The 88366-nt window shown below is 71.0% G+C and carries 85 protein-coding genes, 2 tRNA genes and 1 pseudogene (1 of these 88 only partly in view); 44 read left to right on the top strand and 44 right to left on the bottom strand.

Features of this window, described 5'->3' with window-relative positions:
• Positions 1-216 precede the first annotated feature (216 nt).
• From ABZ208_RS15845 to ABZ208_RS15835, 3 genes are all read right to left on the bottom strand, one after another.
• Positions 217-1746: a hypothetical protein gene (locus ABZ208_RS15845; protein ID WP_356910049.1), complete on the bottom strand. Its 1530-nt coding sequence runs from the start codon at positions 1744-1746 to the stop codon at positions 217-219.
• Positions 1747-1818: 72 nt separating this feature from the next.
• The gene (locus ABZ208_RS15840; protein ID WP_356910048.1) at positions 1819-2604 is read right to left on the bottom strand and encodes a ferritin-like domain-containing protein; all 786 of its coding nucleotides are present in this window, start codon (positions 2602-2604) and stop codon (positions 1819-1821) included.
• Between the two features lie 218 nt (positions 2605-2822).
• Positions 2823-3872 (bottom strand): LLM class F420-dependent oxidoreductase, encoded by a 1050-nt coding sequence (locus ABZ208_RS15835; RefSeq protein ID WP_356910047.1) that lies wholly within the window; start codon positions 3870-3872, stop codon positions 2823-2825.
• Positions 3873-4001: 129 nt separating this feature from the next.
• On the opposite strand from ABZ208_RS15835, the gene ABZ208_RS15830 reads away from it, so the two are divergent.
• Positions 4002-4985: an aldo/keto reductase gene (locus ABZ208_RS15830; protein WP_356910046.1), complete on the top strand. Its 984-nt coding sequence runs from the start codon at positions 4002-4004 to the stop codon at positions 4983-4985.
• Positions 4982-7189 (top strand): helix-hairpin-helix domain-containing protein, encoded by a 2208-nt coding sequence (locus ABZ208_RS15825; RefSeq protein WP_356910045.1) that lies wholly within the window; start codon positions 4982-4984, stop codon positions 7187-7189. Before ABZ208_RS15830 ends, ABZ208_RS15825 begins: the two co-directional genes overlap by 4 nt.
• A gap of 156 nt (positions 7190-7345) precedes the next feature.
• On the opposite strand, the gene ABZ208_RS15820 is transcribed toward ABZ208_RS15825, so the two are convergent.
• Entirely contained in the window at positions 7346-8005 is a 660-nt protein-coding gene (locus ABZ208_RS15820; RefSeq protein WP_356910044.1) for a hypothetical protein, read from the bottom strand.
• Positions 8006-8052: 47 nt separating this feature from the next.
• Between ABZ208_RS15820 and ABZ208_RS15815 the strand changes: the two genes are divergently transcribed.
• Positions 8053-8241, top strand: coding sequence for a DUF5703 family protein (locus ABZ208_RS15815; protein ID WP_328402471.1), 189 nt, complete (start codon positions 8053-8055; stop codon positions 8239-8241).
• Positions 8242-8342: 101 nt separating this feature from the next.
• Here ABZ208_RS15815 and ABZ208_RS15810 read toward each other — a convergent pair whose 3' ends face one another.
• From ABZ208_RS15810 to ABZ208_RS15800, 3 genes are all read right to left on the bottom strand, one after another.
• Positions 8343-9170 carry a chaplin family protein gene (locus tag ABZ208_RS15810; RefSeq protein WP_356910043.1) on the bottom strand — a complete coding sequence of 276 codons (828 nt, stop codon included), beginning with the start codon at positions 9168-9170 and terminating at the stop codon, positions 8343-8345.
• A gap of 153 nt (positions 9171-9323) precedes the next feature.
• Positions 9324-9557: a chaplin gene (locus ABZ208_RS15805; protein ID WP_356910042.1), complete on the bottom strand. Its 234-nt coding sequence runs from the start codon at positions 9555-9557 to the stop codon at positions 9324-9326.
• A gap of 156 nt (positions 9558-9713) precedes the next feature.
• Positions 9714-11039 carry a M20/M25/M40 family metallo-hydrolase gene (locus tag ABZ208_RS15800; RefSeq protein WP_356910041.1) on the bottom strand — a complete coding sequence of 442 codons (1326 nt, stop codon included), beginning with the start codon at positions 11037-11039 and terminating at the stop codon, positions 9714-9716.
• Between the two features lie 187 nt (positions 11040-11226).
• Between ABZ208_RS15800 and ABZ208_RS15795 the strand changes: the two genes are divergently transcribed.
• The 3 genes from ABZ208_RS15795 to ABZ208_RS15785 all read left to right on the top strand — a co-directional run bounded on the left by ABZ208_RS15795 (position 11227) and on the right by ABZ208_RS15785 (position 12746).
• Positions 11227-11314, top strand: a tRNA-Leu gene (locus tag ABZ208_RS15795).
• 84 nt (positions 11315-11398) lie between these two features.
• The gene (locus ABZ208_RS15790; protein ID WP_356910040.1) at positions 11399-11725 is read left to right on the top strand and encodes a multidrug efflux SMR transporter; all 327 of its coding nucleotides are present in this window, start codon (positions 11399-11401) and stop codon (positions 11723-11725) included.
• Between the two features lie 79 nt (positions 11726-11804).
• Positions 11805-12746: a pseudouridine synthase gene (locus tag ABZ208_RS15785; RefSeq protein WP_356910039.1), complete on the top strand. Its 942-nt coding sequence runs from the start codon at positions 11805-11807 to the stop codon at positions 12744-12746.
• A 12-nt stretch (positions 12747-12758) separates the two neighbouring features.
• Here ABZ208_RS15785 and ABZ208_RS15780 read toward each other — a convergent pair whose 3' ends face one another.
• The 3 genes from ABZ208_RS15780 to ABZ208_RS15770 all read right to left on the bottom strand — a co-directional run bounded on the left by ABZ208_RS15780 (position 12759) and on the right by ABZ208_RS15770 (position 16548).
• A complete protein-coding gene (locus ABZ208_RS15780; protein ID WP_356910038.1) occupies positions 12759-13844 on the bottom strand; it encodes an S-(hydroxymethyl)mycothiol dehydrogenase in 1086 nt (361 codons plus the stop codon).
• A gap of 313 nt (positions 13845-14157) precedes the next feature.
• Positions 14158-15615 (bottom strand): amino acid permease, encoded by a 1458-nt coding sequence (locus tag ABZ208_RS15775; RefSeq protein ID WP_356910037.1) that lies wholly within the window; start codon positions 15613-15615, stop codon positions 14158-14160.
• A gap of 231 nt (positions 15616-15846) precedes the next feature.
• A complete protein-coding gene (locus ABZ208_RS15770) occupies positions 15847-16548 on the bottom strand; it encodes an FCD domain-containing protein (RefSeq protein ID WP_356910036.1) in 702 nt (233 codons plus the stop codon).
• 129 nt (positions 16549-16677) lie between these two features.
• Between ABZ208_RS15770 and ABZ208_RS15765 the strand changes: the two genes are divergently transcribed.
• Together ABZ208_RS15765 and ABZ208_RS15760 are read left to right on the top strand one after the other, a co-directional pair.
• Positions 16678-17187, top strand: a complete 510-nt coding sequence (locus ABZ208_RS15765; RefSeq protein WP_356910035.1) for a gluconokinase — start codon at positions 16678-16680, stop codon at positions 17185-17187.
• A 65-nt stretch (positions 17188-17252) separates the two neighbouring features.
• Complete coding sequence (locus tag ABZ208_RS15760) at positions 17253-18650, top strand: gluconate:H+ symporter (protein WP_356910034.1); 1398 nt, start codon at positions 17253-17255, stop codon at positions 18648-18650.
• A 16-nt stretch (positions 18651-18666) separates the two neighbouring features.
• Here the strand turns inward: ABZ208_RS15760 and ABZ208_RS15755 are convergent, their stop codons facing one another.
• Together ABZ208_RS15755 and ABZ208_RS15750 are read right to left on the bottom strand one after the other, a co-directional pair.
• A complete protein-coding gene (locus ABZ208_RS15755) occupies positions 18667-19332 on the bottom strand; it encodes a cytochrome b/b6 domain-containing protein (RefSeq protein ID WP_356910033.1) in 666 nt (221 codons plus the stop codon).
• Positions 19274-19939 (bottom strand): molybdopterin-dependent oxidoreductase, encoded by a 666-nt coding sequence (locus ABZ208_RS15750; protein ID WP_356910063.1) that lies wholly within the window; start codon positions 19937-19939, stop codon positions 19274-19276. Before ABZ208_RS15750 ends, ABZ208_RS15755 begins: the two co-directional genes overlap by 59 nt.
• Before the next feature lie 209 nt (positions 19940-20148).
• On the opposite strand from ABZ208_RS15750, the gene ABZ208_RS15745 reads away from it, so the two are divergent.
• A complete protein-coding gene (locus ABZ208_RS15745) occupies positions 20149-20670 on the top strand; it encodes an NUDIX domain-containing protein (protein WP_356910062.1) in 522 nt (173 codons plus the stop codon).
• Between the two features lie 16 nt (positions 20671-20686).
• Here ABZ208_RS15745 and ABZ208_RS15740 read toward each other — a convergent pair whose 3' ends face one another.
• Positions 20687-21082 (bottom strand): hypothetical protein, encoded by a 396-nt coding sequence (locus tag ABZ208_RS15740; RefSeq protein WP_356910032.1) that lies wholly within the window; start codon positions 21080-21082, stop codon positions 20687-20689.
• Positions 21037-21417 (bottom strand): hypothetical protein, encoded by a 381-nt coding sequence (locus tag ABZ208_RS15735; protein WP_356910031.1) that lies wholly within the window; start codon positions 21415-21417, stop codon positions 21037-21039. The genes ABZ208_RS15740 and ABZ208_RS15735 overlap by 46 nt, the downstream gene beginning before the upstream one ends.
• Before the next feature lie 52 nt (positions 21418-21469).
• Here ABZ208_RS15735 and ABZ208_RS15730 point away from each other — a divergent pair, with 52 nt between their 5' ends.
• Entirely contained in the window at positions 21470-21859 is a 390-nt protein-coding gene (locus tag ABZ208_RS15730; protein ID WP_356910030.1) for a DUF202 domain-containing protein, read from the top strand.
• Positions 21856-22167, top strand: a complete 312-nt coding sequence (locus ABZ208_RS15725; protein WP_356910029.1) for a DUF202 domain-containing protein — start codon at positions 21856-21858, stop codon at positions 22165-22167. Before ABZ208_RS15730 ends, ABZ208_RS15725 begins: the two co-directional genes overlap by 4 nt.
• A 9-nt stretch (positions 22168-22176) precedes the next feature.
• Here ABZ208_RS15725 and ABZ208_RS15720 read toward each other — a convergent pair whose 3' ends face one another.
• Complete coding sequence (locus ABZ208_RS15720; protein WP_356910028.1) at positions 22177-23079, bottom strand: hypothetical protein; 903 nt, start codon at positions 23077-23079, stop codon at positions 22177-22179.
• A 141-nt stretch (positions 23080-23220) separates the two neighbouring features.
• Here ABZ208_RS15720 and ABZ208_RS15715 point away from each other — a divergent pair, with 141 nt between their 5' ends.
• From ABZ208_RS15715 to ABZ208_RS15700, 4 genes are all read left to right on the top strand, one after another.
• Complete coding sequence (locus tag ABZ208_RS15715; protein WP_356910027.1) at positions 23221-23517, top strand: hypothetical protein; 297 nt, start codon at positions 23221-23223, stop codon at positions 23515-23517.
• A gap of 106 nt (positions 23518-23623) precedes the next feature.
• Positions 23624-24538 (top strand): MBL fold metallo-hydrolase, encoded by a 915-nt coding sequence (locus ABZ208_RS15710; RefSeq protein ID WP_356910026.1) that lies wholly within the window; start codon positions 23624-23626, stop codon positions 24536-24538.
• Positions 24539-24831: 293 nt separating this feature from the next.
• Positions 24832-25884 (top strand): phosphotransferase family protein, encoded by a 1053-nt coding sequence (locus tag ABZ208_RS15705; protein WP_356910025.1) that lies wholly within the window; start codon positions 24832-24834, stop codon positions 25882-25884.
• A gap of 7 nt (positions 25885-25891) precedes the next feature.
• Positions 25892-27103: an acyl-CoA dehydrogenase family protein gene (locus ABZ208_RS15700; RefSeq protein ID WP_356910024.1), complete on the top strand. Its 1212-nt coding sequence runs from the start codon at positions 25892-25894 to the stop codon at positions 27101-27103.
• Positions 27104-27187: 84 nt separating this feature from the next.
• On the opposite strand, the gene ABZ208_RS15695 is transcribed toward ABZ208_RS15700, so the two are convergent.
• The 4 genes from ABZ208_RS15695 to ABZ208_RS15680 form a co-directional block, all read right to left on the bottom strand.
• Positions 27188-27331, bottom strand: coding sequence for a hypothetical protein (locus ABZ208_RS15695; RefSeq protein ID WP_356910023.1), 144 nt, complete (start codon positions 27329-27331; stop codon positions 27188-27190).
• Between the two features lie 49 nt (positions 27332-27380).
• Complete coding sequence (locus tag ABZ208_RS15690) at positions 27381-27974, bottom strand: TetR/AcrR family transcriptional regulator (protein ID WP_356910022.1); 594 nt, start codon at positions 27972-27974, stop codon at positions 27381-27383.
• A gap of 66 nt (positions 27975-28040) precedes the next feature.
• Positions 28041-28373, bottom strand: a complete 333-nt coding sequence (locus tag ABZ208_RS15685; RefSeq protein ID WP_356910021.1) for a hypothetical protein — start codon at positions 28371-28373, stop codon at positions 28041-28043.
• Positions 28370-29137 carry an SDR family oxidoreductase gene (locus tag ABZ208_RS15680; protein WP_356910020.1) on the bottom strand — a complete coding sequence of 256 codons (768 nt, stop codon included), beginning with the start codon at positions 29135-29137 and terminating at the stop codon, positions 28370-28372. The genes ABZ208_RS15685 and ABZ208_RS15680 overlap by 4 nt, the downstream gene beginning before the upstream one ends.
• A gap of 224 nt (positions 29138-29361) precedes the next feature.
• On the opposite strand from ABZ208_RS15680, the gene ABZ208_RS15675 reads away from it, so the two are divergent.
• A complete protein-coding gene (locus ABZ208_RS15675; RefSeq protein WP_356910019.1) occupies positions 29362-30612 on the top strand; it encodes a DUF1343 domain-containing protein in 1251 nt (416 codons plus the stop codon).
• Between the two features lie 196 nt (positions 30613-30808).
• A complete protein-coding gene (locus ABZ208_RS15670) occupies positions 30809-32191 on the top strand; it encodes a serine-threonine protein kinase (protein WP_356910018.1) in 1383 nt (460 codons plus the stop codon).
• A gap of 33 nt (positions 32192-32224) precedes the next feature.
• On the opposite strand, the gene ABZ208_RS15665 is transcribed toward ABZ208_RS15670, so the two are convergent.
• Positions 32225-33172: a LysR family transcriptional regulator gene (locus ABZ208_RS15665; protein ID WP_356910017.1), complete on the bottom strand. Its 948-nt coding sequence runs from the start codon at positions 33170-33172 to the stop codon at positions 32225-32227.
• The gene (locus ABZ208_RS15660) at positions 33141-33296 is read right to left on the bottom strand and encodes a hypothetical protein (RefSeq protein ID WP_356910016.1); all 156 of its coding nucleotides are present in this window, start codon (positions 33294-33296) and stop codon (positions 33141-33143) included. Before ABZ208_RS15660 ends, ABZ208_RS15665 begins: the two co-directional genes overlap by 32 nt.
• Here ABZ208_RS15660 and ABZ208_RS15655 point away from each other — a divergent pair.
• The 3 genes from ABZ208_RS15655 (at position 33295) to ABZ208_RS15645 (ending at position 35890) form a co-directional block, all read left to right on the top strand.
• Positions 33295-33897, top strand: a complete 603-nt coding sequence (locus ABZ208_RS15655) for an alpha/beta hydrolase (RefSeq protein WP_356910015.1) — start codon at positions 33295-33297, stop codon at positions 33895-33897. The genes ABZ208_RS15660 and ABZ208_RS15655 overlap by 2 nt on opposite strands.
• Before the next feature lie 114 nt (positions 33898-34011).
• Entirely contained in the window at positions 34012-34623 is a 612-nt protein-coding gene (locus ABZ208_RS15650) for a hypothetical protein (protein ID WP_356910014.1), read from the top strand.
• Between the two features lie 193 nt (positions 34624-34816).
• On the top strand, positions 34817-35890 hold the full coding sequence (locus ABZ208_RS15645; RefSeq protein WP_356910013.1) for an RNA ligase (ATP): 1074 nt from the start codon (positions 34817-34819) through the stop codon (positions 35888-35890).
• A gap of 63 nt (positions 35891-35953) precedes the next feature.
• On the opposite strand, the gene soxR is transcribed toward ABZ208_RS15645, so the two are convergent.
• Positions 35954-36433 (bottom strand): redox-sensitive transcriptional activator SoxR, encoded by a 480-nt coding sequence (gene soxR / locus ABZ208_RS15640; RefSeq protein WP_356910012.1) that lies wholly within the window; start codon positions 36431-36433, stop codon positions 35954-35956.
• A 109-nt stretch (positions 36434-36542) separates the two neighbouring features.
• On the opposite strand from soxR, the gene ABZ208_RS15635 reads away from it, so the two are divergent.
• Entirely contained in the window at positions 36543-37004 is a 462-nt protein-coding gene (locus tag ABZ208_RS15635) for a MaoC family dehydratase (protein ID WP_356910011.1), read from the top strand.
• On the opposite strand, the gene ABZ208_RS15630 is transcribed toward ABZ208_RS15635, so the two are convergent.
• The 3 genes from ABZ208_RS15630 to ABZ208_RS15620 all read right to left on the bottom strand — a co-directional run bounded on the left by ABZ208_RS15630 (position 36992) and on the right by ABZ208_RS15620 (position 39194).
• The gene (locus ABZ208_RS15630) at positions 36992-37618 is read right to left on the bottom strand and encodes a TetR/AcrR family transcriptional regulator (protein ID WP_356910010.1); all 627 of its coding nucleotides are present in this window, start codon (positions 37616-37618) and stop codon (positions 36992-36994) included. The genes ABZ208_RS15635 and ABZ208_RS15630 overlap by 13 nt on opposite strands.
• 64 nt (positions 37619-37682) lie before the next feature.
• Complete coding sequence (locus ABZ208_RS15625; protein WP_356910009.1) at positions 37683-37970, bottom strand: YiaA/YiaB family inner membrane protein; 288 nt, start codon at positions 37968-37970, stop codon at positions 37683-37685.
• 72 nt (positions 37971-38042) lie between these two features.
• Positions 38043-39194, bottom strand: a complete 1152-nt coding sequence (locus tag ABZ208_RS15620; RefSeq protein ID WP_356910008.1) for an acyl-CoA dehydrogenase family protein — start codon at positions 39192-39194, stop codon at positions 38043-38045.
• 65 nt (positions 39195-39259) lie between these two features.
• On the opposite strand from ABZ208_RS15620, the gene ABZ208_RS15615 reads away from it, so the two are divergent.
• From ABZ208_RS15615 to ABZ208_RS15600, 4 genes are read left to right on the top strand one after another with little or no spacing between them, the layout of a single operon-like run.
• Positions 39260-39925 carry a TetR/AcrR family transcriptional regulator C-terminal domain-containing protein gene (locus ABZ208_RS15615; RefSeq protein WP_356910007.1) on the top strand — a complete coding sequence of 222 codons (666 nt, stop codon included), beginning with the start codon at positions 39260-39262 and terminating at the stop codon, positions 39923-39925.
• Positions 39904-41280 carry a HEAT repeat domain-containing protein gene (locus ABZ208_RS15610; RefSeq protein WP_356910006.1) on the top strand — a complete coding sequence of 459 codons (1377 nt, stop codon included), beginning with the start codon at positions 39904-39906 and terminating at the stop codon, positions 41278-41280. The genes ABZ208_RS15615 and ABZ208_RS15610 overlap by 22 nt, the downstream gene beginning before the upstream one ends.
• An 18-nt stretch (positions 41281-41298) precedes the next feature.
• On the top strand, positions 41299-41994 hold the full coding sequence (locus ABZ208_RS15605; RefSeq protein WP_356910005.1) for a helix-turn-helix transcriptional regulator: 696 nt from the start codon (positions 41299-41301) through the stop codon (positions 41992-41994).
• A gap of 32 nt (positions 41995-42026) precedes the next feature.
• Positions 42027-42983 carry a DMT family transporter gene (locus ABZ208_RS15600; protein WP_356910004.1) on the top strand — a complete coding sequence of 319 codons (957 nt, stop codon included), beginning with the start codon at positions 42027-42029 and terminating at the stop codon, positions 42981-42983.
• On the opposite strand, the gene ABZ208_RS15595 is transcribed toward ABZ208_RS15600, so the two are convergent.
• The 6 genes from ABZ208_RS15595 to ABZ208_RS15570 form a co-directional block, all read right to left on the bottom strand.
• Positions 42961-44289, bottom strand: coding sequence for an MFS transporter (locus ABZ208_RS15595; RefSeq protein WP_356910003.1), 1329 nt, complete (start codon positions 44287-44289; stop codon positions 42961-42963). The two genes, ABZ208_RS15600 and ABZ208_RS15595, sit on opposite strands and share 23 nt — an antisense overlap.
• Positions 44290-44497: 208 nt before the next feature.
• Entirely contained in the window at positions 44498-45577 is a 1080-nt protein-coding gene (locus ABZ208_RS15590) for a zinc-binding dehydrogenase (RefSeq protein WP_356910002.1), read from the bottom strand.
• 17 nt (positions 45578-45594) lie between these two features.
• Positions 45595-46989: an aldehyde dehydrogenase family protein gene (locus tag ABZ208_RS15585; RefSeq protein WP_356910001.1), complete on the bottom strand. Its 1395-nt coding sequence runs from the start codon at positions 46987-46989 to the stop codon at positions 45595-45597.
• A 168-nt stretch (positions 46990-47157) separates the two neighbouring features.
• Complete coding sequence (locus ABZ208_RS15580) at positions 47158-48480, bottom strand: ABC transporter ATP-binding protein (protein WP_356910000.1); 1323 nt, start codon at positions 48478-48480, stop codon at positions 47158-47160.
• Positions 48481-48802: 322 nt separating this feature from the next.
• Positions 48803-51097: a molybdopterin oxidoreductase family protein gene (locus tag ABZ208_RS15575; RefSeq protein WP_356909999.1), complete on the bottom strand. Its 2295-nt coding sequence runs from the start codon at positions 51095-51097 to the stop codon at positions 48803-48805.
• Positions 51098-51213: 116 nt separating this feature from the next.
• Complete coding sequence (locus ABZ208_RS15570) at positions 51214-51828, bottom strand: TetR/AcrR family transcriptional regulator (RefSeq protein WP_356910061.1); 615 nt, start codon at positions 51826-51828, stop codon at positions 51214-51216.
• 93 nt (positions 51829-51921) lie between these two features.
• Between ABZ208_RS15570 and hmgA the strand changes: the two genes are divergently transcribed.
• The 4 genes from hmgA (at position 51922) to ABZ208_RS15550 (ending at position 56834) form a co-directional block, all read left to right on the top strand.
• On the top strand, positions 51922-53250 hold the full coding sequence (hmgA, locus tag ABZ208_RS15565; RefSeq protein WP_356909998.1) for a homogentisate 1,2-dioxygenase: 1329 nt from the start codon (positions 51922-51924) through the stop codon (positions 53248-53250).
• A gap of 22 nt (positions 53251-53272) precedes the next feature.
• Entirely contained in the window at positions 53273-54025 is a 753-nt protein-coding gene (locus ABZ208_RS15560) for a GntR family transcriptional regulator (RefSeq protein ID WP_356909997.1), read from the top strand.
• 24 nt (positions 54026-54049) lie between these two features.
• The gene (locus tag ABZ208_RS15555) at positions 54050-55267 is read left to right on the top strand and encodes a type ISP restriction/modification enzyme (RefSeq protein ID WP_356909996.1); all 1218 of its coding nucleotides are present in this window, start codon (positions 54050-54052) and stop codon (positions 55265-55267) included.
• Between the two features lie 370 nt (positions 55268-55637).
• A complete protein-coding gene (locus ABZ208_RS15550) occupies positions 55638-56834 on the top strand; it encodes a CaiB/BaiF CoA-transferase family protein (protein WP_356909995.1) in 1197 nt (398 codons plus the stop codon).
• A gap of 37 nt (positions 56835-56871) precedes the next feature.
• On the opposite strand, the gene ABZ208_RS15545 is transcribed toward ABZ208_RS15550, so the two are convergent.
• Complete coding sequence (locus tag ABZ208_RS15545; protein WP_328402384.1) at positions 56872-57135, bottom strand: hypothetical protein; 264 nt, start codon at positions 57133-57135, stop codon at positions 56872-56874.
• Between the two features lie 277 nt (positions 57136-57412).
• On the opposite strand from ABZ208_RS15545, the gene ABZ208_RS15540 reads away from it, so the two are divergent.
• The 4 genes from ABZ208_RS15540 to ABZ208_RS15525 all read left to right on the top strand — a co-directional run bounded on the left by ABZ208_RS15540 (position 57413) and on the right by ABZ208_RS15525 (position 64215).
• The gene (locus ABZ208_RS15540) at positions 57413-58945 is read left to right on the top strand and encodes a DUF4331 domain-containing protein (RefSeq protein WP_356909994.1); all 1533 of its coding nucleotides are present in this window, start codon (positions 57413-57415) and stop codon (positions 58943-58945) included.
• Between the two features lie 393 nt (positions 58946-59338).
• A complete protein-coding gene (locus ABZ208_RS15535; protein ID WP_356909993.1) occupies positions 59339-60745 on the top strand; it encodes a tetratricopeptide repeat protein in 1407 nt (468 codons plus the stop codon).
• The gene (locus tag ABZ208_RS15530) at positions 60742-62481 is read left to right on the top strand and encodes a nickel transporter (RefSeq protein ID WP_356909992.1); all 1740 of its coding nucleotides are present in this window, start codon (positions 60742-60744) and stop codon (positions 62479-62481) included. The genes ABZ208_RS15535 and ABZ208_RS15530 overlap by 4 nt, the downstream gene beginning before the upstream one ends.
• 42 nt (positions 62482-62523) lie before the next feature.
• Positions 62524-64215: a protein kinase gene (locus ABZ208_RS15525; protein WP_356909991.1), complete on the top strand. Its 1692-nt coding sequence runs from the start codon at positions 62524-62526 to the stop codon at positions 64213-64215.
• Here ABZ208_RS15525 and ABZ208_RS15520 read toward each other — a convergent pair.
• A complete protein-coding gene (locus ABZ208_RS15520) occupies positions 64199-65008 on the bottom strand; it encodes an SGNH/GDSL hydrolase family protein (protein WP_356909990.1) in 810 nt (269 codons plus the stop codon). The genes ABZ208_RS15525 and ABZ208_RS15520 overlap by 17 nt on opposite strands.
• 588 nt (positions 65009-65596) lie before the next feature.
• On the opposite strand from ABZ208_RS15520, the gene ABZ208_RS15515 reads away from it, so the two are divergent.
• The 5 genes from ABZ208_RS15515 to ABZ208_RS15495 all read left to right on the top strand — a co-directional run bounded on the left by ABZ208_RS15515 (position 65597) and on the right by ABZ208_RS15495 (position 69697).
• Positions 65597-66448, top strand: a complete 852-nt coding sequence (locus ABZ208_RS15515) for a glycosyltransferase family 2 protein (protein ID WP_356909989.1) — start codon at positions 65597-65599, stop codon at positions 66446-66448.
• Positions 66445-67452: a glycosyltransferase family 2 protein gene (locus ABZ208_RS15510; RefSeq protein ID WP_356909988.1), complete on the top strand. Its 1008-nt coding sequence runs from the start codon at positions 66445-66447 to the stop codon at positions 67450-67452. The genes ABZ208_RS15515 and ABZ208_RS15510 overlap by 4 nt, the downstream gene beginning before the upstream one ends.
• Positions 67449-68249 (top strand): polysaccharide deacetylase family protein, encoded by an 801-nt coding sequence (locus ABZ208_RS15505; RefSeq protein WP_356909987.1) that lies wholly within the window; start codon positions 67449-67451, stop codon positions 68247-68249. Before ABZ208_RS15510 ends, ABZ208_RS15505 begins: the two co-directional genes overlap by 4 nt.
• Positions 68250-68410: 161 nt before the next feature.
• Positions 68411-69505 (top strand): DUF5925 domain-containing protein, encoded by a 1095-nt coding sequence (locus tag ABZ208_RS15500; RefSeq protein WP_356909986.1) that lies wholly within the window; start codon positions 68411-68413, stop codon positions 69503-69505.
• A 118-nt stretch (positions 69506-69623) separates the two neighbouring features.
• Positions 69624-69697: transfer RNA gene (locus ABZ208_RS15495), tRNA-Met, on the top strand.
• A 54-nt stretch (positions 69698-69751) separates the two neighbouring features.
• Here ABZ208_RS15495 and ABZ208_RS15490 read toward each other — a convergent pair.
• Positions 69752-70126, bottom strand: a complete 375-nt coding sequence (locus ABZ208_RS15490) for a GntR family transcriptional regulator (protein WP_356909985.1) — start codon at positions 70124-70126, stop codon at positions 69752-69754.
• Between the two features lie 82 nt (positions 70127-70208).
• On the opposite strand from ABZ208_RS15490, the gene ABZ208_RS15485 reads away from it, so the two are divergent.
• Positions 70209-71138 (top strand): GNAT family N-acetyltransferase, encoded by a 930-nt coding sequence (locus ABZ208_RS15485; protein WP_356909984.1) that lies wholly within the window; start codon positions 70209-70211, stop codon positions 71136-71138.
• Positions 71119-71601, top strand: coding sequence for a DUF402 domain-containing protein (locus tag ABZ208_RS15480; protein ID WP_356909983.1), 483 nt, complete (start codon positions 71119-71121; stop codon positions 71599-71601). Before ABZ208_RS15485 ends, ABZ208_RS15480 begins: the two co-directional genes overlap by 20 nt.
• A gap of 101 nt (positions 71602-71702) precedes the next feature.
• On the opposite strand, the pseudogene ABZ208_RS15475 reads toward ABZ208_RS15480, so the two are convergent.
• The 4 genes and pseudogenes from ABZ208_RS15475 to ABZ208_RS15460 all read right to left on the bottom strand — a co-directional run.
• Positions 71703-72275, bottom strand: a pseudogene (locus ABZ208_RS15475) (class I SAM-dependent methyltransferase); the annotation flags it as partial.
• Positions 72276-72390: 115 nt separating this feature from the next.
• Positions 72391-73887, bottom strand: a complete 1497-nt coding sequence (locus tag ABZ208_RS15470) for a tripartite tricarboxylate transporter permease (protein WP_356909982.1) — start codon at positions 73885-73887, stop codon at positions 72391-72393.
• Between the two features lie 2 nt (positions 73888-73889).
• Complete coding sequence (locus ABZ208_RS15465; protein WP_356910060.1) at positions 73890-74372, bottom strand: tripartite tricarboxylate transporter TctB family protein; 483 nt, start codon at positions 74370-74372, stop codon at positions 73890-73892.
• 65 nt (positions 74373-74437) lie between these two features.
• The gene (locus tag ABZ208_RS15460) at positions 74438-75421 is read right to left on the bottom strand and encodes a tripartite tricarboxylate transporter substrate binding protein (RefSeq protein WP_356909981.1); all 984 of its coding nucleotides are present in this window, start codon (positions 75419-75421) and stop codon (positions 74438-74440) included.
• A gap of 176 nt (positions 75422-75597) precedes the next feature.
• On the opposite strand from ABZ208_RS15460, the gene ABZ208_RS15455 reads away from it, so the two are divergent.
• Positions 75598-76284 (top strand): response regulator, encoded by a 687-nt coding sequence (locus ABZ208_RS15455; RefSeq protein WP_356909980.1) that lies wholly within the window; start codon positions 75598-75600, stop codon positions 76282-76284.
• Between the two features lie 132 nt (positions 76285-76416).
• Here ABZ208_RS15455 and ABZ208_RS15450 read toward each other — a convergent pair whose 3' ends face one another.
• Entirely contained in the window at positions 76417-76782 is a 366-nt protein-coding gene (locus tag ABZ208_RS15450; protein ID WP_356909979.1) for a VOC family protein, read from the bottom strand.
• Positions 76783-77073: 291 nt separating this feature from the next.
• Here ABZ208_RS15450 and ABZ208_RS15445 point away from each other — a divergent pair, with 291 nt between their 5' ends.
• Positions 77074-77211 (top strand): hypothetical protein, encoded by a 138-nt coding sequence (locus ABZ208_RS15445; RefSeq protein ID WP_356909978.1) that lies wholly within the window; start codon positions 77074-77076, stop codon positions 77209-77211.
• A 151-nt stretch (positions 77212-77362) separates the two neighbouring features.
• On the opposite strand, the gene ABZ208_RS15440 is transcribed toward ABZ208_RS15445, so the two are convergent.
• Positions 77363-77701, bottom strand: a complete 339-nt coding sequence (locus ABZ208_RS15440; protein WP_356910059.1) for a DUF6281 family protein — start codon at positions 77699-77701, stop codon at positions 77363-77365.
• 483 nt (positions 77702-78184) lie between these two features.
• Here ABZ208_RS15440 and ABZ208_RS15435 point away from each other — a divergent pair, with 483 nt between their 5' ends.
• Complete coding sequence (locus ABZ208_RS15435) at positions 78185-78802, top strand: TOPRIM nucleotidyl transferase/hydrolase domain-containing protein (RefSeq protein WP_356909977.1); 618 nt, start codon at positions 78185-78187, stop codon at positions 78800-78802.
• A gap of 441 nt (positions 78803-79243) precedes the next feature.
• Here ABZ208_RS15435 and fxsT read toward each other — a convergent pair whose 3' ends face one another.
• On the bottom strand, positions 79244-81262 hold the full coding sequence (gene fxsT / locus ABZ208_RS15430) for an FxSxx-COOH system tetratricopeptide repeat protein (protein WP_356909976.1): 2019 nt from the start codon (positions 81260-81262) through the stop codon (positions 79244-79246).
• 779 nt (positions 81263-82041) lie between these two features.
• On the opposite strand from fxsT, the gene ABZ208_RS15425 reads away from it, so the two are divergent.
• On the top strand, positions 82042-83079 hold the full coding sequence (locus tag ABZ208_RS15425) for a lytic polysaccharide monooxygenase (protein WP_356909975.1): 1038 nt from the start codon (positions 82042-82044) through the stop codon (positions 83077-83079).
• Between the two features lie 69 nt (positions 83080-83148).
• Here ABZ208_RS15425 and ABZ208_RS15420 read toward each other — a convergent pair whose 3' ends face one another.
• The 3 genes from ABZ208_RS15420 to ABZ208_RS15410 all read right to left on the bottom strand — a co-directional run.
• Entirely contained in the window at positions 83149-84033 is an 885-nt protein-coding gene (locus tag ABZ208_RS15420) for an alpha/beta fold hydrolase (protein ID WP_356909974.1), read from the bottom strand.
• Positions 84034-84228: 195 nt separating this feature from the next.
• A complete protein-coding gene (locus tag ABZ208_RS15415; RefSeq protein ID WP_356909973.1) occupies positions 84229-85212 on the bottom strand; it encodes a hypothetical protein in 984 nt (327 codons plus the stop codon).
• Positions 85209-88366 carry the 3' portion of a DNA polymerase III subunit alpha gene (locus ABZ208_RS15410; RefSeq protein WP_356909972.1) on the bottom strand. The gene runs 286 nt beyond the window's last position, so 3158 of the gene's 3444 nt are visible here — the last part of the coding sequence; the start codon falls outside the window, past its right edge; it ends in the stop codon at positions 85209-85211. The genes ABZ208_RS15415 and ABZ208_RS15410 overlap by 4 nt, the downstream gene beginning before the upstream one ends.

The raw sequence follows: 88366 nt of genomic DNA, 5'->3' as shown, positions 1-88366 counted from the left end.
GGGCCGAGGCATGGGGTCTCCCCAGGCCCCCCAGGGCCGAGGGGACGCATCGCAAGGCGGCAGGGGCACCGCCCGGCCGGAGGCCGGGGGAGATCGCCCTCGTACTGGACGTACCTGGGCGACTTCGACAACACAGCAGAGGTGTCGTAGCTGTCGCCGCGCGCCCGACAGGATCGCCCGGACAGGGCCCAGGCGGACGGCGGACGGCGCCATGTGTCAGACACGGCCCGGCCCGGCCCCGGGCGTCGGTGCCGGCCGGACGGTCGGTGCCAGATAGGCGCGGGAGTTGTGGCGGCCCGGCAGATCCGGGAGGCGCGTGAGGCGCCAGCCACGGGCGTACGACGGTGGCCGGCTCTCACCCGTCACCACGAACGCCACCGGCCGGTCACGGGCGAGCGCGACGAGCCCGGCCGGGGTGATGCTGCCGTCGTGGCCGCCGGTCAGGCGTGAGGCGCAGCCGGTGAAGAAGGCGATCCGCACGGCTTCCGCACCACTGATCGCGCAGGGCGGGCGCATGCCCTGGAGGTTGAGTTCGGCGGCGATCCGGTCGAAGGCCAGGCGGTTGGCGCGGTTGCACGAGACGGCGCCGTTGAGGACGGAGTACTGGATCGCCAGATGTCCGGCCAGCAGCACAGCGAGTGCGACGGCGACCAGGGGGCGCGGCCGTGCGTACGCGGCGATCCGGGTCAGACACAGCGCCGCGGGCAGCGCGAGCAGCGCGTAGGCGGGCAGCAGGAAGCGCGGGGCGGCGTAGCCGATGAGCAGCAGATACGGCACGGCCAGCGACAGACCGGTCAGCGCCGGAACCAGAATGCCGGAGGGCCGCCGGGTGCGCATCGCCGCCGCGCAGCCGCCCGCGACGAACAGAGGCAGGACGAACCACCACAGGGCGGTGACCGGCCGCTTCCAGGGCACGTCGCACGGGCGGCACAGCGACCGTCCGTCGAGTGAGCGCACCTGGTCGTCGACGGCAAAGTGTGGGCCGAGGAGCCCTTGGATCTCGCTCGCACGCCGCAGCCGCGCAAGGAGCCCGTCGTAGCTGACATACGCCTCGACGACCCATGGGGCGCAGCCGACCGCCGCTCCCGCGGCGAGCACCAGCAGCAGGACCGGGTGCCGCCAGACCCTGACGCACAGTGCGACGGCGGCGAGCGGCGCGGCCAGCCAGAACGCGTCGGTGGGCCGCATCAGGGCGACGAATGCGACGCCGGCACCGAGGCCGATGAGGGCCGTACCGTCGGACGGGTCCCGGGCGGCCCGCAGGAAGCAGCCGACGGTGAAGAGTGCCCCGAGGGCGACCCAGAGGTTGGGCATGGCCTGGGGACCGTAGAACACGGTGATCCACAGTCCGGCGAACAGCGCGCCGGCCACGGCGAGTACGGATGCGGGGAGCAGTCGCTTCCACACCCACAGCGCGAGGAACAGGCCGGCGCCCGACAGCAGCGCCAGATAGACGCGCAGCGCCTCGACGGACGAGGTGAAGGCGGTCAGCGGGGCGATGAGCAGGGTGATGCCCCGGGCACGCGGCGCGCTGAAGAACGCGGCATCTGCGCCGGGCGTGACCTGGCTGACGTACACCGTCTCGTCCCAGCCGAGCCCCGTCCCCGGGACGGCGAGCGCGAGTTGGACGATCGTGTACACGGCGGCGACAACGGCCGGCCACCGGAAGTCGCGGGTGGCCGGCCGTTGTGTGCGCGCCTGGCTCGGTCCGCGCAGGCGGAGAACCGGAGCAGGGGTCTGCGTCATGCGGTCCACGCTGCTACCGGGGCGCGCACCCGGCAATCGGGGTGCGGCACTCGGAGGAGCGCGCGCCCGGGGTCAGGTGGCGGGTGCGGGAGTGGCGGGCCCGTCGAGGGCGCCGCGTCGCTCCGGCATCGAGAGGCTGATCATCCGGTGCCAGCCGCCGAAGCGTTCGTACGCGTACATCCCGTGGATGCCCGCGGCGAGCGCCGCGGACTTGGCCTTGGGCCACTGCAGGAGCCGGCCCATGTGGCTCATCACGGCGAGGCTCACGTCGCGGTAGACCTTGATCTCGGTGAGCGCGCTCGCGCGCAGCACGCGGTGGATCGTGGGGCCGTGCCCGGCGGCGGCGAGGCGGAGCAACTCCTCGTGGCAGTAGGCCAGGTGGTTGTCCTCGTCCTCGCAGATCATCCGGATGGCGCGGCCCATCTCCGGGTGGTCGCCGAAGTGCTTGACCAGCATGTCCATCTGATCGGCGGCCCGCTGCTCGGTGACGCGGCTGTGCGAGAGGTAGACGACGATGTCCTCTTCGTTCAAGGGCTCGTCGCGGCGCAGCTTTTCATGCGCGAGTCCGATGCCCTGCCGCTCCAGCAGCATCGTGTAGTCGGTCTCGGGCGGGACCGGGACCGGGTCGAGCTGCCGCTTCTTGAGCAGGGCGTCGAAGATCCGGCCGTGCTTGTCCTCATCGGCGCCGTGCCGGGTGATCCTGGGCGCGAGGCGGCGCATGCTCTCGGGCACCAGGGCCGCGATCCTGCCGTTCTCCCAGCCGCCCTGGGTCTCGCCGCTGGCAGCGATGGAGCAGAAGAGCTGGAAGGAGTCGTCGTTGTCGATGATCTCCTGGAACAGGCTTCGGGCCGAGAGCATGACTCCACCTCCATGAAGGCATCCGCAAGGAACGAGTCAAATGCGAGACGCCGCATGGAGCAACAGGTGGCGGGAACCACTCGTCCGAACGGGGGAACGCAAGCCGTGGGGCCAGGGGAGTAACCGCAGGGGTCCGTCGCGCGTTGTAGTGCGTGACGGCCGTGGCGGGGAAGACCCCCGAGCCCCCACCACGGCCGCAGAATCCGCAGCGGGCCGCGTTACGCGAGGCCCGCGCGCACCAGGGCGTCGGTACCGGCGCGCAGCGCGGTGAGCCGCTCGTCGAGCGTGAAACCGGCCGGGGCGAGGGTGAGCGTGGTGACACCGGCCGCCGCGTACGCCTGCATCCGCTCGGCGATCCGCTCGACCGGACCGAGCAGCGCCGTCTGGTCGATCAGCTGGTGCGGTACCGCCGCGGCCGCCCCCGCCTTGTCGCCCGCGAGGTACTTGTCCTGGATCTCGGCGGCTTCCTTCTCGTAACCCATGCGCTGCGCAAGCTGGTTGTAGAAGTTCTGCTTGCGGCTGCCCATGCCGCCGACGTACAGCGCGGTGTACGGGCGGAACATGTCGGCCAGTCCGCTGACGTCGTCGCCGACCGCGAGCGGCAGCGTCGGGCAGACGTCGAAGCCGTCCATGGTCTTGCCGGCCTTCTCGCGGCCCGCGCGGATGTGCCTGAGCGCGGTCTCCTCCAGGTGGTCGGCGGAGGGGAAGATCAGCAGGGCGCCGTCGGCGATCTCGCCGGTCTGCTCGAGGTTCTTGGGGCCGATGGCCGCGATGTACAGCGGGATGTGCTCGCGCTCGGGGTGGACGGTCAGCTTGATCGGCTTGCCGGGGCCGCCGGGCAGCGGGAGGGTCCAGTGCTCACCGTCGTACGAGAGGCGCTCGCGGGTCATCGCCTTGCGCACGATCTCGACATACTCGCGGGTCCGCGCAAGCGGCTTGTCGAACTTGACGCCGTACCAGCCCTCGGAGACCTGCGGGCCCGAGACGCCGAGGCCGAGGCGGAAACGGCCGCCGGAGAGGGAGTCGAGGGTGGCGGCGGTCATGGCGGTCATCGCGGGCTGGCGGGCCGGGATCTGCATGATCGCGGAGCCGACGTCGATGCGTTCGGTCTGGGCGGCGACCCAGGCGAGCACGGTGGGAGCGTCGGAGCCGTATGCCTCCGCGGCCCAGCAGACGTCGTAGCCGAGCCTGTCGGCCTCCTTCGCGACCTCGAGATTGTCGCTGTCCATCCCCGCGCCCCAGTAGCCGAGGTTGATGCCGAGCCGCATAACCGCTCCCTCTTACTGATCAGTAACGTCCCTGTGCGGGGACTCTAGCGCGCGGACAGGGGATCCGGCAGAGGGACGTTGTCGACAGGCTCTCTCGGGGTGCGCCCTTGGCCAGTACTCTCAGCGCCCATGGAACAGAGGCATCTCGGCCGCACCGGCCTGCGCGTGTCCCGGCTCGGTCTCGGCACCCTGACCTGGGGCCGGGACACCGACGAGCACGATGCCGCCGATCTGCTCAAGGTGTTCTGGGAGGCGGGCGGGACGCTGGTCGACACCGCCGATGTATACGGGGGCGGGGAGGCCGAGTACGTACTGGGCCAACTGGTCGAGCGGCTGGTGCCCCGGCGCGATCTCGTCATAGCCACCAAAGCGGGCAGTGTGCCGGATCCGGACCGGCGCTTCGACGGCTCACGCGGACATCTGCTCGCCGCGCTGGACGCCTCGTTGCAGCGGCTCGGCACGGACTACGTCGACCTGTGGCAGGTCCATGCCTTCGACACGGAGACCCCGCTGGACGAAACGCTGCAGGCCCTCGACATCGCGGTCGCCAGCGGTCGCGCGCGGTATGCGGGGGTGTCGAACTTCTGCGGCTGGCAGCTCGCGAAGGCCGCGACCTGGCAGCTGGCGGCGCCGGGGGTGCGGACTCGGCTGGCCAGTACGCAGATGGAGTACTCGCTGCTTCAGCGCGGAGTGGAGCGCGAGGTGCTGCCGGCCGCGCTGGACCTCGGCGTCGGGCTGCTCCCGTCGTCGCCGCTCGGCCGCGGGGTGCTCACCGGGAAGTACCGCACGGCGACGCCGGCGGACTCGAGGGGGGCCTCGGAGGACATGGCGCCGTTCGTGGAGCCGTATCTCGACGACGCGGCGAGCCGCATCGTCGACGCGGTGGTGACTGCGGCGGACGGGCTGGCCACCACGCCGCTGGAGGTGGCGCTGGCCTGGGTCAGGGACCGGCCGGGCGTGGCCGCCCCCATCGTCGGGGCCCGCAACGCGCAGCAGCTCGCGGCGGCACTGTCAGTGGAGGCGCTTAGTCTTCCTGACGAGATCTGCCAGGCGCTCGACGATGTGTCGGCGCCCGTGCACCGCTATCCCGATCAGGACTGGAGCACGTTGTGACTGTGCCTTCCCGGGGGACGTCCCCCGGATCCGCGGCCGAGGAGACCGAGGCCCGGGACCCTGCCGCCGACCCCGAGGAGGCAGTGGCCGACGAGGGCTCGGGAGGCGCCGTCGACGGCGAGGGGGCGCCGGACGCCGGGCACGGCGAGGACGGCGAGGTCTCCAAGGAGTCCAAGGAGTCCAAGGACGCTGACGAGGCCAAGGAGGCCGAAGCCGCCGACGGCGGGTTGAGTGAGGCCGAGGCGGAGCTCGCCGCGCAGCGGGAGCTGCGGGCGAAGATCGAACAGCGCAAGGCCGAGCGGGACGAACCGATCCACAGCGGCGGCAAACTGCGCGGCACGGCCGCCGATCTGCTCGCCGCGGTGCGGGCCGTGGAGAGCGGCGAGAAGCCCGGACCCGAGTTCTACGACTCTCCCTCTCCCTCCGCCGGGGGAACCCCCACTGCGAATGCGCCCGCACCGCGCAGAATCGCCCCGGCTCCCGAGGCGCCGGTCCGGACCGGCCTGCCCGGGCCCACGCCGGAGCCGAGGGCGGCCGCCCCCGAGACGGTGGCCGCGGTGCAGGCGGTGCTGGCCCAGGGGGGTGCGCCCGAGACGCTCGCGCCGCACGTGGCCCAGGTGCTCGGCGAGTCGGCGGCGGATGTTCTGTCCGAGGATCCGTGGCAGCTGCTCGCCGTGCCGGGGGTGCGCCCCGAACAGGCTGACGGCTTCGCACGGGCTCTGCTCGGCGCTCGGTGCGGCCCCGGCGACGAGCGGCGTACGTCGGCTCTGGTGACCTGGCTGCTGGAGCGCGCGGCGCTGCAAGGGCACACCGCCTTGGAAGCGTCGCAGGTCCGGGAAGGGCTGGCAGGGCATTCGGTGCCCGGCCCGGACGAGGCCGTGCAGCAGGCCATCTCCGACGGCCTGGTCCTGGTCTTCCAGGACGGTCCGGAGGAGACGGAGGACATCGACGGGGAAGAGGCCGCCGCGGAAGCGCCCGTACCGGTCCTGTTGGGGCTCGACCGGTACGCGATGGCTGAGGAGAGCCTCGCGGACGGACTGGCCCGGCTGGTCAGGACGGGACCCGACGACGCCTGGGAGGGGTCCGAGCTGGCCCGTGCCGCAGGCGCGCACGGACTGGTTGTCCACACGGGTGGCGAGGCTGCCAGGGCCGAGCCGGTCGAGCTCGCGGAGAGGGCCCGCGGACTCGGGCTGCGTACGGTCGTCGCGGTCCACGGCGACAACGGCCGGCACAGGCTGGGGGCGCAGGCGGCTGCGGTCACCGTGCCTGACCTGCTGAGCGGCACCGCGGGGCCCGGGAGGGACGCGGAGGGGGCACTCGCGCTCGATCTGCTGGTCGTACTCGATGCGCCGCAGCTGGACGTGGAGACTGCGGCGATGCTCGTGGAGTCGATGCCGGACGGTGGCCGCCTGGTGCTCAGCGGCGATCCAGGCGTGCTGGGCTCGGCCGGCGCCGGCCGGGTGTTCGCCGATGTGCTGGCGGCCCGGGTGTGCCCCCAGATCGCATCCCGCACTCCCGATCCGGGTCCGATCGGCGAGCTGGTCTCGGGGATCGGCATCGGTGAACTCAGCCAGGTCGAGGCACCCGGCAAAGAGGTCGTGATCGTCCCGGTGCGGGACGCGGGCGAGGCGGTGCACCGCACGGTGCAACTGGTCGCGGACTCGGTACCTCGAGCCATCGGCGTACCGCCCGAACAGACCCAGGTGATCACGGTCGGCCATGGCGGCTCGGCCGGCACACGCGCGCTGAACACGGCGCTCAAGCAGCGTCTGAATCCCGGCCCGGGCCGCTTCGGCGGCTTCGACGCGGGCGACCGCGTGGCCTACGCCCCGGCCCCTGGCCGGACGCTGACCGGAACGGTCGTCTCCGCCGCCGCGGACGGTCTGCACCTCGACTGTGAGGGCTCATCCGTCGTCGTGCCGAAGGACCAGGTCGAGTCCGCGCTGCGGCACGGCTGGGCACTGACCGCGCACCAGGCGGCAGGCATGCGCTGGCCCGCGGTGGTCGTGGTGCTGCCCGGGGACGCGGCGCAGGGGCTGAGCCGCCCCTGGGTCTACACCGCGTTCGGCCGGGGCGAGCGGCATCTGTCCGTGGTCCACGGGGTGGACCAGGCGCTGACCCGCGCGGTGACCGAGATCCCGGGCCCGGAACGCACGACCCGGCTGCGGACGCTGCTGGAAGGCCTGCTCGCACCGAGCAACTGAGCGCCGGCGGCCGGGGCCGGGGGGCGTTGTGGCCCGCAACGCCGAAGGCCCCGGCCGGGACGACTGCGGATGTCGTCCCGGCCGGGGCCGGGCGTGCTTCGTGGGCGTGCGTACCTGAGTCGTACGCGACCGATCAGGTCCGGACGGTCTCGTGCGTCAGCGGTCCAGCTCGTCCACCTCGTCCGGGTCCTCGCCCGAGTCCTCCTCGTCGAAGACCGAGCTGACGTCGAAGCGGCACACGACCCGCTCGGGATCCGCCTGGTCGAAGGGAACGCTCAGCCACTCACCGGGCTCGGGCAGCTCGTCCGCAGCCGACACCCAGAGCGTCGAGTCGCCCTCGCCGAGTCCGAACTCCTTGTGCCGAGAGGCGATTTCGTCAGGTTCGAACTCGCCGAAGAGCACGCCGAGCGCGGCATGCACGCTCGCGCCGACGGTCGGGGCATTCGCCGGGCGGTCCTCGTCGGGGTCCAGATCGGCGATGCGCTGTGCCTGCGCGAGCAGCCGCTGGGGCTCCACCACCGCGTAGTCCCGGCGGATCAGCACACTCAGGGCGTTCGGCTCCTCGGGACCCGCGTAGGGCGGCAGAGAATCGTCCGCACCAGGGATCTCGAAGGGTGTGACCTCGTCGTAACGGTCGTAGAGCCGCTCGTCGTACGCCTCCGCCGCGGCGGCGAGTGCGTTGAAGGCGTCATAGACAGCCGGGTCGTCCTCTCCCGTGCGGTTCTCGACCGCCTCGAGGTGACGGTCCAGTGCGGCTTTGACCGCCTCAGCGGCGGCACGTACCTCGGCAGCCGTGGGCTGCGCAGCATCAGACATAGTGCAGACGCTATCCGTACCGGGGCTGTGCCCGCACAATAGATGCGATGCCGGAATACGAATTTGTCGACGTGTACGTCCCGCGCGGGGTCTCCCGCCAGGAGGCGACCCGTCTGCTGACCGACCATGCCGAGTACGGACACTGGGAGTTGGACCGACTGAGCCTCCACCGGGACGGGAGCCGCAGGGTGCGGCTGCGCCGGCGCATCATCCGCCAGGTACGCGCCACCTGGTGATCGACGAGTGAGGACGAGCAGAGACGAAGCGGGCCCCGCGACCGCGGGGCCCGCTCTGCTCGGCTCGTGCGAGGACGTCCGGACAGCTGCCTGGACCGTCGCTACGCCGAGGCGCGGGCGCGGCGGTAGAGGACCACTCCCGCCAGCAGCATGCCGACACCTGCCGGGGCCAGCACGTCGAGCGCACCGAAACCGGTCTCGGCCAGCTGGTCACCACCGTCGCGCGGGGTGACGGTCTGCTCGCCAGGGGTGTTCGGCTGGGCCGGGGTCAGCGGGACCTCGGGAGTACCAGGGACCTCCGGCGTACCGGGGGCCTCCGGGGTTCCGGGGGCCTCCGGGGTTCCGGGGACCTCCGGGGTTCCGGGGACCTCCGGGGTGCCAGGCTCTTCCGGCGTACCCGGCTCCTCCGGCGTACCGGGCTCCTCCGGCGTACCCGGCTCCTCCGGGGTGCCAGGCTCTTCCGGCGTACCCGGCTCCTCCGGGGTTCCGGGCGGGGTGCCGTCCGGACCGTTCTGGCAGTCGTTGCCGAACGCCGGGTTGAGCAGGCCGCCGATGGTGACGCTGTTCCCGCAGACGTTCACGGGGACGTCGACGGGGACCTGAACGTTATTGCCGGAGGCGACGCCGGGCGAGTCGCTCGTCTCGCCCTCGGCAAAGGACCCGCCGCCCGTCCCGGCGTTCGAACCGGAGTCGTTGGCGCAGCTGTTTCCGAACGTCGGGTTGAGCAACCCGACGACGTTCACGCTGTTTCCGCAGACGTTCACCGGCACATGAACCGGCGCCTGGACCGAATTCCCGGACAGCACGCCCGGCGAATTCGACGCCCCGCCGGCCGCACCGGCGTCCGCCTGGGCATAGCCGCCGCCGATGGCAATAACGCCACCCGCCGCCGCCATGGTGATCAGGCCCTTACGCGTGACCTGTCGCATGTCTTGTTTCCCTGCCTTCCAGCTTCAGGAAAAAGCCCTTGGGCGCGGTGCCCGAGGGCTGGGAAAGGCCGGGGCGGCTCCGGAGTACATGGCGCGCACTCCGGAGCCGCCCGTGGGTGAGACCCGGACCTCACGGACCGGGGTCACAACGAATCAGATGTTGGCGCAGGAGTTGCCGAACGCGGGGTTGAGCGCTCCGATCACGGAGACCGCGTTGCCGCACACGTTCACCGGCACGTGGATGGGCGCCTGAACCAGGTTGCCCGAGAGCACGCCGGGGGAATTCGTGGCGGCACCCTGGGCACCCGCGTCGGCCATGGCCACACCCGCACCGGCGAGCACCAGACCACCAGTGGCAGCCGCAGCAGCGACGACCTTCTTGATCATTATTCCTCCTCGTTGGCAATGCGGTTCCAGCCGCGAACCGCAACACCTGTAACGAGGAGGCCACACAAGGGCTACGAGGTTATTCCTCCATTCACTCTTTTCAGTCACATGCGTACGCGTTGACGATTATGAGAGTGGCGTTTCAGCTGTAAGTCATCAGCAGTGGTCCAGGAATCGGTCGAGGACGCGGACGCCGAACTTCAGACCGTCGACCGGCACGCGTTCGTCCACCCCGTGGAACATGCCGGCAAAGTCCAGCTCCGGGGGCAGCTTGAGCGGCGCGAAGCCGAAGCAGCGGATCCCGAGATCGTCGAAGGACTTGGCGTCGGTGCCGCCGGAGAGCATGTACGGGACAGCCCTGGCGATGGGGTCCTCGGCCTTCAGCGCGGTCTGCATCGCATCGACGAGTGCCCCGTCGAAGCTGGTCTCCAGCGCCTTGTCACCGTGCACGTCAGCGCGCTTGATCCGCGGTCCGAGCAGCCGGTCCAGGTCGGCCAGGAACTCCTCCTCGTAGCCGGGCAGGAAGCGGCCGTCGACGTGGGCGGTCGCCTGCCCGGGGATCACGTTCACCTTGTAGCCGGCGCCGAGCATGGTGGGGGCGGCCGAATTGCGCAGTGTCGCGCCGACCATCTTGGCGATGCCACCCAGCTTGGCGAGGGTGGCGTCCATGTCCTCGGGGTCGAGCGGGGTGCCCAGCGCGTCGGACAGCTCGTCCAGGAAGGAGCGGACCGTCTTGGTGACCCTGACCGGCCACTGGTGGCGGCCGAGGCGTCCGACGGCCTCGCACAGCTCGGTGATCGCGTTGTCGTTGTTGGTCATCGAACCGTGGCCCGCGGTGCCCTCCACGGTCAGGCGCATCCAGTGCATGCCCTTCTGCGCCGTCTCGACGAGATAGAGCCGCAGGTTCTCGTTGACCGTGAAGGAGAAGCCGCCGACCTCGCCGATCGCCTCGGTTACGCCCTCGAACAGCCCGGGGTGCTTGTCGACCAGATGCCGCGCGCCATAGGTGCCGCCCGCCTCCTCGTCGGCGAGGAAGGCGAGCACGACATCCCTCGGGGGCTTGCGGCCGCTGCGCAGCCGGTCCCGTACGACCGCGAGGGTCATCGCGTCCATGTCCTTCATGTCGACCGCGCCGCGCCCCCACACGCAGCCGTCCGCGATCTCGCCGGAGAAGGGATGGTGCGTCCAGTCCTCGGCGTTCGCCGGGACGACGTCGGTGTGGCCGTGGATGAGCAGCGCGGGCCGAGAAGGGTCCTCGCCCTCGATCCGGGCCACGGTGGACGCCCGGCCCTTGTGCGACTCGAAGATCTGCGGCTCCAGGCCGACCTCGGCAAGCTTCTCGGCGACGTACTCGGCGGCGGCCCGCTCGCCGGGGCCGGAGTGGTCTCCGTAGTTGCTGGTGTCGATCCGGATCAGGTCGCGGCAGAGGTCGACGACCTCGTCCTCACCCGTGACGGCACGGGCTGTGTTCGACGCGCTCACGCTGGTTCCTCCCACTGTCGCTACTGGTGGTCCGTCCTCATCCTCCCGCCATCCTGCCGTCCGCCCCAAGGGCGCGAGTACGCCGTCGTGCCGCCGCCCCCCGGCGAAGAGGGGTGATCGGGGCGGTCCGAATGTTTGCTATGGTTTTCCACGTCGGAACGGCCCAGGGCCGCACGACAGACACCTTGTCCGGGTGGCGGAATGGCAGACGCGCTAGCTTGAGGTGCTAGTGCCCTTTATCGGGCGTGGGGGTTCAAGTCCCCCCTCGGACACCAGCAAGATCCCCACGGGAATCCGTGGGGATCTTTGTGTTTCCCTGAGTGCCGATGTGCAGAGGATCCGACAAGGGAGTCACGCCGATGGGATTGGTGCTGGTCGCGGGCGCGATCGCCTTCGAGGTCATGGCCACACTGGCACTGCGCGCCTCGCACGGCCTCAGCCGGCTCGGCCCCAGCGCGCTGGTGGTCGTCGGTTACGGGACGGCGTTCGTGCTGCTGGCGCTGGCCCTCAAGTCACTGAACGTCGGGCCGGTGTACGCGGTGTGGTCGGGAGTGGGCACGATCGGGGCCTTTCTCGGCGGGGTCTGGCTGTTCGACGAGCCGGTGAAGCCGGCGACGCTGATCGGTGTCACGCTCATCGTCATCGGCGTCGTGGTGATGTATCTCGGCGGCGGGATGGAGCAATGACGGCCGGCGGATCGCGGTCGGGCCCGTGGCACCGGACCGCCGGGCTCGCTGCGGGCACGCTGGGCATACAGTCTTATCGGTGAGAGGGAAACGACGGAAACACAGCGCCCCGCCGTCCCCGCTCCCCCAGCGCGACGGCATCGATCCGGTTCGTCTGCGGCTGCCCGCCGACCCGGACGGGCTGTGGGGCACCGTGCGGGAGCATCTGGTCGAGCGGTACGGGAACGCGATCGGGGCCGAGCAGGTCGATGCCATGCTCCGCGAGGGCCGCATCGTCTCGGCGGACGGTCCGGTCCGTGCCGACGAGCCGTACGAGGCCGGACGGTATCTGTTCTTCCACCGGGACTTCGCCGCCGAGGAGCGGGTCCCGTTCGAGGTGGCCGTCGTGCACCGCGACGAGCACCTCGTGATCGCCGACAAGCCGCACTTCCTCGCCACCGTGCCCCGCGGCAGCCATATCACCGAGACGGCGCTCGCCCGGCTGCGCCGCGAACTGGATCTGCCGCGGCTCCAGCCGGCGCACCGGCTCGACCGGCTCACGGCGGGCCTGGTGCTCTTCGTGGTACGGCCCGAGGAGCGGGGCGCGTACCAGACGATGTTCCGGGACCGGCAGGTGCGCAAGGAGTACGAGGCGATCGCCCCGTACGCCCCGCACGTCGCCCTGCCCGTCACCGTACGCAGCCGGATCGAGAAGGAGCGCGGGGTGCTCGCCGCCCGGGAGGTACCGGGCGGGGAGCCGAACAGCGAGAGCCGGATCGAACTGCTGGAGCAGCGCGGCGGGCTCGGCCGGTACCGGCTGCTGCCGGCCACCGGCCGTACCCATCAGCTGCGGGTCCACATGAACGCGCTGGGAGTGCCGATCCTGCACGACCCGCTGTATCCGGTCGTGCTGGACGAGGCCGCCGAGGACTACGGAAGACCTCTGCAACTCCTCGCCAGGTCCCTGGAATTCACCGATCCTGTGACGCGTGAGCCACGCCGTTTCGTCAGCGAGCGGCGGCTGGCCGAGTGGCCGGGGTGAGACGGACGGGGGTCACAGCAGTACGACGGACCGCAGGACGTCGCCTTCCTGCATCCGGGCGAACGCCTTCTCCACGTCGGCGAGCCCGATGGTCTCGGTGACGAACGCACCGAGGTCGATACGGCCCTGCTGGTGCAGGTCGATCAGCATCGGGAAGTCCCGGGACGGCAGACAGTCTCCGTACCAGGACGACTTGAGTGCGCCGCCGCGGCCGAACACGTCGAGGAGTGGCAGTTCCAGTTTCATCTCGGGGGTCGGCACCCCGACCAGAACGACCGTGCCGGCCAGGTCCCGGGCGTAGAAGGCCTGTTCGTACGTCTCCGGGCGGCCGACGGCCTCAATGACGACGTCCGCGCCGAAGCCGCCGGTCAGTTCGCGGATCGCCTCGACGGGGTCGGTGTCACGGGAGTTCACGGTGTGTGTGGCGCCCATCGCCCTGGCCGTCCGGAGCTTGCGGTCGTCGATGTCTACGGCGATGATCCGGGCCGCGCCCGCGAGCCGGGCACCGACGACGGCCGCGTCACCCACGCCGCCGCAGCCGATGACGGCGACCGAGTCGCCGCGGGCGACCTGCCCGGTGTTGACGGCGGCGCCGATTCCGGCCATGACGCCGCAGCCCAGCAGGCCCGCGACGGCCGGGGAGACGGCCGGGTCGACCTTGGTGCACTGGCCGGCGGCGACCAGGGTCTTCTCGGCGAAGGCCCCGATGCCGAGTGCTGCCGACAGCTCCCTGCCTCCGGCGAGTGTCATCTTCTGCCGCGCGTTGTGGGTGTCGAAGCAGTACCAGGGGCGGCCGCGCAGACAGGCACGGCAGCGACCGCACACCGCACGCCAGTTGAGGATGACGAAGTCTCCGGGCGCGACATCGGCGACCCCGGCGCCGACCGACTCGACGACACCGGCAGCCTCGTGGCCGAGCAGGAAGGGGAAGTCGTCGTTGATCCCGCCCTGCTTGTAGTGCAGATCGGTGTGGCACACCCCGCAGGCCTGCACCTGTACCACGGCCTCGCCGGGCCCCGGGTCCGGCACCGTGACCGCCTCGATCCGGACCGGCTCGTTCTTCCCGGGCGCGATCACACCCTGCACCTGCTGCGGCATAGCAGAACCTGCCTTCCTCGCAACGGACGTCGACCCTTCACTATGACCGTTCCTCAGCACTGCGCGGGAGGGAATCCTGTTGCCAGGACTGCTGCTCAGCGGCTTGCCCCGAACGGTTGTGGGCACCATGGTCGCCCGCTTTCGCGCCAAGGCCGGGCGGCGCGCCCGTTGTGCGCGGTCCGGGAATGTGGGGGCGGGTTCCCGCGTCGGGGGTGCACGGCCGGGACGGTCCGGTGAACCCCTCCCGCGGATACGGGAAGGCCCCCGCGGATGTTCCGCGGGGGCCTCGCCGTGGTGCGCGCAGTCCGGGGCGTCAGAGGGACGTGCTCTGCGCGGCCATCCTGCGGACGCGGCCTCGGACCAGGCACCAGCCGCCGACCAGCGCGGCTGCGATCACCGGCAGGCAGTTCACGGTGGTACGGCTGATGCCGCCGTCCATCCACATCAGGACCAGGACCGAGGCGAGGAAGACCAGCGTGGTGATCTGGGTGTACGGGGCCCAGGGCAGCTGGTAGCCCGGACGGGTGACCCGGCCGTCCTTGGAACGGTGCCAGAACAGCAGCGAGCAGACCATGATCATGCCCCAGGTGCCGATGATGCCGATGGAGGCGAAGTTCAGCACCAGCTCGAAGGCGTCGCCCGGCATGACCTTGTTCAGGACGACGCCGACGATGCCGAACGCTGCCGTGAGCAGGATGCCGCCGTAGGGCACGCCGCCCTTGTTCATCACGCCGGTGAACCTGGGAGCGGAGCCGGACATCGACATGGAGCGCAGGATGCGGCCGGTCGAGTACAGGCCGGAGTTCAGGCTGGACAGGGCGGCGGTGAGCACCACGAGGTTCATCACGCCGGCCGCGCCCGGGATGCCGAGCTTGTCGAAGACGGTGACGAAGGGGCTCTGGTCGCCGGAGTAGGCGGTGTACGGCAGGAGCAGCGCGAGCAGCACGACCGAGCCGACGTAGAAGAGGCCGACGCGCCACATGATCGAGTTGATCGCCTTCGGCATGATCTTCTCGGGGTTCTCGGTCTCACCGGCGGCGACGCCGCACAGCTCGACGGAGGCGTAGGCGAAGACGACACCCTGGATCAGCAGGAGCATGGGCATGACGCCGGCCGGGAAGATGCCGCCGTTGTCGCCGATGGTGGCGAGGCCCGGGGTGTGGCCGCCGATCTCGTGCTGGGTGACGACGAGGTAGATACCGATGAGCATGAAGATCACCAGCGCGGCGACCTTGATGATCGCGAACCAGAACTCCATCTCGCCGAAGTACTTCACCGAGATGAGGTTGGCGGTCAGGACCACCGCGAGGGCGATGAGGGCGAGCACCCACTGCGGGATGTCGCTGAACATGGCCCAGAAGTGCGCGTAGGTCGCGGCCGCCGTGATGTCCGCGATCGCGGTCGTCGACCAGTTGAGGAAGTACAGCCAGCCGGCGGTGTAGGCGCCCTTCTCGCCCATGAACTCACGGGCGTAGGAGACGAAGGCGCCGGAGGAGGGCCGGTAGAGGACGAGCTCGCCGAGCGCACGCACGACGAAGAAGGCGAAGACGCCGCAGAGCGCGTACGCGATGAAGAGGGAGGGGCCGGCGTTGGCCATGCGGCCACCGGCTCCGAGGAACAGGCCGGTACCGATGGCACCGCCGATGGCGATCATGTTGATGTGCCGCGACTTGAGGTCCTTGCGGTACCCGGCGTCACCGGCGTCTACGTGGGGGGTGCCCGTCGCGGTGGCGACAGGCGTATCGGCCGCAGCCAGGGTGCGGTCACTCATTGAGGTTGTTCGCCTTCGTGAGGGGGTGTGCGGTACCCGGCCGAACGCCGGGGGCCTTCCCGTGGTGAGAAGGGGGTCACCACGGCTCGGCCTCGGAGCGCAGAACGCCCGAGGCAATGGTCAGGGCAACCCTGGGATTTTGGCAGTGGCCAACCTCACTCAGACACATATCTGAGGTATTCCAGAGGTTTCGACAAGGTTAAGCAAGGTTGCATACGGCAGGCGCCGGCCTCAGGGAGCGAGTACGTCCAGCTCCTGGAGGGCCCCCACGGCGATCTCCCGGGTCAGCCTCTCCGCCCGGTCGGCATCGCCTTCGCGAACGGCTTCGGCGACCTGCACATGGAGGGTGACGGCCGCCGGGTCGGGGTCGTCGAACATCACACGGTGACGGGTGCGGCCCGCGAGGACCTCGGCGACCACATCGCCGAGCCGGGCGAACATCTCGTTCCCGGAGGCATTGAGCACGATGCGGTGGAAGGCGATGTCGTGTTCCAGATAGCCCTCCAGCTGGTGGCCGCGGGAGGTGGCGACCATGCCGAGGGCGCACGCGGTCAGCTCGGCGCACTGCTCGGGGGTGGCATGACGGGCGGCCAGGCCCGCGGCGACCGGTTCGACCGCGGAGCGCAGCACCGTCAGTGAACGCAGCTGGCGGGGGCGGTCGGCGCCGGCGAGGCGCCAGCGGATGACGCGCGGGTCGTAGACGTTCCACTCCTCGGTGGGGCGCACGGTGACGCCGACGCGCCGCCGGGATTCCACCAGATGCATGGACTCCAGGACCCGTACGACCTCGCGGACGACGGTGCGCGAGACATCGAAGCGCTGGGCCACTTCGTCGGTGCGCAGAACGCTGCCCTGGGGGTGTTCGCCCGCGGTGATCGCGAGGCCGAGGGTGTCGAGCACGTGCGTGTGGAGCCCTCGGCCTTCTGTGGTCATGGACACAGCCTACGGGCCACGAGTGAGCAACAAAAAGTATGACGTTTAGATCTCAACCTCTTGAATAAGTCGTACCTAATAGGTTTCCTTGGCGCGACGACACCGATGTCGAGGACAGCGAGGCAGGCAATGAACACCCCCCACGTCGTAGTGGTGATGGGCGTCGCAGGGACCGGCAAGACCACGATCGGCCCTCTGCTCGCCGCTGCACTGGGCGTCCCCTACGCCGAGGGCGACGATTTCCATCCCCCGGCGAACATCGCCAAGATGTCCGCCGGCACTCCCCTCGACGACGCGGACCGGTGGCCCTGGCTCGATGCGATCGGCCGGTGGGCGCACGCGCGGGAAGGGCTGGGCGGCGTGGTCTCCAGCTCCGCCCTCAAGCGCAGCTACCGCGACCGGCTGCGGGCGGCCGCACCAGGTGCCGTGTTCCTCCACCTCACCGGCGACCGCGCACTCATCGAGAAGCGGATGTCGGAGCGCAAGGGCCACTTCATGCCCGCCGCGCTGCTGGACTCGCAGTTCGCCACGCTGCAGCCGCCGGCGGCCGACGAGGCCGCAGTCGGTGTCGATGTGTCCGGCACTCCCGAAGAGATCACCGAGCGGGCCGTCGCCGCGCTGCGCCTGCTCGACACGTAACGCCGCCGGCCCGGCCGGCACCCCGTCCCCCACCCTTCTCCCCCTCCCCACCACAAGGAATCACCGTGACCAGTCTCAGCGTCGAGATGCTGGCAGCGGACGCCGTCGAGCCGATCACCTCGGCGGGCGACGCACAGCTGGGCATCGCCGTCCTCGCGGGCATCGCTGTCATCGTCCTGCTCATCACCAAGTTCAAGCTGCACGCGTTCTTGGCGCTGACGATCGGGTCGCTGGCACTCGGCGCGTTCGCCGGAGCCCCGCTGGACAAGACGATCGTGTCCTTCAGCACCGGTCTCGGCACCACCGTCGCCGGTGTGGGTGTGCTGATCGCCCTGGGCGCGATCCTCGGCAAGCTGCTCGCCGACTCCGGCGGCGCCGACGAGATCGTCGACACGATCCTCGCCAAGGCGAGCCGGCGTTCCATGCCGTGGGCGATGGTGCTGATCGCCTCGATCATCGGTCTGCCGCTGTTCTTCGAGGTCGGCATCGTCCTGCTGATCCCCGTCGTGCTGATGGTCGCCAAGCGCGGCAACTACTCGCTCATGCGCATCGGCATCCCTGCGCTCGCGGGTCTGTCCGTGATGCACGGTCTCGTCCCGCCGCACCCCGGCCCGCTGGTCGCGATCGACGCCATCGGCGCCAACCTGGGCGTCACGCTGGCACTCGGCCTGGTCGTCGCGATACCGACGGTGATCATCGCCGGTCCGCTGTTCTCCAAGTACGCCGCCCGCTGGGTGGACATCCAGGCGCCGGACGGCATGATCCCGCAGCGCGCTTCCGAGGACCTTGAGAAGCGCCCGAGCTTCGCCGCCACCGTCTCCACCGTGCTGCTGCCGGTCGTCCTGATGATGGGCAAGGCGCTCGTCGACATCGTCGTCGACAACCCGGAGAACGGCGTGCAGCGGGTCGCCGACGTGGTCGGCTCGCCCCTCATCGCGCTGCTCGCCGCCGTGATCGTCGGCATGTTCACCCTCGGCCGCGCCGCCGGGTTCACCAAGGAGCTCATCTCGACGACCGTCGAGAAGTCGCTGGTCCCGATCGCGGGCGTGCTGCTGATCGTCGGCGCGGGCGGCGGCTTCAAGACGACGCTGATCGACATCGGCGTCGGCCAGATGATCCTGGACCTCTCCAAGAACTGGGCGATCCCGACGCTGCTGCTGGCCTGGCTGATCGCGGTGGCGATCCGGCTGGCCACCGGCTCGGCGACGGTCGCGACGATCTCCGCGGCCGGTCTGGTCGCCCCGCTCGCCGCCGACATGTCGACGGCCGAGTCCGCGCTGCTGGTGCTGGCGATCGGCGCCGGTTCGCTCTTCTTCAGCCATGTCAACGACGCCGGCTTCTGGCTGGTGAAGGAGTACTTCGGGCTGAGCGTCGGTCAGACGGTCAAGACCTGGTCGGTGATGGAGACCATCATCTCGGTCGTCGGCATCGTCTTCGTCCTGCTGCTGTCCCTGGTGTTGTAACGCTCCGCCAGGCGCGTCAGTCGTCGTCGGGGTCCCACAGCGGGTGTTCCGTACGGGCCCAAGGGCGCTCGACCGACCCCGTCCGCATGCCACGGCGGGACTCCGGGTCGGCGAGCGCCATCGCGATGTGCCCGAAGAGCACGATCCCCATGGTGAGCGCCAGCCAGTCATGGACGAAGGTCGCGCCCGTACGCCACACCAGCGGGGCCAGGTGCGTGAACCACATCAGCAGCCCGGTGCCGATCATGACCAGGACGGCGCCGGCGATCCAGGCGGCGTAGATCTTCTGCCCGGCGTTGAACTTCCCGGCCGGGCGTGCTTCGGGTGACCGGTCGCGCCGCCGGACCGCCCGCAGCCAGGTCCGGTCGTGCGGGCCGAACCGGTTGAGCCGGCGCAGGTCCTTGCGGAAGGCAGGCGAGGCGAGCCCGCACAGGAAGGGCACCGGGAGCAGGATCCCCGACCACTCGTGCAGGGTCACCACGAGGTGGCGGCGGCCGACGAGTTCGGCGATCTGGGGTACGTACAGCGCCGCAGCGGTCGCCACGCACAGCAGCATCAGCGCGGCGGTGGTGCGGTGCACCCAGCGCTCGGCGCGGCTGAATCTCGCTACCCGCGCGGGCTCGTCAGACGGTGGGTGCGTCGTCGCGGCCGTTCGACCGGCCGACCCAGGCGTCGACGTCATAGCCTCGCTCCTCCCAGTACCCGGGGTCGACCTTCGAGGTGAGTGAGATCCCGGAGAGCCATTTCGCCGACTTGTAGAAGTACATGGGTGCCACGTAGAGACGTACCGGGCCGCCGTGCGCGTGGCTGAGCGGCTTGTCCTGCATCCGCAGGCAGACCAGGACGTCGGAGCGGCGGGCCTGGGAGAGGGTGAGGCTCTCGCTGTACGTGCCGTCGAAGCAGGTGAACCGGATGGCCCGGGCCTCGGGCCGTATCCCGGCAGCGTCCAGCAGCGCCGACAGGCGCACGCCTTCGAACGGCGTGTCGGGCACCCGCCAGCCCGTGACGCACTGGACGTCGCGCACCACCCGGGTCTGCGGCAGCGCGCGCAGGGCGTCCAGCGTGTACGAGGTGGGCCGCTCGACCAGCCCGTCGAGAGTGAGACGGTAGTTGCGCTCGTTCTTCGGCGGTACCGATGCGGCGACGGAGTAGTAGCGGAAGCCTCCGCCGTTGGGGAGCAGGCCCGTCAGGCCCGTCGGGTCCTTGTCGGCCGCCGCACCGAGGAAGGACTCCATCCCGCGCTGCAGATACGGCGCCGCTGCGACACCGGCCGCGCCGAGGCCCAGCATGCCGAGGACCAGGCGACGCCCCACGGGCGAGCCCTCGGCATCACGGTCAGATGTGGTCACCCCTCGATTCGAACACTCGACGACGGCAGAAGCCAGAGCGATCGGCGGTACGTCAGACTTCCGTCACACTCCGCGGCGGGGCGCGGTGCGGTGTCCGCCGGTCCTGGCGGATCGGTGTCGCACCAACCGCAGGTGCTTGGATGGCTGCCATGAATCCGGCCGAGGAGATCCTGGACGTCGTCGACGAGTCCGACCGCGTCATCGGGCAGGCGCCGCGCGCCGAGGTGTATGCGCGCGGGCTGCGCCACCGGTGTGTGTTCGTCCAGGCCAGGGACGCGGAGGGGCGGGTGTTCGTGCACCGCCGTACACCGACGAAGCTGGTGTTCCCCTCGCTGTACGACATGTTCGTGGGCGGGGTCGTCGGCGCGGGCGAGGGTAACGACGAGGCCGCCCTGCGTGAGGCGGAGGAGGAGCTCGGCGTGAGCGGACTGCCGTGCCCCGTACCGCTGTTCACCTTCCTGTACGACGGCGGGGGCGACCCGGCGCGGACCTGGTGGTCGTACGTCTACGAGGTCCGATGCGACCTCCCGGTGAACCCGCAGGCGGAGGAGGTCGCCTGGCACGGCTTCCTGTCCCCGCACGAGCTGGAGCGGCGGCTCGGCGAGTGGGAGTGGGTGCCGGACGGGCTGGAGGCGTACCGGAGGCTCACGGCGTTCCGCGCCGCCGGCTGACGTCCGGGCACACAGGTCAGGCGCGGCCGGTCAGGGCGTCGGCGAGCGACTGGGTCTGCTCGGCCGTGATGCCCTGGGCGAGGGGCATCATGAAGCGCGGGCTGGAGGAGCCGGTACAGACCGGCACGGGGCTGCTGTCACACACCTCCCAACGGGGCGCGTCCCAGAAGGGGTTGTCGAGGACGCGGCCCGCGATGTCCAGCGCCTGTGCCCCGGGTACACCGCATCGCGTCAGGCGCTCCGCGACGATCCCGGACGCGTCGGCAGGCATGTCCATGTCTCCGAGCATGGGCAGGAGCAGCAGGAAGCGCTCGGCGGGGTCGGTGAGTCCGGGCATGCCGACCTGGACGTCGTCCGCGACGGTGATCAGCTCCTGCCAGGACAGCCCGGGTCCCGTGTCACGGCCGTCCATCTGGCCCAGGTGACCGAGCCGACCCCCACTGCGGATGGTGGACGAAGTAGTCGATGCCGTTGTCCTCGGGGAAGTTGCGGTACGCGACGACGGCCGCGTGCCCGCCGCCGAAGGGCACCCCGGAACACCGGCCAGGGCGCGTCCTCGTCGAAGAGCCGCTCGTACAGCGCGTCGACATCGGCGGTGTCCGCGCCGAAGTGCTCCGCCGTCGCCCTCGGCTCGCCCTGCCACATGTACAGATGCAGGAACCAGAACTCCGGGCCGGTGACCAGCTGCTCACTGCCGGCAAGCTCGAACTCCTGCTCGTACTCCGGTATCTCCACACGCTCCGCCATGCCCCGCACGCTAGCCGGACCCACCGACAACGGCGCAGGTAGGGTGCGCTGCGTGAGCGACTTCGTACAGAGCCTGCGGCTGTGGTTCGCGCCCGGACGGATCCGGGAGGAGGGCGAGACCCCGGACTACCGGTTCTCGCTCGCCAACGAGCGCACCTTTCTGGCCTGGATCCGCACAGCACTCGCGCTCATCGGCGGCGGGTTCGCGGTCGACCAGTTCCTGCCGGATCTGCGCTGGGGTGTGCGGGCCGGGCTGGCGATCGCCCTGATCGGAACCGGGGCGATGTGTGCGGTACGGGCGGTCAATCACTGGGTGCGGTGCGAGCTGGCGATGCGCCGGGGTGAGGATCTGCCCGTGTCGCGCTTCCCCTCGCTGCTGGCCGTGGTCGTGGCCGTCGTGTCGGTCGCCATGCTGGTGATCGTCGTCCGGGAGGGCGTGTGACACAGCCGGACCGTGACCCGGGGCTGCAGCCGGAGCGGACCCGGCTGGCCTGGCGGCGGACCACCCTGTCCTGCACGGTCGTGGCGGTCCTCGCGGCGAGGCAGGCGATCGAGGACGAGACCACGGCGGTGGGGGTGCTCGCCTCGGGGCTGAGTCTGCTGGTCTGGCTGGGCTTCCTCGCGGTCGCCCACCGCCGCGTCACGGCGATGGGTGCCGCGCGGCCGGCGGCGATGACGGTGCGAGGGGCGGTCGCCGGGGTCGCGTGCGTTCTCGCGCTCGCCGGGTTCGCCGTCGCGATCGTGACCTGACCTGCCCGGTCAGGGTGTGCGCGGTCCCGCGCGAAGGGCCAGTGCGAGACGGCGCTGCTCACGCCCTGCGAAGCCGGGCTCGCGGGCCATCAGCCTGATCAGCTCGTCACGCACGGCACGGCTGCGGCCTGCTTCCACGAGCGCCTTCGCGAAGGCGAGTGCGTGCGCCAGGTGCCGGTGACGGGCCTTCGTCGTGGTCTCCACGTCGAACCACTGATGCGGCGGGAAGCCGGGCGTCACCTTGGGCTGGCGGTCCGCCAGTTCGCTCCACATGCGGCTGTCGAGCGAGACGTTGACGACGTGTCCCGCGGGCAGGGTGCGCACCCAGTCGTGTGCCCGGTCCTGCTGCCAGCGCCAGTGGTTGGGGCTGGTCGTCCCCTGTTCGGTGACCCCGATGTAGCGCAGTTTGCGCCGTATCACCGGCCAGGGCTCGCGGCTCTCCTCGATCCAGGCAGCGAGCTGCCGGTGCACGGTGGTGAATGTCGTTCCCTGGTGCACGACGTCGAGCAGGGCGATCGGGCGGGCGCGGCGGGCCAGCGCGTACGGCTCGAGGCCGGCCGCCGCGAGGTGCTCACGGAGGCGGTGCCGCTCGGCCGGCCCCCAGCCGTCGTCGCAAAGGCCGGACAGGGGCAGCCTGAGCAGCCGGCCCTCCCACCCCGAGTGCTCGAACGCGCCGGTCAGCAGGTCGTACATGGAGTCGAGCGAGCGGCCGACGAAGACGAGATCGGCCCCCTCGGCGCGGGCGAGCACCTTGGCGGTGCAGGCGGTGAGCTCGCCGAGGAACCGGTCATGGGGACGGGTGTCCCCCGCCCCGTCGGTGAGCGCGCCCAGCCGGTCGGGGGCGATCCCGTCGCACGACGCGAGTCTCCAGCGGTAGCGCTGCGGCGGCGCAGGGTGAACAGGTGGGGTCACACGGTCCAGTCCAGCAGGAGCGGGGAGGGCGGGTCACCTGGTTTTCGCAGGCGCGGCGGGCCGGTGACCCGCCCGGGCGGGGTCCGGCGACTAGCCTGGATGGTGACATAACATTCCAATCCCGACATAAAGGTGAGCACTATGCCCGTCCTTCACCACGAGCACCCCACGCACGAGCACACCCACGGCCCGGAGTGCGGACACACCAAGTTCCCCCACGGCGACCACATCGACTACGCGCACGACGGGCATCTGCACCGGGAGCATGCGGGGCACTGGGACGAGTGCGAGCCGGGCGAGCACATCTCGCACAGTGGACACGTCCATGAGCACGGATCCGGGTGCGGGCACCCGGCCGTGGCCCACGGCGACCATGTCGACTACATCCACGACGGCCACCGGCATGCGCAGCACGACGGGCACTGGGACGACCACTGATCGGCGCGGGCCGCCGAACCGCGTCCGCCGCGGGCCCGACTTCCCCGGGTCGGCGCCAACTGGCAGGCTCTGAGCGACTGTTCGCCATCGACTCGGGGGAGCCCCGTTGCCTGCCAAGGATCCGTACACCGTCCCGCTCGCGCCCGGAGTGCATGCCTATGTCCAGCCCGACGGCGGCTGGTGCCTGAACAACGCGGGTTTCGTCAGCGACGGGGGCACCACCCTGCTGGTCGACACGACGGCCACCGAGCGCCGGACCACGGCCCTGCGCGAGGCGCTCCTCGCGACCGGCGCCCCACTCCCCCGCATCCTCGTCAACACCCACCACCACGGCGATCACACGTACGGCAACGGGCTGTTCCTGCCCGAGGCGGTGGTGATCGGGCACGACGCGTGCCGCAGCGAGCAGCTCGCGGCCGGACACCAACTGCATCTGATGTGGCCCGAGAACGACTTCGGCGACATCCGGATCGCCGCACCGACCCTGACGTACAACGACCGGATGACCGTCCACGTCGGGGAGATCGAGGTGCGGCTCATCCACCCCGGCGGTGTCGCCCACACGCCGGGGGACACGGTGGTGCATCTGCCGCAGCAGGGCGTGGTCTTCACGGGTGACCTGATCTTCCAGGGTGGGACACCGTTCATCCCCATGGGCTCGCTCGCCGGATCACTGCGGGCCCTGGACGTGCTGCGCTCGCTCGACGCCACGACGGTGGTGCCGGGCCACGGCCCGCTCACCGATCCGTCCGCGTACGACGCGACCGAGCGCTATCTGCGCTTCGTGCTCGCCCTGGCCGATGAGGGGCGCGCGAAGGGACGGACCCCGCTGGAGACCGCGGCCGAGGCGGACCTCGGACCCTTCGCGGCCCTGCGCGAGAGCGAGCGGCTGGTGGCGAACCTGCACCGGGCGTACGCGGAGCTGGACGGACAGCCGGAGGGCTCCCCGCTGGATCCGGCCATGGTGTTCGCGGACATGGCGAGAATGAACGGCGGGGTGCCGGTGGCCTGTCACGCCTGACCGCACGCCGCGCCGGCCCGGGTCAGGCCACCCACCGATGAGCACGCGCCCTCCACCGACCTGGGCGTTCGCCACCACCGGAACCCCGATCCCCATTGCCGGTCGGCTTTTCCGCCGTGCCGTCCGGGCGCCTTTCCGCGCCACCCGGGCCGCTTTTCGGCGCCGGTCTCCGCGCCCCGCCCTCGGCATCCGGTGTGTGATCCACGTATCGGTCGGGGCGCCGCACTGGACGACATACCGACTGGTCGGTCATCATGAACGCGTTCCCCATGACCACCCCGGAGGTGCGCATCATGAGCTCATCCCCTCCCCCGCAGCCTTCGGCGCGGGAGGTACCCCCACCAGGCCTCGACCTCGAGAAGCTGCGCAGCTGTCTCGACCGCGAGCGCCCGGGGCTGGTGGGCGGACCGCTCCGCGCACAGTTGATCCAGGGCGGCCGCTCCAACCTCACGTACACCGTCACCGACGGCGCCGGCCGCTGGGTCGTACGCCGCCCGCCGCTCGGCCATGTACTGGCGACCGCGCACGACATGAAGCGCGAGCACCGGGTGATCACGGCGCTGCACGGCACCGCGGTGCCGGTGCCCACGCCGGTCCTGCTCTGCGAGGACGAGTCGGTCCTCGGTTCGCCGTTCTACGTCATGGAGTTCGTGGACGGCACCCCGTACCGCACGGCCGAGCAGCTCGCACCGCTCGGCCCGGAGCGCACCCGGGAGGCGGTGCTCTCTCTCGTCGACACCCTCGTCGACCTGCACGCCGTCGACCCCGAGTCGGTCGGACTCGCGGACTTCGGCCGGCCCGAGGGCTTCCTCGACCGGCAGCTGCGGCGCTGGGGCAAGCAGCTGGACGCCTCACGCAACCGCGAGCTCGGGGGCATCGACGAACTGCACGCCGCGCTCGGGCGCGCGCTGCCCGACTCCGCCGCGCCCAGCGTCATCCACGGCGACTACCGCCTCGACAACGTCCTGATCGGCGGCGACGACCGGATCAAGGCCGTACTCGACTGGGAGATGTCCACCCTCGGCGATCCACTGACCGACCTCGGCCTGCTGGCGATGTACAGCCGGCCGATCGACCTGCCCGGCTCCCCGATCAGCACGACCGCCACGGCGGCGGGGCATCCGGCAGCGGCCGAGTTGATCGAGCGGTACGCCGAGCGCTCCGGCCGGGACACCTCCGCCATCTCCTGGTACACGGCCTTCGCCTGGTTCAAGCTCGCCGTGATCCTCGAGGGCATCCACTACCGCTACACACTCGGCCAGACCGTCGGCGCCGGCTTCGACCGGATCGGGGATCTCGTCCCCGTCTTCATCGAGCACGGCCTCACCACCCTCCAGGAAGGCTGAGTTCCTCATGGACTTCGCATTCGACGCGCGCACCGAAGAACTCCGGGCGAGGCTGCTCGCGTTCATGGACGAGTACGTCTACCCCGCCGAGCCGATCGAGCACGAGCAGCGCGCACAGCTCGCCTCGCCGTGGGACACCCCGGCGATCTTCGACGAGCTCAAGGCCGAGGCGCGCAGGCAGGGCCTGTGGAACCTCTTCCTCCCCGACGCCGAGCACGGCGCCGGACTGACGAACCTCCAGTACGCGCCGCTCGCCGAGATCACCGGCCGCAGCCCTCACCTGGCCCCGACCGCGCTGAACTGCGCGGCCCCGGACACCGGAAACATGGAGGTGCTGGCGCAGTTCGGCACCGACGAGCAGAAGAAGCAGTGGCTGGAGCCGCTGCTCGCGGGTGAGATCCGTTCGGCGTTCGCGATGACCGAGCCCGAGGTCGCCTCGTCCGACGCCACCAACATCCGCACCCGGATCGAGCGCGACGGCGACGACTACATCATCAACGGCCGCAAGTGGTACATCTCCGGCGCGATGAACCCGGACTGTCGGATCTTCATCGTCATGGGCAAGACGGACCCCGAGGCCGACGTGCGACGCCAGCAGTCGATGATCCTCGTGCCCCGCGACACACCGGGGCTCGAGGTGCGCCGCGCCATGCAGGTGTACGGCTACGAGGACCATGCCCACGGCGGCCACGCCGAGGTCGTCTTCACCGATGTGCGGGTGCCCGCGTCGAACCTGATCGGCGAGGAGGGCGGAGGCTTCGCCATCGCCCAGGCGCGCCTCGGACCGGGCCGTATCCACCACTGCATGCGCCTGATCGGCATGGCCGAGCGCGCGATCGAGCTGATGTGCCGGCGGGCCGTGTCCCGGGAGGCCTTCGGCAAGGCGATCGCCCAGCAGGGTGTGGTGCAGAACTGGATCGCGGATGCCCGCGTCACCGTGGAGCAGCTGCGGCTGCTCGTGCTCAAGACCGCCTGGCTGATGGACACGGTCGGCAACCGGGGCGCACACACCGAGATCCAGGCCATCAAGATCGCCACGCCGCGTGCGGTCGTGGGCATCCTCGACAAGGCGGTGCAGGTGCACGGCGCGGGCGGTGTCAGCCAGGACTTCCCGCTTGCCGAGCTGTGGGCCGGCGCGCGCACGCTCATGCTGGCCGACGGCCCGGACGAGGTGCACCAGCGTTCGCTGGCCCGGCGCGAGCTGAAGAAGTACGTGTAGCCGCGGCGCGCGGCTGCCGGGCCGCACTGTCCTGGTGCCCTGACCGGCAGCCCTGCCCGCCAGGGAAAGACAGCCGGTCAGGGCCTAGTACCCGCCGGAGGGCGTGTGGTCCGCGCGTGCGAGCTCGCGGACCAGTTCGCCCGCTCTGACCACGAGCCTCGCCAGGAGCCGCACGGACGGCCGACGTGAGCCGTAGGCCGCAGACCACAAGGGCGGTACGCGATCCATGACTCCATGGTGGATCGCGTACCGCCCTTGGTCGAACGGACGGCTTCGCCTACGGGCGCAGCGCGCGGAGCAGCAGGTCGGCGAGGTGGTCGGCGACCTGCTGCTTGGTCATCGGGCCGTCAGGGCGGTACCAGGTCGACAGGTGGTGGACGGAGCCGAAGTGGTAGTCCACCACGAGGTCGGCGGGGGTGGCCGAGGAGAAGACCCCGCTCTGCTGCCCCTCCTCCACCAGCGCACGGAAGCGCTCGTGGTAGCGACGGCGCTCGGCGCGCACCTGCTTGTGCTTCTCCGGGCTCAGATGGTGCATGGAGCGGAAGAAGATCGCGGCGTCGTCCAGGTTGTCGATCGTCGTCACGACGACGTCCGCGGCCGCGGCGCGCAGCCGTACCTCGATGGGCTCGTCGGCGTCCGCGTAGGCGTCGAGCCGCTCCTGCTGGACGCGCAGCACGCGGGCGTAGACCTCCTGGAGGAGGTCCTCCTTGGAGCCGAAGTAGTGGTACAGAGCGCCTTTGGTGACGCCGGCCGCCTCGACGATCTCCTGCACCGACGTACGGTCGTAGCCGCGCTCCGCGAACAGCCGGGTGGCGGCGGCCAGCAGCCTCTGCGGGACGGGGGTGCCGTCCCCGTCCGTCGTCCTGGCCATTGCCGCCACCCGCCTTTCGCTCGTTTCCTCATGTGCCTTGAAAAGTTCTGCGCCTGTTGAAGAGTTTTACAGCCGCGAACGCGGTTCCCGTCCGAGGATCTTCCCACTCGTCGCCTCCGGCAGATCGGGCAGGATCTCCCCTTGCCGTGGATTTGTACGGGCGGCCGGCTGCTCGGCACAGTACGCGCAGGAGCGCGCAGGCTCCACGACGGCTACCGGCCGGGTGCCGGCATACGCCGTGAAGGTCTGCGCACAGCAGTTGGCCGGGACACCGACGACGGCCGCCTCGCGCGCGGACAGGTGCGCGAGAAGCATGTCCTCGGGGCAGGCAGGCCGCCGCTCGAAGGAGGCGGGGGCGCAGTGCGCGGGCGCTCGCGCGACCGAGTGGACGGAGCTCACCGGCGCCTCATCTCCTCCCACTTCTGCTGGAGGTGGTTCATGTTGGTCAGCCAGCGGTCCGGTTCGGTGGCGCGCGCCTGGTAGTAGCCGGCGACCTCGGGGTGCGGCAGCACCAGGAAGCGGTCGGCGGCCATCGCGTCGAAGAGTGCTTCGGCCACGTCCTCGGGTTCGATCGCGGTCGGCTGGAGGACGAGGTCGCCGGCCGATCCGGTCGCGGCGAGCATGTCGGTGCGCACGCCCTGCGGGCAGATCGCGTGCACCTTGATGCCGCGGTGGCGGTAGGTGAGCGAGAGCCACTCCGCATAGGCCAGCACGCCGTGCTTGGTGACGCTGTACGGGGCGGCGCCGATCATGGTGAGCAGGCCGGCGGCGGACACGGTGGACACGAAGCGGCCACTGCCGCGCTCCAGCCAGTCGGGCAGCAGCGCCCGGCTCGCGCGTACGTGTGCCATCACGTTGACGTCCCAGGCCGAGGCCCAGACGTCCTCGTCGGCGAACACGTCACCGGGCGAGCCGAGGCCGGCGTTGGCGCAGTAGATGTCGACGACGCCGTCGAGTGCGTCGCGCGCCTCGTCCACGATCTGCGAGGCGTCGCCGGGCACGGCGTGTCCGCCGATCTCGTCCGCGACCTCCTTGGCCCTGCCGGAATCGATGTCGTTGACCACGACCCGGGCACCCTCGGCGGCGAACCTGCGGGCCAGCGCGGCGCCGATGCCACCGCCGGCGCCCGTGACCACAACTCCCGCACCCTGCACGGTACTCATCAAGTTCCGCCTTCCTGCGCGTCGACCGTCGGCGGCGACCGTCCGGGCCGTCCGTCCGCACCTGTCCAGGAGCAGACTAACCAGTCGGTATGTTGCTGGGGAAGAGGCCCCTGCGTCGGTCCGGGCGAACCTGAGAAGAAAGCGCGTTCACAGCGCTCCCCAGGGGCATGAAGGAGCGCGTAGCGTGCGTGCCCATGACAGACGGCGATCACGGAGGTGGCTCGATGAGCTTGTCCAGACGGGGTTTGCTGGCCGCAGGCAGCGTGGTGGGAGCGCTTGCCGCGACGGCAGGCGCCGCGCCCGTGGCGGCGGCCCACCAGGACCGGCACCGGATCCGTACCGGCTTCGAACGGCTGGCCGCCGGCGGCTATGCGGCCCTCGCCGGCGAACGGGTCGGCGTGGTCACCAATCCGACGGGCATCACCCGGGACGTACGGCACATCGTGGATGTCATGCACGCCGACGACCGGGTGAACCTGCTGGCCGTCTTCGGCCCCGAGCACGGCTTCCGCGGCACGGCGCAGGCGGGCGGCTCCGAGGGCCGCTACGACGACCCGGCGACCGGACTGCCGGTCTACGACACGTATCTCAAGAGCGGGCAGCCGCTCGCCGACATCTTCACCGCCTCGGGAGTGGACACCGTCGTCTTCGACATCCAGGACGTCGGAGCCCGCTTCTACACGTACATCTGGACGCTCTTCGACTGCATGCAGGCGGCCGAGCTCGCGGGCAAGCGCTTCGTCGTGCTCGACCGCCCCAACCCGGTGACGGGCCGGGCAGCCCTCGGCCCGGTGCTGGACAAGGCGTTCGCGACCTTCGTGGGCCGCGAGCCGATTTCGCAGGCGCACGGGATGACGGTCGTGGAGCTGGCGCTGCTGTTCAACGGGGAGTTCCTGACCCGGCCCGTGGAGCTGGAGACCATCGCCATGACGGGCTGGCGGCGAACCGACTTCTACGACAGCACGGGACTGCCCTGGGTCCCTCCGAGCCCCAACATGCCGACCCCCGAAACAGCGCTGGTCTACTCGGGCACCTGCCTGTTCGAGGGCACCAATCTCTCCGAGGGGCGGGGCACGACCCGGCCGTTCGAACTGCTGGGCGCCGAAGGCATCGGGCCTGCCTGGGCCGAGGCCGCGAATGCACTCGGCCTGCCGGGGGTGCGCTTCCGGGAGGCGTACTTCGCCCCGACGTTCTCCAAGTGGCAGGGCAAGACGATCGGCGGCGTCCAACTGCACGTCCACGACCGGGAGTCGTACGACCCGGTGCGCACCGGCATCGGGTTGCTGGTGACCGCCAGGCGCAGCTGGAGCGGCTTCGCCTGGCGTGCGGACAACTGGATCGACAAGCTGACCGGTTCGGCGAAGGTCCGCACGCTGATCGACGCGGGCGCCGGCACCGACGAGGTGGTCGGGGCATGGCAGGACGAGCTGGCAGCGTTCCGGGCGATGCGACGGGAGTACCTCCGCCACCGGTGAGGTCATGACGCGCGGATCGGGCCGGCCCGCCACCTGGGCACGGCACGTCGTCCGGGCCGGCGGCCGCGCGGCGTCGTCGCCTTCGGCGAAGAGCTCCGCGCCACCTGCCCGCCGTTGCGGACGGAGATCGGCATACGCACCTTGGTGGACCGTATCGGGGCTTCGCGAGGTATGGCCGTTTCTTCCCTTGCGCAGCATGCTGTTGCTGCGGCAGAGCGCGCTGGGGAGGGGGCCGGTCATGGCGGTGACGGGCGTGGAACCGTATCGGGAGATCACCTTCGACGCGGACGGCGATATGCGCGGCGGCGCGCCTGACGGGCTGCGGGGGCTGGATGTCACCGATCTGGTGATGTTCGCGCACGGCTGGAACAACTCACCTTCTGTCGCCGCCCGGTTGTACTCGGCGTTCTTCGCGCCCTTCCCGCGGCTGCTGGCCGGCAGGCCGGGAGTGCGGCTCGGGTACGCGGGGATCGTCTGGCCCTCGATGCGGTTCACGGACGAGCCGATCCCCGACTTCGAGCCGTCGGCCGCGGCGGTGGCCCTGCCGCCGGGGCCGGGGGTGGCGCCCGGAGCGTGGCCGGGCCTGGACAAGACGACGCGGGACGTGCTCGCCGGGCTGTTCCCGGGACACCGGACAACGCTGGACCGGCTGACCGTGCTTCTGGACGAGCAGCCTGACTCTCGGACTGCGTTCGCCGAATTCGGTTCGCTGGCCCGCGAGTTGGCGGCGGTTCCGGCCGGAGGACTCGAAGCGTGCTTCGCCGACGATCTGCCGCACGACGAGCAGAGCCCGCCGGCGGTCCTGTTCGAGGACCCGCTCACCCTGTGCATACGGTTCGCGGCTGCCCTCGATGCCCAGTCGCCGTCATTGGGCCTCGGTGGCATCGGCGGCTTCGGCAGCCGGCTCGGCGGCGGAGTGACGGGGGCCTGGAAGGGCGCCAAGGAGCTGCTGCGGCAGACGACGTACTACGCGATGAAGCGGCGGGCCGGCACGGTCGGCGAGCTGGGCCTCGGCCCCCTGCTCGGCCGGCTCTCCCGATCCTCCCCCGGGCTGCGGGTGCATCTGGTGGGGCACAGCCAGGGGGCGCGGCTGGTCGCCTTCGCCCTGCGCGGGCTGCCCGAAGGCGCGCACAACGTGAAATCGGTGACGCTGCTTCAGGGAGCTTTCTCGCACTACGCGTTCGCGACGAGCCTGCCGCACGCGCCGCACAGCACGGGTGCGCTCGCCGCGCTCCAGAACCGGGTCGACGGGCCGGTGGTCGCATGCTACTCACGGCATGACAGCGCCCTGGGGGTGATCTATCCGCTCGCCTCCAGCCTGGCCGGCGACTCGGCGACCGCGGTGGGGCTCGACCGGCGGTGGTGGGCCATGGGCCACGACGGCATACAGGCCGTTGCCGGGGCGCGGCGGCTGACGCTGGAGGAGGCGCTGCGCGACGGGCTGCCCCACACGGGCTGTGTGAGCGTGGACGCCGCCTCCGTGGTGCGGCGCGGGGGGCCGCCGTCGGGCGCGCACAGCGACATCTGCCACGAGGAGCTGGCGCGGGTGGTGCTGGCCGCGGGCCGCATCGGGCGATGATGTGCGCCCGTCGGCCGTGGGCCGCGAGATGCGTCAGCCTTTCCGTATCGCCACAGGCGCGGGAGCGGCGGCCGTGCGCAGGTGCTGAAGGACCGCTGTCAGCACCGGATCGTGCTCGGCGCCCGCCCGGACCGCGGCGAAGACATGACGGACGGGCGCTTCCCCGGTGGGCGCCCGCAGCACCAGGCCGGGGCGGTGGAGCGGCTGCACCAGGCGGGGCACCAGCGCGACACCTGCCCCTGCCTCGACGAGGCAGGCGAGTGCCTGCCAGTCGTTGACGGCGTGACGGATCTCCGGGGTGAAGCCGCCGGCCGCGCAGACGGATCGGGTCACCGCGCCGCAGCAACTCCGCGCGTCCCCGACGATCCACGGGTCGCCGGCGAGCTCCCGCAGCGGAACCCGGTCCGAAGCAGCGAGGCGATGCCCTACGGGCAGCGCCACATCGAGGATGTCGGCGAGCAGGTCGGTCCGCATGTAGCGGCGGTCGGTGAACGCGGGCGCCTCGGCGAAGTCCACGGCGACGGCCACGTCGATCTCGCCCGCGTCGAGCCGGGTGAACAGGTCCGGCGGTTCGGCCTCCACCACCGCGATGCCGATGTCGGGGCGTGCGTGCGCCAAGGCGGTGAGGGCGGCGGGCAGCAGCCCCGAGACAGCGCTGGAGAAGGCCCCGACGGTCACCTCACCGCGCCGTCCGTGGCCCCACGCCGCGAGGTCGGCGCGTACCCGTTCCAGCTGCGCGGCGATGACATCCGCATGCTGCAGCACGATCCGTGCCTGTCCGGTGAGCCGGACACCGCGCCCCTGCCGCTCGATCAGCGGCACGCCCAGCTCCCGGGAGAGCGCCGCCAGTTGCTGCGACACCGCGGAGGGCGTGAGATGCAGAGCCTGCGCGGTCCTGACCAGACTGCCCCGGCGGTCCAGCTCACGCAGGGCGCCGAGACGGCGCAGATCAATACTGAAGGCCGCGCTTATCTGTTCCATCCAGAAACATTAACTGGACCTGGCGAATGGAGGGGCCGAGGATCGCAACCGTGACCATGAAGACGACCAGACCGACGAGCACGTCCCCGGCCACGGCCGCGGCATCGACCACGTCCCCGGCCATGCACTCGGCTCCACGCGCCTTCCTGATCCTGCACGGCTGGCAGAACCGGCGCCCGGCGGGCCACTGGCAGCACTGGCTGGCGGGCGAACTGACAGGCCGCGGCCACCACGTGACCTACCCGCAGCTTCCGGACCCCGACCGTCCGGACCTTCAGGCGTGGCTCGGCCGGCTGGGCACCCTCCTCGAAGCCCAGCGGGACACCCGGGCACGCGAGCGAGTGGTGATCTGTCACAGTCTGGCCGTTCTTCTGTGGCTGCACGCGGTTGCGCGCGGAGGCGTCCGGGCCGACCGGGTGCTGCTGGTCGCACCGCCGTCCGGCGAGGTGATCGCCGGGTACGAGGAAGTCGCCGGCTTCGGCGGGCCCCGTGCCACCCGGGCGCAGGTCGGCGCCGCCGCGGGCAGCACACGGCTGGTGGCCGGGGACGACGACCCGTACTGCCCGGGCGGCGCGGCCGAGCAGTACGGCCGGCCGCTCGGTCTCGCCACCGACGTCGTACCCGGCGGCGCCCATCTGGACCTGGACGCGGGCTACGGACCCTGGCCGTCGGTCCTCGACTGGTGTCTCGATCCTGCCGCACGGGTACGCGCGCGGAACGGATGAGTTCAGGACAGCTGCCCGACTGATGGGCTCCATCGGATTTTCGATGGAGCCGGATCGGGCACCCGTACGTCCATTCAACGACGCCGATGTACCAGCGACGGAGGTGGCAGTGCGATGGCCGGTTTCCGGAGTCTTGCGAGACAGGTGCGCGATGCGCGGTGTGATCTGGCGCTACGGCGCTACTCACTGCGCAAGTGCCTGGAGCGGTTTGCGCCTTATGGGCACCGGGCGACCTGGGACCACCTGTGCGCAAGGCACAGGATCGAACCCGAGGACAGGGCCCCCGATCCGGCGCGGCTGGTGGCCGCGCTCGAGGAGCTGGAAGAGGCGCGGGCCGTGTGGCTCGCGTACGAGGAGAACTTCGCGGACCGCCGCAAACGGGAGAAGCACGAGGGGCTTCGGCGGCCCGGACACATCGACGACTGGCACCGGCGGACCTGGGGCGGAAACGGCGTCGCACGCTGCGACACCCCACAGGCCCACCCCTCCGCGCCGCTCGGTGAGGTGCTGCGCAGGCTGATCGCCGCCCTGGAGGACGAGCCCGGTACCGCGTGCCCGGTGTGCACGACCACGTACATCGTGTGGCGTCAGGACCTGGAGCACGAACCGTGGTTCGGGCCGGTCTGCACCGGCTGCGGCATCGTGGTACCGCAGCCGGTCCTGACATCCGATGCCGTGGCCGCCGCCAAGCGGGCGGGACGCCGGGAGCTGGCCTCCGTGGCGTGAGGCGTACGGTCCCGGGCCGGGGGCCCGGGACCGCTCCGGTGGCGAGTGGCCGGCGGCGGGTGGCGCCGCCCGGCCGAAGTGGCGTGTGGTTTCGGCCCGAAGCGGGCGGACGTCACCGGAGACAAATTCGATGGCTCAAAGGGATTCGGCACGCGACAGTTGGCCGTGATGCACCACGACCGAGGAGCCTGACATGTCGACGCTGCGCGTCACCGCCGAACTGCTGACCGTCCATGAGCATCCCAACGCCGATGCGCTCGAGCTGGCCCAGGTCGGTCTGTACCGAGCCGTGGTCGCCAAGGGCGCCTACCGCAGTGGTGACTTCGCCGTCTACATCCCGGAACAGGCCGTGCTTCCTGCGGAGTTGGTCGAGGAGCTGGGGCTGACGGGACGACTCGCCGGCAAGTCTTCCGACCGGGTCAAGGCGGTGCGGCTGCGGGGTGAGCTGTCGCAGGGCATCGTGTGCCGGCCGCGGGCGCTCGCGGACGTCGACATGGCGCGGGCGGCGGCCGACGGTGAGGACTTCGCGGAGCGGCTGTCGATCACCAAGTGGTCGCCGCCGATCCCGCCCACCATGTCCGGGGACGTGGAGCGTGCGCCCGAACTGCTGCCGTGGGTCGACATCGAGAACATCCAGCGCTACCCGGCGATCTTCGAACCGGGCGAGCCGGTGGTGCTCACCGAGAAGCTGCACGGCACGGCCTGCCTGATGACCTACAGCGTCGCCGACGGCGGCTCGGTGCAGGTCTCGTCGAAGGGATTCGGCGCCAAGGGGCTCGCGCTGCAAGAGGACCCGCGCAACCTGTACTGGCGCGCGGTGCTGGGCGCGGACGTACCGGCGGTCGCGGCGCGGCTCGCCGAGAAGCTGGGGGCGAGCCGGGTCGGTGTCTTCGGGGAGGTGTACGGCGCGGGCGTCCAGGACCTGGCGTACGGGGCGAACGCACGTGCCGAGGAAAGCCTGGGCTACGCCGTGTTCGACGTGTCGGCCGAGATCGACGGCCAGGTCCGGTGGCTGGACGCGGCCGAGGTCCTCGGGGGTGAACTCCCGCTGGTGCCACGGCTGTACGAGGGCCCGTACGACATCGGCAAGGTGCTCGAGCTCGCGAGCGGCCGCGAGACCGTGTCCGGCCGCGAGCTGCATCTGCGCGAGGGTGTGGTGATCCGCCCGGCTGTGGAGCGCTACAGCCCGGTCGTCGGCGGCCGGGCGATCGCCAAGGCGGTCAGCCCGGCGTATCTGACCCGCAAGGGCGGTACGGAGTACGAGTGATCCGTACACTGACCGTGGGCCCGGTCCGCACGGACCGGGCCCACCGGCGTGCCCGCGTGCGCCTCAGGATTCGCGATTCCCGGCCCGCCCGCGCTCCGGCAGCAGCCGCGAACCCGTCAGGCGCTCACCGAAGATGTCGTCCGGGTTGGACAGGACGCAGGTCTCCAGCGAGAGACAGCCGCACCCGATGCAGTCGGTCAGATGGTCACGGAGCCGGCCGAGCTGCCTGATCCGTTCGTCGAGTTCGCTCCGCCACGCCTCGGAGAGCCGCGCCCAGTCCTGGCGGTCGGGCGTGCGCTCCTCGGGCAGTTCGGCGAGAGCGTCGCGGATCGTGGCGAGCGGGATGCCGACCCGCTGGGCGGCGCGTACGAAGGCGACACGGCGCAGCGCGTCCCTGCTGTAGCGGCGCTGATTGCCGCTGGTCCTGCGGCTGCTGATGAGGCCCTTGGACTCGTAGAAGTGCAGGGCCGACACGGCGGCCCCGCTGCGCGCGGAGAGCTGCCCGACCGTGAGCTCGTGGATCTTCTCGGGAATCTGTGGCACTCCTCGAAGCCTACTGGGTGGTCCGTTGACAGGAGGGCGCCCGTCGAACCATGCTGAGCAAGCGCTTAGACAGGAGCGTCGAAACGCCTGAGAGGCAGGGACCAGGGACATGGCAGAGCCGAGGATCTTCACCTCCGCCGACGAGCTGCGGGCCGGGGTCGGCGAGCAGCTGGGGTACAGCGACTGGCTGGAGGTCGACCAGAAGCGGATCGATCTGTTCGCCGACGCCACCGGGGACCACCAGTGGATCCATGTCGATCCGGAGCGGGCGGCGAGCGGCCCCTTCGGCACGACGATCGCCCATGGCTATCTGACGCTGTCGCTGCTGCCGGCCCTGGTGCCGCAGGTGCTGCGGGTCGAGGGCATGAAGATGGGCATCAACTACGGCGCCAACAAGGTGCGCTTCCCCGCCCCCGTGCCCGTGGGCTCACGGCTGCGCGCCACCGCGGTGCTGCAGAACGTCGAGGACGCGGGCGGCGGCGTGCAGGTGACCGCGCTCGTCACGGTCGAGCGCGAGGGCGGCGACAAGCCGGTGTGCGTCGCGGAGTCCGTGTCGCGCTACTTCTTCTGAGCGCTCACCATGCGCAGGACGAGGTCGGCGTAGAGCGCGCCGACCTCGTCGGGCGTGCGACGGCCGGCGACGTTGAACCAGCGCGCCACGTCGATGCAGAGCGAGAGCACGGCGACGGTGGTGCCGGGGACGTCGGGCACGTCGAACTCCCCTGCCTCGACGCCCTCGTTCAGGATGCGGCGCACCACGGCGTCGCTCTGCCGGCGCAGCTCCATGATCTCGGTGCGGTGGGCGTCACCGAGCGCGTCGAGTTCGTACTGGACCACCCGCGCGGTCGTGTGCCGCCCCGCGTGCCAGCGGACGAAGGAGCGCACGGCGTCGGCGAGACGCTCGGTCGGCGTGCCCTCGCCCTCGTACGCGGCCTCGAGAATCTCCAGGGCCTTGTCGTGCCCGATCCGGCTGATCCGGTGGAGCAGTTCTTCCTTGGTCTTGTAGTGGATGTAGAGCGCGGCAGGGCTCATTCCGGCGCGGCCGGCGATGTCCCGGGTCGTGGTCGCGTGGTAGCCCCGCTCGGCGAACGCCTCGACGGCGGCGACGAGCAGTTTTCGGGCAGCGTCAGGGGTGACCTCGTCCCATGGCTTTTCCTCGTCGGGCGTCAGGTCCGCCGCACTCATCGCTCGCCCCTTCCGTGGCAGGACGAACACCATACCCCGAGGGTGAGCGAGCGCTTAGATCTTCCTACAGCTTCTGGAACGGGTCGTGCTCGGCGAGCAGCTTCTCCAGCCGCGCCTGGTCGACGCGACTGACGATCTGCCCGGCCTCCTGCCGGTCCCTGACCACCTTGGCGAGGGTGAAGGCCGACGTCGTGAGGTAGAGGACGGCAATACCGAGGAAGGCACGCACCCATGCGTCGGCCTCCAGGTTGAAGACCCCGAGGGCGACGGCTCCGAGCGCGACGGCGAAGGAGGCGACGGCCTGGCCGTAGTACGCCGCTGTGTTCTGCTGCTTGACCGGTGTCTCACTCATGAGCACAGCTTCGCGGGATGCGGCACCGGCCGGTATGGGCGCTCGTACTCACCGTGGTACTCATCGCGGGGCTCAGAACGCGGACACCCCGGTAAGGGCCCGGCCGATGATCAGCTTCTGGATCTGGCTGGTGCCCTCGTACAGCGTCATCACCCGGGCGTCGCGCAGCAGCTTGCCCACCGGGAACTCGTCCGTGTAGCCGTAGCCGCCGAAGACCTGCAGGGCGTTGTTGGCGCAGCGCACGGCCGCCTCGGAGGCGAACAGCTTCGCCTGGGAGGCAGCGGTGGCGAAGTCCTCACCACGGTCGATCAGGTCGGCGACCCGCCAGGTGAGCAGCCGGGCCGCGTCCACGTCCACCGCGATGTCGCTGAGCAGCTCCTGGACGAGCTGGTAGTGGGCGATGGACCTGCCGAACTGCTCGCGCTCGCCCGCATAGCCGACGGCCGCGTCCAGGGCCGCCTGGGCGATGCCGACGCAGCCGGCCGCCACCGACATCCGGCCCTTGGCGAGGGCGGACATGGCGATCGAGAAGCCCTTGCCCTCGGGTCCCAGCATTGCGGACGCCGGGACACGGACGTCCTCGAGGACCAGTTCGGCGGTGGCCTGGCCGCGCAGGCCCAGCTTGCCGTGAATGGTGCGGCGGGTGAGTCCGGGGGCGCTCGTGGGCACCAGGAAGGCGGAGATGCCCTTGTGACCGGGGGTGTCGTCGGTCCGCGCGAAGAGCAGCACGACATCGGCCCAGGTGCCGTTGGTGATGAACATCTTGGAGCCGTTGACGACGAATGCGTCGCCGTCGCGCACGGCCCTGGTGCTCAGGCTTCCGGCGTCGGAGCCGGTGCCCGGTTCGGTGAGCCCGAAGCAGCCGAGCGCCTCGCCGGAGGTGAGCCGGGGCAGCCAGTGGCGCTTGTGCTCCTCGCTGCCGTGGGCGGCGATGGTCTTGGCCACCAGTCCCAGCGACACGGAGACGATGCCGCGGACCGCGGAGTCACCGCGGCCGAGTTCCTCGGTGACCAGGCAGTACGCGAGGTGGTCGCCGCCCGAGCCGCCGTACTCCTCGTCGACGGTGAGTCCGAGGAACCCGAGGGCCCCGAGCTTCTTCACGATCGAACGGTCGACGCTCTCGGCGCGGTCCCACTCGGCGGCGTGCGGCGCGATCTCACGGTCGACGAAGTCCCGGGCCAGCCGGCGGACAGCCGACTGCTCCTCACTGAGCTCCAGGTTCATACGACCCACTCCCACTTTTAACTACCACCGCTAGTTTCTCTTCGGCAGGCCCTACTATGTGCCGCATGGCCCGACCGCGCAAGCCCCTCCTCAGCCGAGACCGCATCGTCGACGCGGCGGGCGCGCTCGTCGATGCGGAGGGTCTGGAGGCCGTGTCGACCCGGCGGCTCGCGGCGGAGCTCGGAGTGAGCGGGCCCTCCCTCTACAACCACTTCCGCAACAAGGACGAGATCCTCGACGCCGTCGCGGACGCGGTCAGCGCCCAGGTCGATCTGTCGATGTTCGACGAGCACGACGGCCGCGACTGGCGCACCGCACTGCACGACTGGGCCGTCTCCTACCGGGCGGCACTGGCCGACCACCCGCACATCGTCCCCGTCCTCGCCCAGGGCCCCGGCCGCCGCCCGGCGGGTCTGCGAGTGGCCGACGCGGTCTTCGGCGCGATGGTCAGGGCGGGCTGGCCGCCCGCCCAGGCCACGTACATCGGCGCGCTGATGCGGTACTTCATCACGGGCTCGGCACTCGGCTCCTTCGCCCGCGGCTTCGTAAATGACGCGACCGCCTACGACCCGGCCGACTACCCTCACCTCGGCCAGGCGCATCTGCTGGCTGAGCGTCAGGAGAAGGTCGACGAGGGCGCGTTCGAGACGGGGCTGCGGGCGCTGCTCGACGGACTGACGATGCAGTACGAGGCGGGGGCACGGGGGAAGTGGGAGACACAGAGCTCATAGCGGCGGTGCGGCGCGGGGACGCCGATGCGGTACGGGCCCTGCTCGAAGAAGGCGCCGATGCGGACGCGCTCGACGCGGACGGCCTCCCGGTGCTGTGCACCGCTGTTGCTGCGTACGACGACCCGGTCGCCGAAGCTCTGATGGACGGCGGCGCGGACCCCGACAGGCCGCTGCCGGACGGGACCACGCCGTTGCTGCGGGCAGTCGATCTCGGTTCTCCGGCGATCTTCTCGACCGTACTGGGGCATGAACCCCGGCTACGGCTGCCGGAGGCCGCCCGGGAACGCCTCCTCACCCTGGCCAGGACCTGGTACGCGACGGGTGCGGCCGAGGAGCTGCGACGCCGGACCGGGGCCACGGGCCCCGCCGAGAGGGTCCGGGTCCAGGACGACGAGTACCACCACGTCGATCAGGTCACGCTCGGCGGACTCACCGTGCGGGCCGGGCACGGCGCCGTCCTGACCTCACTGGAGTGGGCCTTCCGCGTCCTGCCGCCCGTCGAGGAGCTCGTGGCACGCGGTCTGAAGTACGCCGATGAGGACCATGTGGACTGGTGGTCGGCCAAGTGGATTCTCAGCCAGCGGCGCAGCAAGGAAACCTGGCTGGCCGTGACGGCCTTCCGGCACCATCCCGACCCCGCCCATCGCCGTTTCGTGCTCGATTTCCTGCGGATCAGATCGCTCACGGGGGCCAGCGACAGGAACTCGTACGACAAGGAGGAGAGCAGGCTCTTCGCGGCGTGGGCGGCCGAGGAGACGGACGTCGACGTCCTCGCGAAGGTCCTCGACGCCTTCGTCGGATACGAGCACCCGGGCATGCAGTCCATCGGGCTCGGGTACGTCGGCCACCCGGACCCCCGCGTGCGGAGAGAGGTGCCCGCTCTCCTCACCACATGGGGCAATCCGTACCCGCCCCCCACTCCCCCGGCCCGGGCCGCCCTGCTCCGCCTGGCACGTGATCCGGACTCCGAGGTACGCGCCGGTGCCGGCTACTGGCTCGGCACCTGTCACGACCTCACGCTGGAGGTCCACCAGACGCTGATCGCCCTGACCCGGGACCCGGATCCCGAGGTGCGGACGCGGACGGCGGGGGCGCTCGCCGCGTCCCCGGACCGCACGTCCGCCGCGGCGGACGCCCTCGTGGCACTGCTCGACGAGGAGGACGTACAGGCGCGCCTGAACGCTGCCTACGGTCTCGTCCTGCGGGACGATCCGCGTACCGAGGAGGCGACCGGACGGGTCGGACCGCTCGGTCCCGGGTTCGAGCACGACCACCGGGACTCCGCGATCCGGCGCTGGAAATGGGAGCGGAAGAAGACGGAGCGGGAGAAAGGTTCGGCCACCACCGAACAGTGACTGCGCGATCCTGGGAGCATGGCGCCCAAAGACCTTGCCGCCTTCGCGGCTCTGCTCGCCGACGAGACCCGTGCCGCCTTCTGTCTCGCGCTGCTCGACGGGCGGGCCTGGACGGCGGGCGAGCTGGCGCGGCACGGGGGCGTCGCACCCTCCACCGCCAGCGAGCACCTGGGCAAGCTCGTGGGTGGCGGCCTGCTCGCCGAGGAGCGCCAGGGCCGGCACCGTTACGTACGGCTCGCCGACCACGGCGTCGCCCATCTCGTCGAGGAGCTGGCCGCCCACGCAACGCCCGGACCCGCACCGCGGCCCACCGGCCTCACGTCGGCCACCATCGCCACTGCCATGGCGCGCGGGCGCACCTGCTACGACCATCTCGCGGGGCGGCTCGGCATCACGATCACCCAGGCCATGACCGAGCGCGGACTGCTCAGCCAGGACACCGGCTTCGCACTCACCGGCCGGGGCGCCGCCTGGTTCGAGGAGTTGGGGATCGAGCTGGAGCGCAAGGGACGACGGCCGCTGGTGCGCAGCTGTCTGGACTGGACCGAACGCCGCCCGCATCTGGCCGGGGTCGCCGGGGCGCAGTTGTGCCGGCATGCGCTGGAGGCGGGCTGGTGCGTACGCATCGGTTCGGAGCGTGCAGTGAAGGTGACCGAGGAAGGAGAGCGGGCTCTGACGCGGCTGCTGGGTATCGCGCCCGGGACACTTCGGTGAGCACCGAACCGTCCGGACCGTACGGTCGCTCCATGACGAAATCCGCCGGCACCGTCCACCTTTCCCCATGGCCCGCCCTGGTCGCTGCGGGCGTCACCGTCGTGCTGTGGGCTTCCGCTTTCGTGTCGATCCGCACCGCCGGTGCGGCCTACTCCCCCGGCGCGCTCGCCCTCGGCAGGCTGCTCGCCGCGTCGGTCGTGCTCGGCTGCGTCCTGCTGATCAGGCGCGAGGGACTGCCGCCGCGGGCCGCCTGGCCCGGCACAGCGGTCTCGGGACTGCTCTGGTTCGGCCTGTACATGGTCGCCCTGAACTGGGGCGAGCAGGAGGTCGACGCCGGTACGGCCGCGATGGTGGTGAACATCGGCCCGGTGCTGATCGCGCTGCTCGGCGCGCGGATGCTGGGCGAGCACCTGCCTCCGCGGCTGCTCGCGGGGATGGCGGTCTCGTTCGCGGGCGCCGTGACCGTGGGTCTGTCGATGTCGGGCGAGGGCAGCGCCTCCACGATCGGGGTGCTGCTGTGCCTTCTGGCCGCGGTGGCGTACGCGGCCGGCGTGGTGGCGCAGAAGCCGGCGCTCGCGCACGGCAGTGCGCTGCAGGTGACCACCTTCGGCTGTCTGGTGGGTGCGGCGGCCTGCCTTCCCTTCACCGGGCAGCTGCTCGACCAGGCCTCCGACGCGCCGGTGTCGGCGACGCTCAACATGGTCTATCTGGGCGTCTTCCCGACCGCGCTGGCCTTCACGACCTGGGCGTACGCCCTGGCACGTACGACCGCCGGGCGGATGGGCGCGACCACGTACGCCGTGCCCGCCCTGGTGGTGCTGATGTCGTGGCTGGCGCTGGACGAGGTACCGGGGCTGCTGACCCTCGCCGGGGGTGCGCTGTGTCTGGCCGGGGTGGCCGTCTCGCGTTCCCGCCCCCGCCGGTCAGTGGGCGGCGGGGACGGGAGTCTGCGGGAGACCGGTCGGGTCAGCGGGCGGCCGCCCGCGTAGCCAGGACCTTGATGGAGATCAGGGCGATCACGGCAAGACCGATGATGTAGCCCGCGACGGACATCGACGTACCCGTCGCCTCCAGCAGCAGGACCATGACGAACGGGGCCAGGCCACCGCCGAGCACGGCGGCGATCTGGTAGCCGAGGGAGGCGCCGGTGTAGCGCATCTCCGCGGTGAACAGCTCGGCGAACAGCGCCGCCTGGGGCCCGTACATGATGCTGAGGAAGCAGCTGGTGACGAAGGTGCCGACCGCCAGCCACACCAGTGACGCGGTGTCGATCAGCAGGAACATCGGCACGGCCCACACCAGCAGCCCGATGGCGCCTGCCGCATAGATGCGCAGTCGTCCGATGCGGTCGGAGAGGGCCGCGGCGGCCGGGATCATCACGAGCTGGGTGACGCTGACGCCGAGCGAGACGGCGAGAACCGAGCTGCGTTCCATCTCGAGCGTGCGGGTCGAGTAGTCGAGCACGCCGGTGATGATGATGTAGAAGGTCGCGGTGTTGACCGCGAACGAGCCGCCGGCCAGGAAGACGGTGCCGAGGTGGTTGCGCAGGATGCTGCGCAACGGCGAGCGGGCCTCGCTCTCGCTCTTCTCCTGTTCGGCCAGGGCGCGCTCGGCCTCGCGGAACGCGGGGGTCTCCTCGACGCGGGTGTGGATGTACCACGCGAGGGCGAGGACGAGGAATCCGACGAAGAACGGGACCCGCCAGCCCCAGCTCGCGAAGGTCGCGTCCGTGGTGACCGATCCGGCCACCAGGAAGACGGTGTTCGCGGTGACGACGCCGATCGGGACGCCGAGTTGGACCAGGCTGCCGTACAGACCGCGCTTGCCCTCGGGGGCGTACTCGGTGGCCATGAGCATGGCGCCGCCCCACTGGGCGCCGACCGCGATGCCCTGGACGACGCGCAGCAGCACCAGCAGTACGGGTGCGGCGATGCCGATGGTCTCGTACGTGGGGAGGAGGCCGATGCCGGCGGTGGCGATGCCCATCAAGGTGAGCGCCAGGACCAGCATGGGCTTACGGCCGTGCTTGTCGCCGAGCTGGCCTGCGATGACGCCGCCGACGGGCCGGGCGAGGAATCCGACGGCGAAGGTGGCGAAGGCGGCCAGCACACCGGCCGACGAGCTGCCTGCGGGGAAGTAGAGATCGCCGAGGACCAGAGCGGCGGCGATGCCGAAGACGAAGTAGTCGTACCACTCGACGGCGGAGGCGAGGGCCGCGGCGGTCGCGACCTTTCTGCGGTGCCGGTCCGTGGGAGCGGGGGACGCGGAGTCCGTGAGCTGAGCGGGGGTGTCCATGAGAAGCACTCTCCGGGGAGCGGGGACGGAGCTTGGGGTGCCACGGGTGGAGATTGCGGGGACCGTACCGACCGGTGGGTATGCAGGTCAACGGGTTGGACACCAGGAGTTTTTGCGAGGTCATTACCCTTCGGTAACCCGGCTCCGGACAGCACGGAAGCCCCGGCCGCGAGGCGGCCGGGGTCGTACGCGGGGGTTGCGGCGGACGCTAGAAGACCACCAGCGCCCGCCCGCCCCTGCCCGCGAGCATGGTGTCGAAGGCGGCCGGGATGTCCTCGATCCCGATCCGCTCGGTCACCAGGGTGCCCAGGTCCAGACGCCCGGCGCGGATGTGCTCCGCCAGCACGGGCAGGTCCTCGGCAGGGTTGGAGTTGCCGTAGACGCAGCCGGACAGCGTGCGGCCCCAGTGGAACAGCTCGAGGGCGTTGAACGTCACCTGCTGGTCCTTGCCGCCGATGCCGACGACGGTGGTGCGGCCGCCGCGCCGGGTGGAGTCCCAGGCGGTACGGATGGTGGCGGCCCGGCCGACGCATTCGATGGCCACGTCCGCGCCCCGGCCATCGGTGAGCCGCCGGATCTCCTTCGCGGTGAGGTCGGAGGCGACGACATACTCGGTGGCGCCGGCGCGGCGGGCGAGTTCCTCCTTCTCGGGGGAGATGTCGACGGCGATGACGGCTGCGGCGCCTGCGATACGGGCCGACTGGAGCGTGGCCATGCCCACCCCGCCGACGCCGAACACCACGACCGACTCGCCCTCGCGGACCTGGGCACAGTGGTGGACGGCCCCGTACCCGGTGAGCACGGCGCAGCCGAGCAGCGCGGCGTCGGTGAGCGGGACGCCGTCCGGGACGGGCAGGACGCAGTTGGCGGGGACGACGGTCTCCTCGGCGAACGCTGCGACGTTCAGGCCGGGATGGAGCTCGGTGCCGTCCTCGGTGACGGCGTGGACGCGGCCGGCTCCGGTCAGCGCGTCGGCGCACAGCCACACCTCGCCGATCGAGCAGTGGTGACATCTCCCGCAGGAGGGCGCCCAGTTGAGGACCACGCCGTCACCGGGGGCGACATGGGTCACGCCCTCGCCGGCCGAGACGACGGTCCCGGCGCCCTCGTGGCCGAGGACGGCCGGGACGGGCAGGCGCATGGTGCCGTTGGACAGGGACAGATCGGAGTGGCAGACCCCGGCGGCGGCGAGACGGACCCGCACCTGGCCGGGGCCGGGTTCGGGAAGTTCGATGCCGGTGATCTCCAGCGGAGCTCCGACGGCGGGCAGGACGGCGGCGCGGACCACGATGGGTTACTCCCGGCTCAGAACTGGAGGGACTTGGTCTGAAGGTACTCGGCAAGGCCGTGCGGACCGAGCTCACGGCCCACGCCGGACTGCTTGTAGCCGCCGAACGGCGCCAGGTGGTTGAAACGGCCGCCGTTGATGTCGATCTGGCCGGTGTCGATGCGGCGCGCGAAGGCGGCCGCCTCGGCGTCCTCGCCCGCCCAGACGGCGCCGGCGAGACCGTAGACCGTGCCGTTGGCGATCTCGACGGCGTCCTGCTCGTCCTCGTACTTCAGCAGGCAGACGACCGGGCCGAAGATCTCCTCCTGAGCAATGGTCATATCGGGGGTGACATCGGCGAAGACGGTCGGGCTGACGTAGTAGCCCGTCTCGAACGGCGCGTCAGGGCCGCCCGCGACCAGGCGGGCGCCTTCGGCCACACCCGTCTCGATGTAGGCGCGGACGCGCTGCTGCTGCTTGGCATTGACCAGCGGGCCGACCTGCTCGCCCGGTATGAACCGGTCGGCGGCGGCCGCCGCGAGGGCCACGGCCTCGTCGTACTGGTCCTTGTGGACCAGCATCCGGGTCCAAGCGCTACAGGTCTGGCCGGAGTTGGACATGACGTTGGCGATGCCGTGGGACACCGCCCTGGCCAGATCGGCGCTGGGCAGGATGACGTTGGCGGACTTGCCGCCGAGTTCCAGGGCGACGCGCTTGATGGCTGCTCCGGCGGTCGCGCCGATCTGCCTGCCGACGGCGGTGGAGCCGGTGAAGGAGACGAGATCGACTCCTTCGTGTGCGGCCAGGGCCTGCCCTGCGACCGGCCCGAGGCCCGTGACCAGGTTGAACACACCGGCGGGCAGCCCCGCGTCATGGACGGCGTCGGCGAAGAGCTGGGCGGTCAGCGGGGTGTCCTCGGCCGGCTTCAGCACGATGGTGCACCCGGCCGCCAGCGCGGGGGCGACCTTGGCCACGATCTGGTGCAGGGGGTAGTTCCACGGGGTGATCGCACCGACCACTCCGACCGGCTCCAGCAGGACGGTGGAATTGTTGATCCTCTCCTCGAAGGAGTACGAGGCGGCCAGTTCTGCGTACGAGCCGGCCACCCGCAGGGGCAGTCCCACATGGACCCGCTGGGCGAGCACGGGCGGTGCGCCGAGCTCGGCGGTGACGGTCCCGGCCATCTCGTCCGCCCGCCGGGTCAGCTCGTCGCGCAGCGCCTCAAGGTACGCGGCGCGCTCGGCGGGCGGTGTCGCCGCCCATGCCGGGAACGCCTCGCGGGCGGCCCGCACCGCGGCGTCGACGTCCTCGGCCGTACCGGCGGGGACATGGGCGATGACCTGCTCGTCCGCCGGGTTGACCACGGCGATCGTGTCCGGCCCGGCGGCGGGCAGCCACCTGCCGCCGATGTACATGCCGTCGTGAGCCTTCATCGCATTTCCTCCACACCTCGGCGGCACCGTCCGCCCCAAACTAGCGCCGTTAGTTTTCTGGCGCCAGAGCCGTCCCGGCGAGCGAGCCCGGAGGCGGAGGTGGACGGAAAGGACGGAAAGGACGCAGGGGATGCAGGGGGGACGGAGGCGGAGGAGAACGAAGGGGGATCAGACGTCCAGGCCGGGCAGGTCAAAGGGAGCCGGGCAGATCCTGCGGCCCTGGTGGTCGAAGACGTACAGGTGTGCCACATCCACCAGGAGCGGCACCTGGGCCCCGGTGCGCAGCCGCAGGTCCGGCCCGGTGCGCACCACAAGGTCGCCGGTGACGGACGCGCGCTCCCGGGGCGGTTCCGGCGCGTCGAGCACCGCGACAGGCCGGGCGACCTGCGAGATCGCCCGGTCCTTGATCCGGGTCAGCACACCGGGGCCGACGTTTCTGCGGCGGCGCGCGGTCTGCCTGGGCCGGGGCGACTCCAGATCGGCGACGACGGCCGGTGTCGAGCCGGTGCTGAAGTGCACGAGCGCCTCGTGTCCCTGGTACTCCATGTGCTGGACGATGCCGGTCAGCGCGACCTCTCCGGGGCGGGCCTGGCTCGGCGGTGCGATCCGTGCCGCCTCCGAGCGCAGCCCGACGATGATCTGCCGCCCCTGCTGGATGCGGAGCAACTGGTGGTCCGTGCTGAGCGGTTCGGGCAGCGGCAGCCGCTGCCGACCGAGGTCGATGGACATCCGGCCGTCCAGCGGCGCGTGCACGACGGCCTGCAGCAGATTGATGCGCGGGGTGCCGATGAACGCGGCGACGAACACGTTCTCCGGCAGGGCGTAGGTCTCGCGCGGGGTGCTGACCTGCTGCAGCACGCCGCCACGCATCACCGCTACCCGGTCCCCGAGCGACATGGCCTCGGCCTGGTCATGGGTGACGTAGACCGTCGTCACCCCCAACTCCGCGGTGAGCTGGGCTATTTCGGCCCGGAGATGGTTGCGCAGCTTGGCGTCGAGGTTCGACAGCGGCTCGTCCATCAGAAAGACGGAGGGCCGCCGGGAGATCGCCCGTCCCATCGCGACGCGCTGGCGCTCGCCGCCGGACAGCTGGCTGGGATAGCGGTCCAGGAGATCCTCGATGCCGAGCATCCTCGCGGTCGCCTCCACGCGCGGGTTACGGTCGGCACGCGGGTTCTCGAGGCGCAGCGGGAAGCCGATGTTCTCGCGGTTGGTCATGCTCGGGTAGAGCGCGAAATTCTGGAACACCATCGCCATGTCCCGCTCACGGGGCGGGATGTCGTTGGCGTACTCGCCGTCCAGCAGCAGCTCGCCCTCGGTGATGTCCTCGAGTCCGGCGATCATGCGCAGCACCGTCGACTTCCCGCAGCCCGAAGGGCCGAGCAGGACAAGGAACTCCCCCGGCTCGACGCCGAGGGAGAAGTCGTCGACGGCACGCTGGGCGCGCCCGTATCTCTTGCTGACGTGGTGCAGGGAAATGGCGCGCGTCATCGAGTCCTGCCCTGAGGGAAAGAGTGAGGAGCAGCTGGGTGGCCAGAAGCTAGCCGACTACTTCCTGTCAGGGAATGGCTCTTGCGAAGGTTGGGGCCGCCTTCTTGCGGAGTGAGATGTTGCGTGACCTTCGCACCGCTTGCGGGTCGTTCGCACGAAGGAGGTCGGCCGCAGCGCTGCGACCCCACCCGGTTCACCGTGAACCGGGTGGGGTCGCAGAACCCGACCGTGGCCATGCCGACCGGGACGGGAGCCGTCACCGTCGGGGCGAGACGATCGCGGCGATCACCGCCCTACCGACGACTAGGCGCAAAACCCCAGGTCACTTGCTTGGTGACAGTTCGACGGGGAAGCCGTTGAGCACGGCGGTGCCCGACAGGGGGTCCAGTCGGGAGCCGTCGAGGAGCTGATTGACATTGACTCCGGGGCGCGAGGAGGCGACCGACATCCGGGTGCCGGGACGGTTGTGCCCCCAGCCGTGCGGCAGACTCACCACTCCCGTCCGTACGGTGTCGGTGATCTCCACGGGCGCCTCGAGGCGACCGCCGTCCGCGCTGATGCTCACCACCGCACCGTCCGTGAGGCCGAGCCGGGCCGCGTCCTCGGGGTGGACATGGAGGGTGCAGCGGTTGGAACCGCCGTTCAGCGAGGGCACGTTGTGCAGCCAGCTGTTGTTGGAGCGAAGATGGCGGCGGCCGACCAGGACCAGCGCTGCGGGCCGCTCCCCGAGTGCGCGCCGGAGCCTCGGCAGATCGTCGGCGATGGGGCCGGGCAGCAGCTCGATCCGACCGCTGACGGTCTTGAGGACCTGCTGGATGCGCGGCTGGAGCGGACCCAGGTCGATGCCGTGCGGGTTCTCGGCGAGCTTGTCGAGGGTGAGATCGTACGGGCCGAGGCGCAGCATCATGTCGAGTCGGCGCTCCGCGCCCCGGTGGCCTGTGAGTTCGGCGGCGAGTTCTGCGACGTCCTGGCCGTGCACCGGTGAGTGCGGGTCGGCGACGGCCCTGGCGAGGGAGTTCTGGATGACCATGTCGTCGACCGCGGACGGGTCGGCGCCGTGCATGCCGGACACGGCGAGGATCAGCCGGGCGTGGATCTCGCACTCGTCCATGAGCCCGTCGTCGAGAGGCACGGCGGCCGGGTTGTAGCGGGCCTGGTTGCGCACCGCGAGCGCATTGAACGCGAAGTCGTAGTGGGCGCTCTGGGACGGCGGAGGCGGGGGCAGCACCACATCGGCGTGGCGCGAGGTCTCGTTCAGATAGGGGTCGACGCTGACCATGAAGTCGAGGCCCTCGAGCGCCCGGTCGAGACGGTCCCCGTCGGGCGCGGAGAGCACGGGGTTGGCGGCGATGGCGATCACGGCACGGATCTGCCCTTCCCCGGACGTCTCGATCTCCTCGGCGAGCGCGGTCATCGGCAGTTCGCCCTTGGCCTCGGGGTGGCCGCTGACCCTGCTGGACCAGCGCCCCAGGGCGAATCCCTTGCCCGGGCCCGCCGGACGGGGTGCGCGGTCGGTGGCGGCGAAGGGGAAGAGTGCACCGCCGGGCCGGTCGAGGTTGCCGGTGAGGATGTTGAGGACGTCGACGAGCCAGCTGGCGAGCGTGCCGTGCTCGACGGTGCAGCTGCCGATACGGCCGTATACGGCGGCAGTCGGCGCCGCGGCCAGTTCGCGGGCGATCGTACGGATCTCCTCGGCGTCCATGTCACAGGCCTCGGCGACGGCGTCCGGGGTGAACTCCCCCATCACTGCCCGCAGTTCGTCCAGTCCCTGGACGTGTTCGGCCAGCTCGCCGAGGTCGGTGAGCCCCTCCTCGAACAGGACATGGGCGAGGGCCGCGAGCAGCAGCGCGTCGGTGCCGGGGCGGATGGCCACATGCCGGTCGGCGAGCTGAGCGGTCCGGGTGCGGCGCGGGTCGACGACGGTGAGGGTGCCCCCGCGGCGGCGCAGCGCCTTGAGCTTGCCGGGGAAGTCGGGGGCGGTGCACAGACTGCCGTTGGACTCCAGCGGGTTGGCACCGAGGAGCAGCAGATGGTCGGTGCGGTCCAGGTCGGGGACGGGGATGGCGATCGCGCTGCCGTAGAGCAGGCCGCTGGAGACATGCTTGGGCATCTGGTCGAGCGTGGAGGCGCTGAAGATGTTGCGGGTGCGCAGGGCGGAGAGCAGGACGGGCGGGTAGAGCCCGCCGGCCATGGTGTGCACGTTCGGGTTGCCGAGGACGACCGCCACGGCGTTGCCGCCGTGCTCCTCGATCAGTGGCCGTATCCGCGCGGCCACCAGGTCGAACGCCTCCTGCCAGGTCGCCTCGCGCAGCGTGCCCCTCTCGCGCACGAGCGGCGTGCGCAACCGGTCGGGGTCGGCGTCGAGCTCGCCGAACGACGCACCCTTCGGGCAGATGAACCCCTGGCTGAAGACATCGTCCCGGTCGCCGCGGGCCTTGGTGACCCGGGTGCCCTCGATGGTGAGGGTGAGCCCGCAGGTGGCTTCGCACAGGGGGCAGACCCGCAGGGCCGTCCGGGCACCGGCGGCCCCGGACTCGGGCCGGGGTGCAGCCCGGGGTGTGGTCTCGGGACGTGCGCCGCCCGTCGGTACGGTGCGGGCGGCGGAGGTGCGGGACATGGGCTCTCCCCGGGGCGGCGGCGATGACGCGCTGACCGAACCGAGCATACCGACCGGTATGCACGGGCGGGAGTCCCTGCTCGCATCCCGTCGGGATTTCTCCGGTGCGGTGTCCGTCAGTCCAGGACCCGCGCGAGATAGGCACGCAGCAGTTCGCGTGTCTCGGCGACGATCGCCGCGTCCCCCGACGGCTGCACCCGGAAGGCCAGCTGGAGCAGGGCGTCGGCGGCTTCCACCGCGACCAGCACCGCGCGACGCAGCCCGTCGTCCACCTCACGGCCCAGATGTGCCGCGAGCATCCCTGCGAGCCGGTCCGCGACCTCGTGGTTCGGCCCGGCCGCGGGCGCGCCGACCGGGACCTGGGCACCGAAGTCGACCATCGCGAAGCCGGGCACGGTCCGCTTCATGGCCAGGTACTCGTCGAGTACGGCATCGAGTGCGCCGCGCCAGTCGACGGCCGGGAGCTCCCGGAGCCGGTGCGCGATCCGCTCGGCATAGCTGTCCAGATTTCGGCGGGCAAGGGCATCGGCCAGCGCGCGCTTGTTGCCGAAGAAGCGGTAGACCGAGCCGATCGGCACCCCGGCCCTGGCCGCGACGGCACGGGTCGACAGCTCCTCGTACCCCGTCTCGTCGAGAAGTTCGGCACAGGCGTCCAGGATCCGGGCGAGCCGGTCGGCGCTGCGCTGCTGAACGGGCATACGGCGCAGATGGGGCTGGGACACGCGCCCCATCATGCCGTCCCGCTTCCTTTGACGGGGCGGACCTGTAATCCTACGGTTGTACATAGGATTCCTTCGGTTCGGCACCGGGAGCGGGAGCGGGCGATGAGCGGCATCGAGCAGGCGCGGAAGACAGTCGAGGGACTGACGGATCGGTCGTTCTCCCCCGGCTTCGGCAACGAGCACAGCTCGGAGGCGGTACCGGGCGCCCTGCCGCACGGCCGCAACTCCCCGCAGCGCGCCCCCCTCGGTCTGTACGCCGAGCAGCTCAGCGGCAGTGCCTTCACCGAGCCCCGTGCCCATAACCGCCGCTCCTGGCTCTACCGCATCCGCCCGTCGGCCGCGCACCCGGCGTTCGTCCGCATCGACAACGGCAGCCTGCGCAGCGCCCCCTTCACCGAGAGCGTCCCGGACCCCAACCGGCTGCGCTGGAACCCGCTGCCGGAGCCCGCGCCCGGCACCGACTGGCTGTCCGGCCTGTGGACGCTCGGCGGCAACGGCGACACCACCCAGCGCACCGGTATGGCGGTGCACCTCTACCACGCCAACGTCTCGATGACCGACCGGGTGTTCAGCGACGCGGACGGCGAGCTTCTGATCGTCCCCGAGCGCGGCGGGCTGCTGCTGGTGACCGAGCTGGGCCTGCTGCCGGCCCGGCCCGGCGAGGTCGCGCTGATCCCCCGCGGTGTCCGTTTCCGTGTGGAGCTGCTGGACGAGAGTGCCCGCGGCTATGTCTGCGAGAACTACGGACAGCCCTTCGAGCTCCCGGACCTCGGCCCGATCGGAGCCAACGGCCTGGCGAACGCCCGGGACTTCCTGGCTCCGGTCGCCGCCTACGAGGACGCCGAGCGCCCGGTGGAGGTGGTCAACAAGTTCTGCGGGAATCTGTGGGCCGCCACCTACGACCACTCCCCGCTCGATGTGGTCGCCTGGCACGGCAACCATGTGCCCTACGTCTACGACCTGCACCGTTTCAATGTCATCGGCAGCATCAGCTACGACCACCCCGACCCGTCGATCTTCACCGTGCTGACCTCGCCGTCCGACACCCCGGGTCTTGCCGGTGTCGACTTCGTGGTCTTCGCGCCGCGCTGGCTGGTCGGCGAGGACACCTTCCGCCCGCCGTACTTCCACCGCAACGTGATGAGCGAGTACATGGGCCTGATCGAGGGCGCGTACGACGCCAAGGCCGAAGGCTTCGTGCCGGGCGGCGGCTCGCTGCACAACATGATGTCGGCGCACGGGCCCGACCGGGAGACGTTCGAGGCGGCCAGCGCGGCCCAGCTGAAGCCGCAGAAGATCGACGACGGCCTTGCCTTCATGTTCGAGACCCGCTGGCCGGTGACCGCCACCGAGCAGGCCGCGAGCGCCGACCACCTGCAGAGGGGCTATGACACCGTGTGGCAGGGTCTTGAGCGCAACTTCAGGCCGTAGTACGTCGTAGTACGGAGATGCCGTGACCTCCTTCGCCCCCGACTCGCTGGTCTTGAACCGCAAGCTCCCGCTGTGGTACCAGGTCTCGCAGTCGCTGCGCGCCTCGATACTGGGCCGCACGCCCGAGGCCTCGCTGCGGCTGCCCACCGAGGAGCAGCTCGCCCAGCACTACGGCGTCAGCGTGCTGACCATGCGCCAGGCCCTCAAGGAGCTGGAGGAGGAGGGCCTGATCAGCCGGCACCGCAGGCGCGGCACCTTCATCGAGCCGGGGGCACGGCGCAGTGCCCCGCGGCGGCTGCTGGGGTCGATCGACGCGATCGTGGCCCAGCAGTCCGGCGAGCGCACGACGATCCTCGGCCATGGCCAGGCGCCGGTCCCTGGTGAGCTCGCCGAGTACTTCCCGGAGGTGGACGAGGTCGTGATGTACCGGCGGCTGCGGTTCGACGGCGAGAGCGGCGAGCCCACCAACTGGGCCGAGAACGCGGTCCGCGCGGATGTCGCGGCCGGTCTGGACCTCGCGGACCTGGAGCGCTGGCCGATGACCAAGGTGCTGCGGGACGCGCTGGGCATCCGGATCAGCAGGATCACGGACACGGTGGAGGCGCGGCTCGCGGACCCGCCCACGGCGGAGCTGCTGCGGGTGCCGCTGCTGAGCCCGATCCTGCATTACACCGGGGTGACGTACGACGAATCGGGCCGGGTGGTGGACGTGGCCCGGATCCGCTACCGCGGCGACCGGTTCTCCTTCTCGGTCACCGTGGATGCCGCGGACTGACTCCCGTCACCCTCTCTCACTACCATGCGGACGGTGACCGAGACCGCGACCGCCACCGACGAGGTGCCGCTGCTCGACGACCTCATGCCCTGGTCCGTGGCACCGCTGCGGCTGGGCAGGCCGTGGGTGATGGCACCCGATGCCCCCTCCCTCAGAGCCCGCTGGGACACGCTGACCGGCGCCGACGAGGCCCGGCGCGCGGCGCTGTTCGGGTCCACCCGTGCCCGTACGCCGCACAGCGCGGTGGCCCAGCTACCGGGACAGGCCACCAGGACCGGCCGGATCGCCCGCGAGGACGGCCGTTGCCCGGACCCGGTACGCGTACTGCACGGCGGGTTCGACGAGCAGTGGCTGATACCGGACCACCGGCTGATCGATGTCGCCCGGCCCGAATTGTGGCGGGTGCTGGACGATCGGCAGCTCTTCGTGGTCGAGCAGGGGCATGTGCCGCAGTCCGCGGGGCCCGCGGTGCTGGTGTCGGCCCTGCTGCCGGACGGGCGTTCGCCCGCGGGCCGTCCAGGGCGGATCCGCCCGCTGTACCGGCGGCCCGGGGGGCGCGAACCGAACGTCGCGCCGGGGCTGCTCGAAGCGCTCGCGGGCCGGTACGGACACGGGGTGAGCGCCGACGATCTGCTCTGCTGGATCATGGCGGCCGCCGAGTCCACGCCGGGGGGATGCGCGGTCCCGCTGACCGCTGACGCCGGCGTGTGGGCGTCGGGAGTGGAACTGGGGCGGCGCATGACCCGCATCCAGCTGCGCGGCGCGCACGGTGGCGAGCGCCCGAGGCTGCCCGGTGGCCGTCGGCCCTATGTCCGCGCGGCCTTGCCTGCCCGGCCGGACTCGATCGCGTACGACCCGGACGAGGAGGAGCTGCGCATCGGCGACGGCGGCCGCATCTCGCCCGTGCCGGCACAGGCCTGGGACTTCGAGGCCGGGGGCGTACGCGTGCTGGAGCTGTGGTTCGAGCGCCGTACGGCCACGGCGGAGGCGGGCACGCTGGAGGCGGTGCGGCCCTCCGCCTGGCCGCAGGAGTGGACCTCGCAGCTCCTGGAGCTGATCACAGTGCTGGCGCTGCTGGATGAACTGCTGCCGCGGCGTGCCGAGTTGGCCCACGGACCACGGATCACCGCGCCGGAGCTGCGTACGGCCGGAGTGCTGCCGCCGCCTGCGGCGGCGCGACGCCCGGCGTCGGTGCTGGACCACCAGGAGGAGGGGCCGGAGGGGCAGTTCGCGCTCCTGTGAGGGGGCGCGGGGCGCCGGCGCGATGGCCGCGCGTGCCGGGCCCCCCGCCGGCGATCGAGGCGGGGGCGGAGGGCGGGGTCCAGGCCCAGCAGGCCCGCCGCGTCCCCGGGAGCGGCCTGGCCGGGGAACTCGCGGTACGGAGCTTGTCGAGGCGCCGCGCGAACGGGTGCGCGTGCCCTGACGGGCGCGTCCGGAGCCCCGCAGGCGATCGAGGCGCTCGGTTCGGGCAGAGCCCCACAGGCCCGCCGCGCCCGGGGGGTCGTCGGCCGTGACCCGGTGGCTGCGAAGTCGGCACGGGCCGGCCGCGGGGCACCGGCGTGGTGATGCGCCGGTGTGACAAAGGTGCCCCATACACGATAGGTACAGCGTCATGAGCCAACAGCCACTGCCCCTGGACGGGATCACGGTCGTCGCCGTCGAGCAGGCCGTCTCGGCACCCTTCGCCACCCGCCAGCTCGCAGATCTCGGGGCTCGCGTCATCAAGGTCGAGCGCCCGGACGGCGGCGACTTCGCGCGGGGGTACGACACCGCGGCCCGCGGCCTCGCCTCGCACTTCGTGTGGTGCAACCGCGGCAAGGAGTCCCTGGCGGTGGACCTCAAGGACCCGCGCGGCCTCGACATCGTGCACCGGCTGATCGCGGACGCCGATGTGTTCGTCCAGAACCTCGCCCAGGGTGCCGCCGCCCGGCTCGGTCTGGACGCCGCCACCCTGTGCGCCGCTCATCCGCGGCTGATCGCCGTGGACATCTCCGGGTACGGCCCGACGGGCCCGTACGCGCACAAGCGGGCGTACGACATGCTCGTGCAGTGCGAGGCCGGGCTGGTGTCGGTGACCGGGACGGCCGAGCAGCCGGTGAAGGCGGGGATCCCGGCGGCCGACATCGCGGCGGCGATGTACGCGTTCTCCGGGGTGCTGGCGGCTCTGGTGCGGCGCGGCGTCACGGGGCGGGGCGGGCCGGTGGAGATCTCGATGCTGGATTCGCTCACCGAGTGGATGGGCCACCCGCTGCACTACGGGATGCATGGAGGTGAGGCCCCGGCGCGCACAGGGGTCGCGCACGCCGTCATCTCGCCGTACGACGCCTACATCACGGCCGACGGCGAGCAGGTCCTGCTGTCGGTCCAGAACGACCGGGAGTGGCGGCGTCTCGCCGAACAGGTGCTGGAACGTCCCGAACTGGGTATTCATCCGGCCTTTGCCACCAACACCGCCCGGACGGCGAACCGCGCGCAGACGGATACGGCGGTGGCCAGGGCGCTGGCGGGTCTGCGGACGGACGAGGCGATCGGCCGCCTCGAAGCGGCGGGGATCGCCTGCGCCCGGCTGAACAGCGTCAAGGATGTGGCCGGGCATCCACAGCTCGCCGCCAGGGAGCGGTGGCGGGAGGTGGACACTCCGGCGGGGCCACTGCGGGCCCTGCTGCCCCCGATCACGCTGCCGGGCGGGGCCCCGGCACGGATGGGCGCGGTACCTGCGCTCGGCGAGCACACCGACGCACTGCTGCGGTCCGTGGGGATGAAGGACGAGGATGCAGCGGCGCTGCGCCGGGACGGTGTGGTCGCCTGAGCGCGTTCGCTTGTGTGGTGGAGCGGCCGGGCCCGGGTCAGCCGCGGCTGCCGAACAGTGAGCGGCGCAGTCGCCGCAGCGGGGCGAAGAGCGAGACACGCGCGCTCTTGCTCCGGCGGGTGTGCGTCACATCACGCGAGGTCAGTTCACGCATGAGAGACGTCGCTTCGGCCGCCTCGCCGTGCGGGACGGCAGGGCCGCCGAGCACCGAGAGATGTCGGTCGAGCCGCGAACTGGTCGCCGTACTCCCACATGTGATCGCAGGCACTCGCGGCCTGCTGCGCATTGCTATCTGGTCCATGTCACTCCCCACCCGTACGAGACACCCGGCCCGGGCAGATTAACCCTATCGCCCCTTCGGGACACTCGTGTATCCCGCCCGCATGATTCAGCACACCCGTACGGGGGTTGACGGCCACGCTCCGAATCCGCCTGATTCCAGGCCGAGTTGGCCGCGCATGTCAGTGAACGTTCTCGGTCTTCGAAGAACCTCTCGGATACCCACCAATCCGCTGGGCCCGCGGCACCGAATGGCTGGCAAGGAGCACGACCAGCCACTCGCGTGAAGGACGGATTCGATGACCGCACTCAGCAGCAGCGGGCGGGGGCCCCTCAGGCTCGCGGCACTCGCCTGCGCGGCGCTGGCCACCGGGGCGCTCGCGGCTTCCGGCGTGACCGGTCTGGAGCCTCGAGCGGCCCAGGCCTCCAGCCACCGCGAGGCCCCGCTGATCTCCGGCCAGCCGCAGTACGACAACACCGACGTGTACGCGTTCGTCAGCCCCGACAAGCCCGACACCACCACGATCGTGGCCAACTGGCTGCCGTTCGAGGAACCGGCCGGCGGCCCGAACTTCTACTCGTTCGCCGACGACGCCCAGTACGACATCCACATCGACAGCGACGGTGACGCCCAGGGCGATCTCATCTACCGGTGGACCTTCAAGGACCACGTCAAGAACGGCAGGACGTTCCTCTTCAACACCGGTCCCGTCACCACGCTCGACGACCCGGACCTCAACATCACCCAGACGTACGACATCGATGTGCTGCGGCTGAGGAACCAGCGTGTGACGAGCACCACGAAGATCGCCGACGATCTGCCGGTGGCACCCTCGAACGTGGGCAAGGCGTCCATGCCGGACTACCAGACCCTGCGGGACCAGGCCGTGCGCCAACTTCCCGGCGGTACCACGGCGTTCGCCGGTCAGGCGGACGACCCCTTCTTCCTCGACCTGCGCGTCTTCGACCTGCTCTACGGCGGCGACCTCTCCGAGGTCGGCAACGACACGCTCAAGGGCTACAGCGTCAACTCCATTGCCCTGCAGGTGCCGACCGCGTACATCCGGCAGTCGCAGAAGCAGCCGATCGTCGGAATCTGGTCCACCACCCAGCGCAGGAGCGCCGACGGCCATTGGACGCAGGTGTCCAGGCTCGGAATGCCGCTGGTCAACGAGGTGGTGATCCCTGTGAAGGACAAGGACAAGTTCAATGCGTCCCATCCGTGGAACGACGGCGACTTCCTTCCGTTCGTCACCCAGCCGGAACTGCCGAAGCTGATCGAGGGCATCTACAAGATCAAGGCCCCGGCCGAGCCGCGCAACGACCTGGTGTCCGTGTTCCTGACCGGTGTCGACAAGCTCAACAAGCCGCCGCACGTCCGCCCCGCCGAGGCACTGCGGCTCAACACCTCCGTCCCGCCGAGCGCCGAGCCGAAGAGGCTGGGTGTGCTGGACGGCGACAACGCCGGGTTCCCGAACGGGCGCAGGCTGTCCGACGACGTACTGGACATCGCGCTCCAGGTCGTCGAGGGCGAACTGCTCGGCCAGAAGAACGACCTGGGCGACGCGGTCGACCAGAACGACCAGAAGTTCGGCAGCGCCTTCCCGTACCTCGCACTGCCCGAGGCCGGCTCCCGCGGCCCGGTCGCCAAGGGCGCGGGGACCAAGGTGTCGCAGGACGGCCTGCTCACCGGTGGGGCGTCGTCCGCCGCCGGCGGTGACGCGACCACCACGACGCTGGTCGTATCGGCGGTCGCCACGGGCGTGGGTGTGCTGCTCGTCGGCCTGGGACTGCTCTGGTGGCGGATGCGGCGCCGCACTTCGTACAGCTAGGCCCTGCCCGGGCGATCTTCGAGCACGAGCCTGCGGCGTCGGATGCGTGGGGTCTCCCTGGCCCGCCAGGGCCGAGGCATGGGGTCTCCCCAGGCCCGCCAGGGCCGAGGCATGGGGTCTCCCCAGGCCCGCCAGGGCCGAGGCATGGGGTCTCCCCAGGCCCGCCAGGGCCGAGGGGACGCATCGCAAGGCGGAGCATCGCCCTCCCACTGGACGTACTTGGGCGACTCCGACAACACAGCGAGGTGCCGCAGCTGTCGCCGCAGGCCCGACAAGATCGCCCGAACAGGGCGTAGGCGGACGGCACAGTCCACACCTCGCAGTCCACAACTCACAGTTCACAGCTCGCAGTTCTCACCTCACAGTCGCACCTACGCGAGGAAGGGCGGACCGATGTCCCTGCCAAGGACGCCGGACACGGTCGCGGCGGCCGGCCGCGACCCCGAGGACCGGGAGTCACGGCCCCGGCGCGGGGCGGGGAGGATCCGGGGTCTGTTGTTCCCCGCCGGGACACTCGCCCTCGCTCTCACCGTGGGCGCCGTCATGTCGGGCGGTGCGGACCAGCAGCCCTCGGCGGCCCGCACCGCCGCACCTGTGGCGGACGCACCGTTCGACCGGATCGGCACCGGTGACCTCGCCCGCGGGATCACCGGCCTCCAGACACATCTGCGGGCCCGGCCCAAGGACGACCGGGCGTGGGCGACACTCGGCGCCGCCTATGTCGAACAGGCCAGGACCAGCGGCGACCCGACCCGCTATCCGCAGGCCGACAAGGCACTGGCCCGTTCGCTGGAGCTCCGGCCGCGGGACAACGATGCGGCGCTCGCGGGCCGTGCCGCACTCGCGGCGGCCCGGCACGACTTCTCTCAGGCCCTGCGGGAGGCGGAGGCGGCCCTGAAGATCAATCCTTTCGGCGAGCGCGCGCTCGCCTCGCGGATCGATGCGCTCGTCGAACTGGGCCGCTATTCCGAGGCGTTGGCCGCTGCGAAGGACGCCGATGGCCGTCGGCCCGGTATTCCCGTGTTCACGCGCTACGCGTATGTACTGGAGCTGCGCGGCGATGTCGCGGGCGCCCGCCGAGTACTGAACACCGCCATGAACTCGGCAACTTCGCCCGGCGACGTGGCGTATGTGGCGACGGCGACCGGGCAGTTGGAGTGGAGCCAGGGGGCGTACGCCCCGGCGCTGAAGCACTTCACGACGGCGCTCGAAGCGGACCCGGGGTATCTGCCGGCGCTCGAGGGCCGCGCCCGTGCGCACGCCGCACGCGGTGACACCAAGTCCGCCGTGTCCGGGCTCGAAGCGGTGGTCGACCGGCTGCCGCTGCCGGGTCACCTGGTCGCGCTGGGCGAGCTGTACGAGGCCGCGGGGCGCCCGTCCGATGCCCGTCGCCAGTACGAACTCATCGGCGACTGGACGGTGTTGGCTCGCGCCAACGGCGTGGACACCGACCTGGACACCGCGCTCGCCCTGGCCGACCACGGCGACAAGGCGCAGGCGCTGACCGCCGCCCGCGCCGAGTGGGCCAAGCGCCGGACCGTGCACACGGCGGACGCCCTTGCCTGGGCGCTGCACGTCAACGGCCGCTCCGCACAAGCCATGAAGTACCTCTCCACGTCGGCGCCGGCGGGCTGTCGTAACGCCGTGTTCCTCTACCACCGCGGCATGATCGAGCGCGCCGCGGGCCGGCCGGCTGCCGCCCGCGCCTCGCTCGCCGCCGCGCTGGAGATCAACCCCGGTTTCTCGCCCGTCGGCTCACGCGCGGCCCGGACGGCACTGCGGAGTCTGGAGGCGTCATGAAGACCGCAGACGGAACGACGACCAGAGGCGGCACAGGAAGCAAGGGCGGCATCAAGGGCCGTACGGCAGCCGTCGGCGCGGCGGTCCTGGTGGCCGGGGCGGCGCTCGCGGTGCTGCCCGCGGGGACGGCCGCCGCGCATCCGCTGGGGAACTTCACCGTCAACCGCTACGACGGACTGCTCGTCGCGCCCGGACGGCTGAGCGTCGACCATGTCGAGGACCTCGCGGAGATACCCGCCGCTCAAGCGCGCGCCAGGATCGACGGGAACAGCGACCGGGAGATGTCCCCCGCGGAACTCTCCGAATGGGCCGGTCAGCGCTGCCGGGACGCGGCCCGGGACAGCCGGGTCACGGTCGAGCGGCACGGTCCGGTCGCGCTCACGCCCGGCGCGAGCCGTGCCGAGGTGAGACCGGGGCAGGCCGGTCTGCCGACGCTCCGCGTCGAGTGCCGGCTGGCGGCCGCACTGCCGGACGGGCGTCACACGATCGGCTTCCGGGCGGCAGGCAGCGGTCAGGGACCGGGCTGGCGGGAGATCACGGCCCGCGGCGACCGGATGACGCTCGTGTCGTCGGACGTACCGAAGGCGTCGACGTCACGTCGACTGGCGGTGTATCCGAACGGGCCGCTCTCGTCGGCGCCGGACCGCACGACGGCGGCGCTGTCGGTCACCCCCGGCGGAGCGCCCGCGGAGGCGGACCGCCAGGAGGCCGCACCCCCGGCCTCCGTGCTGCCGCGCGGGGCGGACCGCTGGACGCAAGCACTGACCGGGCTGGTTTCCCGGCGCGATCTGACCGTGGGGTTCGGCGCGCTTGCCCTGGCGACCGCGGTCCTGCTGGGCGCGCTGCACGCGCTCGCACCGGGTCACGGCAAGACGGTGATGGCCGCGGCTGCGGCGGCGGGCGGCAGGAACTCCCTGCGCGATGTCCTCTCCCTGGGCGCTTCGGTGACGATCACGCACACGCTCGGTGTGTTCGCACTGGGCGCCCTGATCGCGGTGGGCTCGGCGGCGGCACCGTCAGTGGTGGCGTGGCTGGGCGTCGCGAGCGGGGCACTGGTGGCCGGGGCAGGGGCGGTACTCGTCCGACGGGCGTGGCGCAACCGCGGACACGATCATGCGCACGGGCACGGGCACGGGCACGGGCATGGACCGCAGCACGGCCACGGGCCACAGCAGGGACACGGACCGGGCAGCGAACAGGCCCACGGCACGGAACACGGTGGCCATGAGCCGACGCACCTGCGGGAGACAGGTCCCGGCGGCGTTCCCGCCCCTGGACCGGAGCACATGCCGGAGGCCGGACACGGGCACAGCAAGAGGGACGGCCACGTGCACCGCCACAGCCACAGCCATTCGCACCCGCACGGGCATCCCCACACCCACGACCACCGCTCCCTCGGGCTGCGGTCCACGCTCCTGCTCGGCTTCGCCGGCGGCCTCGTCCCCAGTCCGTCCGCCGTCGTCGTCCTCGTCGGCGCCGCCGCGCTCGGTCGTGCCTGGTTCGGCCTGCTGCTCGTCGTCGCGTACGGTCTCGGGCTCGCCCTCACTCTCGCCGCCGCCGGCTTCGCCGCGGTCCGGCTCGGCGCCCGCGCCACCCGGCTGCTCGCCGGGCGCAGCCGCCCCACATGGCGGTTGGTCTCCGCCGCTCAGCGTGCACTCCCGCTGGGCACCGCCTGCGTGGTCCTCGCGCTGGGATGCGGATTGGCGCTCAAGGGGGCGGCAACAGCACTTGCGTGAGCTAGCTTGGGGTCACTGCTCTGCTACCGATGGGGGCTCGCTGTGAGCGAAGTGCCGGGCGACGAGCGGCTGTTGGCGGGTCGCTACCGTCTCATGAGCCCCTTGGGCGAAGGCGGCATGGGAGTGGTGTGGCGCGCCCGCGACGAGCTGCTGGGCCGGGAGGTCGCGGTCAAGGAGGTCCGGGCCCCCGCCGCCCTCGGTACCGACGACGAGCGCCGACTCTATGCCCGCCTCGAACGGGAGGCCTGGGCGGCGGCCCGCGTCTCGCACCGCAATGTGGTCACCGTCTACGACGTGGCGACCCAGGACGGCCGCCCCTGGATCGTGATGGAGCTGGTGCGCGGACTCGCCCTCTCCGACGTACTGGACGCCGAGGGGCCCCTCGCCCCGGCGCGCGCCGCGCGCATCGGCGCAGAGATCCTCGCTGCCCTGCGCGCCGCGCACGACGCGGGCGTGCTGCACCGGGATGTGAAGCCCGGGAACGTACTCATCGGCAACGACGGCCGCGTGGTGCTCTCCGATTTCGGGATCGCGACGGTGGAGGGGTCGTCCAACCTGACCATGACGGGCGAGCTGATCGGCTCTCCCGAATTCCTCGCCCCGGAACGGGCGCTGGGACGTACGCCGGGGCCCGAGTCGGATCTCTGGTCGCTCGGCGTCCTGCTGTACGCCGCGGTCGAGGGCAACTCGCCGTTCCGCCAGAACACCCCGTTGAGCACGCTGCGGGCCGTCGTGGACGAGGAGCTTCCGCTGCCGCTCCGGGCGGGTCCGCTGACGCCGGTGATCGCGGGGCTGCTGCGCAAGGACCCGTCGCAGCGGCTCTCGGCGGCGGAGGCCGAGCGGGAGTTGCGGGTCGTGGCCGCGGGCGGCACACCCCGGACGGCTCCGCCGCCTGGCGCCGACCACCCCACCGTGGCGGCCGACTCCCCCACGGCTGCGGTGCATCCGCAGTCGCGCACGCCGGTGCCCGGTCCGGCCACCGCGTCCGCCACAGCTCCCATGTCCAGCGCAGCTCCCGCGGCCGCGAACGGCCTGCCGCCCGACCGTGCGCGGCGCGCGGCGGTGGTGCTGATCGCCGGGGTAGCGGTGCTGCTGCTCGCGGTCAGCGGTCTCGCCTGGGCGCTGGTCAACAGCAACAGGGACCAGGGCGGCGGCAACGACAAGGGCAGCAGCGCACCCCCTGCGCCGGGCACTTCGAGCACGAGCCCCGGCAGTACGGCCTCCGCGCCCGGAGGCGGCGCGACGGACGGCGGCGCCTCGGACGACGGCGGGGACGACGGCGACGACAGCGGTGGTGGCGGCGGTACGTACACCCCGCCTCAGAGCGTCGAGGTCCATGTCCAGGGGGTGAGGGACAGTTACGCGGGCGCCTGCCCGCCGGCCGAAGCAGAGGCTCCGGCCTTCCGCGCGACGATCACCGTCGCCCGCACGCCGGTGGGTGTCGACTACCGCTGGGCGACCAGGAGCGGCGACAGTTCCGGCTCCGGCTGGAAGACGCTGGACTTCGCGGCCGGGGGCCCGAAGCAGAAGCAGGTCGACCACATCGAGCTGACCTACGAGCAGGGCGGGACACACCACGACCGGATCCGGGTGGAGATCCGGAGTCCGGTCGAGGTGCGCTCACACTGGATCGACTTCTCGGTCACATGCGATCAGGAGACCCCGACGGACGAGGTCTCCTCTTCGGCCGGTACGGCGAGCGCGGTGAGCGCCGCGTTCAGGCGTGAGCGGTGAACGCCGGGAGATAGCCGCCGGACTGGCCGGAAGCCGTCGGGTGGTAGGAGTCACCGATGTTGAGCCAGTTGACGCTGTGCAGCCAAGCGGCGCCGGAGCAGATCTCGTGCCCGGTGAAGGCCGGGACGACATCCGCGAAGTCGTAGCCGTGATCGGCCGCGCGCTTCGCGATCGCCGCGTTCAGGTAGTCGGCCGCGCCGTTGATGGCGGACCGTTCGTTCTCGCTCAGGCCGGTCACACAGTTGCCGGCCAGCTTGTAGAAGCGGGGGTAACCCAGGACGACGACCTGGGCTGCGGGGGCCTTGGTGCGGATGGCGCCGTACACCGAGTCGAGCCTGCCGGGCAGGGTGGAGTCGACGTAGGCACGGGCCTGCGCGATCCGGTTGAGACAGCTCGATTCGGACTGCAGGACACAGGTGGTCATGACGTCGGAGAAGCCCGCGTCATTCCCGCCGATGGTGATGGAGACGAGGTCGGTCGCCGAGTTGAGCGGACCGAGCTGACTCGCCGTGACATCACCCGTACGAGCGCCTGAGCAAGCAGTGAATGAGAACGACGAGGGTGAATGGGCGTTGGCCCAGAGCCTCGGGTAAGCCCTGGTGCTGCGCTTGCAATTGCCGCTTGCGCTGTCGTAGTTGCCGGCTCCCACGCCTGAGGAGTAGGAGTCGCCGAGGGCCACATAGTCCACTGCTTGGGCGGTGGAGGAGGCCTGCGCCGTGCTCGCTCCGGTGAGAGTGAGAACGACGCCGAGGAGGAGTGACGATGAGAGTGCCGCGGCTCGGGACAGTTTCATGGAACCTCCCTTAGCAGGATCTCTGCCACAACTTTGGTAGCAGTCAGGACACTTCAGTGGAAGTGTCCATGCCAAGACTTTCGGGAGGATCTTCCCGGGATATCCCGAGATCGACCTGTCACACCGTCAGGCGGACCGAGCGGGAGGACTCATCCGGAACTGGTCATTCAATCGATCAATGCAGAAAAGGGATCAAGAAACAGTGATCGGGATGTTCCACGTGCGATCGCCCAATCATCATGAAAAAAGCAAAAAAGCGGGGTCATGGCCCACCTCTTGCCATACAGTCCTCATCATCAATACCGTCATACATCCACCCGCAACGGTCCATCATGCAAAGCGGCTCAGGGGAGGGCGTTAGCGTCGCGATGGATCCGGAGCAGGGTGCGGCAGGGGGGTGCCGTGTCGGTTCCGCGCTCGATCCGATCGATTCGAGGCGTGCCGCGCGGCCAGTGATGCCGACTCGTCCAGCCAGCACGGAGAGCGCTTCCCGCATGGGCGGATGAGAACAACCCCCCTTTCGAACCGGACATTCATCCGGGCTGCCCGGGGGCGGGCGGTCCACCGGTGGAGAGAGGGAACACAGTCATGAGTTCAGTCCTGCACCCGGCGGCGCCGGGGCAAGATCCGGTGAACGACATCGGCCGCATATCCGTCAGGTACCGGCCCATCTCCTCGCACCTCGCGATCACTCCGCCCGTGAGCGTGGTGATCCCCGCCATGAACGAGGCGGAGAATCTCCCGTACGTCTTCAAGAGCCTGCCCGACTGGATCCACGAAGTCGTTCTGGTCGACGGGAACTCCACCGACGACACCGTCGAGGTCGCCCGCGAACTGTGGCCGGACGTCAAGGTCGTCCAGCAGCTCGGCAAGGGCAAGGGCGACGCCCTCATCAGCGGCTTCGCCGCCTGCACCGGGGACATCATCGTGATGGTCGACGCCGACGGCTCCGCCGACGGTTCGGAGATCGTCTCCTATGTCTCCGCCCTGGTCTCCGGAGCCGACTTCGCCAAGGGCTCCCGGTTCGCCAACGGCGGCGGCACCGACGACATGACCGCCATCCGCAGACTCGGCAACAGAGCGCTCTGCGCCGTCGTCAACGCCAAGTTCGGCGCCCGCTACACCGACCTCTGCTACGGCTACAACGCCTTCTGGGCGCACTGCCTGGAAAAGATCACCCTCGACTGCACCGGATTCGAGATCGAGACGCTGATGAACATCCGCGTGGTCAAGGCAGGGCTGCGGGTGCAGGAGGTGCCGAGCCACGAGTACCTGCGCATTCACGGCGTCAGCAACCTCCGCGCCGTCCGGGACGGTCTGCGGGTGCTGAGGGTCATCCTCAAGGAGAAGCGAGCGAAGCGCGCCCGGCGGGGCACAGCCTCCGCCGCGCGCCGGCATTCGGCACTGGGCGTCAGCATCCCCCGGGGAGAAGTCTCTTGACGGACGCCGGCCGGGCCGCCGGGGAACGGTTCTCCGTGGTGATCTGTGTCTACACCGAGGACCGATGGGAGGACATCCTCGCGGCTGTCGACTCGGTGCGGCGCCAGTCCCTGCCGGCTCTCGAGACACTGCTGGTGGTCGACCACAATCCGGCGCTGCTGGATCGGCTGCGCGTCCAGTACAAGGAAGAGGGACAGGAGGTGCGGGTGCTCGCCAATGCGGGCCCCCGCGGCCTGTCCGCCGGACGCAACACCGGAATCGCCGCGGCACGCGGCGCGTTCGTGGCCTTCCTCGACGACGACGCCGTGGCCGAGCGCGACTGGCTGCGGTACTTCGCCGCGGGATACGCAGACCGGCGGGTGATGGCCGTCGGCGGGCGGACCGAGCCCGCCTGGGCGTCGGGCGGCAGGCCGGCGTGGTTCCCGGAGGAGTTCGACTGGGTCGTGGGCTGCACCTACCGGGGCCTGCCGCCGGGCAGGGTCAGGGTGCGCAACGTCCTCGGCGGCAACGCCTCCTTCCGGCGCAGCGCGTTCGACGCCGCGGGCGGCTTCGCCACCGGCATCGGGCGTGACGGCGACAAACGGCCCCTGGGCTGCGAGGAGACCGAGCTGTGCATCCGGCTCGCCAGGGCCGTACCGGACGCGGTGCTGCTGATCGACGACCGGGCGGTCATCCACCACCGGGTCCCCGCCGGGCGTGAGCGGTTCGGCTACTTCCGTACCCGTACGTACGCGGAAGGACTGTCCAAGGCGCTCGTGGCGCACAGCGTCGGAGCCGGCAAGGGGCTCGAGTCCGAACGCCGTTACACCACCCGGGTGCTGCCGGCCGGTGTCGCACGCGGGCTGCGCGATGCGCTGCTGGGCCGGCGCGGCGGCGCGGGCCGGGCCGGCGCGATCGTCGCGGGCGTGGCGGTGGCCGCGAGCGGCTATGTGGTGGGGAGTGTCCGGGCCCGCGCGGGTGCGGTGACGTTCTCGTCGGGACCGGTCGAGGGAGCGGCACCATGAAGGGGCCGGTGCCGATCCTGATGTACCACGCCGTCAGCCACCGGCCGGCCGCGGCCACGCACGGGCTGTCGGTGAGTCCCGACGCCTTCGCCGCGCAGATGGCGGTGCTCCGCACGCGGGGGTTCACTCCCCTGACGACCGCGCAGCTCGGCGACGCGTGGCGGCCGGGCGGCCGGCCGCTGCCGCCCCGGCCCGTGCTGATCACCTTCGACGACGGCTACGAGGGCGTGCACCGGCACGCCCTCCCCGTCCTCGCCGAGCACGGCTTCGCGGCCACCGTGTTCGTATCGACCGGGTGGCTGCGCGGCGCCCACGACGAGGGCGGCGCGCTCGACACCATGCTCGACTGGGACCAGGTGCGGGAACTGGCCGCCGCGGGCGTGGAGATCGGCGGCCACACCCACACCCATCCCCAGCTCGACCAGTTGTCCGGCGAGCGGCTGCGGTACGAGACGTCCCGCTGCCGGGACATCGTCGCGGACGAGATGGGGGCCGAACCGGTCTCGTTCGCCTATCCGTTCGGCTACTCGAACCGGCGGGTGCGCAGGGCCGTACGGGCGGCCGGTTTCCGGCAGTCGCTGGCCGTCGGCAACAGGCCGGCAGCGTACCGTCAGGGGCCGTACGCCCTCCAGCGCCTCACCGTGAGGCGTACGACCGGTGCAGTGGAGTTCGAGCGGCTGGTCGAAGGGCGCGCCATCGCCCGGTCCTTCGCGAAGGACCGGGCGCTCACCAAGGGGTACGCCGTCGTGCGCCGGGCGCGGCGGGCGGCGGCGCTGATCACCCGGGCGGAGGGCTGAGTACCGCCTCCCGGTCCCCCGCCGGGGAGCCCGGCGGGGGCCCGGCCCCCTCTGCGGGGCCGGGCAGCGGGCCGTCGCACGGTCGGTGCGGCGCCACGTCCCCGGCGCCGCACCGGGCAAAAGACGGTGCGGCGGCCGATCCCGTGCCCGATCATGGGCGCATGTCTGCCAACCCTCAGGACGCTCTGCCGATCCGGCTCAACGTCGACGACAGCGATTCGCCCTCGGACGTCGTCGACGCGCTGTTCCTCGGCCGCTTCGCGAAGGGCGAGCAGCCGTACTCCCACAGCTCCACCATCGACCGGGTCAAGCCCGGGGCGACCATGCTGCCCGCCGGGGCGACCGTGCTGCGCGCCGCCCGCGACGACGACCGCAGCGCGACGCTCGCGGAGGGCGACGGCTGGACGCTGCTGATCTCGCGCTGGAACCGCGGCGCGGATGTGACCGTCACGGCGGTCAGCGCCGACCTCGCCGAGACGGTGCTCAAGGAGGCGACGGACAACGCGACCGACGAGCCGGAGCCGCAGCCCGAGAACGTCACGATGGGCTTCTGGTACGTCTCGCCGCGCCGCGGCCCGCACCGCACCACCCGGCAGATCGCCGCCGGAACATGGGAGGAGGTGCGGCCCAACTACACGGCGCCGGTCGCCGACGCGATGGACCGGCTGATGAAGGTGACACCGGACGACATCGCGGGCCGGCTTCTGCTGCTCCACGGCCCGCCGGGCACCGGCAAGACCTCGGCGCTGCGGACGCTGGCGCGGTCCTGGCGGGACTGGTGCCAGGTGGACTGCGTCCTGGACCCGGAGCGGCTGTTCAACGACGTCGGCTATCTGATGGACATCGCGATCGGTGAGGACGAGGGGACGTCCAAGGGCCGTTGGCGGCTGCTGCTTCTGGAGGACTGCGACGAGCTGATCCGGGGCGAGGCCCGCCACACCGCGGGCCAGGCGCTGTCGCGGCTGCTCAATCTGACGGACGGCCTCCTCGGCCAGGGCCGTAACGTCCTGGTGGGCATCACGACCAACGAGGACCTGGAACGCCTCCACCCGGCGGTGGTCCGCCCGGGCCGCTGTCTGGCCCGCATCGAGGTGGGCCCGCTGACGCGGCCGGAGGCGATCGCGTGGCTGGGCACGGAAGAGGGCGTGGGCCGCGAAGGCGCCACCCTGGCCGAACTGTTCGCCCTGCGCCGCGGCACGACCCCGGCGTCGGTCCCGACCCAGACGGCGGGCGCGGACGCGGGCCTGTACCTGTAGGGCCCGGCCGGCGTTGCCGGGCTTTCCGCCTCTGGACACGGCCGACGAGGAGGCAAGCTGCTGCCGGGCACCGTAATTCCTTTGCGGGGCCTGGGCGAAGGTCCGTAACGTGGGTCTCCGCCGGGTGGTGCAGCTAGGTAGCACGCTGGGCTCATAACCCAGAAGTCGCGGGTTCAAATCCTGCCCCGGCCACTGAAGGAAGGGCCCGGCGCCGCCAAGGCGCCGGGCCCTTCCCCCCTGCGGGAGCTACCGCGTGTACACGGCTCGTACCGCCTCCTGCGCCGCCGCCAGCGCGGCCGACTGCGGAACGCCCAGCCGCTGGGCGCGCTCGGCGAAAGCCTGGGCAGCCGCTGCCAGTTCGCGGGCCGCGGCGTCGCCCGCCGCTGCGATGAACGTGCCGTTGCGGCCGCGCGTTTCGACCACCCCGTCCGACTCCAGCGCGCGGTACGCCTTGGCCACCGTGTTGGCCGCGAGCCCCAGTTCCTCCGCGAGGCCGCGGACGGTCGGGAGCTTGTGGCCGACAGGCAGCCGGCCCGAGCGCGCCTGGCTCGAGACCTGGGCGCGCAGCTGTTCGTACGGCGCGGTCGCCGAGTCCGTGTCAATGACGATCTTCAAGGTCACGGCCCGATTCTCCCCCACTGCCCGGCGCACCGCCGCAAAATGGGAGGCGGCCGCGCCGGGCCCCCACGTAACGTGCGGCCTCATGACCGTGATCGTCCGTGACTTCCGTGCCCAGGATGCCGACGACGCCCAAGCCGTGGCGCGGGCCCGCCGAGCTTCGATCCCCTTCGAGGTGACGACCCCCGAGTCCCTCCTCTTCGGCGTCCGGACCGCCAACCCCGCCAAGAAGTACCGGCTGTTGGTCGCCGAGCACAACGGCGAGATCGTCGGCACGGCCCATGTGGGCATCGCGTACGACAGCACCGAGCCCGGCCAGTCCTACGCCACCCCCCAGGTCCACCCCGACCATCGCGGCCTCGGCGCGGGATCGCTGCTGCTCCGCACCGCCGAGGAGCATCTGGCGGCCGAAGGCGCGGCGAACGTGTACGCCTGGGTGATGGACAACCCCGAGTCCCGGGCCTTCGCCGAGAAGCGCGGCTACCGGCCGACCCGCCCGGCCCACTTCCAGCATCTTGACCTGGCGAAGGGCACGCTGCCCCCACTGCCGGAGCTGCCCGCAGGCGTCGAGTTGCGTACCGCCGCGGACTTCGAGGCCGATCCACGGCCGATGTACCGGGCCGATGCCGAGGCCACCTCGGACGAGCCCGGCGACATCAGCATGGCCTTCGACGACTACGACGAATGGATCAGCCACACCTGGAACAACCCGCTGCTCGACCGTGTGCTCAGCACGGTCGTGCTGGTGGACGGCAAGGTCGCGGCCTTCACCGCCGCGCAGTCGGACGGCGGCACCCGCTACATGTCCGGCATGACCGGCACTCTGCGCGCCCACCGCGGCCGCGGTCTTGCGAAGCTCGCCAAGACGGACTCGCTGCGGCGCGCCCGCGCGGCGGGCTACACGGACGCGTTCACCAGCAATGACGCCGACAACGGCCCCATGCTGGCCATCAACACATGGTTCGGTTACAAGATCTGCGCGACGGAGGTACGTCATGTCCGCACACTCGTTTGAGGTGGTCCTGCTCAAGGCAGGCCGGACCAAGATCCGCTATGTCGCCGAGCTGCTCACGGACGACGGAACCCATCTGGTGGTCCGCGCGCCGTGGGCGGGCGAGGGTGCACGCGATTTCGGCTTCGTACGCTTCGAGCCGGGCGATGTGTTCACCGAGCACTATTGGCGCGACCGCTGGTACGCGGTGAAGGAAGTCCGCACCGGTGAGGGCACGTTGAAGGGCTGGTACTGCGACGTCACCCGGCCCGCAGTACTCGACGGTGGTGCCTTGTCCGTCGAGGACCTGGACCTCGACCTCTGGGTGTCGGCGGACGGCAAGGAGATCCTGCGCCTGGACGAGGACGAGTTCGCCGAGAGCGGCCTCGCCGACCGCGACCCCGCGGCAGCCGAAGAGGCCCTGTGTGCGCTCGATGAACTCGAACTCCTTGCCCGTCGCGGCGGTTTCACCGAACTCCTCGGCTGATCAGCAGCGCCGTCGCCCCCCAGCCCGGAGCCCGGTCCGGCCGGGCCCGGTCCGGTGCGTATGCGGCCGGTTCGCTCGAGGGCTCAGCGCTGCGGGGCAGGCCGGGCCACCAGCACATACCGCTCGTCGTCCACGGGCCCGCCCCACAGCGCCTGATCGCCCGACAGCCGCTCGTGGTCGACCCGGTCGGCGAGCGGCGTCAGCGCTGCGGTGAGCCGTGCGGCCGGCAGCCCCGTGCCGCCCCACACGCCCTCGACCAGCACCAGCCGCCCGCCGGGCCGCAGCAGCGAGGCCCAGTGCCGCAGAGCCGCCTCGGGATCGGGAAGCAGCCAGACGACATGCCGGGCCAGGACGACGTCGAAGCGGCGATCCCCCACGGGCGGCCGGTCGGCGGACCCTTCCCGTATGTCCGCGTCGGTGCCGGCGAGCTTGGCGCGTGCTCGAGCGACCATCTCCGGCGAGAGGTCGACTCCCGTCACCCGGTGGCCCTGTTCGACGGCGAGCAGCGCAAGGCTGCCCGTACCGCACCCGAGGTCGAGCACATCGGACGGCTGCCGGGGCAGCCACCGCTTCAGCCGTTCCGCCCAGGCCCGGCGGACGGCAGGGTCGAGCAGCCCGTGGTCCGGCTCCTGGTCGAAGGAGTCCGCGGCCCTGTCCCAGTCGATCGTCGTCATGGGTCGATCGTCGCAGCCACCACTGACAACGGGCCGTCTCCGGCGGACTCATGACGCGCATCCGCCCCCGGCCGCATACGGGCCAGGGGCGGACGGCATCACAAGGGCCGGTGGGTCACGACGCCTCCGTACGACGCCGTACGAACAGCCTCTTCAACCAGGGCCAGGCCACCAGGATCACGATCACCGCGTAAACCGTCACCGAGAAGGGCGTGTTGACCAGCCCGGTGACACTGCCGTCACTGATCTGCAGTGCCCGGCGCAGCTGCTGTTCGGCGGCCGGGCCGAGGATCACCCCGATCACCGCGGGCAGCACCGGCAGCCCGTAGCGCCGCATGCCGAACCCGATCAGGCCGATGATCAGCAGGATCACCAGGTCGACCGCCTCGCCGCCGACCGCGTACGCGCCCACCGCGGCGAAGAAGAGGATGCCCGCGTACAGGTACGGCCGCGGGATGCGCAGCAGCTTCGCCCAGACCGGTGCCAGCGGCAGGTTGAGGGCGAGCAGCAGCACCATGCCGACGAACAGCGAGGCGATCAGGCCCCACACCAGGTCGGGTTCGCGCTCGAACAGCAGCGGTCCGGGCTGGATGCCGTACTGCTGGAACGCGGCGAGCATCACGGCCGCCACGGCGGTCGTCGGCAGGCCGAGCGTCAGCATCGAGACGAGCGTGCCCGCTGCGGAGGCCGAAGCCGCCGACTCGGGTCCGGCGACGCCCTCGATGGCTCCCCTGCCGAACTCGTCCTTGTGCTTGGACAGCCGCTTCTCCGTCACGTACGACAGGAAGGTCGGGATCTCCGCGCCGCCGGCCGGGATCGCGCCGAACGGGAAACCGATGACGGGACCGCGCAGCCAGGCCTTCCAGGTGCGCTTCACATCGGATCCGGCGAGCCAGGGCCGGCCGACCGGAATGGCTTCTCCCGCCGTACGGCGCAGATGCGCGGCGACCCACAGCGCCTCGCCGATGGCGAAGAGGCCGACGGCGACGATGACGACGTCGATGCCGTCGGCGAGCTGCAGGGAGCCGAAGGTGAGCCGCTGCTGGCCGGTCATCTGGTCCAGACCGACCAGGCCCAGCGTGAGGCCGATCAGCAGGGAGGCCAGCCCGCGGATGCGGGAGGAGCCGAGCACCGAGGTGACGGCGATGAAGGCCAGCACCATGATCGCGAAGTAGTCGGGTGCGCCGATGTCGACCGCCAGTTCGGCGACGGCAGGGGCGAGAACGACCAGCAGGATCGTGCCGATCATGCCACCGGCGAAGTGGCCGCCGGCCGCCGCGGCGAGCGCCTGTGCGCCGCGGCCCGCTTTGGCCATCGGGTTGCCTTCGATGGCCGCTACGACGGCCGCGCTCTCACCCGGGGTGTTCAGCAGGATCGAGGTGGTGGAGCCGCCGAACATCGCGCCGTAGTAGATGCCGGCGAACATGATGAACGCGCCCGTCGGCTCCAGCCCGTACGTGACCGGCAGCAGCAGCGCCACGGCCATGGCCGGGCCGATGCCGGGCAGTACGCCGATCGCCGTACCCAGCAGCACACCGATCGCGGCCCACAGAAGATTGACGGGGGTGAGCGCCGTGCCGAACCCGTCGAGCAGGGAGTTGAGAGAGTCCATCACTACAGCACTCCCATCAGCGGCCCGCCCGGCAGGGGAACGCCGAGCAGGTTGTTGAAGACGAAGTAGGTGACCAGCGCGAGGACCGCGGCGATCAGCGGGTCGCGGTGCGGATGGCGGCTGCCGAGGGCGAAGGCCGCGCCCCAGAAGAGCAGCGCTCCGGAGACGGGGAAGCCGACCGGGCCGACCAGGACGGCGAAGGCGAGGAAGACGCCGGCGAGCAGGAGCACGGTACGCCAGTCGCTCGGCCCGCCGAGGTCGATGTCCTCGCCGGTCTCGGCCTCGCCCCGGCCGCCGCGCAGCACGTCGACCGCAAGCAGGACGGCCACGAGCAGCAGGCCGGTGCCGACGACGACGGGGACGGTCTTCGGTCCGATCGGTCCGCGCTGGGTGATGTCCACGTCCATGGTCAGGGCGTCGGTGAGGACGAGCGCACCGATGGCGAACAACAGGACGCTCACGCCGAGTTCGGAGTGCTCCCGCAGCCAGACCTGCCAGGGACGGCCGGCCTTGCCCGTCGGTGTGGCGGCGGGGGTGGGGGTTGAAGTGGTCACAGCCCGAGCTCCTTCAGCACCTGGTCGACGTTTCTGTTCTGTTCGTCGAGGAAGTCACCGAACTTCTCGCCGGTGAGGAAGGCGTCGTCCCAGCCGTTCTTCTTCAGGGACTCCTTCCACTGCGGGGAGTCGTGGAGCTGGCGGACGAGGCCGACGAGCTTGTCGCGCTCGGCGTCGGACAGGCCGGGCGGGGCGACGATGCCGCGCCAGTTGGTGAAGTCGGTGTCGAGTCCGGCCTCCCGCAGGGTCGGGGCGTCGAGGCCCGGCACCCGCTCCGGTCCGGTCACGGCCAGCAGCCGCAGCTCTCCGGACTTGATCTGGTCGAGGTACTCGCCCACACCGGAGACACCGAAGGCGACCTTGTTGCCGAGGATGGAGGCGAGCAGTTCGCCGCCGCCGTCGAAGGGGATGTAGTTGACGGACTTCGGCGCGATCCCGGCTGCCTGCGCCATCAGCATGGGCGCGAGATGGTCGGGCCCGCCGGGCGAGGAGCCGCCGCCGACCGGGAGCTTGCCGGGATTCTTCTTCCACGCGGCGAGCAGGTCCTGGATGGTCCTGTACGGGGAGTCCTTGGCGACGACCACGATGTCCTGCTCCTCGGTGAGCCGGGCGATCGGTGTGGTGTCGGCCAGGGTCCTGGGCGATTTGTTGGTGTGCACGGCGCCGACGACGCCGAGGCCCATGGACATGGCGAGCTTGCCGTTGCCGTGCTCGCCGACGAGGCGGGTCAGGCCGACGGTGCCGCCGGCGCCCGGCAGGTTGAAGACCTCGATGCTGCGGGTGAGTCCGGCGTCCTCGGCGTTCTTGGCCGCCGTACGCGCGGTGATGTCGTATCCGCCGCCGGGTGTGTTGGGGACCATGAACCGCAGGCCGGGTATCTGCGTGCCGGCGTCGGCGCCGCTGCCCGCGGTGAGCAACGGCGGCCCGACGAGCACGAGCAATGCCGCCCCGAGCAGGGCGAGGGGAGTGCGCAAACGCACGAGAACGCCTCTCGTTGTGGGAGCTGTGAAGTGGCCCACATGTTGCCTGCGCGTTAAGAAGCTGTCTCTCTTCCGGAATCAACGGACGTTGTGGTCCTTGTGGTCGCGGCCTAGCGTGTCGGCGTGACGCTGAGCTCTGCCGGGGGACGGCCCCCGGACCCCCGAGGTGACTCCCGGTGAACGTCCTGGTGGTGGACGACGACTTCATGGTCGCCAAACTGCACAGCCGCTATGTGTCCGCGACGGAGGGGTTCAGGGTCGTCGGGGTGGCCCACAGCGGCGCGGACGCGCTGCGCGCCGCGGAGCGGCTGCGACCGGATCTCATCCTGCTCGACGTCTATCTGCCCGATATGGACGGGATCAGCGTGCTTCGCGAGCTGCGCGCCGCTGAGGAGCGCGACGGGGACGGCCGGCCGTCGGCCGACGTCCTGTTCATCACGGCCGCGCGGGACGCGGGTACGGTCCGCTCGGCGCTGCGCGCGGGCGCGCTGCACTATCTGATCAAGCCGTTCAACCAGGCGGCGCTGCAGGAGCAGCTTCGCCATGTGGCCTCGCTGCGCACCCGTCTCGACCAGCTGGAGGAGGCGCGCCAGGAGGACGTCGACCGGATCTTCGGCACCCGGCCGCCGGGCTCACGCGAGCTGCCGAAGGGCCTGGCCGCGCACACGGCGGAGCTGGTGGACCGGATCCTGCGGGAGCACGCCGGTGATCTGTCGGCGTCGGAGTGTGCCGAGGCGGGCTCACTGTCACGGGTGAGCGCGCGCCGCTATCTGGAGTACTTCGTGGAAACGGGCCGGGTGAAGGTCACGCTGCGTTACGGCGGCACGGGCCGGCCGGAGCGCCGCTACCGTCTCGTCGGCTGACGCGCGCGCCCGCCGGCCTCTGCCGCCGGCGCATGCGACGCAGCGGGGTCGACGGCGCCCCGCGCGCACCCGACCCCACGGGCTGCCGATCACCGCCCGCGGCTCAGCTCCCATGCCCGGCCGTGCCCGCTGCTATCCCCCCGCGGGCGGCTCGTGCAGACCGAAGGGCGAGCCCTGATCGTCGTGGCAGAGCTGGAACCGGCCGAACCGCGCGACGGTCTCCTCGTCGCCGCCCACATCGATGTCGTCGACGGTGCCACCGAGCTCGCGCACGCGTGCGATCGCCGCCATCATGTCGTCGACCCTGAAGAACAGATACGCCCCGGCACCCGGGTCCCCGCCGTGCACCCCGCCGGGGACATTGGGCGTCCGGATCACATACCCGCTTCCGTCGGTCGCCCCGGCGTCGAAGGTCCAGCCGAAGAGTCCGGAATAGAAGGTGCGGGCCCGCTCGAAGTCGCCCACGCCCAGTTCGAAGAAGGAGATCTCTCCGGCCATCGCGGGCTCCTGCCATCCGTACGGTCACTGCTGCCGGTCCCACGGTACGACCGCGATCACGGCCCTGCATGCGGACCGGAGGACTCCAGCGGTGGGCACCGCCACTGATGGCGTCTCGCACTGGGTGGTCAAGTTCCGCTCATGGCTCCACACCATCGCGGACGACCGCATCCAGCACGTCCTGGATGAACGGCCCGTGAGTACGCCGTCCTTCGACGTCCCTGGCCAGGGGCATGAGAGGGGTAGCGGACAGGGGTAGCGGCAGCGGATCGAGGCCGGTTGAATACCGGAATGCACGAGAGCGACGACGATGCGAGAACCAGCGCCCGGCTGACGACGTTCGGATGCCTGGCAGGGCTCGCCGTTGCTCTCGTCATTCCTGTGGCGGCATTCATCACGGTCTTCTTCTACGGGCTCCCCACCCCGTAACACTGCTCGCGTCAGCACAGCTGGAGAAGAAGTACCGGATGGCTCGAGCACGGACGATGACTCATCTCAACCGCTGATCGGGACCACGCGACGGCCCGAGTCGGGTGCGCTGGATGCCGCTCGCTCCCTCAGTAACGTCCCGCGCACCACATCATGATCCGCCGATCAGCTTCTGCACCTCGGGCGGGAGCTCATTGCCGGAGTACGAAGCCACGAACTTCGCTTCTTCGGGTGTGGCCCCCACTGCGATGGCCACCTTCGGCGACACGCCTTCGACGCTGTAGGCAATCTCCTTGATCGGCGACTCCTCACCCTCGTCCTGGCCGCCGGTGTCATCACAAGGTGGTTGGGTCGCGGTGCCAACCTCCTGGCCGACCGTGAAGTCCACGTTTGCAACATCCTTATAGGTGCGGCCCTGGTAAGTGAACCGAATGGCGCAGGACCCCTCCCCCTCGGCACTGCTGCTGTCCGTGCATGCGACTGCTGACATCATCACGGCGGCCGCCAGTAGCACGCCTGAACATCGTCCGGCCCAGCTCATAGGGGGTGCCCTCTCCAGTAGATGCTCCGGAGACCAAGGACGTCTCCATTGCCGAGCGTCCTGGCCCTCGTCGAGCACAGGAACGAGTGGTAGATGCAGCGAACCTGGTCGTTGAGCTGACGACTGGCCGGACCGGACCGGGTTCGCTGTCAAACCCCTCGTCAAACCCCTCGTCAAATCGTCGGTCACCGGTTGGAATCCTTGTGCTCTCCGACGATCTCATCCATGGTTGCTGCGCCGTCCTCGATGACTGGACGCAACTGCTTCCGGTGGCCCCTCTCCATGGTGCCGCTCCGCCACCGTTCCGGGCCTGGCTCCGCCGGCCACGCGACGAAGCCTTCGTCGGACCGTCGGGCCCGACTGCTCACCGCCGATCGGTACGCCGGCGGAAATTCCCTACCGTGGTGGCCGGGAAGAGCGGAGACTCGTCTCGTGGCTGACATGGGATCGTTCCAGGATGCGGTTACCGCGTGGGCGGCCGGTGGCCCCGGTGACCCCGCGCGCGAGCTGGCCGCGCGGCTGCCCGTCCGGGCAGCCGTCCTGCTCGAAGGGCCGAGCGACGTCGCAGCGGTCAGCGCGCTGGCCGCGAGCCGCGGCCGGAACCTGGCGGCCGAAGGAGTCTGCCTCCTGTCGATGGGCGGTGCGATGAACGTCGGGCGCTTCGCCCGCCTCCTCGGCCCAGCCGGCCTGGGCCTCCGCCTCACGGGACTGTGCGACGAGGCGGAGCGTCGCTACTACGCCCGCGGCTTGGAGCGGGCCGGTGCAGCAGAGCAAGGGTTCTTCGCCTGCGCGGCGGATCTGGAGGACGAGCTCATCCGCGCGCTGGGCGTGACACGGGTGGAGGAGCTCGTCCGGGCGGAGGGCGACCTGCGCGCCCTTCAGACCTTCCTGCGCCAGCCCGCACAGCAGGGTCGCACCTCACAGCAGCAGTTGCGGCGCTTCCTCGGCACGAAGAAGGGGCGCAAGATCCGCTACGGCCGCGTCCTCGTCGAGGCCCTCGACCCCGACGGCGTACCCGCCCCACTCGACGGCCTGCTCACCAGCCTCTGACCGCTGGGCGACGTCAATCTCGGCAGAAGGCGCGGTCAACGCGCCTTCGCAGCTGTTCCGACGACGCCCGCCGGCCATGACGGCAGCGTGCCATGTGCTGCGGTGTCGGGACAGTCCGTGTGCCAGATCGAGCGGTCAACGACGGTCACTCGCAGGCCGTTGCGGCGTTGACACTCGTCCGCAGGATCGGCACCGTCGCGCCCACTGTGACCAGCAAGGACGGGAGTTCCAGGGACGCATCACTGACGGCATGAAGCGGGCCGCGGAGTTCCGGGACTTCACGGAACAGGCCCGCGGCTTCCGCCTCTGGCAGCAGGTCGGGGGACGGCCCTGGCTAACGGGTGCAGTTCCGCTTTCCGCCGGACCGCCCTTCCGAGGTGCACCAGAATTGTGGATGCCGCCGACGCCGCGGCGGCCGGGGCCATCAGCAAGACGGCGTCGTCAACGCAGACGGTTGACCAGCGCGAACGCATCCTCGGTCTTGGGGTGGGTCTGGCCCAGCCGGGTGTGCAGGATCTGGGCACCCCGGCGCGCGAGGTCCGCTGCGGTCGGGTCGCCCAAGTGGTGCAGGACTCGGGCCTGGAACAGCAGGACGTACCCGATGTACAGGTGGTCCGAGGCGTAACTGGCCTCGCGGATCTGCAGCGCCCGCGCGATCAGCGGCACGGCCGTGGCGTGGTCGCCGAGGTCGACGTGGACGTTCGCCAGCGCTACCAGGTCGAAGCTCACGTACGGATCGTGCGGGCCGTACGCCGCCTCGTCGATCCGCAGCGCTCGCTCGGCCAGTGGCCGCGCCGCCTCGTGATCGCCGAGAATGCACAGTATCCGCGCCAGCGTGGCAAGGTCCGTGGCGATGGCGGGACTGTCCGCCGGCAGGCAGGAATCGTGCAGGCGCAGCGCGCGCTCCGCGAGCGGGCGTGCCCTCTCCGGCGCGCCGAGGTCTTGGTGGATCTGCGCCAGGGTGATCAGGTCGAAGCCGACCTCCGCGTCCCGGCCGTCGAGCGACTCGTCGATCGCGAGGGCACGTTCGCACAGGGGCAGCGCGACAGAGCAGTCCCCGATCTGGATGAGGAACTCCGACGCCAGCCTCAGTAGCACCGCAGTCTCCGCGGCGCACTCGGCCGGCGGATCGTCCTTGGTCACCGCGATGACGTGCGGGAGCAGTTCCTGCCATCGCGGCCGCGCATCCGGGTCGGCGTGGATGTCCTGCGGCACGGCCGCGAGCAGCGCACGACACAGCCGGACCCGAGCGTCCGTGTGCACCGCGTCCGGCATCGCGGCCCGGACGGCGGCCTGAACCAGCCGGTGCAGCACGAGGGACGCGTTCCCACGCCTCGCGAGTCCCAGACCGGCCAGGGCGCCGACCGTCGTGTCCCATGCCAGCGGGTCGGCTGCGGGTACGTTCAGCAGGTCGGGGCTGCCGGTGAACAAGTCCAGCGGGATCGGCTCCGGCGCCAGCAGGGCACACAGCTCCAGCAGCCGCACCGCCTGGGGCTGCTCCGCCTCCAGCCTCCGCACACTGAGCTGCCACAGGGTCGCGACCACCACCGCAGGCCGGTCGGTCAGCTCGCCCTGCCCGATCATGTCCTCCAGCCGCGACGTCAGCAGAGACAGGTACTCCTCGGGCGCCGTGTGGTTGTAGTCCATGTACCCGACCGCCTGCTCCAACGCCAGCGGCAGATCCCCCAGTTGTCCGGCGATCCGGTCCGCCACCTCCTCGCTCATGCCGGGCACCCGCCGGATCAGCAGCTCCACCGACTCCCGCCTGGTGAACACGTCCAGGTCGATGACGTCGGCTCTGCTCGACCAGCCGCTCACCCTGGTCGTGACGATGACATGGCCGTTGCCCGCCGGACCGCCCGACGGCAGCGCGTGCGTGAGCGTGCCGGGTTTCTCCCCGTTGTCGAAGATGATCAGCCAGGGCCTGCGATCCTGCAGCTTGCCATACACCCGTGGAATGGCCTGGCCGGAGTTCACCTCCGTCAGCCCCAGCTCGTCGGCCAGCGATACGAACTGCCGCGCCACCAGATCGGGGTGCTCGGCATCCACGAACCCGACGAACCGGTACTTCGACAGGTGGCGGTACGCGTACTCGACCGCGAGCTGGGTCTTGCCGACGCCACCCAGCCCGTGCACGGCCAGCGTCGCGACGTCGTTCATCGAGGTGAGGCGCTGCCGCATCTCCCGCAGTGTGGCGTCACGGCCGGTGAAGTTGGTGTTGCGCGGCGGCAGCCGGTACGCCATGGGCGCGGGCGGGACCTGCGCACGGTCGCGGCGCGGCGCCTGCCACAGTCCGATCAATGCCATGGGTATCAGGACGAGGAGCACCACCCACGGGTGGACCCGCACAAAGTCGAGCGGCCCCGGCCAACGGCTCTGGCCGGACGCCGCGTTGAAGGCAAGACTGCCGACGAACAGCACGAGCAAACCGGCCACCGCGCTGGCCAGTGTTCGCCACATGGCTCCCTCTTCGGTATGACGGTGACCTTCAACGATCAACAGCCAGCGTGATCTTATCCCAGGAGCCGTACGACCCGAGGGGAATCGACCGACGTCAGCGGACCGGCAGCACGGATCCGACGCTGGCCAAAAAGACAGAACCTGGTCGACCGACGCGGCGGCGCCCGCAGTCTCCGCAGCTTCAGATCTACGGCAGACAGCCCCGTTGATCCTGCGAGTCACCCAACGCACCCGCAGGGACAGAACGCTCTTTCAGAAGGGTGCCCAATCACGCCGCGATCTGCCTGAACCCAGCGCCTCTACCCGCTTCTTGACTTCGTCAGCAGCCTGCGGATTCGTGCCGTCGTTCGGCGTGAGCCACGCTCTCCTCCTGCTCAGTGGGTCTCCCCATTGTCCAATCAGCCCGTAAGACAGCCTCGGACCCCCATGGCTGAAGTCACACCTCAGACGGGAAGCAGTCCGGGCACGACCGGGAGCCAACCGGGGCGACACGAGCCGGCTCCCCATGGACGGCCACAGACGATGGAGCCCCGAACCACGTGGTCGGGCGTGTGCGCTCCGCAGTGTTCCTCAGGTCCTCCTTACCGCCTCCTTAAAGGGACCATAAGGATCGCCATCACCCCCTCCCAGCAGGCGATTTCGCCGTCCCGAGCGGCTAGCTTGCAGTTCGCCGGGGCCGGTTCGAGCAGTCGGCGCCGCAGTCCTGGGGAGGGTCGCGCCGCCCGCCTCGAACCGGGCTCCCTCTCCCCCTCTCTGCCGCTTTGAAGGAGAACGTCACCATGACCGCTCGCCGTAAGGCCTTCACGGTCGCCGCACTCGGACTCGCGCCGCTCGCGCTGGCCGGGCTGGCCACCGCGCCGGCGTCCGCACACGGTTCGATGACGGACCCGGTCAGCCGGGTGTCCGCCTGCTTCGCCGAGGGGCCGGAGAACCCGAGGTCGGCGGCGTGCAAGGCGGCGATCGCGGCCGGCGGTACGCAGGCCTTCTACGACTGGAACGAAGTCAACATCGCCAACGCCGCAGGGAACCACCAGCAGTTGATCCCGGACGGCAAGCTGTGCAGCGCCGGGCGGGACAAGTACAAGGGGCTCGATCTGCCGCGCGCCGACTGGCCGTCCTCGCCGATGAGCGCCGGCAACCGTACCTTCACGTACAAGGCGACCGCACCTCACAAGGGGTCCTTCGAGCTGTACCTGACCAAGGACGGCTACGACCCGGCCAAGCCGCTGACGTGGTCGGATCTGGAGGAGAAGCCGTTCGCCAAGGTGACGGACCCCAAGCTGGAGAACGGGGCCTACGTCTTCAACGGCATCGTGCCCAAGAAGTCCGGCCGCCATCTCATCTACTCCATCTGGCAGCGCTCGGACTCGCCCGAGGCCTTCTACACCTGCTCCGACGTGGTCTTCGGCAAGGACAACGGGGGTGGCGCGCCCGCGCCGACCGCCTCCGCGCCCACCGAGGAGGAGATCGAGGAGGGCGCCGAGCAGTCCACGGTCGACCACGAGGGCCACGGTGGCGACGGTCCCGACGACGGCAACGGCGCAGGCAGCGGCAAGGACGACGCGGCACAGGGCGGCGAGGGCGGCGGCAACGCGCCCGAGGCGAACGCCGCCGCCGAGCCCGCCGAGGCCGATGGCGCCGGGGCCGGCTCCGCTCCCGCGGCGGGCAGCGACAACCTCGCCAAGACGGGCGGCGACAGCAGCACGCCGTACCTCGCGGTCGGCGGCGCGGCCGCGCTGGCGATCGGAGCTGCGGCGCTGTTCGGCACGGCGCGTCGCAGGGCCGTATCGGCGGGCGGCGGCCGGCACGCCCGCTGATGTCGCACACTGCACAAGGGACTGCCGTCCGCTCCGGGGGGAGCGGACGGCAGTCCCGTCCGTCACCCGTCAGCCGAAGACGGATGCGCACGTGGTGCGCTTGGCGTTCGCCGGGTCGAGGGCGTTGGCCACCTCGTGGTAGGCGATCAGGTCGAAGACGCCGATCGCGAGGTGCTCGGACAGGTCGATCGGGCACAGGTCCTGGAGCAGGACGTTGTGCACGTTCGCCCCGTTCAGATACTGCGAGCGGAACGGTGTGACCACCTCGTCGTAGCGGGTGGCGATGACGGTGTAGCGCACGCCCGGCACGGTGTCGCCGCCTTCGTTGAGTCTGGTCATGAAGGCGGAGCCGGACATCTGATCGGCGAGTCCGGGGGTGTGGGTGCTGATCAGGTCCTCCGCGCCGGGGAAGTACGGCAGCAGCTCGGTGAACCCGTTGAGCGTCGTGCCGTGGTTGTTCGGCGCGAGGCCGACCAGGGCGTTCACCTTGGACGCGCCACCCAGGAACTTGAGGTAGTAGCGCGGCATCATGCCGCCCTGGGAGTGGCCGACGATGTCGGTCTTGGCCGCGCCGGTCGAGGCGAGCACCTTGTCGACGAACGCTTTGAGCTGTTCTGCCGACTTGTCGATAGGGCCGAGGCCGTGGAAGAAGGGCACGTTGGGGAGCTGTCCGTAGTCGAGAGAGAAGACGCAATAGCCGCGCTTCACCAGATACGGGGCGAGTACGAGCCAGTTGTCGATGGAGTTCCCGAGCGTTCCGTGTACAAGAACCACAGGGCGCGGGTGGGCGGTGGAGGGCTTGCAGGAGTAGTCGTTCCAGCCACTGCTGGGGGCGGCAGCGGTGGAAGCGGCGGTGGTGGTGGTCGCGGTGGCGGTGGCGGCCGGGGTGACAGCGAGGGCTACGGCCAGCAGCAGGGCTGACAAAGGCCGGAGCGCACGTTTCCAGGGCAGCATCGATCGGTCTCCTTGCGGCTCAAGGGAGTTGCGATGGCTGGATTCGCACATAGATTTGCTGTGCTCACGACAACCTACGGTCGAGTAACCTGCCTTGGGAAGTTACGCGTCGGTAAAGAATTGACTTTTCGTCAATAGCAACAAGGACATCACCGGATGCCGGGCTTCCGGACAGGGACCCGCTTCCCCCGCTCTTTACGCCGCGAGCGATCCCGGCACGATCGCCCGCGGCCCGAACCGTGCCCGCGCCCGGTCCGCCACCGCCTCGATCCGGCGTGCCCGCTCGTCCGCCGGGTCGAACGTCAGCTGCCGGGCGGCCTGTTCGGCGTGCGTCAGCCCTTCGGCGCGCAGTGCGAGGCTCCGCACCCGGGCCCGCTGCAGACCCAGCGACCCATGGAGCGCGTACGCCGCGTCGGTGAGCGCCACGGAGTGGGCGGTCGGCTCGCGCAGTGCACGGGTGCGGATGGTCGTGGACCGGTCGGCGTAGCGCACGGTGAGGGTCAGCGACCGGCACACCTGGCGCTCACCGCGCATCCGGGAGCCCAGCTCCCCGGCGAGCGAGAGCAGCGCCCTGCGATGGTGCACCTGGTCCAACTCGTCGTGAGAGAACGCTCGTTGGGCGGCGATCGAGGCGGAGACGGCGTTCGGGACGACCGTCGTGCGGTCAATGCCGCGAGCCCGCTCCCACACCTCGCGCCCGGCCCGCGCGCCGATGATCCGCTGGAGCACGGCGAGCGGCGCGGCGGCCACGCGGCCGGCGGAGTCGAGACCGTAGTCGCACAGGGTGCGGGCCGTCGCCCGGCCCACCCCGTCCAGCGCGGCGACCGGCTTGTCGGCCAGGAATCCGACGGCCTCGTCCTCCGTCACCACCATGGTCGTACCGGGCTCGGCGGCCCGGGCCGCCATCCTGGCCAGCATCGGCCCCGGACCGGCCCCGACCACACAGTCCACGCCGCAGTGCGCGAGCGCCCGCACCCGCAGCAGCGAGGCGAGTTGGGCCGCGTCCCGCCCGAAGTACCGTTCGGCGCCCCGGACGTCGATGAGCGCGGCGTCGGGCGGCAGCGCCTGCACGACGGGGCTGATGCCCTCGGCAAGACCGAGCAGCGCGGGCAGCAGCGTCTCGGCCCCGCCTGCCGCGGACCCGGGCGGCGGAAGCAGAAAGCGTACGCAGAGGATCATCCGGCGCTCCCTGGACTCTGGTGCCACAACTTCCTTCCGGTGGCGGCCTTTTCACCCGGCGGCTGCAGATCCGCCCAGGGGTTGAGCTGGTAGCCCGTGGGCAGTTCGATACGGCGGCCGCTGTCGGACGATGCCTCCGGTTCCGGCTCCGGGGCCGCCAGCCGGGCCGCGACCGCGTCGAGTCCGCCCGTACGCCGCAGCTCCACCAGCTCCGCCAGGTTCCAGGCCGCCGCACCGACCACGCTGAGGCTGCGCGGTCCGCGCCGCTGCACCACCCCGCGTACCAGCAGCAGCCAGGAGTGGAAGACGGTGTGGGCGCACGCGGCGTGGCTGTCGTCGAAGAAGGCCAGGTCGACCAGTCCGGTGCCGTCGTCGAGGGTGGTGAAGATGACCCGCCTGCCGGACCGGATCGGCGGTGTCTGAGTGGCCGCCTTCGCGCCCGCGACCAGCACCGTCTGCCCGTGCGGGGCCGCGCGCAGCCGCTGGGCGCAGACCACTCCCAGCTCGGCCAGGAAGGCGTGGTGATCCCCCATCAGATGACGGGAGGCGTCCATGCCGAGGACACCCAGCTCGGCGCTGAGGCGTTCCGTGTCCCCCAGGTCGGGCAGTCCGACCGGAGCCGTTTTCCGTCCGTCGCCCAGAGGGAGCTGGCTTCCGTACGCGCCCGCACCCCGCCGGCCGCGGTGGAGTTCGGTCAGGTGCAGCATCAGATCGCGGCGGTTCGCGCCGAAGGCGTCGAGCGCGCCGACCTGGGCGAGCCGTTCGGCGACGGGCCGGCCGGGGTGAGCCCGCTCCCAGAAGTCCCGCAGCGAGGAGTAGGGCTGCCCGGCCTCGATCCGCGCCGCCTCGGCCTCGCTGATGCCATGGACGTCCGCGAGCGCGAGCCGCAGTCCCCAGACATCCCGGCCACCATCGGACACCAGTTCGATTCGATGGGCGACCGCCGACCGGTTCACATCCAGCGGCAGCACCGGAACCCCGCGCCGCCGCGCGTCCGCCAGCAGCAGTCGCTTGGGATACATCCCGGGGTCGTGGGTGAGCAGTCCTGCGTAGAAGGCCGCCGGGTGGTGCGCCTTGAGCCACGCCGACTGATAGGTCGGCACGGCGAAGGCCACCGCGTGCGCCTTGCAGAAGCCGTACGACCCGAAGGCCGCGATGATCTCCCAGGCGCGGGCGATCACTTCGGGCGTGTACCCCCTCGCCTCCGCATGCTGCGCGAACCAGACCTTGATCTTCCCCTGCGACTCGGAGTCGGAGAGTCCGCGCCGCACCCGGTCGGCCTCGTCCCGGCCGCAGCCGGTCATGAGGTTCACCATCTCGATGATCTGCTCGTGGAAGACGACCACCCCGTACGTCTCCTTCAGCGGTCCCTCCAGATCCGGGTGCGGAAAGCGGATCGGCGCACGTCCGTGCCGGGCCTCGATGAAGGGGCGCACCATGTCGGCCGCGACCGGACCCGGCCGGAACAGCGAGATGTCGACGACCAGATCGTGGAAGGTCTCCGGCTGCAGGCGTCCGACCAGATCACGCTGGCCCGGCGACTCGATCTGGAAACAGCCCAGCGTCTCGGTCGACTTGATGAGCGCGTACGTGTCCGGGTCGCCCGGCGGCACCTGAGCGGGGTCGTCGAGGTCCACCTCCCGGCCCGTCGCCCGTCGCACCTCGGCGACCGCATGCGCCATCGCCGACTGCATCCGCACCCCCAGGACGTCCAGTTTGAGCAGCCCGAGCTCCTCCACGTCGTCCTTGTCGAACTGCGACATGGGCAGGCTCTCGCCGCTGGTGGGCACCACCGGGGTACGGGTGAGCAGCGAGGCGTCGGAGAGCAGCACTCCGCACGGGTGCATGGCGACGCCGCGGGGCAGTGCGTCCAGCGACTCGACCAGATCCCACAGCCTCCCGTGGCCCTTCAGCTCCTTTGCCACATCCCGCAGTTCGGGCAGCTCCTCCAGCGCGGCGCGGGCGTCGCGGGCCCTGATGTGCGGGAAGGACTTGGCGATCCGGTCGATGTCGGCGGGGTCCATGGACAGCGCCGCGCCCACGTCCCGTACCGCATGGCGCACCCGGTAGGTCTCCGGCATGGCGACGGTCGCCACCCGCTCCTCGCCGAAGCGGCCGATGATCGCGCGGTAGACCTCGATCCGGCGGGCGGACTCCACATCGATGTCGATGTCGGGCAGTACGTGCCGCCGCTTGGACAGGAAGCGTTCCATCAGCAGCCCGTGCTCGACCGGATCGGCGTGAGCGATACCGAGGAGATGGTTGACCAGGGAACCCGCCCCGGAGCCACGCGCCGCGACCCGGATGCCCATCTTCCGGGTGTCGTCGACGACTTGGGCGACCGTCAGGAAGTAGGAGGCGAAGCCGTGGTGGGCGATGATGTCCAGCTCGTGGTGCATCCGCTCCCAGTAGGCGCGCCGGCCGTCGTAACCGCGCAGCACCATTCCGGCGGCGGCCCGGGAGGCCAGCACCCGCTGGGCGCTGCGGTGCTCCGCGCCGACGAGGTACGGCTCAGGGAAGTGGACGGCGCCGATCCCTAGATCGTCCTCGGGATCGACCAGACATGCGGCGGCGGTCTCCTCCGTCATGGTGAGCAGCCGGTGCGCGGTGTCGCGCCGCAGGCCCGCGGCCTGGGCGACCCGGTCGGCGAGATGAGCCATCGCGGCCGGGTCCTTGAGCCAGCGCTCGCCGCTGTCGAGTCCCTTGCGCGGGTCGACGGGGACGAGCCGGCGGGCCGCGTCGAGGACATCGGCGACCGGGCCCTGCCCGGCGTCGGCATACCGGACGGCGTTGGTCAGCACGGCCCGTACACCCTGCTCTGCGGCGAGGCCGAGGGTACGGGCGGCATGCCGCAGCGAGCCGGGGCCGGTGCCCTCGCGGCCGTGGTGCACGACCTCCAGGCACAGCCGGTCGCCGTACCTCTCCCGCCACGGCGCGAGCAGCTTCGCCGCACGGTCGGGCCGGCCCGCGGTCAGCGCCCGGCCGACCTCGGACGACGGGCCGAGCAGCACGCTCAGCCCGTCGCCGTGATTGTCGGACCAGGGCAGCAGCGGGCTGCCGTCGTCCGCGGCATGGGCGGCGGTGATCATCCGGCACAGCTCGGCCCAGCCCTGGCGGGAGCGGGCGAGAAAGACGGTACGGGGCGCGGATTCGT

Source organism: Streptomyces sp. NPDC006208 (genome assembly GCF_040613775.1).
Lineage (GTDB): Bacteria > Actinomycetota > Actinomycetes > Streptomycetales > Streptomycetaceae > Streptomyces.
Note: the sequence above shows the minus strand (reverse complement) of the source record. Positions and strands in the feature narration are given on the sequence as shown.

What these genes read in the sequence shown, in the direction of transcription:
- ABZ208_RS15545 (WP_328402384.1), bottom strand. Translation starts at nt 57,135, where the DNA reads ATGGACCAGATAGCAATGCGCAGCAGGCCGCGAGTGCCTGCGATCACA.
- ABZ208_RS15835 (WP_356910047.1), bottom strand. Translation starts at nt 3,872, where the DNA reads ATGCGGCTCGGCATCAACCTCGGCTACTGGGGCGCGGGGATGGACAGC.
- ABZ208_RS15810 (WP_356910043.1), bottom strand. Translation starts at nt 9,170, where the DNA reads ATGCGACAGGTCACGCGTAAGGGCCTGATCACCATGGCGGCGGCGGGT.
- ABZ208_RS15485 (WP_356909984.1), top strand. Translation starts at nt 70,209, where the DNA reads ATGACCGTGATCGTCCGTGACTTCCGTGCCCAGGATGCCGACGACGCC.
- ABZ208_RS15450 (WP_356909979.1), bottom strand. Translation starts at nt 76,782, where the DNA reads ATGGCCGGAGAGATCTCCTTCTTCGAACTGGGCGTGGGCGACTTCGAG.
- ABZ208_RS15680 (WP_356910020.1), bottom strand. Translation starts at nt 29,137, where the DNA reads ATGAGTACCGTGCAGGGTGCGGGAGTTGTGGTCACGGGCGCCGGCGGT.
- ABZ208_RS15515 (WP_356909989.1), top strand. Translation starts at nt 65,597, where the DNA reads ATGAGTTCAGTCCTGCACCCGGCGGCGCCGGGGCAAGATCCGGTGAAC.
- ABZ208_RS15580 (WP_356910000.1), bottom strand. Translation starts at nt 48,480, where the DNA reads ATGACGCGCGCCATTTCCCTGCACCACGTCAGCAAGAGATACGGGCGC.
- ABZ208_RS15615 (WP_356910007.1), top strand. Translation starts at nt 39,260, where the DNA reads ATGGCCCGACCGCGCAAGCCCCTCCTCAGCCGAGACCGCATCGTCGAC.
- ABZ208_RS15605 (WP_356910005.1), top strand. Translation starts at nt 41,299, where the DNA reads ATGGCGCCCAAAGACCTTGCCGCCTTCGCGGCTCTGCTCGCCGACGAG.
- ABZ208_RS15675 (WP_356910019.1), top strand. Translation starts at nt 29,362, where the DNA reads ATGAGCTTGTCCAGACGGGGTTTGCTGGCCGCAGGCAGCGTGGTGGGA.
- ABZ208_RS15440 (WP_356910059.1), bottom strand. Translation starts at nt 77,701, where the DNA reads ATGTCAGCAGTCGCATGCACGGACAGCAGCAGTGCCGAGGGGGAGGGG.
- ABZ208_RS15530 (WP_356909992.1), top strand. Translation starts at nt 60,742, where the DNA reads ATGAAGACCGCAGACGGAACGACGACCAGAGGCGGCACAGGAAGCAAG.
- ABZ208_RS15535 (WP_356909993.1), top strand. Translation starts at nt 59,339, where the DNA reads ATGTCCCTGCCAAGGACGCCGGACACGGTCGCGGCGGCCGGCCGCGAC.
- ABZ208_RS15645 (WP_356910013.1), top strand. Translation starts at nt 34,817, where the DNA reads ATGTCGACGCTGCGCGTCACCGCCGAACTGCTGACCGTCCATGAGCAT.
- ABZ208_RS15505 (WP_356909987.1), top strand. Translation starts at nt 67,449, where the DNA reads ATGAAGGGGCCGGTGCCGATCCTGATGTACCACGCCGTCAGCCACCGG.
- ABZ208_RS15425 (WP_356909975.1), top strand. Translation starts at nt 82,042, where the DNA reads ATGACCGCTCGCCGTAAGGCCTTCACGGTCGCCGCACTCGGACTCGCG.
- ABZ208_RS15820 (WP_356910044.1), bottom strand. Translation starts at nt 8,005, where the DNA reads ATGTCTGATGCTGCGCAGCCCACGGCTGCCGAGGTACGTGCCGCCGCT.
- ABZ208_RS15635 (WP_356910011.1), top strand. Translation starts at nt 36,543, where the DNA reads ATGGCAGAGCCGAGGATCTTCACCTCCGCCGACGAGCTGCGGGCCGGG.
- ABZ208_RS15840 (WP_356910048.1), bottom strand. Translation starts at nt 2,604, where the DNA reads ATGCTCTCGGCCCGAAGCCTGTTCCAGGAGATCATCGACAACGACGAC.
- ABZ208_RS15690 (WP_356910022.1), bottom strand. Translation starts at nt 27,974, where the DNA reads ATGGCCAGGACGACGGACGGGGACGGCACCCCCGTCCCGCAGAGGCTG.
- ABZ208_RS15765 (WP_356910035.1), top strand. Translation starts at nt 16,678, where the DNA reads ATGAACACCCCCCACGTCGTAGTGGTGATGGGCGTCGCAGGGACCGGC.
- ABZ208_RS15500 (WP_356909986.1), top strand. Translation starts at nt 68,411, where the DNA reads ATGTCTGCCAACCCTCAGGACGCTCTGCCGATCCGGCTCAACGTCGAC.
- ABZ208_RS15420 (WP_356909974.1), bottom strand. Translation starts at nt 84,033, where the DNA reads ATGCTGCCCTGGAAACGTGCGCTCCGGCCTTTGTCAGCCCTGCTGCTG.
- ABZ208_RS15805 (WP_356910042.1), bottom strand. Translation starts at nt 9,557, where the DNA reads ATGATCAAGAAGGTCGTCGCTGCTGCGGCTGCCACTGGTGGTCTGGTG.
- fxsT (WP_356909976.1), bottom strand. Translation starts at nt 81,262, where the DNA reads ATGTGGCGAACACTGGCCAGCGCGGTGGCCGGTTTGCTCGTGCTGTTC.
- ABZ208_RS15575 (WP_356909999.1), bottom strand. Translation starts at nt 51,097, where the DNA reads ATGTCCCGCACCTCCGCCGCCCGCACCGTACCGACGGGCGGCGCACGT.
- ABZ208_RS15700 (WP_356910024.1), top strand. Translation starts at nt 25,892, where the DNA reads ATGGACTTCGCATTCGACGCGCGCACCGAAGAACTCCGGGCGAGGCTG.
- ABZ208_RS15735 (WP_356910031.1), bottom strand. Translation starts at nt 21,417, where the DNA reads ATGGCGGAGCGTGTGGAGATACCGGAGTACGAGCAGGAGTTCGAGCTT.
- ABZ208_RS15830 (WP_356910046.1), top strand. Translation starts at nt 4,002, where the DNA reads ATGGAACAGAGGCATCTCGGCCGCACCGGCCTGCGCGTGTCCCGGCTC.
- ABZ208_RS15570 (WP_356910061.1), bottom strand. Translation starts at nt 51,828, where the DNA reads ATGGGGCGCGTGTCCCAGCCCCATCTGCGCCGTATGCCCGTTCAGCAG.
- ABZ208_RS15745 (WP_356910062.1), top strand. Translation starts at nt 20,149, where the DNA reads ATGAATCCGGCCGAGGAGATCCTGGACGTCGTCGACGAGTCCGACCGC.
- ABZ208_RS15815 (WP_328402471.1), top strand. Translation starts at nt 8,053, where the DNA reads ATGCCGGAATACGAATTTGTCGACGTGTACGTCCCGCGCGGGGTCTCC.
- ABZ208_RS15755 (WP_356910033.1), bottom strand. Translation starts at nt 19,332, where the DNA reads ATGACGTCGACGCCTGGGTCGGCCGGTCGAACGGCCGCGACGACGCAC.
- ABZ208_RS15520 (WP_356909990.1), bottom strand. Translation starts at nt 65,008, where the DNA reads ATGAAACTGTCCCGAGCCGCGGCACTCTCATCGTCACTCCTCCTCGGC.
- ABZ208_RS15445 (WP_356909978.1), top strand. Translation starts at nt 77,074, where the DNA reads ATGCACGAGAGCGACGACGATGCGAGAACCAGCGCCCGGCTGACGACG.
- ABZ208_RS15770 (WP_356910036.1), bottom strand. Translation starts at nt 16,548, where the DNA reads ATGACCACAGAAGGCCGAGGGCTCCACACGCACGTGCTCGACACCCTC.
- ABZ208_RS15695 (WP_356910023.1), bottom strand. Translation starts at nt 27,331, where the DNA reads ATGGATCGCGTACCGCCCTTGTGGTCTGCGGCCTACGGCTCACGTCGG.
- ABZ208_RS15705 (WP_356910025.1), top strand. Translation starts at nt 24,832, where the DNA reads ATGAGCTCATCCCCTCCCCCGCAGCCTTCGGCGCGGGAGGTACCCCCA.
- ABZ208_RS15655 (WP_356910015.1), top strand. Translation starts at nt 33,295, where the DNA reads ATGCACTCGGCTCCACGCGCCTTCCTGATCCTGCACGGCTGGCAGAAC.
- ABZ208_RS15550 (WP_356909995.1), top strand. Translation starts at nt 55,638, where the DNA reads ATGAGCCAACAGCCACTGCCCCTGGACGGGATCACGGTCGTCGCCGTC.
- ABZ208_RS15660 (WP_356910016.1), bottom strand. Translation starts at nt 33,296, where the DNA reads ATGGCCGGGGACGTGGTCGATGCCGCGGCCGTGGCCGGGGACGTGCTC.
- ABZ208_RS15595 (WP_356910003.1), bottom strand. Translation starts at nt 44,289, where the DNA reads ATGGACACCCCCGCTCAGCTCACGGACTCCGCGTCCCCCGCTCCCACG.
- ABZ208_RS15845 (WP_356910049.1), bottom strand. Translation starts at nt 1,746, where the DNA reads ATGACGCAGACCCCTGCTCCGGTTCTCCGCCTGCGCGGACCGAGCCAG.
- ABZ208_RS15650 (WP_356910014.1), top strand. Translation starts at nt 34,012, where the DNA reads ATGGCCGGTTTCCGGAGTCTTGCGAGACAGGTGCGCGATGCGCGGTGT.
- ABZ208_RS15555 (WP_356909996.1), top strand. Translation starts at nt 54,050, where the DNA reads ATGCGGACGGTGACCGAGACCGCGACCGCCACCGACGAGGTGCCGCTG.
- ABZ208_RS15480 (WP_356909983.1), top strand. Translation starts at nt 71,119, where the DNA reads ATGTCCGCACACTCGTTTGAGGTGGTCCTGCTCAAGGCAGGCCGGACC.
- ABZ208_RS15620 (WP_356910008.1), bottom strand. Translation starts at nt 39,194, where the DNA reads ATGAACCTGGAGCTCAGTGAGGAGCAGTCGGCTGTCCGCCGGCTGGCC.
- ABZ208_RS15750 (WP_356910063.1), bottom strand. Translation starts at nt 19,939, where the DNA reads ATGCTGGGCCTCGGCGCGGCCGGTGTCGCAGCGGCGCCGTATCTGCAG.
- ABZ208_RS15775 (WP_356910037.1), bottom strand. Translation starts at nt 15,615, where the DNA reads ATGAGTGACCGCACCCTGGCTGCGGCCGATACGCCTGTCGCCACCGCG.
- hmgA (WP_356909998.1), top strand. Translation starts at nt 51,922, where the DNA reads ATGAGCGGCATCGAGCAGGCGCGGAAGACAGTCGAGGGACTGACGGAT.
- ABZ208_RS15585 (WP_356910001.1), bottom strand. Translation starts at nt 46,989, where the DNA reads ATGAAGGCTCACGACGGCATGTACATCGGCGGCAGGTGGCTGCCCGCC.
- ABZ208_RS15600 (WP_356910004.1), top strand. Translation starts at nt 42,027, where the DNA reads ATGACGAAATCCGCCGGCACCGTCCACCTTTCCCCATGGCCCGCCCTG.
- ABZ208_RS15670 (WP_356910018.1), top strand. Translation starts at nt 30,809, where the DNA reads ATGCTGTTGCTGCGGCAGAGCGCGCTGGGGAGGGGGCCGGTCATGGCG.
- ABZ208_RS15715 (WP_356910027.1), top strand. Translation starts at nt 23,221, where the DNA reads ATGCCCGTCCTTCACCACGAGCACCCCACGCACGAGCACACCCACGGC.
- ABZ208_RS15780 (WP_356910038.1), bottom strand. Translation starts at nt 13,844, where the DNA reads ATGCCGCAGCAGGTGCAGGGTGTGATCGCGCCCGGGAAGAACGAGCCG.
- ABZ208_RS15790 (WP_356910040.1), top strand. Translation starts at nt 11,399, where the DNA reads ATGGGATTGGTGCTGGTCGCGGGCGCGATCGCCTTCGAGGTCATGGCC.
- ABZ208_RS15470 (WP_356909982.1), bottom strand. Translation starts at nt 73,887, where the DNA reads ATGGACTCTCTCAACTCCCTGCTCGACGGGTTCGGCACGGCGCTCACC.
- ABZ208_RS15740 (WP_356910032.1), bottom strand. Translation starts at nt 21,082, where the DNA reads ATGGACGGCCGTGACACGGGACCCGGGCTGTCCTGGCAGGAGCTGATC.
- ABZ208_RS15415 (WP_356909973.1), bottom strand. Translation starts at nt 85,212, where the DNA reads ATGATCCTCTGCGTACGCTTTCTGCTTCCGCCGCCCGGGTCCGCGGCA.
- ABZ208_RS15665 (WP_356910017.1), bottom strand. Translation starts at nt 33,172, where the DNA reads ATGGAACAGATAAGCGCGGCCTTCAGTATTGATCTGCGCCGTCTCGGC.
- ABZ208_RS15625 (WP_356910009.1), bottom strand. Translation starts at nt 37,970, where the DNA reads ATGAGTGAGACACCGGTCAAGCAGCAGAACACAGCGGCGTACTACGGC.
- ABZ208_RS15540 (WP_356909994.1), top strand. Translation starts at nt 57,413, where the DNA reads ATGACCGCACTCAGCAGCAGCGGGCGGGGGCCCCTCAGGCTCGCGGCA.
- ABZ208_RS15630 (WP_356910010.1), bottom strand. Translation starts at nt 37,618, where the DNA reads ATGAGTGCGGCGGACCTGACGCCCGACGAGGAAAAGCCATGGGACGAG.